Below are 115,343 nucleotides of genomic sequence, written 5' to 3' on the forward strand. Positions count from 1 at the left end.
CTACCAGTTATTGGTAAAGGCCTTGCTCAGCGAATGGGCGAAGAGGCTTTCATCAAGGTTGAGCGTTTTGATATCCCTGATTACGCGCTAACTGGGGGTTACCAAATTACTTTGGATGATCCAACTACCGGTGCGTTTTCTCTTACCAACTCAGATGACCAATTGGTACTGAAAGGCAAAGTAGGGGAGTTGGCTCGTTCAGAAAATGGTGAGTTTTTGCTGTTTGTGTCTCAACTTGTGGGCAAGCAAGGCCAAGAGTATGGTCTAGGCAAACGCTCTAAATTAGATGCCATCCAATGGTTGAACGGCTCGCTTTCAGTTTCAGAGCGTGGCAAACAATCAGGTATTCTCTCTTTTGGTTTTGAGGGTGAGAACAAAGCGCAAATTATCGACCTTCTTAACGACATCGCGAACAACTACTTCCTACAAAACGTTGACCGTAATGCAGCAGAAGCAGAAAATAGCCTTGAATTTCTTCAGGAAAAATTGCCTGAAATCAAAGCTGAGCTGACAGCGAATGAAGATGCACTAAACAAGTATCGCCAGGACAATGAATCTGTTGACCTTGGGCTAGAAGCACAATCAACACTTAAAGTAATGGTTGAGCTTGAAGCACAACTGAACGAGTTAACCTTTAAAGAAAGTGAGCTTGCTCAGCGCTTTACGAAGCAACACCCTGCTTATGTTGCTGTGCTCGAAAAGCGTAAAACACTAGAAGCTCAAAAGCGCCGCCTTGAAGGTCAAATTAAGCAACTTCCAAAGACTCAGCGTGAAGTACTTCGTCTAACTCGTGATGTTGAAGTGAACCAACAAATTTATCTTCAGCTTCTAAATAAGTCTCAAGAGCTAGCGATTGTTAAAGCAAGTACTGTAGGTAACGTTCGTATTCTTGATGGCGCCGAATCATATAGCGCACCAGTTAAACCTAAGAAGCCTCTGATTGCAGTACTAGCTACGCTTCTCGGTGGCATGCTGAGTGTTGCATTCGTGCTACTTCGAGCTGCTTTCCACCGCGGTATTGAAAACCCAGATCAAATCGAAGAGCTTGGCATTCCTGTTTACGCAACGATTCCAAAGTCTGCCCAGCAAGAGAAGATCGACCGCCAACTAGCGAAGAATCGTTCTCGTAAGAAACTGGTGTCTGCAGAAGAGATGCTACTTTCTAGCGTAAACCCAGCAGATCTATCAGTAGAGGCCTTCCGTTCACTCCGAACCAGTCTTCACTTTGCCATGATGGAAGCGAAGAACAACATCATTATGATTACTGGCCCATCTCCAGCAATCGGTAAGTCGTTCGTTTCAGCAAACTTTGCAAGCATCATCGCAAGTGCTGGCCAAAAAGTACTTCTGATTGATGCAGACATGCGTAAAGGCCACTTGGGACGCGGTGTTAAACTGGATCACGACAACGGCCTCTCTGATTACTTAGTTAATGACAACGAGATCAACGAAGTAATTAACTCAGGACAGGTAGAGAACCTAGACTTTATTGCAAAAGGTAAAACTCCGCCGAATCCGTCCGAGCTTCTGATGCACAAACGCTTTACAGAATTGTGCGAGTGGGCGAGCGAGAACTACGACATTGTAATTATCGATACACCACCGGTACTAGCGGTAACAGACGCAGCAATCGTGGGGCGCCAAGCAGGAACTACACTGATGATCACGCGTTTCGCGAAGACAGCTCCAAAAGAGATTGAAGTTTCAATCGACCGCTTAGAACAAGCTGGCATCGAAACTAAAGGTGTAATCCTAAACGCAGTAGAGAAGACAGCTTCAAGCTATTACACCTATGGCTACTACAATTACTCTTATAAGAGCGAATAAGTTGGCACAGAAATAGTTGTCCTACTTAACGTCATCCCGGAATTAGCAATGCAAATATCTAGGATCTGGCTAAGCAGTCAGATACGTTGTTTAGCTCAATAACGACAAAGGCTAAATAGAGACTTTCTCTAATTAGCCTTTTTAGTGCCCGTTAGAAGAACCTATTGGGGCACTTTTTGCAAAAGTAGCAAAACCAAGGCTTTACAAGGGATTGTCTGCAACGGACTGTCTCAAAATGAATGAAAAGTGTCTCAGGCAGCGATGGCAGAGGCAATAAAAATCAAGAAACAATTCTCCTGTAATAATGAAACAGTTTTTAAGTGAGTTAATTATAAATATGATAAATAAAATAAAAAGAAACTTTAATAAAATAAAATATAAGATTTTTAATGTGTTCGGTAGTGAGGATTATACTCAATTTATTGTTTTAACACGCTCGCGTACAGGTTCCAATATGCTAATATCTAGGCTAGATTCTCACCCGAATATAAGAGCTGAGGGAGAAATATTCAATAGGCTAAATGGAATAGATTATAATAAAAAATTAAGAGATATACATGGAAAACAATCACCAAATATTAAAGCGTCTGGATTTAAAATATTTTACTATCAACCACTTGATATGCCCGAGAGTAAGTTGTGGGATGAATTAAAAAATAATAGTAAACTAAAAGTGGTTCAGCTTTGCAGGAAAAATTTACTAGAGGTGGCAGTATCAAGAAAAATCGCGGGACAAAGTAACGTTTGGGCTCAAACTAAAGACATTAAAAAAACAAAGAATAGTGTAACTTTCACATTTGATGAATTGAAATCTGACTTTGAAAATACAACTGGTCAAGAAAGCAAAGGTTATCAAGATTTCGAAGGTAAAATATATAAAGTTTATTATGAAGATCTTGTCAGTCAAACTGATGAAGAGATGAATCGTATATTTGAATTTTTGAAAGTTGAAGAGTGCAAAACAGGTACTTTATTAAAGAAGCAAAATAATCAAACTTTAAGAGAAGTAATAGTTAATTATGACGACCTCAAAGATAAATTTAAGGGAACTCAATGGGAAAACTTTTTTGTTGATTGATTTATAACGTAAGTTTTAAAGAAGTACCAAATTATTTATAATTAATAAGCTATATTAAAAGTATAATATAAAATAGAAGGTTGGAAGATAGCAGCAGTTTAATATAACTACTTGCTCTAATTAGTATGAATGATGTAAAACAACACGTTCCGATCTATAAGAAATTTTTCGGAACATTCGGTGTTATGCTGATAAGTAAAACTATAGCTGTAGGTGCTGGGGTTATCTATGCGCGCTATTTAGGTCCTGAACAATTTGGTCTATATAGTTATATACTTTCGATAATCACTGTATCTACTCTTCCAATAGTCGCTGGTTTACCAAATCTGTTAACGAGAGAAGTTGCAAATTACCAATTAGAAAAAAATTGGTCTAGATTACACGGTGTAATAAAATGGTCTCGCTTGTATGTATTTACTCTATCCATACTTACAATAGTGATACTTCTTTTAGGAATTTACACGGGGTTTTTTGATACTATAGTTAGCAGTTTAATCATTATTGGTGTTTTTCTTGTGCCAATAAGAGGTTTATTAACTCAGCAAAGCGCGATTCTTAATGGTTTCAGGTGCCCAATACTTGCACAGCTTCCAAGTCAAATAATAACTCCTTTTATAACTTTAATTTCTCTATGTCTTATCATTTTGTTTTATAAGGTCGATATTAAAGCTGGAGAGTTGTTGTCAATCACAGTATTTTCATCTCTTGTAGGATTGCTTTGTAGCTACAAATTCATAGTTAGGGCTATCAAACATAAAGCTAGGGTTAGTGAAGCAAAGTATGAGATCAGGAGCTGGCACAAAGCTCTATTGCCTTTCACGATGTTAGCATTTATTGGTACGTTGAATACGGAAATAGTTAGTGTTCTTATAGGTTACATAGTGGGCCATGAGCATGTCGGCTATTTTAAGGTTGCTATGCAAGCAATTCTGCTTGTGTCTTTAGCTTTAACAGCGATCAACACCGTTATTATGCCAAATGTAGCGCGTCTTTATAAAAAAGGCGACCTAGTAAGTACACAACAACTACTTACAAAAAGTGTTCGTTTAAGTACACTAATTTCACTGCCTATTATATTATTTCTTTTAGTTTTTGGAGACACTGCTATAGATTTCTTGTTCGGAAGTGAGTATTTACCGGCATACCCAATTCTGATAGTACTTTGTATAGGCCAACTTTGTGGAGTTTGCATGGGTTCAGTGGGGCTTGTGCTAAATATGACAGGCAATGAAAAGGAAACGCTGAAATTCATTATAATTACGCTATTACTAAATGTGATTTTGTTAACTATACTTTTACCGCATTTCGGCGCCCTTGGTGGTGCTTATTCTGTATCTATTTGCTTAGTGTTTCTTAACACTACGTTGGCAGTTAAAACAAGAAATATTACGGGACTGAAAACTTGGTTTGTTCTTAAATAAATTTGTTGGTAAACAAGATGTATAGAAAGATTTTTACTAAGCTGAGAAGTATATTTTGTGATGAAGTACTTGTTATTGGAGATTCTCATGTTGAAGTGTTTAGACACCAAAAAATACAGTCTAAATACTTAAATAAATATTTTAATGTTTGTTCAGTAGGGGGGGCGACAGTTTCTGGTTTGATAAATCCAAATTCAAAAACGCAAGCTTTGCCTATTTTTAAAGATGCAATATCTAACTCAAAAGCTAAAACTATCATTGTGAACCTAGGTGAAGTTGACACTGGCTTTGTGATTTGGTATCGGGCTGAGAAAAATAAGGTTGATATTGATTTTACATTAGAGCAAGCCGTTGATAATTATATTTCTTTTTTGGATTACTTAGTTAGTACAAAGAATAACGTTATTTGTATAAGTGCGCCATTACCAACTATAACTGATAATCAAGAATGGGGTGATGTAGCTAATTTAAGACGAAGTGTCAAAACTACACAAAAAGACCGTACAGAGTTGACTTTAAAGTTTAATGAAAAAATAGCTTACTATTGTGAATCAAAAAAGATAGCCTACTTGAGTTTGGATAGTTTGTCGCTAGGAATTGATGGGACAGTAAAAAGTAAACTATTGAATCCGGATCCAACTGATCACCACTATAACCAAGACGTATATGCTGAAATGCTCATTGATAGCATTACAAATTATCTATAGCGCTGCTTAAGTTATGATTTTTTGAGTCGTAGACCCAACTTTGAGGTTAACATTACTAAATATCTATGTATAAAAAATATACCTAGGCATGCCAGTTAAGCTAAATAAAAATGTTAAAAGAAAAAATAGACCAATACAAGAAATGTCACCCTAACCTTCAGAGAATGCATGTTAGGATAACTAAGATTCACATGATAATTAAGACACTATTTTCCAAATTGACTCAAAGTAGTAACGAAGAAATTCTATTTATCGTTGGTAGTGGAAGATCAGGAAATACGATTCTTAGAAAGTTACTGATGGAAAATTTTCCTATTTATATTCCGCCAGAAACATATGTTTTGAACGAGGTTATAAGCGCTGACTCTTGCATAAACGGGTTTGGTTGGAATAGAAAAGTTGATTTCCTTCTAAGCATACTGCAATTCAATGAGGAATTTAAGACCTTTGAGTTGGCAAATTTAAATGAATTTGCTATCTCTGCAAAAAGTTGGCCTGAACAAAAACAAACCGTAGGCGAACTTTATTACCAGTTATATCGTTGGATTGGCATAAAGCATGGTTTTGAATTCCGTTATGTTGGTGACAAAACGCCAATCAACACTATGTGTTTAGGGCTAATAAAAAGTGTTTGGCCTAACGCAAAGTATATATATATCGAAAGAGACCCATTTGATGTATGTAATTCCTACGTAAAGGCGGGAATATACAACAGTCCTAGTGTAGCAGCTAAACGGTGGTCAATGAGCAAACTTGCCTGGAATCGTCATAAAGCGAGATTAGATAACAATATGTTTATTGAGTTAAGATACGAGTCTCTAGTTTCGAATCCAAAAAAATTTCTAAACAAAGTGCATGAACAATTTGGCTATGAGTTTAGAGATGAGACCATTCAATTGAATAAAGGTCTGGGAGACGTTGGTTGGCATAAACACCACAGCAACGTAAATAAACCAATTACAACGAACTCAATAGGTAAAGGTAAAAAAGAATTAAATTCCGCACAGATTAAGATAATTAAAAGTGAAATAGATAGAGTGTTGTAAACCAGTATTGTGCATCTCGGAAGAATTATGAAGAACAAATTGATATCAATAATAGCTCTTCTCAAAAAACTTAGCTATTTAATAAATAATTGGGAAAAACTGGTTAAGCTTAATATAGGAATGAGCCAATTAAATCAAACCGCAATGAGCAGTACCGAACAAATAATAGATGATAGAATAGGTAGTACGGAATTGGTTGTTAGTTTGACCACTTATTCTAAACGTATACATGATGTTCATCTAGTTATCGAGTCAATAGCAAAACAGACAAAAAAACCAAATAGAATAATATTGTGGCTAGATAAAAATGAATTCAATATTGAGACTATTCCATTAATTCTTAAGAAACAGAAAGATAGAGGTCTCGAAATACGGTTTTGTGAAAATTACCGTTCTTACAAAAAACTTATTCCAACTATGAAATTGTTCCCTAACGCAAATATCATTACTATAGATGATGATATACTCTATCCTCACGATACGATAGAAATGTTGCTTAGAGAGCATGTTAAATATCCGAAAAGTGTTGTAGGTCATCGTGCACATTCAATTAAATTTGATGAAAACGGAAAACCTCTACCTTATGGAAAATGGGATCTGAGTGTAAAAGTGGATACAGAGCCAAGTTTTACAACATTTCTGACTTCTGGCGCAGGCACATTATTCCCGGCAGGTTGCTTCTCTAGTGAAGTTCTTGAACATGAAGTTTTTCTTAATATTTGTCCTAATGCAGATGATATTTGGTTCCATGCAATGTTAATTGTAAATGGAACTAAATCAAAAAAAGTAAATGATACTAGAAATTACTGGGATAGATATATTTCTATTGTTCATTCACAAGATATAGCTTTGGCAATAGATAATGTAGAGGATAGTGGGAATGACAGGCAATTAGAGGCTGTCTACTCTAAATATAAAGTATTAGAGAAAATAAAGGAAGAGAATTAACTATCGTGAGTACTGTCAATCTGAATTGTATTTCCGTTGTTGTCCCATACTACAATGATTCGCAACGAATTAAGAAGTGCTTGGAAAGCATTTTGAAACAGACACTATTACCAAAAGAAATTGTTTTAATAGATGACTTTTCTAGCGATAGTGCTGATTTAAAATGTATACTGTCAACGATTGACTTTGGAGAAGTTAAACTTAATTACTACCGTAATGAAGTGAACCGAAATGGAGCTTATAGCCGGAATTTTGGTATCTCTAAATGTCAGAATAAATATATTGCGCTTTTGGATGCTGATGATTATTGGCTAAATAACCATCTTGAGAAATCCATGTACTATCTAGAAGATAGTGGTGGAGACTTTTTATATTCAGACTTTTACATTGAATCTGTCTGCGGGAATTTAAACAAAGTATCAAGTAGAAAAATAGATCAGAAAAATGCGACTGCTGTCGATCTTATTCTCGACTGCCCCCCACAAACAAATAGTTTCTTTTTTACAAAGGAAGTTGTTCGTAGTGTAAAGTTTGATGAATCTTTGAGAAGGCATCAAGACTATCAGTTTTTGTATGATCTAATTCTATCCGATTTAAAAGTTGTTTATGGCGGTTTTGCTACGTCGATATACACAGAATCACATAGACCAGCGAATAAAAGACTCGACTTTGACTCGATGTTGTCTTTTTGGAATAGTCGATATAGGACATTTACAAACTCCAAATTTGATAGTTACGCGTTGTATCTAATACAGTTAGTTTTGAAATTTAACCCGGATAGACTAAATGAACTGATAGAAAATAATCCATGCCTGAATAGTTATAGTGAAGATAAGATTATTAAATTGAGCAAATCATTTTCTAAAATTAACCTATATAAGATTGCTTTTGTAATTATATATATATCTAGAAAACTATCCTATCTCCCTAAACGACAAGATAACATTCAGAATCATTCTTAGAAAATATATAACAACTAAAGTAATTAAATGTCGTATTATTTAATTTTTGGAATAATGGCTTCTTTATCTCTCGTGCAGTTGAGGGGTACTGCAAACGAACGTTTAGTAACAACTATATATTGTCTTTTAGTCGTACTGATTTTTAGTTCGTTGCGAGGAGTTTTGGGTAACGACCACTATAGTTATTACTATGCATTTATCTATCAACTTGATTTATTCGAGTTTGGATATAACTATCTAAATGAGCTGTCATTCTTTATTTTTGGGCAACACTTTAATGGTCTATTGTTCGTAGTTGCCGGTATCAGTTTATTTTTCTATTTTTTTAGTGCATACAAGTTTACTATATATCCAATCATCGCTTTTATAATCATATTTTGTGATTTGTATCAATATTTTAACCATAGCGGATTACGACAAGGAATCGCCTTATCTGTCGTATTACTGGCGTTTTATACAGCTACGAAAGGCAAGTATTTAGCATTTCTGTCTTTGGTTTTTGTTGCAGCGTCGTTTCACAAAGTTGCGTTATGTGTAATTCCGGCTTATTTTATATTGTCTCCATCTTTTACAAGAAGAGCGATACCTTATTTAGGTTTGGTTATTTTATTGGCTATTTTTCATCTCTTCAGTCATATATTTGTAAATTATTTGTCTGAGTCGAATATAAGGGGCGGGAATTTATATTTTTCTGAACACTACAATGTCTCTAATATTCAAAACTATATTATAGGGACTATAAAACGCCTGATTCCTATAATGATAATAATGTGGTTTATTAAAGTTCGTCATGCAAGTGCAGCCTTTATAAGTATTTTCGACATTTACATGATTGGCTTTATTTTATATTTGGGCTTGTATTACTTTTATCCTGATATAGGTGTAAGGTTAAGTTCTTATTATTTTATAATTGAGGGGGTTTTGATGGCTCGTTTAATTGAAGAGATACACAATGAACGACAGAAAATTTACGGTTCATTAATTATATTGGCTTGGGCTATTATAAGATTATTAACATATACAAACAATCCCTTATATAATTACTCGTTATCAACTGACCTTTTCTAGATAATTACAGTTTAGGTAGTGTTGTAAACCCCTTGAACGAAATTAAATTTATTTATTACCCTGCAGGTTGGTTAGTTAATGAAAATAACTCTAGTTACTCTTGATATAACTCTAAAAGGAGGGATAGAAAGAGTAGTATCTATTTTGGCATCCTATTTTTATCAACAAGAAATTCACGTTAAAATAGTATCCGTATTTAAAAGTAATAAAAATATTAGCTATAGCTTACCAGATAACATTGAAGTTGAGTATTTGTGCGATTCAGAATATAAAAACGAAACTTTATCTTCTAGGCTTAAAAATTATCTAGTTTTAATTATGTTAATATTAAAGCTAAAAATTAGAAATGACGAAATCGTGATTTCTACTTTAACGAATATAAGCTGTATATTAGGATTTAGAAAAATTTTTGATAGAAAAATTAAGTTTATTGCAGCTGAACACTCCCAATACTACGCACACGGAAAGTTAGTGCGGTTCTTAAGGAAAGTCCTATTTAATAGTTGCGAATACGTGGTTTTACTAACAAAGCAAGATAAGGAAATTTATAATTCTTTTCTTAACAAAAGCAAAGTATACTTGATAAGGAACCCTGTAAGCTATATACCTATTTTTTCTTCATCTCTAAACTACAAGAGGTTAGTCTCGATCGGTCGATTAGAACCTGTCAAAGGATATCAAGATCTTATTCCTGCACTTAGTCAATTCTTTAAAGTGCACAATGATTGGAAATTAGATATTTATGGTGAAGGTTCTCTTAGAGGTAGGCTTGAGAAAATAATTATCGAGAATGATCTCGAAAACCATGTGTTTCTGAGAGGTTTTCATAATGATTTGCAAGCAGAGATCATGAACGCTTCTATATATCTCTGTTACTCCGAAACTGAAGCATTTCCAATGTCTTTTCTTGAAGCATTTTCTGTAGGTTTACCCATCATCTCTAACGACTGCCCATTTGGGCCAGGTGAAATAATTGATAATCGAATTAATGGCTTTCTAGTAAAAGATAAATATGAGTTTACAAAACAGCTGTATTCTTTGGTTGAAGACGAGCATGTTTATTCAAATATGAGTCGAGCTGCACTTTCAAAATGTGACAGTTATAGCATTAATGAGATAGGACCAATCTGGATTGAATTAATAGGCAATTGTCAAAGGAAACGTTAATAATGAATTCAAGGGTAAATAAGGAACTTGATATAAATATAAGTGCAATTATACCCCTATACAATGGTTCAAGAACCATTGTTAGAGCTCTAAGATCAATTGAAAATCAAACTTTCCGATTTAAAGAAGTTGTAATAGTTAACGATGGCAGCTCAGATGATTCGGTTGAGAAGGTCGAAGAATTTAAAAAGACCTCAACCTTAAATATTCGTATTCTTAGCCAAGAAAACTCAGGTGTTTCTTGTGCAAGGAATCTTGGAATATTGAATGCGACGTCTGATTATGTTGCATTTTTAGACTGTGACGATGAATGGCTACCAAACAAAACTCGTAATCAACTGGATATTATTGAAGGTAGCGATTTTGATTTAATTGGTGGTTATCACTTCCCTCTAAGGCAACAATACTCCAAACCATTCAGGCTAGTTTCGGTGGGGCAACAGTTATTCAAGAATTACTTTCAGACTTCTACGATTATTGTTAGGCGAGACACAATACTTAAATTCGGGGGGTTTTATGAAATGCAAACACATGCCGAAGAAGGAAGATTCTATTTTGAGTTGTTGAAATTTAACGATCTCGTGCTTATCAATGAACAAGTTGTTATCTATGATGGTGGTGAAAAAACAGGTTTCGGTGATTCTGGATTATCTAGGAATATTGATAAAATGCACGCTGGCGAGATTAGCAACATAAAATTTGCTAGAGTTAATAATAATGTTCCTACGTTAATATATCTAGCATCACTATTATTCGCCAAAATTAAATACTATAGAAGGAAGTTGATTTTTGTTTTCAAAGATTAAATTGATTAAGCTTTTATGGATGCTAAGAGCTCTTCTTATGAAAGTTCGCTTTGGAAAGTTCGGATATTTTAGTTATTTGGGTAAACCTATGTTTATTTCCGGGCACAGAAATCTATATTTTGACTCTCATGTTAGGATATTTCCGAACTGCAGAATTGAGTCATTAGGTGGTAGAGTCTTAGTAGGTTCTAATACGTCAATAGGTCATAATCTGCACATGATCTCTAGTAATTGCATATATATTTCTGAGAATACTACTTTATCCGCGAATGTTTTTATCTCAGATACAGATCATTCATACTCAATAATTGGTCAGCACATTATGGAGCAACCTCACGAAATCAAAGAAGTTAGCATAGGCAGGAATTCATTTATTGGCTATGGAGCAGTTATTTTACCTGGCACGATTCTGGGTGAGCAGTGTGTAGTTGGTGCTAACTCTGTGGTTAGAGGTAAGTTCCCAAGTTTTGCGGTCATTGCGGGTAACCCTGCAAAAATTATTAAACGATACGATCAAGAGAAAGATAAGTGGATTAAGGTTTAGCAAAGTAATGGTTATTTCTTCTAGCAATAAGAAAAACAAAAGAATGATGTTGCTTGCCCCAAATTTTTTCGGTTACGAAAAAAATATTCAGAATGAGATTGAAGATTTGGGTATAACAGTTTCATATTTTGATGAGCGTCCGTCTAATTCTACAGTGACGAAAGGATTGATAAGACTTGGCCTTTCATTTGCAATTAATAACAAGATCGATGCATATTATAGAAAAATATTATTAGATAACTTTGATTATTTATTGATTATTAATCCAGAAGCTGTCCCATTTTGGTTTATTAAAGAATTCAAGAGGGTAAATCCTCGATCGCAAGTGATTATATATACATGGGATTCCTTTGGAAATAAATCTAAAAATGCAAAATATATTAATTTGGTTGATAGATTTTATTCCTTCGATAATCATGATTCATCAATAGACAGCCGTATTATATTCTTGCCGCTTTTTTATGCTAGTGATTTTGGTGAAGTAGGTAAAAAAGTCACTAATGATTATAAGTATAATGCTTGCTTTGTCGGTACTCTTCATAGCAGTAGGTATAATTATGTCAACGCAGTAGAATCAGAATTAAAGAAGCACTCAGGTAAGATAAATTTATTTAAGTTTTTCTATTTCCAAAGTAAAGTTGTCTTATATTTGAAATATTTGTTTTCTAACGAGTTTTCTGACGTTCCTGTTAAGGATGTTTCGTTTTCAAAATTGAGTAGAAACGAAGTAGTGAGTGTTATCTCTGATTCTCGTATAGTGATCGATCTTGAGCATAAAAAGCAAAAAGGACTAACGATGCGTACTATTGAAGCATTAGGTGCTAAACGGAAGTTAATAACAACTAATAAAGAAATTATACATTATGACTTCTATTCTGAAGATAACATTCTCGTTGTTGACCGTAATGACGTAAACATCCCGCATAGATTTTTATTGGGAAATTTTAAAGAAATATCTGATGATATTTATACCAAATATTCAATCAGCAGTTGGGTAAAGAAAGTACTAGAATTATAAATTGGAGAAGCAGATTTGAAAATATTAATTACTGGCGGTGCAGGATTTATTGGGTCTAGGTTAGTAGAGTCTCTATTTGAAAAAGGCCACGATTTACGTGTTATAGACAATTTATCTCCTCAGATACATGGTGATGACCCCTTTAACTCAGATTTATTTGCTAAAATTCAGGGAAAATGTGATTTTCATCACCAAGATATAGCTAAGATTAGTGATTGGGAACGGTTTCTTGCTGATGTCGATGTCCTTGTGCACCTAGCAGCCGAAACTGGAACAGGCCAGTCTATGTATGAGATAGGTAAATACAATTTAGTTAATTGTCAAGCGACAGCAAACATTGCAGATTTTATTGTAAACAATAAAACCAAACTTAAAAATGTTATTGTTAGTTCTTCGCGCGCAGTTTACGGAGAGGGTAAATACAAATGTCTTGAGCATGGTATTCATTATCCCGGTGCTCGTCGCGTTTCGGATATGGAACGTGCAATATTCGAACCTCTATGTCCGGTATGTGATTCGGAATTACAAATGATACCTACAACTGAGGAGTCTCCAGTATCGCCAGCATCAATTTATGGTTTATCCAAATACAACCAAGAGCAAACGCTTTTAATTGCTTGCTCGAGTATAGGTATTAATACTATTTCTTTGAGATATCAAAACGTGTATGGTCCCGGGCAGTCTCTTTCTAATCCATATACAGGGATATTATCCATATTTTCTAACCGTATATTGGATGGCAAGGATATTAACATATTCGAGGATGGATTAGAATCTCGTGATTTTGTTTATATAGAAGATGTTGTTCAAGCTACAGAATCCGCTATCTATAACTCAAATGGGTATACAGGTATAATAAATGTGGGAACCGGAGTCAAAACGTCTGTGTTGGATGTTTTATCTCACTTACAGTCAAATTATGAGAAGGAATCAGATTTTACTATATCTGGTGACTTCCGAGTTGGGGATATTCGACATAACGTAGCCGATATTACGTTGCTCAAAGAAAAATTAAACTTTATCCCCAAGGTTAGTTTCTCTGAAGGTATTGAAAAATTCTGTAAGTGGGTATCGGCTCAAAATAGGGGCGTAGATAACTACGAAGATAGTCTTTCTGAGATGAAAGATAAAGGCCTTCTAAAGTAAACAAAGTTCTTATTTATTTGGGTTTTAAAATATGAAAATTCTGATCACAGGTGGTGCTGGGTTTATCGGCTCTGCGGTTATACGTCACGTTATTTCAAATACTCAAGAGACTATTGTTAATGTCGATAAATTAACTTACGCAGGTAACCTCGAATCACTTTCTGAAATCGAATTAAACGAACGTTATACGTTTGAAAAAGTTGATATTTGTGATCGTGCAGAGTTAGATCGAATTTTCTCTGAGCATCAACCGGATGCTGTGATGCACTTGGCTGCCGAGTCTCATGTAGACCGCTCCATAGACGGTCCTTCTGCATTTATTGAGACTAATATCGTCGGCACTTATGTACTTCTTGAAGCGACAAGAGCATATTGGAACAAACTGGGTGAAGACAAGAAAAAAGCGTTCCGTTTCCACCACATTTCTACGGATGAGGTATATGGGGATTTAGAAGGTACGGACGACCTATTTAACGAAACCACTTCTTATGAGCCATCAAGCCCGTATTCAGCTTCTAAAGCATCCAGTGACCATCTTGTCCGGGCTTGGCTTCGCACCTACGGTTTACCTACGATTGTGACCAACTGCTCCAACAACTATGGCCCCTATCACTTCCCAGAGAAGCTTATCCCATTGATGATTCTTAACGCTATCTCAGGTAAGGCACTGCCGGTCTACGGCGATGGCATGCAAATTCGTGATTGGCTGTACGTAGAAGACCACGCGCGCGCACTTTACAAAGTCGTGAGTGAAGGCGAGGTCGGCGAGACCTACAATATTGGCGGACATAATGAAAAAGCCAATATCGAGGTAGTACAAACCATCTGTTCATTGCTCGAAGAACTGGTACCAAACAAGCCGAAAGGTGTTGAGTCTTATAACGATTTGATTACTTATGTCACTGACCGCCCAGGCCATGATGTTCGTTACGCTATCGACGCGTCGAAAATTGAGCGAGAACTGGGTTGGACGCCAGAAGAAACGTTCGAGTCTGGCATCCGCAAGACTGTAGAGTGGTATCTAAATAATAAAGAGTGGTGGAGTCGCGTACTTGATGGCTCTTACGCAGGCGAGCGTTTAGGAGTGAAACAATAATGAAAGGGATTGTTTTAGCGGGCGGTTCCGGTACACGTCTGTATCCAATTACTCGTGGTGTGTCGAAACAGTTGTTGCCACTCTACGATAAACCAATGGTGTATTACCCGATTTCTACACTCATGTTGGCTGGCATTCGTGACATTCTGATTATCACCACACCAGAAGATAGCGACAGTTTCAAACGCCTACTTGGTGATGGCTCGGATTACGGTATTAACCTTGAATATGCAGTGCAGCCGAACCCAGATGGTCTCGCGCAAGCGTTCCTAATTGGCGAAGAGTTCATCGGTGATGATAACTGTTGTCTGGTACTGGGTGACAACATCTTCTATGGTCAACATTTTAGTGATGCATTAAAGCGAGCGGCGAGCAAAGAGCAAGGTGCGACTGTATTTGGGTATCAAGTAAAAGACCCTGAACGGTTTGGTGTCGTTGAGTTTGATGACAACATGCGTGCAGTGTCCATTGAAGAAAAACCTGAAGTGCCAAAATCTAACTACGCAGTCACTGGGTTGTATTTCTATGATAACCGTGTGAACGAGATGGCAAAGCAGGTGAAGCCATCTGAGCGTGGTGAGCTTGAGATTACCACTCTCAATGAAATGTACTTGAACGATGGTTCTCTAAACGTAGAGTTGCTGGGTCGCGGATTTGCTTGGTTGGATACGGGTACTCACGAGTCTTTGCATGAAGCCTCTTCCTTTGTTCAGACTATCGAGAACGTACAAGGCTTAAAAGTGGCCTGTTTAGAAGAAATTGCGTTCAATAACGGTTGGCTATCTAAAGAACAGTTAACTTCGCTTGCACAGCCTATGATGAAAAATGAGTACGGTCAGTATTTAATGAGAATTGTTGAGGATGCAGAGTAATGCGTATTTTAGTGACCGGGTGCAATGGCCAAGTGGGTCATTGCCTAGTGGAGCAACTCAAGGATAAAGTTGAGCTGCTTGCTATTGACCGTGCAGAACTGGACATTACTGACTGCGATGCAGTGTTTCAAACAGTCATGGAGTTTAAGCCTGACTTCATTATCAATGCTGCTGCACATACTGCAGTGGACAAGGCTGAGGAAGAAATTGACCTTTCTTATGCAATTAATCGCGATGGACCGCTTTATTTGGCTGAAGCCGCTAAGTTAGTTGATGCGACAATTCTGCATATTTCCACGGATTACGTTTTTCCAGGCAACAAAGATGGCGAGTATGTTGAAGATGATGAAACGGGCCCACTGGGTATCTATGGAAAAAGTAAACTAGCCGGCGAGATTGCTTTGGCCGAGGCAAATGATAAACACATCATTTTGAGAACCGCTTGGGTCTTCGGAGAGCATGGTAATAACTTTGTGAAAACCATGCTGAGACTGGGTAAAGACAGAGATTCCCTGAATATAGTGGGTGATCAATTTGGCGGGCCAACGCATGCCGGTGATATTGCAAGTGCACTAGTTGAAATGACCGAGCACTTGTACAAAGAGGCGAGTCCGTCCACATACGGCGTTTACCATTTCTCCGGCTATCCACATGTGAGTTGGTTTGAGTTTGCACAGGCAATATTCTCTAAAGCAGAGAAGGCGTCACTTTTAACTGCGCCGGCGTTAAGCTCAATTACTACGGATATGTATCCTACTCCCGCATCACGCCCGGAAAACTCAAAAATGAATTGTGTCAAAATCAAGCAAGTGTTCGGCATTGAGCCGAGTGATTGGCAGGCGGCACTTACAAATATTAAAGCTTATACAGGTTAAACCATGAATGTAATTGATACTGACATCCCTGATGTGAAAATTATTGAACCATCGGTGTTTGGTGATGAGCGTGGTTTCTTTATGGAAACTTGGCAACAAAAGAAATTTGAAGAGCTTGTAACTGGCAAACCGACCCAATTTGTTCAGGACAATCACTCTAAATCAAAACAAGGTATCTTACGAGGTTTGCACTATCAAACTGAAAATATGCAAGGCAAACTAGTACGAGTGGTGTCAGGTGAAGTGTTTGATGTCGCTGTTGATGTTCGTAAAGACTCACCAACATTTGGTCAATGGGTAGGAGTGTACCTATCGGCTGAAAATAAAAGGCAACTTTGGATACCAGAGGGTTTTGCACATGGCTTTTATGTAACCTCTGAAGAGGCAGAGTTTGTTTATAAATGTACTGATTTTTATAACCCTACGTCTGAAATTTGTATTATTTGGGATGACACTCATCTGAGTATTGATTGGCCTTTAGGAGATAAAAAACCATTACTTTCACCTAAGGATTCTGGTGGTGTTAATTTTATGGAAATAAATAATCTAATTTAAATTAGATAATGCGTTTCCATGTCAAGACTTTTGAAACATAATTGATGGGTAATACGCCCCCCTTACGTGAAATATTGATAGATTTGATTTTCTACTTTTGTTTCTCTTTAAATTATTATTTTCATGAGGCAAGTTGGTTTTTCAATTCTGCTTCTAGATAAGCCTAATATAAAAAATCTCATGGAGGTCGCGCTTCATGAGCCTATGGTCTTCGTTACCATTGTGATTTTTCACAGTACCAATGATTATCGAGTTAGTTTGATATGCGGGGTAATAGAAGCTCCAAGATATAGCGAAAGTGGGCGTTCCGATGTGCCTGCTTTATGGGTTGATAGTCGTTACCACTATCCCTCTTTTCATTGGTTTGTAATAAAGGATTTGATTCGAAAAATGAACATTTCTCCAGAGCGTATGACTCACCTAAAACAGTTAGAAGCTGAGTCAATTCATATCATGCGCGAAGTGGCGGCTGAGTTTGACAACCCAGTGATGCTGTATTCGGTGGGTAAAGACTCTTCAGTGATGCTACACCTTGCACAAAAGGCGTTTGCGCCAGGTATCCCGCCGTTTCCATTGATGCACGTAGACACCACGTGGAAATTCAAAGAAATGATTGAATTTCGTGACTACATGGCAGAAAAGCTGGGCATGAAGTTGATTGTTCACCAAAACCCAGAGGGTTTGGAGATGAACATCAGCCCGTTTGTACATGGCAGTTCTCTGCACACTGACGTTATGAAAACTCAGGGTCTGAAACAAGCGCTAGACAAACATGGCTTTGACGCGGCGTTTGGCGGTGCACGCCGTGACGAAGAGAAGTCACGTGCGAAAGAGCGCGTATACTCGTTTCGTGATGAGCACCACCGTTGGGACCCTAAAAACCAACGTCCTGAGCTGTGGAACATCTACAACGGTAAAGTGAACAAAGGTGAGAGCATTCGTGTATTCCCTCTGTCTAACTGGACTGAGTTGGATATCTGGCAATACATCTACCTAGAGAACATCGAAATCCCAGGTCTGTACCTAGCGGCGAAACGCCCAGTGGTTGAGCGTGACGGAATGCTTATCATGAAAGACGATGACCGCATGGAACTCAAAGACGGTGAAGTGGTAGAAGAGAAGATGGTGCGTTTCCGTACGCTGGGTTGCTACCCACTGACCGGTGCGGTGGAATCTGAAGCAACCACGCTTCCTGAAATCATTCAAGAGATGCTACTGACCACGACCTCTGAGCGTCAAGGCCGCGCCATTGACCACGACAGTGCTGGCTCAATGGAGAAGAAGAAACGCGAAGGTTACTTCTAATTCATTATGACGACTCCTTATCAACGTAAAGACCACGATTCTGTATCTAGTGATGTGGTGTGGCACAACTCAACGGTAACGCACGCAGACCGTGTTGCTCTTAAACAGCAACAATCGGTGTGCTTGTGGTTTACCGGCCTGAGTGGCTCAGGTAAATCCACGGTCGCAAACGCTGTCGAAAGCAAACTGCTGCAGATGGGAAAGCATAGCTATCTTCTCGATGGTGATAATGTGCGCCATGGCTTGAACAAAGACCTTGGTTTCTCAGATGCAGACCGCATTGAAAATATTCGCCGCATTGGTGAAGTGGCGAAACTGTTTGTGGATGCCGGTAATATCGTACTGACTGCGTTCATTTCTCCGTTTGTCTCTGACCGCCAGCAAGTGCGCGATTTGATGCAAGACGGCGAGTTTTTGGAAGTGTTTGTGGACACACCGCTCGAGGTGTGTGAAGCGCGTGACCCGAAAGGTCTGTACAAAAAAGCCCGCGCTGGCGAAATCAAACACTTCACTGGTATTGATTCTGAATACCAAGCCCCACTGAATCCTGAAATTCATCTAAAAACCGAGAATCTAAGCATCGAAGCGTGCGCGGATTTTGTCGTGGCTGAGCTTGAGAAAAAAGGCTATCTGCAACTGAAGGAAGAAGCGTAATGCATTACGACGTATTTAATGGCGATGCCGATGGCATCATTGCGCTACTACAACTTCGCTTTGCTGAGCCAAAAGAGTCAACACTGATTACCGGTGTGAAGCGTGACATCAAACTGCTTGAGCAAGTGGATGGCGATAAAGCAACTTCGGTTACGGCGCTGGATATCTCGATGGAGAAAAACCTGCCCGAGCTTGAAGGCCTGCTAGCCAAAGATGTTTCTGTATTTTACTGCGACCATCACCGCAGCGGTGATATTCCTCAGTCAGACAAGCTTGAAGCGCTTATCGATTTAGATGCTGAAGTGTGCACCAGTTTGCTAATTAACCAAAAGCTAGGCGGTCAATACGCAAAGTGGGCTGTCGCAGCGGCGTTTGGTGACAACCTGTTTGCTTCAGCAGAGAAGCTAGCCACTGAAATTGGTTTGTCAGACTCAGAGACTGAGTTCTTAAAAGAGCTCGGTACACTCATCAACTACAACGGTTATGGTGCCAGTCTTGAAGACCTGCACATTGAGCCGGCTGAATTGTACCGTCAATTAAGTCAGTTTGAAGACCCACTAGCGCTGCTTGATGACGAAACTTCACCTTATCACGTGCTCAAGGCTGGTTATGCGCTAGACCATGCAAAAGTTACCAGTATTGAACCGTCGCACAGTGACGCACAATGCAAAGTGTTTGAACTGCCGTGTGAAGCATGGGCACGCCGTATCAGTGGTGTGTTTGGTAATGAGCTTGCCAATCAAAGCCCAGAGTTGGCCCATGGCGTGTTAACGCTCAACCCAAATCATCAAGATTACACGGTAAGCGTGCGTGCACCGCTGAACAACCGTATTGGCGCCGATGAGATTTGCTCGTCTTTCCCAACGGGGGGAGGGCGCAAAGCGGCTGCGGGTATCAACCAATTACCAAAAGATGATGTAGCCAAGTTCACGCAAGTGCTGAGTGATTTCTACAAGTCATCCAACTAAGAAATTAAGTGCCCGCAAATGCGAGCACAGATAACAGAATTTAGGTGAGGGCAGGTAAGCCCCACTCAAAATACATTAGGAGAGTGTTATGTCTCATAGCTCTGAGCTAATCGCAACGGATATCGAAGGGTATCTGAAAGTACATGAAAACAAAGACCTGCTGCGCTTTTTAACCTGCGGCAACGTGGATGACGGTAAGTCTACTCTGATTGGTCGTCTGCTTTACGATTCAAAGCTGATTTACGAAGACCAAATGGCAGCGATTGAGAAAGACTCTCAAAAGTTCAACACCACTGACGAAGCGTTTGACCTAGCTCTGCTAGTAGACGGTCTCCAGTCTGAACGTGAGCAAGGCATCACTATTGATGTGGCGTATCGCTACTTCTCAACGGATAAGCGTAAGTTCATCATCGCAGACACCCCAGGACACGAGCAGTACACTCGTAACATGGTAACGGGTGCTTCTACGTGTGAACTCGCTATCGTAATGGTCGATGCGCGTCACGGCATTCAGACGCAAACCCGTCGCCACAGCTACATCTGTAGCCTGCTGGGTATTAAGCACATCATTGTGGCCATCAACAAGATGGACTTGATGGATTACAGCCAAGAGGTGTATCAGAAGATCAAAGCGGATTACCGTGAGATGGCGAAGAACTTCAACATCGACGACATTCGTTTTGTACCTATTTCTGCACTAAATGGCGACAACGTGGTGAACCCAAGCGAAGCGATGGATTGGTACCCAGGCGCCACCCTGATGAAACTGCTTGAGACGGTGAAAGTTGACCAAGACAAAGACACCGAGCACATGCGCTTCCCAGTGCAATACGTGAATCGTCCGAACCTGAACTTCCGTGGGTTCTGTGGCACGCTAGCATCTGGCCTCGTTCAAGTAGGTGATGAGGTCACAGCACTGCCATCGGGCAAGCAATCTCGCATCAAGTCTATCTACACCTTTGATGGGGAGCTAGAAACCGCACGTCCTGGTCAAGCGATTACCATTACTCTTGAAGATGAAATCGATGTGTCTCGCGGTGACATGTTGGTGCACAATGGTCATGAACCAAGTGTAACTAACAAGGTGCAAGCGCACGTAGTGTGGATGGGCGAGAACCCAATGCGTACACACAAAGAGTACACCTTCAAGTTCGCAACAAAATCCTGCACAGGTAAAGTGACGGCTATCCCTCACAAGGTAGACGTGAATACCCTCGAAAAGCACGCAGAAAACAGCGAAACGCTGGAGCTTAATGAAATCGCGTTGTCTGAGATTTCTCTGACGGATAAGATAGCCTTGGATACTTACCAAAGCCTTCCTCAAACAGGCTCGTTTGTTGTGATTGACCGCCACACGAATGTGACTGTCGGTGCGGGCATGGTGGAAACTGTAATTGATGGTACAGAAGACCAAGGTCGAGTGTACTCGTCAGCTGAGCGTGAGTTAAATGCGTATGTTCGAAAACATTTTCCTGAGTGGGGTTGCTCAGAGATTTAGTGATATCGAGAAATGTTGCAGTTAGAACAGAGTGAAGTGTTCTAAAGGACTCTTCACTTTTTAACTGCGAATAGTTTTATAGAGCAATCATATGCTACCGATTTTCTTCTAATACTTAGAAATACGAAGCTAAAAGTAAATTAAATAGAATTACGGTAGAAAATCAATTCTCCTTACTCTAACAAACGTGTTGGCTAGACACGTCCATATAATTCGTTTTTAGGCGATATACATGTCCGTATTTGATTACATAATTGAACTGTCTATGTTCTTCTTCCTCTCTTTGGCTATTTTGTACTGCATGAGGAAGGTAGGGTACGCTATTGGGTTGGTCGATAAACCCAATGCACGAAAACTCCATACTGGGAGTGTGCCGCTGGTTGGGGGAATTTCCATATGCATTACTGTTTTGTATTTTATTTATACCAATTCAGATGAGTTGATGTATCCAGAGCTATTTGCTTCGTGTATTTCCATACTTGTTTTAATAGGAGCTGTCGATGATAAGTTCGACATCAGCTATAAGTTCAGGATGGGGTCACAAGCGTTATTAACTTTGATAATGGTTTACGCAACGAACCTTAAGCTTTCCCACATAGGGAATGCGTTAGGCTTCGGTATGTGGAGTTTTCCGCCTGTTGTGGATACGGTTGTGACGTTGTTTGCGGTAATCGGCGCCATTAACGCTTTTAATATGGTGGATGGTATTGATGGGTTGCTTGGTGGTTTGACAATGGTGACCTTTACGTCGCTAGGAGTGGTCTTCTACTCACATGATCTCGTCCGCCTTACTTATATGTGTGCGGTATTTGTGATTATTGTATTACCTTTCGTTTTATTTAACTTAGGTTACTTTGGCAAGGTACGTAAAGTATTCATGGGCGATGCGGGTAGTATGATGATAGGGTTTACTGTCATTTGGGTGCTCATTGGTGGCACCCAAGCTGAGTATGGTGAATACATTATAAGACCTGTTACTGCGCTCTGGTTAATTGCCGTTCCCCTCATTGATATGATGGCTATTATGGTTAGGCGTATTCGTAAAGGTCACTCTCCATTCAAGCCAGACCGTGAACACTTTCACCATATCATGCAACGTATTGGCCTTACTCCACGTGAGTCTTTGGTGGTTATTTGTTTAGTACAGATTATCTATTCAACTGTTGGCTTACTTGGTGAGTATCTCGGTGTTCCTGAGTACGTAATGTTTTATACTATACTTGCCTGCTTCTTTGTGCATACTTATTGGATGACCCGCCCGTTTAAACTAGCGAAAATGGTACGTAAATGGAAAGGTGTTGATGAACCGCTGGAAGCACAATCCTAATACAATTCAAACCCGAGATACTTAGGCTAGTTTCTGCTTGTCATAGATTTAAAATATTAAGATAAATTGGTTAGGTTATGAAAATTGCAATTGCTGGTACAGGTTATGTCGGCCTGTCGAATGCTATGTTACTCGCACAACACCACGATGTTGTTGCTATCGATATTATCGAAGAGAAAGTAGGGCTACTAAATAATAAAATGTCCCCCATTGTCGATGCAGAGATAGAAGACTTCTTGGCTAATAAGTCGTTGTCATTCTCTGCCACATTAGATGTAGATTTCGCCTATAAAGACGCTGAATTTGTCGTTATTGCAACGCCAACAGATTACGACGTTGAAACCAACTATTTTAATACGTCATCTGTAGAAGCTGTTATTAAGCAGGTAATGGAAATTAATCCTGAAGCGGTGATGGTGATTAAATCCACCGTTCCAGTGGGATATACGGCTCGTATTAAAGAAGAACTAGGCTGCCAAAATCTGATCTTCTCTCCAGAGTTCTTAAGAGAAGGTCGAGCCCTTTACGATAACTTGCACCCGTCACGCATTATTGTCGGTGAGCGCTCAGAGCGAGCTCAAACCTTTGCGAACCTATTGGTAGAGGGAGCAGTTAAAGAGGACATAGAAGTGCTCTTCACTGATTCGACTGAAGCCGAGGCTGTAAAGCTTTTCTCTAACACCTACCTTGCTCTTCGTGTTGCTTACTTCAATGAACTCGATTCTTATGCTGAAGCGCACGGTCTTGATTCTCGCCAGATTATCGAAGGTGTGGGATTAGAGCCTCGTATTGGCAATCACTATAACAATCCTTCATTTGGTTATGGTGGTTATTGTTTACCTAAAGATACCAAGCAACTTCGAGCAAACTACGCAGATGTGCCAAACAACATTATTGGTGCGATTGTAGATGCAAATACGACCCGCAAGGACTTCGTTGCAGACTCCATACTGAAACGTAATCCACAGCGTGTGGGTATCTATCGCCTAATCATGAAAGCTGGTTCGGATAATTTCCGCGCCTCGTCTATCCAAGGCATTATGAAAAGACTAAAAGCGAAAGGCATTGAGGTGGTTGTGTATGAACCGGTTCTTGATGAACCTGAGTTCTTCCATTCTGCAGTCATTAAAGACCTAAACGAGTTTAAAGCGATGTCTGATGTGATTGTTTCAAACCGTATGGTTGAAGAATTGGCAGATGTAAAAAGCAAGGTGTATACGCGCGATCTATTTGGGTCGGACTAATCTTCCATTATTGGTTTTATCGAAAAACAACAAGTATCTTCAAAATGGCCTTTAGCTATTCTAGCTAAAGGCCATTTTAGTTATTGGATGCTCTTGTTCATTAGGTCATCAAAAGCCTTACCATCCTGCTGAGAAGCATTGGCCACATAAGGCGCATACACATCAAACAATAATCTACTATCACTATGCCCAAGCATTTGGGAAATATACAGCGGGTTTTCTAATGCCGCGATGTGGAGCACTGCTGCAGTATGGCGAGTTTCATAAGCGCGTCTTTTCGCAAGTCCCGCTTTTCTCAGCGTCGGATACCAAAGTTTCTTACTTACCCAATGCGTATCAAGTGGAAATCCCTTGGAATTGGTGAATACAAAATCGTCGGCACTGTCTTCATCGTAGTGAAGACGACTGAGTGCCTCAAACAAGGTGTCACATATCTTCAAATCCCGTCTTGATTTAGGCGTTTTCACATCACACAGTTCCCCATTCACATAGTTGTGGCGTATTCGGATGAGGCGATGTTCAAAGTCGATATTCGCCCATTTTAGAGCATGGATTTCGCAACTTCTCATTCCTGTCCAAAAGCGCAGAATAAAGTAGTCACGCCAGTTGATATCCACCGCATCTAAAAAGCGTTTTACTTCCTCAACTGTTAACGGCTTTGAGTTTGCTTTCTCTTCTTTGAGGGCTTTATAGCGACGAAGCGGATACTCAAACTTAAACTCATCTGACGCTAAACTAACGATTGCCACCAATGGCCAAAGAATATTGTTGATGCGTCTATTGGAAAGGCGTCTTGTGCCATCGGGTTTCACATCTTCCATTAACGACTGACGAAAGAACTCCACTTGCGAAAGAGTAATCTCGTTTACTAGCGTATTACCAAACTCCGGAAACAGATAACGCTCGAGATTGTTTCTGACCGTGCCTTTGTAGCTGTTTTTCCATTTGGACAGTTGGCGTTGATACCACTGGGTCGCAAAGTCATCAAAGTACGGATACAAACGATCGGGGTGTTTGGCACGTTGCAATTCTTCAAAGCGTTTCACCTTTTTACTTTTTGGAAAGTAATCACGGTACTCAAAAGTACCTAGCGCAACTTCCGCATTAATGCGCTTTAACATCGCTTTGGCTTTGTTGAGGTTCTTTGGGGTTGCCACCATCTTGGTGCCTTCACGAAAGCGAACACCAAAGATGTGTATATCAAACTGAATGCGCCCATTGGGGCGAATACGAATGTGAGCCATGTTGGCCTCCATCAATCAAGTTATACCCTTAACCGATGGGATTAGATAGAATCTTTCCATCGGCTGGGTCTGGTTTCAGCGAGAGCAGCCGGTGCGGAGGGAAGTGGTTGCAGCCACTTCTCTCCAACTGCGTGTTTCTTTCTTAGTTTCCCCCTCCTTTAACTCTTCTTTCTTTGCTGTTGCTAATAGTCTAACCCACGATTTTTATTTCCAAAATCGACCCTAACTGCCTGTTTTAACTACGACTCTGCACAACTACTAAAAAGGTCACCTTGCGCGGGTTCAATGGTTTTGTGGAATTCAATTTCCGCAGTCATTTCCTCTAGTCCCTCTGGATAGAGCTCAATACCCACGGTTGAGTAGGGGAACTTTGACTCGGTGTGTTTGTACAAGCCCAGTACTCGTGAACCGTCAGGGGCGATAAGTACTTGCAGATACATCTCTTTTGAACCGAGTTTTTTAAACTGTGTGATGGCATTCTTGAATTCCGTAGAGGTCAGGGTATAGAGCAAGGTTTGCTTTGATGGTAATACCTTGGACTCAAAGTGTTTAGAACATCGCTCATCTTCACTGGCCCCACTAATCAGAATGACTGTAGGGCAGACATACAAAAGCGTGTTGTTGAGAAGTTTGAGCGTATCGACTTTTTGGTGTGAGGCGAGTTCATTACAAAGCCCACTTACATCAATACTGAATTGGGTTTCAGTCTTATATTGGATGGGCTTGGCATCAATGTCGGTATCGAGAAAATTAAGCACAACCCCGATGGTCATCACCTCATCAGAAAAGATCGCACTCTCATCATCAGCATAGACATGAATATTGTGAGACAGCGTGTTCTGACACAATACGCTGAGCGTTTTTAAGCTGTTTGCATCGAGTTTAAGGTCGATGCGAGGGTTATCTTGATAAGGAAATTCGTAACTGTGCAGTGTATGGTCAGCCACAATCTCCAGCTTTTCCTCTAGTTGGTTGAGTCTAAAGAGTGACAGTTTTGGGTGTGAGTTGGTATGGCGTTGGATGCTTTGGAGCCAACATGTAGACAGCGGTTCAAACCCCGTTGATTGTATTTTGGCGAGCAGTTCAAGATGAGTCTCATTGGCTGGCTTAGCGTTACCATCTCGCCAAGTACCACTTTCCGGTTGCCAGCTCAGTCTTGGCAGTCTTCTGTTATCGTAATTTACATGAAAGTGAATGGATTCTCCATTTCGACTTTGAACAGGGTTCTCTAAGCAGAGCTTTAACCAGCTCGCGTTGATACTGAATTTACCTGTCTTGAGAGAACAATCCTCACCGAGTTTAATCGTCAGCATATGAAAGCTTGCTTCATTGCCTGATATGAGAGTGAGGGCGTTTTTCTTGCGCTCAACGACAAACGTCACTTCGTTTTCAGTCGACTTGCTATCGAGAGATTCGGCAAAGGCTATAAGGTGAGCTTGATAGTGGTAATGGAAAGTCAGCATAGTGGTCACCTCACTTTAGATAATCGATAAGGGTTTGAAACAGCAATGGACTGTCAGGGATGAAGCGAAACGTCATGGTAAAACGGCTCGCCCCTGTTGCAATGGTATTAACGGCAATGCACTCGCCTTTCTTGGCGTAGTGCGTCTTAATGAGTTCAAGCTTTCTTTCAGGACTTTGCTTACGGTTCTGCTCAAGTAAAAAAGATACCTCGAAGCATTGAAATAGACGGGAGCGAAATAAAGCCTTAAACGCCTCGGCATTGAACTGATTGCAGGCAAAACTCACTGAAAAAGTGCGCTCATCAAGCACATCGATAGGACCAAGTCTCTGAAGCTCCTTGCGTTGCTTTTTAGACAATCCAAAGTCTCGGTGCTTTCCGGTAAGTTGCCAGAAATGGCTGACAGCTTCGAAGCTGACATTATTGTTCATCAAAGCGTCGATCAGCATTGGGGTTTGCCAATTAAACGTCGGCACCGCTTTTGAGCGAGCACTTGGTTTATGCGTCTTTAAATGGTTGTAATGAAGGTTGTTCATCCAAACATCAAAAAGTCGGTTGCCATCAAATGAGTGAATTGAAGGCAAGCTGGGCATATCGCGGTGCGTAACAGCGCTACCGATTGAAGTCGTGAGAAGCTCTTCAGTTAGCTCAGCGTCACTGAGCGTGATGGTGGTTTTCGAATTGAGTGTGGTATTTGCTGGCAGTCGCTTGGCAATGCTTGGCATGGACAGTAAAAAGTTGGTCTTATACTTTCCGATGAGGGTATGAAGTTGCTTAATTGAATACTCACGCTTGGGCGCAAAGAACTCGGGCAGCCACTCAATGCCATGCAGATAACTAAGACGCGTAGTAGCGTAGTGACTGTGTCCAAGTTGCGCGCCAATCACATCAAGTAAAATGCCGTCATTCATTTGTGAGAAGTCATTATTTTGAAGCCAGAACTCAAAGCGCGCTTCACACACTTCCTTGGCCAGCATCTCTATGGTGCAAAAATCTGAAGCAGAGTAATCATAATAACCACACGCCAGACTCAACCCTTGCAGATACAGTAGATGAGCGCCCGAGTGACGCAAATGATGAAAGCGAACCTGGTTGCCATACAGCGCCTTTAAGACTTGCGTTGCGGGATAGAGATAATGAAGCTGTCGCGAGCTTTCTGATTCGCCGATAAAACCAAGCAGGGGGGCGTCTTTAGGACAGGTTTGCTTGATTTTAAGCAGAGCGATTAACAGGTTCGCTGAGGCACTAGGCATTACCACATGTACATAGCGGGACTGACCGTTTTTGGTTTTGCCTTCAGGTGTTTCAGTGATGTGCAGACGAAACTGATGCTTATGGGCAGAGATGACCACCACATCTTGAATACGAAGGCGCACGATTTCACCTCGGCGAAGTGCGCCGTAGTAACCGAGAAGCAGTGCCACCGCACTAAATAAACGCTACAGTGGCGTGCCCTTAACGGTGTCGACCAACTGATGCACGGCGTAATGCACTTGTTCGGTGCTGAGTCGGTACGCATCCACATTCATCGGCAAAGTTGGGCAATTAAACTGATGAATATCTAAATGCTCAGTAAGAGCAAGGTGAGAAAGAGAACGAAGTAAGTTATACACCAGCCATTGGTATGCTTCACTCGCTTGTGTTTCAAAGGCCTGTTTCGCCCATGCATCAAGCTTAACGGGATCACTGGCATCGAGGTACGACAGCGGGCTTGGCAGTTTAGTGTAGATACCCGTGTAATCGACTAAAGTACGATGGCTGAGCGTTTCAACCTTGATACCGCCATGCACAATCAGATCTTTGATGAAGAGATACAGTAGGGTTGGCAGAACGTTATCTATTGGCCATTCAAGATCCTCCTCATTGGACAGCGCCGTTTTAAGCACGGCTCTTGGTTCACTGACAAGGCGCTTGAGTAGTGCGAGGTGAGGCCAGTGTGTTTTAACGTTCGTTTCGGATTTCGGTTGACTCTCAATTTGGGGCACCTCAAAGCATTTACGAAGGCCTTTTCGGGTATGAGTGTCACTGACCACCACAGGATCAAACGCGAAGTGTCGAGTGGGCTGAACCAAGTCTGATAGCAACTCAGGCGGATAACCATACTGACAATGCCAGACCGACTGGACTGCAAGATGCCACTCTCTTGCGTTAATCGGCTTTGAATAACGTCGAGCCAAAAGCGGGTGGGCAACATGCAGCTTGTTGACGTCATTATTAATAGACTTAAGCAAGTTCGCTTCAACAATGCGTCTTTTCCCGTTACTGGCTTGTTTGTAGTAATGATGCAGCGCATAACATGCCGTTGGCGTAAGAGAGTAGCGTGTAAAACTCGACAGTTGCTTTTTTTGTTTGCGTGGATGATGGACTTTAAGTGTGAGTCTGTCTTCAAACACTTCAATGGAATCAGGGCGTTTAAGTATTTCTATCCAATGAGCCATCGATAGAGGTGCGACTTCCATGCTGAGCAGAGTAATGAGCTCATACGGCGACAAGACTTTGCCTTTGCTCACCCAGTCTTGTTTCTTATATTCGCCATATAGCGCGCCACCTAAGTTGGCGTGCTTCATGATTTTAATTACCCAGCTTTGCATATGGTCGCGATAGACTCGCGCCTTTTGTTCCGGCAACTGCCACTGACACACGTTCTGCAAATAGAGAAGAATATGATCGAGTGCAATCTTTTGTTTGCGTTGGCGACCACTAGGCACTGTTTTAATGTGTGAGCGAATGCGCTCGAGTGATTCATCGGTTAATGTTCTGCGGTTTTGGCTGTCCTCAGCAATGAGCGTAATGACGGCTTCATAGTGCTCATTAGCTAAAGGAGATAACCCCATTTCATGCAGGTAGCATTGAATATCAGCAGCGGTTAGGTTGTTAGATGTCATGCTGTGCCTCCTTGGCAAGTTGGTTTTGATGTAAAAAGGTGCTTCTGAAGGTATCCGGAGCATCCAAACCTAGAAGACTCGCGAGTTGATTCAGGTGTGCGTGAACAGCCTCTTTGGAGGCAGGGAAAACCTGCTCACTTCCTAGATGTTCACCAAATTCACTGTGTCCCATCAAACGGTCAATCTGCTGTGTGGTGAGGGCAGGGAAGTTCGCCGTCAGCGCCATTTGTGCAAAGGAATGACGGAGTTGATAAGGAACCACGTTTGGATTGGCAGAGAAAGACTGTATGGCCGTGCGAAGCGTTTTTGCGTTGAGGTTTACCGCGTTGATATCCTCATCGAGCAAGTACCACAGAGAGTTCGTCTTTGGTTTTAAAGACAGGTGCAGGGTAATGATGTGCTGAACCGCAAGGTATTCTTTTAACGCATGAGAAAAAAAGTCACAAAGCCAAACTGTGCGATAGCGCCCTTTGTCGCGCACCATGGCATGGCGACAGTCAAAACACTGGCTAGCCTCTATTGAAATGGCGTGCGTGGGTCTCACGCCCGTCAGTATTAAAAACTGAAACGTGATTTGGTAGGTGCGCAGATTGTAATAGTGTCTAAGTGACTCCTTCGTCCAGGTATCGCAGTGGGCCTCACGCACCGCATCAGACAGAGAATGAAAAAACTGTCTGACTTCATCAACAGAGAGTGCCCTATCTGAACCGACATAAATGGGCTCAGCAGGTACATGAGTGTAAGTCCCGTTTTGTTGACGTCTCTCAAGTTGGGGAATGCTCCCCGATTGCATCAGGTATTGAGGGCGCTTTACGCGTTGCTCGAACTGAAAAGGGAAGTAACCTTTCAGCTCATGCAAACGGATAGCATCCACCAAACGCTTTACATAGCGATTGTGGGCTTCAAATATCTTAAAGCGTATTTTGTCACTGCCCTCTCTTTGGTATGCCTTAGCGCTATGATGATGGTCTTGATGGCGCGTTAGCATCACACTTTTGGCAATCGTGGAAAGCTTGGGATCGCTCTGCCCCATATGAAGCCAGTAACGAAACAAACGATCTTTTCGCACGCGAGCATGAGAAGAGAGCTTACCCAGAGTTTTCCATTTACGACCAAGGTCTTCACAAAGCGCTTTGTGTTGCTTTTCCGTTAGTAACGGCGAAGAAGAGCCCGACGGAAGAGCGTCAATGAACAGAGAAATGAAAGCGTCAGGTATAGGTTGCCAAAGATACTCAACAGCGCCTTTCACTAGATACGCATTCGCATACTCAATCCAACTGATGTTGTTCATGCGTACCGGTCTAAGAGCGTGGGGTTGGCATTCTGAGTTGCCAGTAACGCGCTTAAGTCTGGGCAAGTTGCCTATCGCTTCTATGTCTAACAACTCATGGGTCATCCACCAAATAAGAAAGCAGGCAACCTTACGTTTGCGAACGGTCTCTGAATCACCTTTGCGATGAATACGATGCAGCGCAATCGCAAGTGTCGTCGCGATGAGCTGTGCATCGGGCGCAACCCCGCCACTGTTATTCGCTCGATTTCGTTTTTGTTGTGCAGTGAATTTGCTCATTACACCCTCCTTGGTCAGCTGATAGAGTTCGTGACCTCCCCAAAGTCGTGGAATCTTTGAGGGAGGTCTATTTCCAAAATATCAGCGAATTTTTATTTCCAAAATCGGGGTAAAGTGAGCTTGTAGGGATGGTGCTATGAGGTCTTAAGCCTTGTGGTATATGGCTTTGTTATGTATTGGGTTGGCGATTTATATTAGGATTTAAGTTGGTTATATAAAAATTATTTTTAGAACAATTCGAATTTTTTCTCAGATTTGTTCGAATCTCTACTGGGATAACTATGGGTGTTGTAACTTGTACTTAACCAAAGGAAGTGGGAGTAATGGATAAGCTTCCGGAAAAGTTTCTGAGTTTTGAAAACTTGACCAACTTAGTTTGCTTAATTGACTTGTGACTTTAGTTAAAGAGGTGAAGCGAATAGGTCACTCTCAAATCCGTGTTGCCTGTAGAGGATAGATTAAGGTCGACTTGCTCAGTGGTCACACATTTGGTGATGGGATTTGTGGGTTGTTCTTGGACAAACTTTGTTAGTTATATTACTCAATTAGGATGTAACGGACTAATTGAGATACGTGACAGTAAAGCCTTGCTGAGGTGCGCCTAACACCATGAAAAAAGGAAAGTCATCATAATCTCAAGGCTCAATCGAACCACAAATGATGAAGTTTAGCCGTCACTCTTAAGCATTTTGTTAGGTATTTTTGATGTTAAGTTCTTTTTTACCAATTTCTTTGATTTTCTTTGTACACTCATCCACAGCTCCCCACTGCTCATCGAGGTGCTCGAACCAAGTATTAGCATTGCGAGCCTTGGATAGGGCTTTGTCCATATCTTGAACAGCATCCAACACTTCCGGAGACACTATGAACGACGAGGTTTCCGCTATTCTAGATATGTTTCGTCTCGCTTCTTTAAACTCAGACCAAAGTTGCTCGCTATATTCCTCACTCAACTGTCGTTGTTCAATTTCAGCATCAAAATGCTCTCCGGAACGCCACTTCATATCGTGAAGAGCTTCGATCAAGTTTGTATAAGCGTCCGCTTTTCTTTCCCACCACTTTTCATTCCGAAAACGACGGTTGGCTAACCAAGCAGCGAGAAACGCGGCACTAACTGAGATTAGTATCTGGACGACTAATTTAGCTATTTCCATTTTTATAAAATCCAAACTTGAATGAATACCTAGCGACATATTAAAGCGTGAGCAACGATACCACAAAACTCAATTATGCTACTGTAAACACAAAGCTCAACGATGGAACGGAAAATACGAAGAGCTGGAATTTACTCCCAAAGGCTTTGTTATACCTTTATATTCCTCGAGAACAACTCCTCAAAAAAGCTGCTAAAAACCTCTGAGCAGTAAGCAACAACCCCTTTTCCAAGCGCTATTTTATTATACTGGGCTAGTGATAGATGAGGACAAGAATTTACATATCCCATTAACGCCTGATTACCGGTTGGGACTGCACCATCGGCGTGAACTAGTTAATTTCTAATCTGTTGAATTAGTTGGATTTCACACCAAGTTTTATGTTCCTCTGGGAAATCAATTTTTGCTACTTTAGTTAAGTAAACTTGTGATCTCTTGAGGATATCATTTTCACCAAAATCAGATAGCAAGATTTCCGTATTTGTTAATCTTGTATATAGATGACAAAGGCTATTTAAGTGCTTTTCAAGTACAGAGTAAATGCTGATCACACCAGACTTTCGCTGAATATCAGGGTAAATTTCCCCGAGTTCCCTATACTCATAATGCCTATCTTCAAAAAAATTAGCTCTTTCATAAGGATCTCAATCTTTTGTCATGTCATTATGCGCTTTGCGCAGTTCTAAAACTTCCTGCTCGAGAAGATCCTCTACTTTTTGGGCATGAAACTTATAGTGTTGAAGTTCAAAAATAACGCTACTCTGTGCAAATGATAAGAATATTGAATCCACGCAACTCTCCTGAAAATATAGCATTGTTAATAGTAGGTCTACTCGTAACTCTGTTTTCCTAAACGCTATTTAACCTAACATAAATCATTAAAGTATAATGCATATATTTCATACCCATTCTTCAAATAAAGCGATTGGATGTGCTACCTTCGGAATACAAGCAATTTATTCATACTCAAACTGAATTCAGCTCACTAAGTGGTATAAATAAACATAGCAAGGTACGGGCAGGCCTTGTCGTATGCAATACATTATTATTTATATGTGAAAACTAGCTGACTATCTAAGATGTATTCAAGAGTGGATCAATTTTGGGGGTATTTCTAAGTTATGAAGTGTCCACTATGAAGGCTCTAGATAATTCTGTTTTACTAGGAAGAACAGAATGACTTGGTAGCAACAATAAGGTGTACGGCTACTGAAAAGGCCAGATTGTAGTTAACAATCCAAAGTAAAAAAACTAAATTTCAAAGAACTCATCTGAATTAGCTAGACACTGGTACATGACCTTTTTCCAGTGGTTATGAAACTGACCTGAATCTATCAGCGGCTGAAGATTTGCCTCAATAAAAGCATTTTTGATAGCTAGTGGAGTTGCATTGGGGTCAAACTTAAGAATCATGCTCCTGAAAGCATTCTTCTGTACGATTACTTCACTGAGGTGTTTACCAGCTTCAAGTCGATACCGACTCGCTAAATCTAGATTATTGAAGTGGTTGTGTGCTCTGTCTTTATCTGCTTGACTCCACGTCGCAGGACAACTTACGTGGTAACTAAGTGCTCCTTCATTCCTATCAAGAAACTCAGCGAATACCCATTGCTCCTGAAAAAATATGTCTTTATCAACATAAGGATGAATCGCTTGTTCTTCTTCAGTAGTAGCGTAATTTTGCCCTTTTTCCCCCATATTACAGTCGCGACAAGATGGCACGAGATTAAGAGGCATAATAGAGAATTCAGGGAAGTGAGCCTTAGGTAAAAAGTGGTCAAGATTCTTGGTGTGTCCGATATCACCACAAAACGGACATCTCTCCCCAGAGGATACCATTAGCTCATCATAGAAACGCCTAGCGGGCTTATCTTTGTTTCTTAGATTGTTTTCATACAAGTTAACTAGCTTTCGCTTCGTCAAATTCCCTATAACTTGAGTATCATTAGTCAGCGGAGTCGTTTTCGGGTATTGAAATAAATTGCCTGCTAAACTAAGTCTCTTGTACTGAGTCTCCTTTAAGAGAAACGTTGGAAAGTGATCAACAAAGTTGGCTTTTACGTGGGCCTGATACATACCATCTGAACACTTATCTAACATTTCAATAAAAGTTATGGCTTGGGATTGTAGTTTTTTCACTGAGTCTTACCTGAGTCTCTATTGAGAACCATAGCTTTCAATACAGTCCTTCCTTCTAAACCAATTTGGCTACCGTATTGGGTTAAAATATCTTCATAAGAGAGGCCTGACTCAACAGATTTAGCTAATAAAGAATGATACCCAGAACTTTCAACCTCCAAAGAAAACACTTCTCGAGTTAGTACTCCTAGATTTTCACCGAATGTTTCTATATCGGGCCGCTTTACAGTTATAGCCTCCCGTGAACGTATTACCTTCCAAACACAAGATTTAGGCACTTCTTGTAAAACAACTGGTGAGTGCGTTGCTATTATTGCTACACCATTTTTTGCATAGAGTAGATCACTTAAAGTCCGCAGAAAAGCAGCCAACAATGGAGGGTGAAGATGACCTTCTGGCTCGTCAAGCAACACTAGAGATTTTTCACCAACTGTATCTACTAACCTTGTGACAGTAAATAGAACAATGGCGTGTCCAGAGCTCATTCGCGATAAATATTTTTGAATATCCTGGTAAAACAAATCTCGGAACTCATCGCTATCAACTTGGGCATCTATAGTATTGTCTTTGAGGGAAATATATCTTGTATTCAGGATGCTTAGGCCCATATTTGAGAAGTTTTGGTCACAACTTAACTTTTCAATAGCCTCAAGCCATCTCTCTTTTTTGCTTTCTGTTCTCAAGCAACCAATAAGAGCTGATACAAACTCTAAGCGAAGATCATCTAGAGAGCTCAAAACCTGATTATTTTTTTTGTCTCTCAATCCGATGTAAAAATATTTTGTACCTTTGGCCGGGTCAGGTTGCTCTTTTGGTGGAGAAAAAGGGTCAAAAGCACTAAATGAGACTGATACTAAAGAGCGAAAATAACCAGTTGGAATCCGGGATTCATTAAAATCGTTGCTCTCGGTAAAAAAATGTTCTCATTATCTGGCTTTGTAATGGCCTCTATCATGTCATTTAAGATGGTTGTTTTTCCACAACCATTTCGACCAATAAAGGCGTGTATATTTGTACTGGGAGCGGAATTAACCGTTACTTCAAAAGGTATTTTCAGGTCGCAAAATCCGTCTACCCCATTACGTATAAAGTTAAAATCGAAATCTGAAAGCTCTGCAAACCCCTCTAATACCCTAGCGAACTGGCCATGAACCTCTGACAAACTTACGCCACGAAATAAGGAGATATTTAATACTGATTCATCTTCAATATCAGGTAGCCTATTAGGTAAATGAACGATATCCTGCAAGGAATTTAGAATATATTTTTTTAGAGCACCATCTAACTTATTCAGACTTTTGTAATACTCTACATTTGTCCCGACAGAAAAATATTTCTCAGTGAGCGTAGAAAAATTTTTTCCCAATGTAGAGTATGTACTAGTGCTTATAGTTTGGCCTTTGAAGGCGATTTTTACATTGCCAATGTCATGTGACGTACCGTTCTGATCGAATACTGTCATGTAAAACATTGTTATAAACGAATAATCATTCCAATAATCCACTTGTAGGTAAGCGGTGCTTATACTGGAGGAAGGTAAGTGTACATTTTTATCCAAGACTACGAATTTAATCATCGCATCTCACCATTAAATGTGATGATGAAAGCACTAACACGCTGCTCAGTGAGTCGCGGAATATTCATTTTGCGTTGAAGGAGTCTGAGCCGCTTAGTCATTTTATTAATAACTCTTTTCTATTCGATTCTTTCATGCTTGATGTCATTAGCACATATTACATTAAGTAGTCTGATACTAACTTGAGCTAGCTCTTAGAATAGCCCTATCGATTAGAGTGGTTACTTTGAGGTCTTTCTTTGAATCGCTGCCCCAAAAGCTATTTCTGATGATTAGAAGTACTTAGTCTAGCTAGACCACCTAAAACGTTTTTGGGAAAAGTGACTCAGTCTGTGAAGAGGTAACTATTCTCGGGCGCGAACTTTGTATGGAGTAATTATAAATTTGTATGTTCCAAACTAAGTTCTGGGTTGAGGTAGCAACTCCACCAAATCACATTTTAATGCGTTGGCTAACTGATAAGCCTTATCGAGTGTAATGTTCACCTCTCCACGCTCGATACGCCCTACATAACTCCTGTCGATCTCGGCTAGTAAGGCGAGGTTATCTTGAGAGATCCCTTTCTCTTTTCTGATCTTGCGAAGGTTGGCACCAAATTGCTTTGCTAAGTCATTCATTTAAAATAGCTCTTCAAATGAAATGACTATCCGATGTTGATGCTTATATATCCACGGATTATAATCCGCATTTAATGTTCAATACTTAGGCCGAAACTACTATGAACTATCAGATTTTTTCCGATATCTACAGAGTTATCTCTCCGTCCAACATGGTCGACTTTGGTGCCTCTGATGTGAGAGTTCGTATCGCGAGTGGCATTTCCGCAACCTCAAAAGAAGCTCAAGCACTAAGGGTGCGAATAGCGAGGCAATTAAAGCGCTTGGAAGAGCATGGGCTAGTAGAAAGCCGAATGTACAGCCGTATTCGTGTTTATTCCAAGACAGAAGCTTTTTACAAGGCCAGCTTCGAATTAGTTGAGTGGACCCCACCAAAACCTCGCAACAAATACAAATCTCATTACTTATCGCTTAAGAAAGAGCTCAAGTATGTGGCTGCACAACTGAAAGAAAAACAGTCTGAAGCATCAGAGTATCGGAAGCTCATGCAACGATCTGAAGAGCTATCAGAGGTGATAAGGCCTTTATTTACAGAAACCACAGAGTCAATAGACAGGTTGAAAGCCAAAACTGCTGCCCTCAACAACACAATCAAGCTTCTTAAGTTGCGTGTGTAGTTAGGGGAATAGGAACAAGTTCTGCTTAGAGCAATGCAACGCAATCAGTTTGGTGTCGGGTCAACGTTTGTAGTGCGTCCCAGTGTGGAGTTTGGAAATATAGAACGTGCGATACCATCGAGATGAGACTTTACTACGGGAGTGTGAGTGATGCTTAAACAAGCTTTGTCGATGGGATTTGCTTTTGGTGTGGTGCTGGTGGTACTGACACCAGATTCACCGAGTTGGTTGGAAGTTCTGGCTTGGGTATTCTTGCTTTGTGTATTTCTACTGGCGATTGCTACCTTGAACGCCCCAAAGATTTCAAACTGGTGTGATGAGCAACTTCAAAAACTCCAAAGCCGAAAGAAGTGAAGTTAGTAAATGCTTCGAGTTTTGGCCTTATTCGTATCACTATGTGGTTAGTGATTCTCAGAGCAGTTCTAACTGGCGGTCGTAATATATACTCTATCGCGTATAAACCTTCCTTTATACGCGATAGAGTATAAAGGCAGAGTCAGTTACCACTCCAGCAGCTTGCGAACTACATGACGTATTAACTTAATGTGAAATCAAGCTCTCAACTAAGCATTAATAACAAGGAGGTACGTCAGGTCCAGTCTCTGACCTTGGATATGAAAAGCCTTTGGCTGATTTACTCGTTCTCTAAAGACTTCATCTCGCTAATGTAAATTTTATTACAGTAACTATTTTTACAGTAGCGTCATTCAGATCACTAGTGCGAGAGTAGTACGAACAACGCGCGGTACTTGTAGGTACAAAAAGGGACAAGGCTTCTGGAAGTTCAGGAAGGAGTGATGCGATTAGGATGCCCATTCACATCATTTTTTGATTTGATTAGCTGGTAGATTTGCATCACTCAGGTCCTTGAGAAGTAGTCAAAACTGTCTCAAAACAACGATTTCAGAGGAAAAAGTGTCTCACCCCATTTTAGAGGTCGTCAATTAATTCAATTTAATCAACCAGTTACAGTAATACGTAAAACCGCTTCCAATACCCCTAACTATTTTGAGCAGAGCCTGACTTAATCTTCGTGATTTTCGAAAATACAGCGCTTTGGCAGTTTATTAAAGTACTGACGCTTCCATTCAGGCTCAAAAAGCAGATAGCGCTCTCCAAGCACGATGACCTCTAACGCGAGCTGTTTCTCACTTTGTCCAATGTTAATTTCCGCCCAACTGGGAGTGATTTTAAAAACTCGGCCTGTGATTTTTACAGCCGTAGCTTGCTTATCGACTTTATCATTCGTTCCGATGTAGTGAGGGGTCAAATACCCAACTATTCCCTGAGCAATAAGGTCATCGTCACCGTTGTAGTCGCCCAATTTCCAAATATAAGTAGTTTGCCCAGAAAAAAGTTGTTCGATGGTGATCTCTTGTGGCACAAGACAACTTTCCTCGACGATAAAAGTTCGAGAGTGAAAATGGTAGATAAAGTAAATCGCCACTAAAACAGACAGGAACGTTATCATGATGAATGGGCTTCGAAGCATTCGACATCCTTTTATAAGGCTAGGGCAAAGTGTACAGCACTTACAATGCCCTCAGTCCTAGTGAGCGTGAAGGTTCACGATGATACTCATCACTACTAGTGTACCTGTTAAAACCTATCACCTCCAAAAACTAGACGTATGAATAGAGTACAATAATATCTCGTGCTAGAAGTTGGATTCGATGGCTTCTATTGAGTAAGAATACCCAACTTCGGGTAATTCAGAGAGTGTAACTCTATAAATCAGAACCGGATCTTCCTCGCCGGGTAGTCCAACACGTTCAAGAAGCCTTCTTTCATCAACGAAAGTTTGGCTCTCAATAGGTGTTTGCATTGTAATTGAAAGGTTTGTATCAACCCAGTGTCTATCTGGGTCAAAACAAGCGTCATCGCATTCCCCATCACCAGGTTTTTCGAAATAGTTGAGGCCAACTAGGTATTCTCCTGGAACCACATCTTCGCAAAATTGTTGGTAGTGTACAGGGCCACCATTGTCTTCATCGTCTAAATTTAGTCGGCCGAGTCCAAATGTATTGTTCGGATAAATATGATTACCATCAGGTTCAAAAACATGCAGGTGGATTGAGGTTTCTTCGAGAGTGTCGGAGTTGTATCCAGTCCAACTCAAAGATGATGACCAAGCCAATACTTCTTGCTCCAATCCATAGTTGTCTAACTCGTTGGCTTGTGTTTCGAGGTCATTTAAAATTTTTATTTTGGAGGGGGAGTTTTCCGCCATGTAGGACTCGGTGAAGTAGTGCCCGGTTTCATCGAACGGATTGGGTTCATCAGGAAAATTAACCACATTTCCCGGAAGACTCCCCGGTATGCGCGCCATAGTCTTATCTGAAACTAGTGTGGTATGTGCACCATTTTTTACTACGAAAGATGCGGGAGACCCAATAGATATCATGCCCCAACGGTCCCGATATTCCAGGTCTATATGATCATAGGCTTGAATGGCAAAGTAGTTTCCTTGCGAATAAGCAAGAGCGAGTACTCTTTGTCCTTTCTTCAGTTAATTATTGTACATTTCAACATGTTTTGAGACATAAGGATTTTGTGCTGCTTTTTCTATAGCTTGTTCCATTTGCGTTTGTAGAATATCTTTAGCTGAATCAGAGACCCAGTTTGCTTCTTCAACCAAGTGTCTTAAGGCTTCTTTTTTCTCAACGTTAGATCTTTGTTGGAATGCTTCGAAGAGATCAAGAACAAAGCCTTCACTTGGATTGAGGGCTAGCGCGTAGCGGACTCGATTTTCAAGTACCGTACCTTCAATATGTGCCTCAAAGGCTTTCTTAAGAAGTTCTCGTTGTTTGTTTGCTCCAACCCGATCTGTATTCATCCCATTAACAAAGAACACAGTCACGCCGAACTGACAGATAGTTTGGGGAGCTGCTTGGAGATTAGCTGTAAAAAGTACGAAGAAAATTAGTGCATTGATTTTTAAGTTGTTCATTGTTGCTCCTCCAGTACTTGAATGACTTCAGAAGAGCAACTTTTCGCTTTTTCAGATGAGGATTTTGCGTAAGTAACGATATCAGACGTTTGATCGTGAAACTTTGAGTAAGCAGTTACTCTCTCAAGGGTGTTGTTGGTTTCAGCTGAGATGTTCGCGGCTATCTCATAAGCTTTCATGTCCTCAAGGTAGTATGCACAAGCTAAAGCGTTCTCCAATAGATCAAGGTTTTTGGCAGATGCTTCTTTTGATTCAGCTTCAATTAAAATTCGTTGATAAACGCGAGCCAAATCGAGTGTAGCGATGAAGAACGGTTTTTCACTAATGTAGTGCTGATAGAGATAATGCTGGACATCGTCCCGAATGCCATCGTTATCGGCGTCAACGCCTTGTACAGAGAGATTGTTCTCTGGTCCTGGCATTGGAGGTAACTCGGAAGGCATTGAAGAAGGGATGATCGTAATCGATAACGGATTGGCTAGGTTCTTCGGCTTATCTTTCTCCTTTGTCTTTTTATAGATTGAGAGATAACCCAATATTGGTGTATCCGAAGTACCTTGAACATGATTGACCGATAACATGACTTGATATTGGTGCCCCTTCTTTACATGCTCAAATGCAGAAGGAGTAACAGAAACAAGGCCATGGAGTTCTGGAGCTATCTTTAGTGTGAGTGCTCGAACATTTTTTGTAGATTCGAAAGAAACAGGAATGTCCAGTATGTCTCTGTCGAATTGCTCTACGCGCAACTCTTTTGTATCGAAGTTGATAACGGGTGTTTTTGCTAGAGAAGGGCAAGCGAGCAAACTTATACAGAAACTCAACATCAGCGTTCTCATAACGATTTCCTTATCTTGATTTACTGAAGTTATCAAAATAGGTGTGCACGTATTTTTTCGCGTCTGTTAAGAGGAAACTTCAAACTTTTTCCATTCTTTGATGAAGTTATATGGTTTTTTGAGGGCCTGTCTTACGTCGCTTACAATGCGTTAGAGCAACTAAATGACGTAAACGCAATTCTGATAAGATACTGCTTAGCGCATGGTGTCAACTAGTACAGTTTAGTAAAACCAGCAAAGACTTGGTGGTTCTTATATGTTTGTAAGATTGGGAAAGTTAGAAGAAGTGAGGGCTGATTTTTCTTAGAAGTGGACTAGCAGTGAAGTCTTAGTCGCTTTTCCAGTTCAGTAAGTGTTCCGAAACCCAAAATACCGTCGGCTTCTACGCCAATATGAGATTGAATACTCTTTATTCTTTCTATATTACTTCTCAACATAGTAAGTTCCTTTTCAGAGCGGTTTGGTTTCAAACAAAGGGATCTTTGCAATAATTCGCGTCCATATGTCGAGATTTGAAAAATAAACTCTATTCGTTCTTCCATCTGATTTTGCGTGCCAATCATGTTCGAAATCAGATACTTCGTGTACCTCAGTTCCCCCTTTGACTTTTAGGAATTGCTGAAATACTGCACCACCAATCATTGGGTGCATGATAGTCGATCCATTCAAAGTCTACTTCAGTAGTAGCAGCGTAATTTAATAAATCTGATACTGCATCCTTTACACATTCTGACGCAAACCCCATAGCAGTAACATGTGAACCTAGTGTGACTAGACGACACCTTTGTGTTTCTGCAAGTTGTGACAAAGCGATAACAGTAGCCATTGAGCGAGCAGAGTGCACTAAAACTATCGGTGGGGCGTCGCTCAACTTTTATGCTTCAGTTAGTGCCTCACTGAACCTTGTCTTGATTACTTCCACCTAGCAGCGCCTTCCTCAACATAACTCCGTGCATTGTGGCCTACATCAATAGAAACCAATAACTTCGGTCGCAAACTAAATAATAGGGTGGTACCTAAAACTAGAGTATCAATCATCTTTTTTAATATGGTTTGACAGTTATCAGGGATTCTTATGAGTGAAGCGAACTATGATGCGTTGGAAGTAGAGCCTGTAGGTGGAAGGACAATAAGATCTGTTATTGAAAAAAGTGCAATGACTTCAATAAATGCGGTAAACGACCAAGAGGACAACAAGAAGAAACCGAATAAGATGGCCGCAATGATTGGCCATGACTGAGAACCCCTTAGATCTTTACCAAAGAGCTTTGCTAGTCCAAACCTAAACTCTTTTAGCACAGCCAAAAATCGATTCACGGTCGCCAAATTGATCTTTTCTTGCTGATCATGCCAATCCAACAAAAAAGTCAGCAACCACCTCGTTGTCATTGCCTGTTAGTTTGTAAGCGATATTGATACCTGTAGCGGCGCCGTCTATTTTTTTCAATTGTCCAATGAATAGGGATTCAAGTCTAAGGGGGTTAGGCAGATCTTTTTGAAGTGCAGCGTAGCCATACCCTACTTGTTCCACCTCAGACCCGAGCACAAAGATAATGGTGGTTTTTCTGGAATTCGAATCTTACATCTTTTCACCTCGGGAGCCAGATATAGAGGTGGGTAGCCATTGACTAGAGGATAGTTAAGGTCTGTTTTGTTTCCTTCCAAGTTTTCTTGAGGTAATGATGGAGTATATGACCCTTTATTTTCACGAGAGCCCAAGTTGCTCACGTGTCCGAGTTTCAACTAGAGGTGAATCAATTGAAAAGCAATAGCGGGAAAGTGAGCTTGATTTTAATGACGCGAATTTCATGCAGTGAAAGCAACTAAAGCTCCAATCCTTGCATGAGTCTTGAAGTAGCCACGGCTCACATTAAAGGAGATTATTTCAATACAACTCCTATCCTTACCTAGTTAAAAGCGTTTATACTCAGAGAAACCTAGTGGTTAAGGATAACCATAATTAGATAAATTTCAGTTAGTTGAAAGTTTCAACATAAGGATTGTTGTTTGAAATTTCTCATCACAGGTGGCGCGGGGTTTATTGGTTCTGCCGTCATTCGCCACATAATTGCTCATACATCTGATACTGTCATCAATGTTGATAAACTCAGTTACGCTGGTAATTTAGAGTCGCTAACGCTGGTTGAATCCAGCAGCAGATACCATTTTGAACAAGTGGATATTTGTGACAGGAAGGAATTAGACAGGCTGTTTGCATTTTACCAACCCGATATTGTCATGCATCTTGCCGCTGAGTCTCACGTTGATCGCTCTATTGATGGGCCTGCTGACTTTATTCAAACCAACATTATTGGCACATATAACCTGCTAGAAGCTTCACGAGCGTATTGGAACGGGTTGGACTTAGAGAGAAAAGAGCAGTTTCGTTTCCATCATATCTCGACAGATGAGGTCTATGGAGATCTAGAAAACCCTTCAGATTTGTTCATAGAATCAACCTCTTATAAGCCCTCCAGTCCATATTCGGCGTCTAAGGCATCCAGTGACCACCTGGTTCGAGCGTGGCAGAGAACATATAATTTACCTACTTTGGTGACTAACTGTTCTAACAATTATGGTCCTTATCATTTCCCCGAAAAACTTATACCACATATTATTTTGAATGCTCTTCAAGGAAAGCCTCTGCCGATCTATGGCAATGGGCAACAAATTCGAGACTGGCTATATGTAGAAGATCACGCGAGGGCTCTTTATCTAGTTGCCACACAAAGCAAAGCAGGTGAGACATATAATATTGGAGGGCACAATGAAAAGACTAATCTCGATGTTGTACACATGCTGTGTGATTTGCTTGAGGAGTTGGTTCCAGAAAATCAATACTCTAAGCAACACGCGGGAGGGGGAGGTTTTCGCTCTTTAATTTCTTTTGTACAAGACCGACCTGGCCATGATCTGAGGTATGCCATTGATGCTTCAAAAATTGAAAAGGAATTAGGCTGGAGGCCTAAAGAGACCTTTAATAGCGGTATTAGGAAAACGGTTAGTTGGTATCTCGAGAATGAGGCTTGGTGGAGTCGGGTATTGGATGGGTCTTACTCTTTAACGCGTTTAGGTTCGGGAGTTTAGTATGAAAGGAATTGTACTAGCTGGTGGTTCCGGGACACGTTTATACCCCATTACACGTGGTGTATCGAAACAGTTGTTACCACTTTACGACAAGCCGATGATCTATTACCCGATATCGGTACTGATGTTAGCGGGTATTCGTGAAATATTGATTATCACTACTCCAGAAGATAAAAACAGCTTCGAACGACTTTTAGGCGATGGCTCAGGTTTTGGAATTCGCCTTTACTACCAAGTTCAAGATAAACCTGAGGGAATAGCACAAGCATTCATCATTGGAGAGCAGTTTATAGGTGAAGACAACTGTTGTTTGATTCTTGGAGATAATATCTTTTATGGGCAGAGGTTCACAGAAACGTTAAAGAGAGCGTGTGGACTTGAGCAGGGAGCTACGATCTTTGGCTATCAGGTTAAAGACCCAGAGCGATTTGGCGTAGTGGAATTTGATGAACACCAAAAAGCCATCTCGATTGAAGAGAAACCAATTGTGGCTAAATCTAATTGTGCAGTTACAGGGTTATATTTTTACGATAACCGGGCGGTTGCTTTCGCAAAACAACTGACTCCCTCTGGGCGAGGAGAGCTCGAGATAACCGACCTCAATGAAATGTACTTAAAAGATGGGACCTTGAATGTTGAAGTGTTGGGGCGTGGTTTTGCGTGGTTAGATACAGGGACACACGAGAGTTTGCATGAAGCTTCTTCGTTTGTACAAACCATAGAAAATGTTCAAGGCTTAAAGGTAGCTTGCCTTGAGGAAATCGCTTTGAAGCAAGGTTGGTTGACCAAACAAGAAGTGCTAGAGCTTTCTAAACCCATGGTGAAAAATGACTATGGACAATATCTAGTTCGGATTGCGAGTGAGTAAATCGATGAAGTTACTTATCACAGGATGTGATGGTCAATTGGGTAGATCGATTTTAGAGCGGATACCCAGTGGACTGTGTGTCGCAGCTTTTTCTAGCAAACAATTGGATATTACACACCAAAAACAGGTGTTTAGCCTTATTCGAGAACAGAGGCCGGATTACGTAATTAATTGTGCTGCCTATACCGCTGTGGACAATGCAGAGATTGACGCTGATATTTGTAATCAAGTTAATAGGGACGGCGCTCTATATTTAGCTGAATCAACTAAAGAGCTAGGTGCAACATTAATTCATTTTTCAACCGATTATGTGTTCTCTGGTGAAACAATGAGGCCTTACTCTGAAACTGGTTCTACTAAACCCATCAATATCTATGGTTTGAGTAAACTCGCTGGAGAGGAAGCCGTTAGGGAATGTAATGAAAAGCACATCATTATGCGTACCTCTTGGGTTTTTAGTGAGTATGGAAACAATTTCGTTAAAACGATGCTTAAGGTTGGGGCTAGGCTGAGCGAGGTCTCTGTGGTCAAAGACCAACTTGGTGGGCCTACATATGCGGGTGATCTTGCAAATGCAGTACTTTCAATCATTGAGAAGTTAGAGAAGGGACTCAAGGATTACGGTACTTACCATTATTCAGGGGTACCGTATGTTAGTTGGGCTGACTTTGCTGAGACCGTATTCTCCAAAGCAGAAAAGGCAGACCTCTTTCCAGCTCCAAGCCTACTTCATGTATCAAGTGAAGAGTACAGAAGTCGAGCAAAACGACCGAAAAACTCCAGACTATCTAATGATAAGATTTTTGAGACATTCCAGATAAAACCGAGTAATTGGCAAGATGCATTAATAGATATTGGTAAGTTCAGGGTGCAGTAATGAAGGTAATTGAAACAAGTATTACGGACGTTAAAATCATTGAGCCAACCATATTCAGAGATGAACGAGGTTTTTTCATGGAAACGTGGCATCAAGACCGATTCGAGGAATTGGTAACAGGTAAACCAACACGCTTCGTACAGGATAATCATTCTAAATCCGTAAAGGGCACATTACGAGGGTTGCATCTACAAACCCAAAATACGCAAGGTAAGTTGGTGAGAGTTATCTCAGGAGAAGTCTTTGATGTAGCAGTGGATGTTAGACCTGAGTCAGCGAGCTTTGGGCATTGGGTTGGGGTTTATCTATCCGCGGAAAACAACCGTCAATTATGGATTCCTGAGGGCTTTGCGCATGGATTTTACGTGGTTAGTGATGAGGCAGAGGTCGTATATAAGTGCACTGATTACTACAACAGCGACGCTGAAGTCAGCATTCAGTGGAACGACCAAGGTATTGGTATTGAGTGGCCAATAATGTGTCTTGAACCAATCCTCTCCACAAAGGATTCTGAAAATAGTATATCTTTGAGGTCTTTTTTGTCGATTAATTCGAATGAGAAGGCCTAATATGAACTTTGAAAGCCAAGGAGAGTGGAAGTATTCGACTAACGCGTCGGCTTTTCTAGATGAGTCATTATTAACTGCAAAGTATATCGTAGGTCGTAATGAGGTTGCTGAGGCATTAATTGGAAGAGTAAATATTAGTGCTATCATTGATGACTTTTTTGCTGAGTCTGAATGGCTTGGTGTACCCGTAGTTCGAAGCCAAAATGTGCAAAAGGATAGCTTAATTGTAAATTGTTCAACCTCTATTTATCCCGTCACGGTCCAGAGGGTTTTTCACGAACGGGGATTTACAAACGTTATTACACTCAATGAGTTGTTCTCTGTACCAGAATTAAGAGTCCATTTGCCATCGTTTTCCTCCTCGATGTGGTCAATAATTGCGAACAGGCGAGTTGAGATTGAAAATATATTGGCCAAACTTGCAGATGAAGAATCTCGAAAGACCTTTATCGACTGTATATCTTTTCGGTTGTATCTAGATCCAAATATAATGAGATGCTATTCAGTTCGTCCAAGAGAGCAATATGTCGAGGGGTTTATGGAGTACAAGAATGAAATATTTCTTGATGCGGGCGGTTACGATGGAGACAGTAGTCAAAGTTTTGCCGACAACTACCCTGACTATCATAAGATAATTCTAATCGAACCTTCTCATGCAAATATAATTAAGGCTCAAGAGCGCCTAAAGGGTTACAGGGATATTCATTTTGTAGAGGGTGCGATCTCGAATTGTGTTGGTTTTGGAAAATTTGAGGATGACGTTGGCACCATTTGCGCTCTCACCTCTGGTGGAAAAATAGATGTTCCTTTATATACGATAGATGATCTTTGTGAAGATAACATAACTTGCATAAAAATGGATTTAGAAGGACATGAAATGTTTGCGCTACAAGGTGCAGAAAAAATAATTTCCAAGTCTAAGCCAAAGCTAGCAATTTCTATATACCACTCTTCCGAAGACCTTATTGATATTTTTAACTATGTAATGACTTTAAGACCTGATTACAAAGTATATGTGAGACACTACACAGAAGGTTGGTCCGAAACAGTAATGTACTTTAAGTGAATTGATATTTATATTGGGGAAAAGCGTTGAAGTTTTTGGTTGTTGGTCCAGGGCTTATTGGTAAGAAGCACATAGAACTATTGAGCGAACATAGTAAGGCTCAAATAGAGGCGATCGTAAGCCTTCATCCTGATAGGCATGTAGCTTTGAAGGAAGAGCATGGCGTACCAATATATGGGGATATTGATGAAGCGATAAGTAAACATCAGTTTGATGCTGCAATCATTAGCTCACCTAATGAATGTCATTTAGAACATGGCGTTGCTTGTATAAGTGCTGGTATACCTTGTCTGATAGAAAAGCCTTTGGCTAGCAATTTATTGGATGCGAGAGAACTCACTCTGAGAGCAGAGGCGAGTGGGGTACTTGTGTCAGTTGGTCATCATCGTACGTACAGCAGTTACATCCCCTTAGCGAAAAAGATTTTAGACTCTGATTCTTTTGGCAAACTTGTCGCGGTTCAAGGAAGTGCTTTGTTTTATAAACCTAAAGCCTATTTCGAAGCAGGATCTTGGAGAACAAAGAAAGGCGGAGGACCGATTCTCATAAATCTAATCCATGAAATCGGGATTTTCAGGTATTTGTGTGGAGAAGTAGTCAAAGTATACGCACATGCTTCTAATTCAGTTAGACAATATGAAGTCGAAGATACGGTTGTTATTTCGTTTGAATTCGACACGGGCTGTCTAGGTAGTTTTATATTATCGGATTGCGCTTCGAGCTACAAAAGTTGGGAAATGACTAGTGGAGAGAATTCAATGTATCCATATTTCCCGAAACAATCTTGTTACCATTTTTCTGGTACGAATGGCTGTTTAGACTTCCCCAGTATGCAATTCAGGTTTTACAAGGGCACGCCTTCTTGGACCTCTGATTTTGGTGATTCGACTCCTGAATTAAAAGTCGAAGACCCCTTAAAAGCACAATTAGAGTATTTTATAGAGTGTGTTGAGAGTAAAAAAGAAGCGAAGGTAACGTGTCGCAGTGCTTATAAAAACATGCTTGTAATAGACGCAATTCAAAGGTCAATAAATGAAGACAAGCCTGTTTATCTATAAATTTAGTTGAGAGAGATTAAATGGGAAAAGTTCTATTGGTTGATACATCTTTTTCATCGATTCCGATTTATGATTATCTGATTACTGAACATGATGTTTATGTAGTGGGAAACCGAAGCGGTGATGCGCTAGCTATTAGATGTCAGGAAAAATGGATTGAATTAGACTACAGTAATACTGAAAAACTTAAAGAAATCATTGAATCTCATAGATTTGACTATTTGGTACCAGGTTGCACTGATGTCTCTATTAGAGTCTGTCAGGAATTATCTGAGTCTTGTCAATTGTTTGATTCCGTTCAAGTATACTCCCATTTATCGCAAAAACGACTTTTCAGAAACCTTTGTAAAGCGAATCATATTTCTTGTCCACTCACTTATGAAGCGGCTGACTTTCCGATTTATGGGACCTTCATATGCAAACCGGTAGATTCCTATAGCGGGAATGGCGTGACTGTATTCGATGGTAGTAAAGAAAATGAGTTACGTGAAGCCATAGACAATGCGTTGATTTATAGTCAGTCAAAAGAATTTGTCATTGAGGAGTTTGTAGAAGGTCAACTGTATAGTTACAGCACATTTATTGAGCAACAGAAAGTTATGGACTCTTTCATTGTCCTGGAGGGATCATCAGCTACGTCCTTTGCTGTAGATACGAGTTTTTTAATCTCCGATTTTCCTCAAGATATTTCTGAAACTCTAAAAATGAGTATTGAGCGCTTAGCCTCTCATTTATCTCTTGTTGATGGCCTATTACACCTGCAATTTATTCTGGATAAAAGTGGTCACCCACAATTTATTGAAATGACAAGACGCTGTCCCGGTGACCTTTATTCTATGTTGATTGAGTACAGTTCGGGCTACAGATATGCGGCAAAGTATGCATCTTACTACATTTGTAAACGATTAAGCGCGGAGGTTGAATCCGAAAATTTAGTTATAAGGCACACACTAACATCAGATCATCTAGAATCTTTTAATGTTCTAAATTTCAACGAAATTAATACAGTAAAAGCTTTCTGGCCTCTGATAAAACTGGGGGAAAACATAAGGCCCAACCAGAAAGATAGGGTAGGTATCTTATTTTCTCAATGCCAAAGTATTGCAGTTAGAGATGAGCTATATAGAAACTTTATGAATAGAAACGAATATCAGTTTAGTTCGTATAACCATAAGGTTGACCGAAATTGATATCTCTAAATAAACCAATAAAACCAAACTTAAGAAGGCTTAACCAATATCTATCGAAGATAAATGATTGTGGCTGGTATACAAATTTTGGACCATTGAATGAAAAGCTAACAGTTAGGCTTGAGGAATATCTAGGAGTAAAAAACTTACTGTTGGTAAACAATGGTACAACAGGGTTGCAAATTGCAGGCAAAGTGTTGAATAGTCATAATATTATTACTACGCCTTTTAGTTTTGTTGCCACTTCTTCCGCTTTCGCATTCAGTGGAAATAAACTTGCTTTCTCTGATATCGATAGTAAGTCATTCAATCTGTGTCATGAGCGACTTGAAGAAGCGTTGATAGGATTGGATAAAAGTGTAAACACTATCGTAGCTACCCATGTTTATGGAAATCCCTGTAAAGTCGATGCTATAAATGAATTAGGGAAGAAGTATTCAAAAACTATTATTTATGATGCGGCTCAAGCCTTCGGCGTTCAACATGCAGGTCAATCTATATTAAACCATGGAGATGCTAGTGTTCTTAGTTTTCATGCAACTAAAGTTTTCCATACGATTGAAGGGGGTGCCATAGTCTTCAAATCTGAAGCAGATCTTGTAAAAGCAAAGTCGATGATAAATTTCGGTATAGAACAGAACACAGGTGAGATCGTTTGTGCAGGAATAAATGGAAAATTGAGTGAGTATCATGCCGCAGTTGGACTAGTAAACTTAGAAATTATAGATGAGGTTATTGATCATAGAAGAGCATTGTTTGACTATTACAACCACCATTTGAGTGATTTTATCGATATCCCTGAACGGCTTTCTAATTCAGAGTCAAACGCAGCTTATTATCCAGTTAAATTGGAAGGGAAAAGAAAGCTCACAGTGCTAAAGGAAGCTCTGTTCGATAAGAATATAGAGAGTAGAAATTACTTTTCACCTTCACTAGATAAAATATTTTCTACTTCCGATCAAGGGTGCCCAATTAGCCATAAAGTTGCAGAGTCAGTGTTGTGTCTTCCGATGCACTATTATTTGAATTTTTCGCAATTAGAGAAAATAGTATCAGTTGTTAAGAGTGTATTATGAACACTACTAGATATGGTTTTTTTTGGAGTGCATTCGATAGGGTTATATCACAAGCGATTCAACTTATCGTACTAATTGCCCTAGCAAGGCTACTCGAACCGGAAAGTTTTGGTCTTATGGCAATGACTTACGTTCTTGTAGCTTTAGCAAACACATTTATTGATAGTGGTTTTTATAATTCTTTAGTACGGAAAGCTAATCCAACGGACAGCGACTACTCTACCGTATTCTATGTGTGTATTTTTATCGGCATGACTGTATATGCTTTCTCATACTTTTTGTCTTCTCATATTTCTTCATTTTATGATGAACCTATACTAACTGATATAATAAAAACACTTTCCATAGTGTTTGTGATGAATTCATTGACTACCGCACATAGAGCTAAATTAGTAGTTAATATTCAGTTTAAAAGACTTAGTTTCATCAATGTTATAGCTGTTACTTTCGGTGGAATTGTTGGTTTGTTGTCAGCGATGAACGGCCATGGCGTATGGTCTTTAGTTTATCAAACTATATCGAATGCGTTTATGATGATGGTTTTAAATTTTACTATGGTAAAAATTAGCTATCGTTCCGGAGTAAGTTTGAGTTCTTTCAAAGATTTATTCAGCTATGGCTATAAATTGTTCTTGTCAAACCTAATTGAAGTTATTTATAGTAATAGTTATATACTATTAATCGGTAAATTGTTTAATAGTCATCAGCTTGGGCTTTATTATCAAGCAAACAGGCTGATTGAAATTTTTTCAAATACTTACGCATCAATTATAAGCCGAGTTAATTTGCCGTTACTTTCACAAGAAAAGCTGGAAGAAAATAAGATTAAAATGTTTGAAAATACGATATCGTTGAGTATGTTTGTTTTCCTTCCTATATGTTGCATTTTAATTCTATCTTCTAATTTTATTTTTGTTTCTATATTAGGCTCTCAATGGGAAGATTCAGCGTTATATTTCGATATACTAGTTGTAGCATACAGCATATTTCCTTTGCATGTTGTAAATCTTAATGTTCTGCAAATGAAAAAAAGGTCTGATCTTTACTTAAGGTTGGAAATAGGGAAAAAATTGGTTGGAATACTTGTCTTAGCTCTTTCTTATAGATTTGGAGTGCTCTGGATGTGCGTTGGCATAACATTTACTTCATTTTTATGTTTATGGTTGAATACAATATATACAAAAAGTATTTTTGGTAAGGGTTTGAGCGAGCAGTTGTTAATAATCAAGGATTCTGTAATAGCTAGTATAGGTCCATTACTTTTAATTCTGTTATTTCTTAAAATAGATTTTTTCTTTAGCAGAGAAATATTTATGGTGGTCCCTGTATATATTTTCCTTTGGCTGGCTTTATATTACTATTTAAATAGAATAATGTTGTTTAATACTATGCTTATATTATTAGGGAAAACAAAGGTTAGTAATGGGTAGAGTAATAATATTTGCACCGACTTATGATCCAGATATAGGGGGTAATATTGTGCTGCATAAGTTATGTCACATATGTAGACAATTAGGTTATGATGCTTATTTATATCCAACCCATGATGTTTGTAATATGAGTGGATTTTCATATTCCGCCCTTATGAATAGAATAAAGTCAAGTTTAAAATCTATTTTTGTGGGATATAAAGTTAATGAAGCTTTTTCTACACCAATATTTAATGGTAAATTAAATTCGGAAGATGTTGTTGTTTACCCTGAGGTCACTTATGGCAATCCGCTGAAAGCAAAAAATGTAGTAAGGTGGCTATTGAATAAGCCAGGCTTTTTTACAGATAACTTTTGTTTCGGACCTAACGAACTATATTTTAAGTTTGATCATGGGTTAATTGATAATGTAAAGACAAATAGCTCGAAACTTTCTCACAAAATCTTAAGTATCACGCATATACCATTCGAGATTTACAATATGGAAAACATAGATATAAGGGAAGGTGTTGCGTACTCTGTAAGAAAGGGTAAACATAAAGTTCTCGATCAACACCCTAGAGACTCTATTTGCATCGATGGTTTAAGTCACATAAAAGTTGCAAGTATATTCAAGTCAGTTAAGTTGTTTATATCCTATGATACTTATTCAGCCTACAGTCTGTTTGCTGCATTGTGTGGATGTGATGTAGTTGTTATCCCGGATAAAAATGTCACCATAGAACAATGGTATCCAGACGAATTGAACAGGTTAGGAATTGCCTATGGATTTGAAGATCTTCAGAGAGCAAGGGATACCTTACACCTTTTATTACCTTACAGGAAAGAGAAAGAGCAGGTTCAACTGATGGCAACGGAAGAGTGTTTATTAGAAATGGAGAGTTTCTTTTCCACAGAACTAAAATATAAACTATTCATATGAGCGTAAGTGCCTTTAGTCATGAATAAAATTTATCATAAACTTCGCTTTCCATATTTACTATTTCTATGATCATTCATTCCTTGAATGAATAGTTTGATTTTTTCGAGCTTATTATCATGATAGACAATAATCTGAACAAGGTTTTTAATAGTACCTAGTGCACACTTGAACTTAGACACTTTAACTTTACCATCAAATTTTTTATAAAAGTAAAACCTGTTTCTCGCAATATAATAGACTCTATCGGGTGAATGCTGCACGAGGCTTAAACCAAAGAAATTTTTTGTTTTTCCTAGTTGCTGGTATAGAACTATATCATTGATAGTATAGATTTTATAACCTAGTATTTTTAGAGTCATAGCGATATCTAAATCAATTTTATCAATGAAGTAATTAGTATCGATTAGATTAACCGCTCTGATTATACTTGTTCGTATAAATGAGCCTGAGCTGATAACCCAGTTTTCGTCAGTAAGCCCCGGTTTTATATTTTTTTTTGCGACATGAGAATATTGTATATATGGTGCATAAATGGCAGCTTTAGGGTCATTATGAATCTGAATTGCAGTTTTCATCTTTTGAATAGACAAAGAATCAAAACGGCTATCTTGATCTAGTAAGCATAAGAAGTCCGATTGTTTTTTACATCGCTCAAACATTGAATGGAAGGCAATTGAAAGACCATCGTTAATTCCATTAGACATCAAAGTAATATTGTTTTTTTTTTGTATTGTGTTTGTGTAGTTGTTGCTTATCCTGTTTGGCGTGTTGTCGAAGACTAAAACATGGTCAAAGTCTTCAGATAGAGCTAATATATTTTCAATATCTTCCAAAGAGGGGTGATATAGCGTTATACCGCAAGAATACTTCATCTTTTTTCCATGTTGCTACTATAAATATTGTTTACTTCATCCATATAGGTAAACCATTCCTTAGGTGCGATTACTTTTTTATTTTCGTTCTTGCTCAGATAAGCCCCCCACCATGAGAATGAACTATTCGCAATTATATAATGGTCACAGAGCGCGAGTAACCTAAGGCTTTGATAGTCCTTGCAACCTTCTATAAAGGTTAGATCCCTATGATTTTTAAAAACCTTTCTAGCTCTTATTATGTCATCGCTAAATATGAAGATTGAAGCATTTGGATAGCGCGTAGAGAGTTCTTTAAGACTTTCGATATAGTAGCTATTACCAGGGATAACAAAGTCTCCAGATTCTTTGTAGTCATCTCCTAGTCGCATACTCACAGCTATAGCAGTTCCAGAGTTTATGCGATCGATGTAATTTTGCTCTATTTCGGTTGGTGTGGTTAGTACACTAAATGATTCAATTACTTCTTCTTTTACGCTTTGAAAGTACTCTTCATTTTGAAAGTAACCGTAAAGGCACAGGTCATCACCAGTAGTGTTAACTTTGTAACAATAAGTGTCAAAGTTATAGATTAAACCAAGTGGTTTCAGTAGTTTTAAGGGTATTCGACCGTATTGATATTTGAACCCCAGCTCCTTTATAATTCTTTGAAGAATTCTATATAAAACCTGCGTGCATGTATAAAAGTAATTTCTACGAGATGAAATTGTATCGGTTTGAAGAATTTCTATGTTATCAGGCAAATTCAAATGTGAAGCCGAAAAGGGGCGAATCTTATACGTTTCAAACGCACTAGTATCCAGATATATCGGACAGTTATTTCTCTCTTTAGCAAGAGCAATAGCATAAGCAATTTGAAATAGTTGATTACCAAGGCCACCCATGACTTTTACCACTATCATCATTTGTATTTCCAAATATAATTAAACACAAATCTCAAGTAGTAGAAGAGCGCTCTATCGGCTCTTAAACCAAGCTCATTACAAAAAATATGCCATTGAGCGAAAGCCATTTTCAGCTTATTCGATGAGCGTGACGTTTCTGCTTGGCGGTACTCAGCAAGCGGCTTGCTACTGCAACAGTGTGCTTGCACACCGTTTAATCTGGTAAGTCTAAGCCAAAACTCATGATCTTCATGACCAATGTTCTTGAAACGATTTTCTTTGAGGAGTGACCTGTGTACAGCACTAGTTAAACATCCAACTATGTTTTTTCTCAGTAGACCTTCAAAATTAGTGTTCGAATCTGGCTTATAAAGCTTTGTTGTGTAACTTCCTAGCTTTCGTATGTCATAGGCAGAATAAGAAAAAAGCACTTCGTTTTTTATCATATGAGAAATTTGGATCTCTAACTTCGCTGGATACCATACGTCGTCTGCGTCTAGAAAACAGATGATCTCCCCTTTAGACTTCTCTAAGCCTTTGTTTCTGGGAATTGCTGGTCCACCTGAGTTGTTCGTTAACTGGTAAAACCGGATTCTTTTGTCTTTTTGGGCGTACCGGCTTACGAGTTCTTGCGTATTATCGTTCGAATTATCATCAACAATTAATAGTTCCCAGTTTGAGTAGGACTGGCGTTGTACAGACTCTATCGCTTCAACAATAGTATTGGCGGCATTGTAACTTGGCATGACAATACTGATGAGTGGTTGTTGCAAACTACCTTCCTTGGCGTAACTAAAACAAGTCGCGACGTGCTGACCTTATTCAATTTTTATTATTAAAGTATACGTGACCTTGCAAGTGATGATTATTGAAAGTTTTGTCATGGGTACGAAATTGTGATCGCTATACTATGATTTCCATGGCTGAAGGCACTATTCGCACACGAAACAAGCAGTTAGTTTGAACAAGTTTCTATTTATAGGAGATTTGTGGAACAATCTACAGACATTTTGGATTGTGAGTTTGGTATTGGGCGCTCCCAAGGGCGGTAGCGTGCCAAAACGTAAACAGTAAAGGTAATCACTTGTTCGAGTTTTTAACGACGCCTGCAGCTCTGGTTTCAGTACTATTTGCATTGACGATCTTCGGTTTGATCAAATTTCAAGCCCATTCAGAAAAAGTGTTTGGTTTGCTTTTACTTGGACTTTACCTGAGTTCTTTAGTTAGTACTGAACAAGTCATTAGCAGTTTTGCCAACCAAGGGCTACTTACCCTCATGATTCTGATGGTGTGCTCAGTTGCACTGGAAAAGACACGTTTGCTCCGTACGGTCACAAGTTATGTTATCGGTGAAACATACAAAGGGACCTGGTTTAGGCTTTACGGTCTAACTGCAGTTTGTTCTGGGATACTTAATAACACAGCTGTTGTGTCGACAATGTTGGCACCTATTCGCAATAACAGATTCCATCAGCCTAGCAAACTTCTCCTCCCTCTTTCTTATGCCGCTATTCTAGGGGGGACGCTTACTCTAGTAGGTACATCCACAAACCTTATTGTGAACAGTTTGGTCATAGACTTTGGATTACCTAGTCTTAACTTTTTCGACTTTACTTTAGTTGGAGTGTGCCTGGTTATCGGCTGCGGTGTATTACTTTTTTTTCTAAGTCGCTTTCTTCCTGATAGAGGACTCAATAAAGTAGAAGCGAAAGAGTATCTAATCGATTCAGAGGTAAAACCAGGCTCCGAGCTAATTGGTCGAACTGTCGAACAAAATGGCTTGCGTCACTTAGAGTCTCTCTTTTTGGTCGAGATACTGAGGGGCGGTCACTTGATATCGCCGGTCACACCCAGTGAGGTAATACAAGAGGGAGACCGTTTATTATTTAGTGGCGATATCAAAAAAGTTACTGCTTTAACTCAGTTTGATGGCTTGTCCTTGTTTGCAGATGACACTGGCTTACCTTTGACCAACTTGTCTGAAGTGGTCATTCGTCCAGACAGTCAGTTGATTGGTAAAACCCTAAAGCGTGCCGGATTTAGAGCGTTGTTTGATGCGGCAGTGGTGGCAATAAAACGAGACGGTGAAGCGATTTCTGGAAAACTTGGTGATGTTATTCTTCAATCTGGAGACTATCTAGTACTTGCAGTAGGTAACGACTTTTCTTCTCGTCACAATATCACTAAAAACTTTTTTTTACTGAGTGATGTGGAAACTGAGCAATACTTAGGTGGCTGGCGTGAAAAGTTTGTCGTTCTGGGCTTCATTATCGCTATAGCATTGTCAGCGTTTGGGATATTTTCCCTTTTTAAGGGAATGTTGATTTTTCTAGGTTTATTGCTTTTGTCTGGGTGTTTGAGTGCCAACGAAGCGATACAGCGTTTGCCTAGAAACATATGGTTGATTATTTCTTCAGCACTTTTGCTGTCGCAGGCTTTAGCGACCAGTGGTGCTTTATCTTGGTTAGATTCATTTATTCGATCTTATGACCATTTGTTTACACCCATTACTGGGTTAATTGTTGTATATTTGTTAGCTTGGTTACTTACTGAGTTAGTTACTAATAACGCTGCGGCTGCTTTATGTTTTCCTCTCGCGATGGAAATCGCGGGCAGTCTGGATGCAGATCCCAAGGCCTATATTCTTGCGGTCGCATTCGGAGCCAGCGCCAGTTTTATTAGTCCTTACGGCTATCAAACGAATTTGATGGTCTTCAATGCGGGGCAATATAAGCTCCAAGATTTTGCAAAAGTGGGTGTGCCGATGTGCCTGCTTTATGGGTTAATAGTCGTGACCACTATCCCTCTTTTCATTGGTTTGTAATAAAGGATTTGATTCGAAAAATGAACATTTCTCCAGAGCGTATGACTCACCTAAAGCAGTTAGAAGCTGAGTCAATTCATATCATGCGCGAAGTGGCGGCTGAGTTTGATAACCCAGTAATGCTGTATTCAGTCGGTAAAGACTCATCTGTAATGCTACACCTTGCGCAAAAAGCGTTTGCGCCAGGTATCCCACCATTCCCGTTAATGCACGTAGATACTACGTGGAAATTCAAAGAGATGATTGAGTTTCGCGATTACATGGCGGAAAAGCTGGGCATGAAGTTGATTGTTCACCAAAACCCAGAAGGTTTGGAGATGAACATCAGCCCGTTTGTACACGGCAGTTCTTTGCATACAGATATCATGAAAACTCAGGGTCTGAAGCAAGCACTGGATAAGCACGGTTTTGATGCGGCTTTCGGTGGCGCACGTCGCGACGAAGAGAAGTCTCGTGCGAAAGAGCGTGTGTATTCGTTCCGTGATGAGCATCATCGTTGGGACCCTAAAAACCAACGTCCAGAGCTTTGGAATATTTACAACGGTAAAGTGAATAAGGGCGAGAGCATTCGCGTGTTTCCTCTATCTAACTGGACTGAACTGGATATCTGGCAATACATCTACCTAGAGAACATCGAAATCCCAGGTTTGTACCTAGCGGCGAAACGTCCTGTGGTTGAGCGTGACGGCATGCTTATCATGAAAGACGATGACCGTATGGAGTTGAAAGACGGTGAGGTAGTAGAAGAGAAGATGGTTCGTTTCCGTACTCTGGGTTGCTACCCACTAACCGGTGCGGTGGAATCAGAAGCGACGACGCTTCCAGAAATCATCCAAGAGATGCTACTGACCACAACCTCTGAGCGTCAAGGTCGTGCCATTGACCACGACAGTGCGGGTTCAATGGAGAAGAAGAAACGCGAAGGTTACTTCTAATTCATTATGACGACTCCTTATCAACGTAAAGACCACGACTCGGTATCTAGTGATGTGGTGTGGCACAACTCAACCGTGACGCACGCAGACCGAGTAGCTCTTAAACTACAGCAATCGGTGTGCTTGTGGTTTACCGGCCTCAGTGGCTCAGGTAAATCAACAGTGGCAAACGCTGTTGAGAGTAAACTCCTGCAAATGGGTAAACACAGCTATCTTCTCGATGGTGATAATGTGCGCCACGGTCTAAACAAAGACCTCGGTTTTTCTGATGATGACCGCGTGGAGAACATTCGCCGCATTGGTGAAGTAGCTAAGCTATTTGTGGATGCGGGCAATATTGTGCTGACTGCGTTCATCTCCCCGTTCGTCTCCGACCGCCAGCAAGTGCGTGATTTGATGCAAGACGGCGAATTTCTAGAAGTGTTTGTGGACACTCCTCTTGAGGTGTGTGAAGCGCGCGACCCGAAAGGTTTGTATAAAAAAGCCCGCGCCGGCGAAATCAAACACTTCACAGGAATCGACTCTGAGTACCAAGCGCCAGTGAATCCTGAAATTCACCTCAAAACCGAGAACCTAAGCATCGAAGCGTGCGCCGATTTTGTGGTTGCTGAGCTTGAGAAAAAAGGCTACCTGCAACTTAAGGAAGAAGCGTAATGCATTACGACGTTTTTAATGGCGATGCCGACGGCATCATTGCGCTGCTTCAACTTCGCTTTGCGGAGCCAAAAGACTCGACACTGATTACCGGTGTGAAGCGTGACATCAAACTGCTTAAGCAAGTGGATTGCGATAAAGCAACTTCGGTAACGGCGCTGGACATTTCTATGGAGAAGAATCTGCCGGAGCTTGAAGCCCTGCTTAAACAAGATGTGTCTGTGTTTTACTGCGACCATCACCGCAGTGGTGATATTCCGCAGTCAGACAAGCTTGAAGCGCTTATCGATTTAGATGCTGAAGTCTGCACCAGCTTGTTGATTAACCAAAAGCTGGGCGGTCAATACGCAAAGTGGGCTGTCGCAGCCGCGTTTGGTGACAACCTGTTTGCCTCAGCGCAAAAACTCGCAACTGAGATTGGTCTCTCGGATTCAGAAACTGAGTTCCTGAAAGAGCTTGGCACGCTCATCAATTACAACGGTTATGGCGCAAGTCTTGAAGACCTGCACATTGAACCGGCTGAACTGTACCGACAGCTTAGTCACTTTGAAGACCCGCTTGCTCTGCTTGATAATGAAACTTCACCTTATCACGTGCTTAAGGCCGGTTACGCGCTAGACCATGAGAAGGTGACCAGCATAGAACCGTCGCACAGTGACCCGCAGTGCAAAGTGTTTGAGCTTCCATGTGACGCATGGGCACGTCGCATCAGTGGCGTGTTTGGTAACGAGCTAGCCAATCAAAGCCCAGAGTTGGCCCATGGCGTGTTAACGCTAAACTCAAATGGTCAAGATTACACCGTTAGTGTGCGTGCACCGCTGAATAACCGTGTAGGTGCCGATGAGATTTGCTCGTCATTCCCAACAGGGGGAGGGCGCAAAGCGGCTGCTGGTATCAACCAATTACCGAAAGGTGATGTCGCTAAGTTTACGCAAGTGCTGAGCGACTTCTACAAGTCATCCAACTAAGAATTTAAGTGCCCGCATAAGCGAGCACTAACAACAGAATTTAGGTGTGGGCAGGTAAGCCCCACCAAGAATACATTAGGAGAGTGTTATGTCTCATAGCTCTGAGCTAATCGCAACGGATATCGAAGGGTATCTGAAAGTACATGAAAACAAAGACCTGCTTCGCTTTTTAACCTGCGGTAACGTGGATGACGGTAAGTCTACTCTAATTGGTCGTCTGCTTTACGATTCAAAATTGATTTATGAAGACCAAATGGCAGCGATTGAGAAAGATTCTCAAAAGTTCAACACCACCGATGAAGCGTTTGACCTAGCACTGCTAGTAGACGGCCTTCAATCAGAGCGTGAGCAAGGCATCACCATTGATGTGGCTTATCGTTATTTCTCAACAGATAAGCGTAAGTTCATCATTGCCGACACTCCAGGGCACGAGCAGTACACGCGTAACATGGTAACCGGTGCATCAACGTGTGAACTAGCAATCGTAATGGTCGATGCGCGTCACGGTATTCAAACGCAAACCCGTCGTCACAGCTACATCTGTAGCCTTCTAGGCATTAAGCACATCATTGTGGCCATCAACAAGATGGACTTGATGGATTACAGCCAAGAGGTGTATCAGAAGATTAAAGCGGATTACCGTGAGATGGCGAAGAACTTCAACATTGATGACATTCGTTTTGTGCCTATCTCTGCACTAAATGGCGATAACGTGGTGAACCCAAGCGAAGCGATGGACTGGTACCCGGGTGCTACCCTAATGAAGTTGCTTGAAACGGTGAAAGTCGACCAAGACAAAGACACCGAGCACATGCGCTTCCCAGTACAGTACGTGAACCGTCCGAATCTCAACTTCCGAGGTTTCTGCGGCACATTGGCATCCGGTCTTGTTCAAGTGGGAGACGAAGTAACGGCGCTACCATCAGGCAAGCAATCTCGCATCAAGTCTATCTATACTTTTGATGGTGAACTTGAAACGGCACGCCCAGGCCAAGCAATCACGATTACCCTTGAAGATGAAATCGATGTGTCTCGCGGCGACATGCTAGTACATAACGGTCATGAGCCAAGTGTGACTAACAAAGTACAAGGTCATGTAGTGTGGATGGGAGAGAACCCAATGCGCACGCACAAAGAATACACTTTCAAGTTCGCAACAAAATCGTGCACGGGTAAAGTCACGGCAATCCCTCACAAGGTAGATGTGAACACACTTGAAAAGCACGCCGAGAACAGCGAAACGCTAGAGCTTAATGAAATCGCACTGGCTGAGATTTCTTTAACGGACAAGATTGCAGTAGATACATACCAAAGCCTTCCTCAAACAGGTTCATTCGTTGTAATCGACCGCCACACTAATGTAACTGTCGGTGCAGGTATGGTAGAAACTGTGATTGATGGCACTGAAGAGCAAGGGCGTGTGTATTCATCAGCCGAGCGCGAATTAAATGCTTATGTGCGTAAATACTTCCCTGAATGGGGTTGTATAGAGTTATAACGATATAAATGAGAAAGATCTTGATTAAAAAATATTATCAGCTCATAGATACTCAAGCAAAGATGAAAATGAAATCTCAAGCTAATAAGCTTGTACTGAGTTATTTATGGTGGGTACTCGAACCATTATTGTTTGTGGCTCTTTTTTATTTTGTATTTGATTTCCTGCTTAAGAGAGGCGGCGATGATTTCTTTGTTTTCCTTATGGTAGGTAAAATTATTTATCTTTGGTTCTCTAAGAGTGTAGTGAGTGCATCAAACAGCCTAAACCAGAATAAAGGGATAATTGGACAACGAGCCATACCAAAATGGGTATTTCCATTAGTAAATATACAAGAGAACCTCTATAAAATGATTATTTCTTTTGTGCTTATTTTAATTTTACTCTGGGTACTAGGCTATCCTCCTTATATAGGATATTGGCAACTAATTCCGTTAGTTCTTTGTACATATTTACTAATTTGCGGAGTTGGATTTATTTGTGCAGTATTGGTAACTTTCGCTCAAGATTTCTCCAACTTGATCAGTCTTGCTATGACCGGTGTTATGTTTGGTTCCGGGATATTTTGGGATATTAATAAACTAGAAAGCGAAACTACGAGAGAATTGATATTCACTTTTAACCCAATGGCAAGTATTTTAGATGGATTTAGGCGGGTTCTGATATATAATCTGCCCTTAAGCCTCGGACACATAGTTACAATAACTGTTTTTTCCATTCTTGTTCTTATATTCAGCCTATATTTATTTCATAGGTTTAACAATAAGCTAACCAGAACATTATTCTCATGACCGACTCAATAATAAAATGTAATAACGTTGGATTTAAATATCGCACTAGAGTAGGACTTTTCAATACATTTGAACATACAGCACTCGAAAATGTTAGTTTTGAGGTAAAGAAAGGTGAAGTACTTGGAATTTTAGGAAAAAATGGCGCAGGTAAATCGACGTTACTAAAAATCTTAGCGGGTGTCATGAAGCCTGATATGGGCTCAATTGAAGTCGCAACAGGCGCTACGGTATCCTTGCTGTCACTCGGATTGGGCTTCAATCAGCAGTTAACTGGCCGAGATAACGTCATCCTAAGTTCAATGTTCAACGGATATAGCAGGAAAGAAGCAAAGGATTTAGCTAAGAAAATAAAAGAGTTCTCAGAGCTTGGAGAGTTCTTTGAACAACCAGTGCGAACCTACTCTTCTGGTATGCGCTCTAGGCTTGGCTTTTCTGCAGGTTTAATTACCAAAGTTGATGTTCTTCTGATAGATGAAGTTTTAGCCGTTGGTGATAAAGAGTTTAAACAAAAAGCAGAAGCGGCAATGCTAGAACATATTGGAGGCAACGATCAAACGGTTTTATTCGTCTCTCATAGCGAAAGACAGATAAAAAAAGTATGTGATAGAGCATACGATCTAGGAACAAAATCCTACGTTCACCTGGACAAACAGAAAATCGATGACAATACCTCCGACATCAACAGGTTTTCATTTGAACGCGAGTCTCTAACACTGCTCCTTAATCAAAACTATGATGCTTTCTATAAGACAAATTACGAAAACACCAAAATATTGAGAGATGCTGGTATCTTGTTGATGAATCTAAATCATGCCGAGAGCAAGAGATACTTGAGCAGAGCAAGAGAGTTAAACCCCAGTGGAAAAGTAATTAATGCATCCCTAGAAATGCTATTAAAAGGTGAATAAATTGAAAAGGTTACTGCTTCATATTGGAAAACACAAGACCGGCACAACAACTATTCAGCAGTTCTTGTTAGATAACAAAAATGAATTAAGACAAAGAAGTTGGGATTACATAAGTACTAGAGGGATGAACTCCAACAGTTCGGTAAAAAGAAAAACATCTAGTGGATATGATAGTGATGAGTATTTTAAATGTCACGAAGTTAAAACTGAATTCTTTACTAATTTTTTGGAAGAATCTACAGCAGATAATGTAATTATATCTTCAGAGAATTTTGATCTTGTAACTTCAGAGGAAGAAATTGGAAAATTCAAATCATATCTCGAAACATATTTTGAGAAGATCGAAATTTCAGTTTATCTACGTAGACAAGATTTATATGCTATTTCTTACAAGCAACAACGCTCTAAACCTAACATATTTCAAGCCTTTGATAATGAAATATCAGCTTTGCCGTTGATGTCTGAATATGCTAAGAAAATATTTGATTATAATATAACTATTGATAGCTGGGCTAAAGTTTTTGGAAAAGAAAATATTCGCGTTAGAATATTGGAAAAAGAAAAGCTTTATAAAAATGACTTGATAAAAGACTTCTTAAATCTAATTGATTTAGACTATGATTCTTGTTCATTCAAAGAGCCTCGCAACTTGAACGAATCGATGAACCGACTTGAACAAATATCTAATCATCTCTTAAATGAATATGGGATAAATAACTTGTCGATTAATAATATAGACAACGATAGTTCTAAACTTCTACCTACTAAAAATGAAGCTATAGCTTTTTATGAGTGCTTCAAACAGTCAAATAAAGATTTAAACAAAAAGTATTCGGTTAGTTTGTCCTGTGAGAGCATATTTGAAGAGAACTTTGATAGGTATCCAGACACAGATGTTAATATAACTAGTTCAGAATTACATTTAATTTTCAAAGCTGTTCTCGATAAAGCAATCAAAAACAACGAAGACTTGGTTACTGATTCATTGAGGGACCTTGCCATAAGCATCGAAAAGACTAACCCCAAAGAGGCGCTTTTTATTATGATGTTAGCGAAGGAAAGAAGGAACGGGACAACAATCAATAGAAAGATTAAAGAGTATCGCCAAGAGCTAAAGAAATACTATGATTTTAAATAAGATAAAGAAAGTAATAAGGAATCCGCGTCTAATTACGAAAATTAGATTTTATAGTTTGAGAAAATCTATAGCTACGAAACTTGATAATACAACAGTGTATCAATATGGTATAGTTAGCGCTGTATATAATATGGAAAGCTACATAGATAAGTTTATTAGTTCAATCGTTGAACAGTCTTGTGGGTTTTCTTCTAATATAAAAATAATTTTAGTTAATGACGGTTCAACTGATACAACTGAAAAAAAGATAAAGTTGTGGCAAAGCAAATATCCTAATAACATTGTAATTTTAAACAAAAATAATGGAGGACAAGCCTCAGCAAGAAACTTTGGTTTGGATTACATTAAAGATAACAATATACTTTTGGACTTTATTACGTTTACTGATCCTGATGATTTTTTAAACAAGGATTACTTTAGTCAAATAGATTTTTTGATAAAAAAGAATCCTCAAATCGATATTATTTCCACTAAATTTATTTACTATGACGAGGACACCTCAGACGAAAGGGAAACACATCCGCTTAACTTTAAATTCAAAGGAAATAAGCTTACAAGTGATGCAGATAAGATGTCTGGCTTACAAATGTCGATGTCTACAGCAGTATTCAGAACTGCAAAGATATTTAACATGAGTAAATGGGTTAGTGAAGACATTAAGCCCTGTTTTGAGGATGCAGAATTTGTCAACAGATTTATAATTGATAATGATGTAAAGAAAGTAGGCCTTTCGAAGAATTCTTTATACTATTATCGACAAAGGTCTTCAAATGATTCTACGTTGAATACGACTTGGAGTAAGAAAGAGCACTACAGAGATGTGCTGCAGTATGGATGTTTGGGACTAATAGAGCATTCTAAAAAAGTGAGAGGCGAAGTTAGCGGTAATGTTAAAAATGCTGTTTTGTATCACCTAATTTGGTATGTTAAACGCTTTGTAGATAATCCAAATTGCATAAACTTCTTAAGTGATAGTGAGAAGAAAGCTTTCTTCGATCTTCTACATAAAATATTAGCCAATTTTTCTGTCCAAGATATCATAGAGTTTGAGATTTCTAATATATGGTATCTACACAGGCAAATTTTACTTGTTTTAAGAGACCCCACTGCCACACATATAAATCCAGTAGTTTATTTAAAGGGGATAACTGATGAGGAGTTGATATTTTATTGTGTTTCAAGACCTAATTCTGTTATTTCAATAACTATAGACGGTAAAATTTTGACCAAGGAACATGTGACTAATAGTGTACGTAGGTTAGATGAGGTCGAAATATACAAAGAAAGTCAGATATTGATCCCTTTCGATAATTATTCGAGCAAGGTTGAAGTTTTTATCGATGATTTGCCCTGCACTGTAAAGATTGGTAGTCAATCTTTACCCGAGATTGTTAATATTTACCAACTTGCTACGCTAAGTAAATATATATCTTCTCAATGTCCGTTGAGCGTCAAACAAAAAAGGTTGATGAAAACTTACTATAATGAAATTGGTAAATGTAACCCTATTTACCAAGACGCTGTTATCATTATGGATCGCGACATTGCGGGTGACGATAACGGCGAGCACTTTTATAGATACCTAAAAAATAATACTTGCATTAAAAATTTGTACTTCTCTGTACGAAAGGGAACTAAATGCTGGGATAGATTGGAGAGAGAGGGTTTCAATCTTTTAGAATTTGGTAGTCATGATTACGAACTCGCTCTACTAAACGCTAAATACTTGATATCCTCTCACATGGATAAGTACATAGTTGACTATTTTGGTGACGGTTTATTAAGAGATATAACGAATTTCAAGTTTGTGTTTTTACAACATGGTGTTACGAAGGATGATATATCAGCGTGGTGTAATTCAAAAAATATAGATGTTTTCGTTACTGCAGCTAAGGATGAATACAATAGTATCGTCACTAGTGAATCGAATTATTTGATTAACCCATCAAAAGTTTTGTTAAGTGGGTTTCCAAGACATGACGCTCTCATTTCTAGAAATTTAGAGAATAATGATAACGACATGATATTAATTATGCCTACTTGGAGAAAGTCATTAGTTGGGTCTGTAAAAGGTAAGGGTAACGAGAGAAATATCAACACTGCTTTTAAGTCGTCAGTCTTTCTTCAATGTTGGGACGAGTTACTTAATTCGGCTCAATTGAGAGAACATGCTAATAATCTTGACTGTAAGGTTAAGTTTGTTCCTCATCAGAACCTTTTACCTTATCTAGACGATTTTAACATTCCCGATTATATTGAAATTGAAAAAAATGTGGCAGATTTTCAGGCACTGTTTACTCAGTGTGAGTTACTGATTACAGATTATTCGTCGGTTGCTTTCGAAGTTGCCTATTTATCTAAATCGGTATGTTACTATCAATTTGATAAACATGAAGTCTTTGATAGTGGCCATTTTTATGAGAAAGGCTATTTTGATTACGAAAACGACGGTTTTGGTCCAGTATTTGAAAATGTCAGTGATTTTGACCTGATAATTGCAAACAACGGGTACAGAGAGGAAAAGTTCGAAGAAAGAAGAAATAACTTTTTCGCTTATCGAGATGGAAAGTGCAATGAACGTTTGGCGAAGCACTTGGGGTTCTTACATGATTAGGGCTTCTTTGATTAGAGTACTTAGTTCACTTTGTAGGTATCGACTATTTAGTCTAATGTACGATAGTTTTGCAAATGTCGTCTTTAATATAAGACAGCTCAACGTAAATTCAAACACTCAAAGAATTAAGGAACCACCTTTTCCAATCGATGTTGTTATAACTTGGGTAGATAGTAATGATGTGTCATGGAGAAAAAAGCTACACGAATTTAGTGCAATACCTGAACCTCAACGAGGAGTATATGATTCTAAAAGTGAAGAACGTTTTGATTCCAATGATGAATTGAAATACTTATTACGGTCTATTGCAAAATATGCTAGTTGGGTTAGGAAAATATACTTAGTCACGGACAATCAAAAGCCGAATTGGTTGAAGGACTCTGATAAAATTAAAGTTGTGGATCATCGGGATATATTTCTCGATAATACATTTCTACCGAGCTTTAATTCACATGCTATTGAATCTAATTTGCATCGAATTCCGGGTCTTTCCGAAAATTTCTTATATATGAATGATGATTTCTTGTTTTCGGACTACGTCTCGTATGAGTCCTTTTTCACAGAAGACGGAAGTAAAACGAAATTCTGTAAGTCTGCTTCAGCTCGAGTCGCTGATAGTATAAATGATTGTGTGGCATCGGTAGACTTTGCGGCTTATAACAATAAGGCATTTATGCGCAAGAACTACTTAGATAATGTGGATTTCAAATTAAAGCATACCCCAATGGCGCTAAAAAAAAGTGTCATTAAGCTATTCGAACACAATCACGAAAATGTAGTTCGACTTAATTCTTCAAATCGATTCCGTAGTCAAAGTGATTACTCTCTTTTGTCTTCGCTAATACATTATTACGGAGAATACAATGGCACTGCAGTATCAAGTGATTTAAGATATCTTTACGTATCTCTTTTAGACCCGTTATTTGCGATAAAAATTAACTTCCTCAAGCTTAAAGGCTTTCCCTGCTGTTGCACAAATGATGTTCCTGGTGATAGAGATCTCAGAAAGCGTAACATCGAACTTTATCACAAAACTATGTTGAAAATATTTCCAGAGAAATCAAGTTGTGAAAAATAATGCTACAAGAAAACTGGATATAGACATTGTGATTCTTTGGGTAGACTCTGAGGACCTCAATTGGCAGAGAAAACTCGAGCACTATTCGAAAGGAAGCAACAAAACATCTAATGACTTCAGAAAGAGTCGATATCGTTGCTTGGGAATGTTGAAGTACATTTTTAGAAGCATCGATAACTTTATGCCATGGGTGCGTAAAATTCATTTGGTTACCGAGGGTCATCTACCAGATTGGCTCGATACAAAAGATAGTCGACTTAATATAGTCACTCATAATGATATCTTTAGTAGAGTAGATGACTTACCAACATTCAATTCTAATGCTATAGAGTCTAATTTAGATTTGATTAAAGGTTTGTCTGAGAGGTTTATACTATTTAATGACGATACTATAGTTTTGCAACCGGTATCTCAATCTCGTTTTTTTATCAGGGGACTACCTGTCGATTTCTTAGAGTTGTCAATACCTAGACCTCAGTTTTTTTATAGATTTATTCGAAAGAGTAACGCGTTGAACGTGTCTGTAATTAACAACTGCCTTCGTCACTTAAGACGTACCAAGGCATGGAGTAACTTTAGAAAATCAGAAGAATTAGACCAGAGTAGTAGATTGGTATATAAAATATTTAGAAAATATAGTTGGATTAAAATAAATCATGTTCCACAACCACATCTTAAATCTACAATATCTTATTTTCGAGAAAATCAACAGCTTTTGCAACAGACCTCAAAGCACAGATTTAGAAATGCGAATGATATAAGTCACTACGTACATCGATATTTTAATCTATTAATGGGAGATTTTGTTGGTAGTAACTCTTATAAACACGACTCACTATCTATTGAAATAAAGAGTAAAAGCGATTTAAATAGATTGGAAGCGATTTTAAAGAAAAATCGCTTAGTACTGCTAAGTGTTTCGGATTCAGAGATTCTGTCGGAAAAAGACTTCAAAGAGATGGTTGAATTTCTATCAGTTTATTTTGAAAAACTTATTCCAAGAAAGTGCTCATTCGAATTATAGGGATGATAATGAAAAAACTAATACTACATATAGGGTCACACAAAACTGGTAGTACTTCGATTCAAAATAGTTTGAATAATAATGATTCACTGCTTAATGACAATGGTTATAGCTATTTCAATATAGACCCTAGCGGAAGTCAGGTTTCTACTTCGACCAATTCTTGGATTAAACTCAATAGAGACAGTTTGAAAAACAAAACCGGAGGGGCATCCATAGTTGAGGTAGCAAAGTTGGCCGTTGCTCTAGCTAGTTTTCGTGGGAATGAATCATGTCTTGTGAACACATGAGTTGGATATTTGATTGAGATGTTATAGATGAGCTCAAAGCTCATTTGTTTAAGCATTTTGATGATGTAAAAGTAATTGTTTACTTGAGAAGACAAGACCGTCAACTAGTTTCCCATATTCAAGAGGGGTCTAAAGCACCAACTTTGCCAGCTTATCTATATTATAGTGAAGGAATTTTCGAAGAGAATAATTATGACGAATTATTTTACCTAGATTACCACAAGAGGCTTAGTCTTTGGGCTAATGCAATTGGCAAGAATAATTTGGTAATTAGGCTTTTTGAAAGGAATAGCCTTAAAAATGGAGATGCTGTATGCGACTTTTTTGATTTACTTGGTATATCGATTCCTAAAGAAACGCGTCGAAGTAACGAGTCGCTGTCTAGAAATAGTTTCGAAATAGGGTTGATATTAAACAAATATTTTTGCCATAGGCATCATACGTCTAAATTGATTAGGAATCTATTTAAACACCATAACGCTTCAGGTCAGAAATATTTACCTAGTCGCTCAACTGCTTACTCAATTTATTCGTCTTTCTCAGATTCTAATATTGAATTAATGAATGCGTTCGGAGATGATCTGAAATTTGATGAAGATTTCACAATGTACTCGGAACAAAACAAAAAATTCACTTTAGGTAAGGAAAGCATTGATCTCATTTTTTCAACATTAGCTAACAACCAAATTCTTTCGTCAGATAAATTACGTGATGCAGCTATTTCGTTAGAACAAGTAAATTTAGAACAAAGCCGCCTTTTAATGTCTGCTGCATTAAAATTGAAGCCACATGGGAAAACAATCCAATCCAAGCTTAAAAAGTATGAAAAGTTGTTGAAAGATGGAAATTGAAAATTTTAAGGTATATGGCGAACGAAACACAGCTACTAATTATTTGATTAAGTTGTTGTCTATTAACTTTCCTCGGATCAACATACTTAGGTCAACAGTAGATCCAAGTGTCCTTCCAAAAAACGTTAATTTACCAGCTTCAGATAGAGAAAAATTAATCGATAATTATTTTGAATCTAGCTTCTCATCTAATTTAGGTTGGAAGCACTCTTTTATTTGTAGTGATAAGTTACGTAAGCACAAGGAAATTTTGTCTAAAACACTTATTATCACTATAACGAAAAACCCATATTCTTGGTTGCTTTCATTTTATAGGAAACCTTATCATAGACTTAACGATTATTATGATGATTTTCGAGGTTTTTTGAAACCAGAATGGAGGACTGTCGGTCGGGATGGTTTGGATGACCTATATTTGTCACCTATCGAAATCTGGAATTTAAAAAATAGGTCTTATGTTGATTGTGAAGTGGGTAATGTTTTAAATATAAAAAGTGAAAATTTAATTATCAATCCGAAGGTAGAACTTGATAGAATAAGCCAGGCCGTATTTAATAGGGACTGTGAAATTTTCTGTAATTATTTTAGATCAACTAAGTCTGATAAGAAAGATAGTGAATACTATAAGAGTTATTATAAAAATGAGATTTGGAAAAAAGAAATTAAACGAGAGGATATAAAATATATTACAGAGAGATTAGATTTTTCTCTAATGAAAAAGTTACGATATGATGAAATCTAATCTAAATATCCTGTTTAACTTCTTTTTACCCCCTATTTTTTAAGGCTGAAAGTTAAGCGAAAGTACTAAAAGGTTTACTATTAACGTGGCATGTTGAAAACTAAAAGATAATTTTCGGCCCTTGTATGTAGTAAACCTATCAAGATATTCGACGGCGCTATCTGTAAATCACTCATGCTAGAGCAGACTCATCAGACTGAACTACTTAAATATTTAATCGATTTATTTTAGTGTTAACAACTGATTAACCCAGTAGATTATATTTAATTGTAAAGGTACTAATTTGCAGCGTTCCTATGTTATTCTAAACTCAGTATAATATCGAGTAGAGTTAGGTTAGTTGGTAGGTACTCTCATAAATACCTAATAGTTGCTGAACAATGACTTCATCACTATATTGTTCAACTACTTCTTTGTATAAATTAGATGCAATGAAGCAAGCCTCATTACGGTTTTTTCCGGTAGTCACTAGTATTTCAGCCAACCTTTCCGAGTCGTAGGGCTCAATCAGCCACCCGTTACAAGCGTTTCTGATAAGATCTCTACAACCGGCAACGTTTGTTGTGACAACTAACCTCTTCATAGCCCCAGCTTCAATCAATACACGTGGAATCCCTTCTCCATACCTAGTCGGTAATGCAACAATGTCTACGTTGTTCATGAGACTAGGCATATCTTCAATTGTTCCTACCCAATTAAAATCGTGTTTTTGTGAAAGGTATTCTACTTCATCTTGTGAGTAGGCATTGTTTGATTCTAGGTCGAATATTCCAGCAACGATCAGTCTGATATCCATGCCAATTTGACGACAATGGTTTATAGAAGAGATTAAGGTATCTAAACCTTTATCTTTAAGTAAGCGAGCAGCGAATAAGACGGTTATCTGGGGTTCAGTTAATATTTCTTTTCTAGATTGGTATTTATTGGTGTCAACGCCTGCACCGTTTACTTGTATCAACTGGTCACTGCGCCCTATTCCATTTCTTTGAAAAAGAAGCTTATCTTCAGAATTCTCAAATAAAAATGGGCCTTGGTTAGTTCTTCCTATGTATTTATATAAAAGTACGATAACCGTTTTGATGGCTCTGAACTTATAGCTATTGTTTGAAAATACAACGCCTAGACCTGTTATACTTTTAACGCATGGTATTTTTAGTGCTTTAGATATAAGGCCTGTATAAATGTTTGGTTTGATAGTAACTGAATGAACTAAATCAGGTTTTATCTTTTTTATGATTTTGTACAAATGATATATAGAAGCGACTTCTTCAAAAATCAGGATACCGCTGCGAGAAATTTTTATATCGTAGCAGTCATATCCCTCTGATTCCCATTGGAGCTTCAATCGAGGTGCAGTAAACGAAGTTATGATCGAAACCCTATAACCTTTCTCTTTTGCCGCTTTTGCTCTATTGTACCAATGTAAATTAAAGTACCAGTCCACGTTAATGATAATTGCTAGATGCTTTTGCATTATTTAACTCAAATCTTGTTTTCGCGAAAATTCAATAGGTAAGGTTTTTAAATACTTCATTAGCGCTTCGCTGTTGAAGTCTTTACAATATCGGTCTAACATCTCAATTATCGTTTCCATTTCATTCCAAGTAATTGATAGTTCATTTGCAGTCATTATTTTATCATGAACAGTTCCTTCAATATTATCTCCTATGAGTAATTCTTCATATAGCTTTTCCCCAGGCCTTAACCCTGTGTATTTTATCTCAATATCACCATCTTCGTTATTATTTGAGCCAATTTCGTTCATACCCATTAGATGAATCATGCGTTTTGCGAGATCAAGAATTTTAACCGGCTCTCCCATGTCAAGTACGAAAACTTGACCATTTCTAGCCATTGCACTTGCTTGTATAACTAATTGCGCTGCTTCTGGCATTAGCATGAAATATCTAATTATATCAGGGTGAGTAACAGTGACTGGGCCACCTTTGCGGATTTGTTTTTTGAATAGAGGTACAACTGAACCTGAAGAACCTAAGACATTGCCAAACCTTACCATTGTAAAGGTCGTCTCACTTTCTCTGTAAACCAGTGATTGTAAGACCAACTCGGCTAATCGTTTGCTGGCACCCATTACATTTGTTGGGCGTACAGCCTTATCTGTAGAAACTAGTGTAAAGTTATTGACGCCGGTGATCATCGCTGCATTCGCACACGCGAGGGTTCCAAATACATTATTCCTTATTCCCTCTACAATGTTGTTTTCAACCATGGGTACATGTTTGTAAGCTGCAGCGTGATAAACAGTTTCTACCATGTGAGTTTTCATGGTGTTGATTAGTCGGTTCTCATTTTGCACTGAACCTAGGCTAGATATTATTGAACAGTCTACCTTCAGCCTTAAAATAGTTGACCTCAATTCTTGATCAATCTGATAAAGATTGAATTCATTTAGCTCGTATAGGACCAGAGATTTCGGTTGTTGAACGATAATCTGTCGGCATAATTCAGAACCAATAGAGCCGCCCGCGCCGGTTACCATAACAACTTTATTGGTAATGTTTCGACTCATAAGATCTTTGTTCGGTGTGACAGGGGCCCTTCCGAGCAAATCTGCAACATCCAAGTCTCGGACTTCGGTTGCAGAACCTTTGCCTGAGGCAATTTCTTCCAATGAAGGTACTGACTGAACCTCAATAGGCCAGTGAGAAAGTTCGTCCAGAAGACGTAGCCTTTTTCCTTGAGAAATATTATTAATCGCTAATAGCAGCTTTTGCGGCTGATAAAGTGACGTCAAACGTTGAAATTCAGTACTATGATGAACTCTCAATCCGTAAATGATGTTGCCGTCTTTGCTCCTATCATCATCAATAATTGCTACAGGATGATATTCGTCTCCCTGTATGAGTGATGAGGCCAAATTTCGACCTGTGGCACCTGCGCCGTAAATGAGGACATTTGGCTTTTTTCGACGATAATAGTGATGAAATAAAACACGAATTAGAATTCGAGGCCCACCTAGTGTTAGCGTAGCAATACCAGCATAGATAAACGGTACGCTTCTAGGAATAAAGGACTGAATAAAAAAACTGGATAAGGCTAATGCCAATGCGGATAATATGACTGCTAAAAATATGTTCCCGAGCGCAGGAACCATCATATAGCGAAGGACTGCTCGATACATTCCGAGCTTTGTAAAGCATGCTAGAGTAACCAAAAGGGTTATAAGCATACTCGCATACTCATCCATACCTAAAGGTACATACATACCGCCTAACCTAACAGCAATAGATACATATAAAGACGCAAGTACAGCAACAACGTCGTATGTGACTGTTATGATTCGTTTGTTTTTGCGATTGGCAAAGACTATGAACTTGTATGGATTAAACATTTACACTTATCTGGTTTATTTGAACATTATGATTTTAAATAGCTTTTTGGGGCTTTGCTAGCATCGATTTAGTTAATGGTGCTTATTTGAACGATTAGGGTGAATATTGAAGATTTTAGTAACAGGTGCTAACGGTTTCATAGGTAGTCAGGTAGTAAAAACAAGTCTGAAATTCGGTTTGAACCCGGTATCGCAAACCAGAAAGTCCATTATGGAACTGCCTAACAACGTAGTCGTTGAAGGGTTAACAGAAAAAACGAACTGGCTAATAGCCCTGCAAGGGGTTGAATGCGTGGTTCATTGTTCAGCACTTGTTCATCAAATGGATAATGAGGCACTTTATAGCGATTACTATGATACTAACGTGCTCGGTACCGAAAATTTGGCTCGACAAGCTGCAGACAATGGGGCGAAACGGTTCGTTTTCTTGAGTTCTGTAAAGGTTAACGGCGAATACAGTGCACCAAACCATCCTTTTAAACCTGACGTTGATTTAGCGCCAGACGATTTTTACGGCAAGAGTAAATACGAAGCGGAACTGCGCCTTCGGAAAGTTTCTGAAGAAACCGGTATGGAAGTAGTAATCATTCGACCTCCTTTAGTATATGGTCCTGGAGTCAAGGCGAATTTCTTAACCTTAATGAAATGGACATCAAGAAAGTTACCATTGCCTTTTGGTTCGATCGATAACAGAAGAAGTTTGGTCTATGTTGAGAACCTTGTTGATCTAGTGTTGAATTGTTGCACAAATCCACAGGCTGCAGGTAAGACCTTTTTGGTTTCAGATAATCATGATGTGTCGACTAGGTGTTTACTTAGGTCTATCGCTAAATCTATGAAGGTTAAAAGTTATCTTGTGCCCGTGCCTCGCAGTATATTTAAGTTGGCGGCGACTGTTTTTAGAAAACCAGAGCTAGAAGTTAAGTTGTTTGGTTTTCTTCAGGTAGATATTAGTGAAACTCGTAAAGTACTTGGTTGGGAACCGCCTTATAGCTTTGAAGAGGGTATACAAAAGACCGTCGATGACTTTTTAGCGAATAAGAATAGTTAAGTTGGAACAGAGCGTGATTAGATTCTTAGATTTTGTGTTGTCTTTCTTTGGCCTGTTATTTTTGTGGCCAGTGTTGTTGGTAGTTTGGGTTTTAGGATATTTTGATACAGGAGCACCGGTTTTTCGGCAGATCCGAGTTGGAAAAGATAAACAAGAGTTTGTACTGGTTAAGTTCAGGACTATGCCAGTTGATACGGCCTCTGTTGCAACGCACTTGGTTGGTGCTAGCTCGGTAACTAAGCTGGGTAGCTTTCTTCGGAAAACTAAATTAGACGAGTTGCCGCAGCTTTGGAACGTGCTAAAAGGTGAAATGAGCTTGGTTGGTCCGAGGCCTTGCTTGTTTAATCAAGAAGAGTTAATCAGTGCGAGAAGTGCTTTGAAAGTCTTTGATGTAAGGCCTGGTATCACTGGCTTGGCTCAGGTGAATGAGATCGATATGTCTACGCCTGAACTGCTTGCTGAGTGGGATGCAAAAATGATTCGAACTATGTCTATTTCTAATTATTTTAAGTACATAGTCCAGACTGTGCTCGGTAAAGGGGCAGGGGATAGGGTTTAGATTTTTAGTTTGAGAGGTCCCGGATAAACCCTACGAGTTTTCCGGGATGCCACTTGTGTTGCTAGTCTAGTAGCCCATTAGTCTTAAAAGATTTTCAGCCGTCTCAATTGCTTCTTTTCGATTCGCAATATTCAGCTTCTGATACAAATTTCGAATGTGCGTCTTAATTGTTGTCCCGGCAACATCAAGCTCCTGCGCAATCTGCTCGTTACTGAAGCCAGAATAAATTAGGTTTAGCACCTGCCATTCTCGCTGGGTCAGCGGGCTGGTGCGGATCAGCTCTGGGATGTTTGGATGGTTGACGAGCTTGTTGACGAACTCTTCATCGAAGTGGACGGCGCGGCTGCGTTGCTTGTTGCCAATCTCTTTTAGTAGTTGTAGGGCGCGGTGGCGCTCTAGGTCGCCTAGCTGCCCTTTGTTGACTAGCTTATCCATCAGTTTGCCGATGGTATTGCCATCGATGATGAAGTTGCCGATCATGCCGGTTTGGTTGGTCATGGATAGGGCTTGTTTTAGCTTCTCGCCGGCTTGTACTTCGTCGCTAGTTTTGATGTGCAGAACAGATTCAACGATGAGATTGCGGTTTTTGTCGGTCACTAGGCCGTGTTTTTCGGCTTCGTTACGCATTAGCGCTAAGGTAAGTTCTGCCTGATCAAACTGCTCCGTGCAGATTTGTGCGCGGGCGATGTTTCGAAGGTGCAGTTGAGTAAAGTGGTTGCTGGCGCTTTCTGGCTGCTCTGCTTGTACTAACCAGTTGTGGATGGAGGTTGTATCACCACGCGCTTGCCAGTACAGAAGCTGTGAAAGGGACGCATTAGCTGTCCAATCTAGGTGATAGTTGGACTCGGCTAGTAGGCTTTCAATTTTTTCTACAAAGCGACCGGCTTTGTCTATTTCACCGCGGCCGATAGCGATGCGCGCTAGCATTGAGTAGCTGTGTAGGTGACGGCTCTGTTTCTTCTCACCTAGAACATCGATGCCTTTATAGGCTAAGTGCTCAGCTTCATCTAGGTGGTTCCAGCACCATTGGATTTGAGCGCGGATGCGCAGTAGGTGTTCGTGCAGTGGTACTTGCTGCAGGTGGTGCTCTTCGATGATCTTAAAGCCTTGCTCTTGAAGTTCGTGTGCGGCTTGGATATAGCCTTGAGCAATCAAGATCTCGCTTTGTTGGATCAGAGCCCACAGCGCTTGGTGGTAAACCTGATACTGACGCGCAAGCTTTTCTGTCTGCTGCATCATAGGTAGCGCGCGGTCTAATCGGCCCAGTACGTGGTTTACCTCGCCGATAACGGATGTGCCCACAATGCGGCTTCTAAAGTCGTTGTTGTCAATTTGGCTTAGTGCCAGTTCAGCCAGCTCTAGAGCTTTCTCAGGTTTGCCTTGGTTGATGGCAACCAAGCCGAGTAGGGCGCTGACTTGGCCTTTCTCGTTGGCTGAGATGCTGATGTTGCGTTTTTCCAGTTCTACCTTAGCTTCGGCAAGCAAATCACCTACCGCGTTGTATCTGTGCTGGCTTTGAGCAAGCCATGCACGCAATAGAGGCAGTTTCGCTGTTTGATACAGCTGATCCGGTTCTAGCTCGGCAATGGCATTTTCTAGGGTTACTAGCTCACCGCCGTTAAACATGGCCCAGCCGTGCTCGCGCATGATGTCTGCACACAAGTCGGAGTCTTTGGCTTTTTGTGCGTGTGCCAGTGCTTTTACAGGACGATTGTACTTAAGCCAGGTTTTAGCCGCTTGTGTTTGTAGAGATAGCTCTTGCTGTGGCAGGTGAGTGCTGCGCTGGTGGGTCAGGAAGTCACTGAACAAGTTATGGAAGCGGAACCAGTTTTGCTCGTCTGTACTGGTATTAAGAAACAGACCAAACCGGTTTAGGTTTTCCAGCATATTCAGCGCGTCATCGCGTCCGGTCACATCCGCAATATGTTCATCACTGAAGTTATCCAGCACTGAACACTGCATCAGGAACTGCTGAGTGTCTTCGTCTAGGTAATCAAATACCTCTTCTGCCAGATAGTCCCATAAGTGTGTGTGATTGAAATCTTCAATCGCCAGTAGAGACTCTTTAATCGGCTTATTTTGTTGAATGGCTTGGATAGCCAGAAGCTGAAGTGCTGACGGCCAGCCCTCTACATAGTTGCGAAGATCCGTAGCGGTTGATTCATCTATCTCTTCTTTGGTACGCATGCTTAAGAAGCGTGACGTCTCTTCAGTATCGAATGCGAGCAGGTCATCGTCGATTTCAATCATAAGATCGCGTACACGAAGATTCGCCGTGCCCAGTGGTGGGTTAGAGCGACTGGTGACCACAACTGTGACGTTGTCTGGCATATGCTTGATAAAGAAGCGCATCGCTTCGTGCACTTCTTCATTAGTAATGAGGTGGTAGTCATCTAGCACCAAGTAGATTTCATGATGGGTACTAGTGAGTTCTGCGAAAATCTCGCCGAACAAGCTGTGCAATGATGAGAACTGGCGTTTTTCGATGAGTGCCAGAGAGTTCACACAGATGTTGTCGGTTGCTTTATTAATAGCGCGCACAAAGTAGGAGATAAAGCGGTAGCTGTCGTTATCGCTCTCATCCAGGCTATACCAGCCTACATGGGTTTTGTCGGCTAGCCATTGAGCTGCCATAGTGGTTTTGCCATAGCCGGCAGGGGAGCGAAATAGCACCAGCTTATAAAAGGGCGCTTGCTGCAAAAGCTCCAAAACACGGGGACGCACGATGGCGTTATGTAAGCGGCCGGGGCGAGTCAGTTTTGATGGAATCCACATTTGTGTCTTTACCTAGTCAGTTATTCTTATGTTTATGCTTTGGGGGAGTCGTCATTCCGGCACACTTGTAGGATGTACTCGGTTTGAAGATCCCGGAGTAAGCTAATGCTTTCCGGGATGACGGGGTAGCGCTGGCAGTGCACCTTGTCGTCTTATTCGCCTTTATATTTAATTCTGGTACGGCGTCTCATCCCTAAACCTCATCGATTCTAGATGAATAAGCACTGGATGTAATTTGATCACACCCCTGTTTGGTCTGATATTCACCTAAATTCACCGTCTACGCCTCAGATTTGTGAAGCCGATCTCAAATAGCTGGGTTTCGCTCTCAAGCAGGGATTGAGCCTGCACATTTTTCGTCGATGAAACATTCATTCTGCTCATAATTTGTCGTGATTGAACTCACGCTTTTTACAATTCTGAAAAATAATTCGGGTTACGGATATTCATTCCATAAGAGCGCAAATCATGACTTAACGTGATCTTGGTCTCGCCCTGTAGAGGGGAGGGGGGTGTTTATGGGATCTGGCTCAACAACTCTTTTTTCTCCTCATCCCTACGCCCTGTCTACTCCTCCTTATCCACCCCTCGGGTAGGAGGATGAACCATTGCCAGGGTTCGAGGATGATGGCCACAGTTGGAAATAAACACTAAGTGAGAGTTCTTAATGAAACCTGCACAACAAAAAAAATTCGACAAAGCTCAATTCCAAGCGAGCGTGAAGAATCACCTTACATCTACCTATGCTACCACTGTAGAAAACGCGTCCGACCGCCAATGGTACTTGGCAATGGGCCGCGCGCTAGCTGAACTCACCACTTTCGATCTGCTTGCAACTGAAGCGGATGCAAAAATCAAAAACGCAAAAAGCGTTAACTATCTATCACTAGAATTTTTGATCGGTCGTCTAACTGGTAACAACCTTATCAGCATGGGTCTGTATGAGCAGATCACTGACGCGATGGCTGAACTAGGTCATAACCTAACTGACCTACTAGAAGAAGAGCGCGACCCATCACTAGGTAACGGTGGTCTTGGTCGTCTAGCAGCATGTTTCATGGACTCATGTGCAGCTCAAGAATTCCCGACTGTAGGTTACGGCCTGCACTATGAATACGGCCTATTTAAGCAATCATTCAAAGATGGCCGTCAGCAAGAAGCACCTGATGCATGGCGTGGCGTTGAAGGCTACCCATGGGAAGTAGCTCGTCCAGAGCTTGCTCAAGAAATTGGCTTCTACGGTGAAGTTCAATGGGTTGTTGAGAACGGTAAAGAAGTTCGCAAGTGGGTTCCAGGCATGACTGTAAAAGCAATGCCATGGGATCTTCCAATCGTGGGCTACGAGTCAGACACGGTTTACCCACTGCGTCTTTGGGAATGTCAGGCAATTGCTCCTTTCTCTCTAGAAAGCTTCAACAACGGTGACTACTTCGAAGCACAGCACGCGCTAATCGATGCAGGTAACATCACTAAGGTTCTATATCCGAACGACAACCACGAGAAGGGTAAGACTCTGCGTCTAATGCAGCAGTACTTCCACTCGGCAGCGTCTGTACGTGACATCCTACGTCGTCACGAAGCGGCAGGTTACTCTCTAGAAGATCTACCAAAGCAAGAGACCATTCAGCTTAACGATACGCACCCAACTATCGCTATTCCTGAACTAATGCGCATCCTAATCGATGAGCGTGGTCTTGAGTGGGATGCAGCGTGGGCAATCAGCTCGCAAACATTTGCATACACCAACCACACACTACTTCCAGAAGCACTTGAGACTTGGCCTGAGTCGCTAATCCAGCGTCTACTTCCTCGTCACATGGAAATCATCTTCGAAATCAACCACCGCTTCCTACAAGAAGTACGTGCAATGTGGCCTGGTGACGGTGAGAAGCAAGCTAAGCTGTCTATCATCCAAGAAGGCTTCCATCGCATGGTGCGCATGGCGAACCTATGTGTGATCGGCTCTTACGCAGTAAACGGCGTAGCAGCACTTCACTCTGAGCTAGTTAAGAAAGACCTATTCCCAGAGTTCCACGAGATGTACCCAACACGTCTACACAACGTGACTAACGGTATCACTCCTCGTCGCTGGTTGAAGTTCTGTAACCCAGGTCTATCTGCGCTTATCACAGACAAGATTGGTTCTGAGTGGCCAGCGAAACTTGAGCAACTTGAACAAGTAGCTAAGTTTGCTGACGATGCTAAATTCCAGAAAGAATTCATGGCGGTTAAGAAAGAGAACAAACAGCGTCTAGCTGATTGGGTTTCTGAGAACATGGGTATTGAGCTAGATACAGATGCTATCTTCGACGTTCAAATCAAGCGTCTACACGAGTACAAGCGTCAGCACCTAGATCTGCTACACATCTTGTCTCTATACCACCGCATCATCAACGATCCTGAGTTCGATTGCGTACCACGCGTATGTTTCTTCGCAGCTAAGGCAGCTCCTGGCTACCACCTAGCGAAAGAAATCATCTTCGCAGTGAACAAGATTGCAGACAAGATCAACAATGACCCACGCATCGGCAACAAGCTGAAAGTGGTATTCATCCCTGACTACCGTGTAAGCATGGCTGAGATCATCATCCCTGCGGCTGACGTTTCTCAACAAATCTCGCTAGCGGGTAAAGAAGCATCTGGTACAGGTAACATGAAGATGGCTCTAAACGGTGCCCTAACTATCGGTACGATGGACGGTGCAAACGTTGAGATCCGTGAAGAAGTTGGCGATGAGAACATCTACATCTTCGGTCTTGATGTTGAGGGCGTGAAAGCGACTAAAGCACGCGGTTACAACCCATTCGACTACTACAATGCTGACCACCTATTGAAAGCGTCTATGGACCTACTAATCGGTGAAGAGTTCACTCCAGGTCAACCGGGCTTGCTGCGTGCAACTTACGACAGCCTACTAGACGGCGGTGACCCATACCTATGTCTTGCAGACTTCGCATCTTACGTGAAGGCGCACGAAGATATGGATGCTCAATACCGTGACCAAGCTGGCTGGGCTAAGAAAGCCATCCTGAACACAGCACTAGTTGGTAAGTTCAGTTCAGACCGTTCGATTCGCGACTACGTGAACAACATCTGGAAGCTAGAAGCGGTAAGCCGTTAATTAAAGTCTCCCAGAACTTAGAAATGAGTTCTGGGAACTTTGCGTAACAAGGTCCCGGATATTTCTTTCAGAATTTCCGGGATGACGACCAAAGCAGTGGCTGGGTCTGAAAGAATTCAATCGGTGCGCAGTTGCGCGCCAGTATCACAAAAACAACAATGAAATGGATGAAGGCGTGTTTCGTCTTCGGAGAGAGCGATGAAAGAACAATCCGCACTAAAAAAAGTCGCTGAAATGGCTCGTATTGCCGATAGCTATGTCAGTGCTTGGGGTGATGAGGCTTATGTGGAAGACGAGACCATTCGTCGTCTGCTAGCGTCACTAGGCTATGATACGAGCAGTGACGAAGCACTGCTAAAGTCTGCTGAGAAAAAACACAAGAAAGACGTACTGGCGGCAGTTAAAGTCGTTCGCGACGGTGAGCCAGTAGAGATCGAATTGAACCTAGGTGTGAGTGCTCGTGAAAGCGAGTTTGCTTGGCGTCTAGAAACTGAAAAAGGTGAAGTACTAGAAGGCTACCTTCAGTCGCAAATCGTTCGTGATGAGCGTGCTGATGGTGGTGCTTTGGTATTTGCCCTTCCTAACGAGATTGAGTGGGGCTACCACAAGCTGATCGTAACGCGTAAGCGTCGTAAAGCACCTTACGAAATGACTCTAATCGTGACTCCACAAGCGTGCTATAAGCAGTCTTCTATCGAAGAAGGCAAGAAGCTTTGGGGCCCAAGTGTTCAGCTGTACACCTTACGCACTCCACATAACTGGGGTATCGGTGATTTCGGTGACCTGAAACAACTGGTTGGCGATATCGCAGCGCGCGGTGGTGACTTCGTAGGTCTAAACCCAATTCACTCTCTGTTCCCAGCAAACCCAGAAGGTGCGAGCCCATACAGCCCGTCTTCTCGTCGCTGGCTGAACATCCTATACATCGATGTAAGCTCAGTACCTGAGTTTGCGCTAAGTGCGGAAGCGCAACAGAAGGTTGGCAGTGCTGAATTCCAGCAGCGTCTGCAGAAGGCTCGTGAAGTTCAACATGTGAACTACAGCGAAGTCTCTGATCTCAAGATGAGCGTGCTGCCTCTGCTTTACGCTGAGTTCAAATCTCGTCATCTAGACAAGAACACTGAGCGTGCTCAAGCCTTCCTAAACTTTGTTGAAGAGGGTGGCGATAGCCTGCTTCATCAAGCAGCGTTCGATGCATTGCACAAAGAACTGCACGATCAAGATTCAAATACTTGGGGTTGGCCTGTATTCCCTGAGAAATATCGTCGTTTCGAAACTGCGGCAACTCAGAAGTTCATCAAAGACAACCGTGAACTAGTAAACCTATACATGTACCTACAGTGGATTGCTGATACTCAAATCAACGAGGCGCAAGCTTTGGCTGAAGAGAAAGGCATGGCTGTTGGTCTATATCGTGACCTTGCGGTAGGTGTTGCAGATTCTGGCTCTGAAACGTGGGCTGACGAAGGCAACCTTATCCTTGACGCGAGCATCGGTGCTCCACCAGATATCCTAGGTCCTCTAGGTCAAAACTGGGGTCTACCACCGCTAAACCCTCAAGTGCTGCAAGCGACTGGCTATGATGCTTTCATCAAACTACTGCGTGCAAACATGAAACACTGTGGTTCTCTGCGTATCGACCACGTTCTTGGCCTACTTCGCCTATGGTGGATTCCTAAGGGTGAGAACGCGACTAAAGGGGCGTACATGTACTACCCAGTTGAGGATATGCTAGCAATCCTTGCGCTTGAGTCGCATCGCTTCCAGTGCTCAGTAATCGGTGAAGACCTAGGTACTGTACCAGATGAGATCGTAGGTATCCTACGTGACGCAGGCGTTCACTCTTACAAGGTATTCTTCTTCGAAACTAATGAAGATGAAAGCTTCATCAACCCAACAGAGTACACAGACCAGTCTATGTCTGCGCTATGTACGCACGACATGCCAACCCTACGCGGTTTCTGGCACTGTGATGACCTGAAACTGGGTAAAGAGCTAGGTCTGTATCCAAACGAAGAGCAACTTGCTGGTCTGTTTGATGATCGCTTGAAGTGCAAGCAAGGCATCCTAAACACAATTCGCCAAAACAACCCTCAGTTCCTGTCTTCAGGTATTGGTGAGAACGCGGAATACGTGCCAATGGATCGTTACCTGGCGAAAGCGCTTCAGCTTCACGTAGCAGCAGGCTCTTCAACTCTACTAAGTGTTCAGCTTGAAGACTGGCTAGAGATGGATAAACCAGTAAACATCCCTGGCACCGTGGATGAATATCCAAACTGGCGTCGTAAGCTGTCAGTGAACCTAGAAGAGATGTTTGCACGTGATGATGTGAACGAGATTGCTAAGTCTCTATCTGAGGTTCGTGAGAAGGCGTCTCACTAATTTGGTCTGACCAATTAAAGTGAAAACTTCTACTCGCTTCAAACTTTCAATTTTGTAATTAAGTTACAATCTGGAAGCTCTGAAATGCCCGCTCATTCAGCGGGCATTTTTTATGTCATAGGTACAACTGACAGCTAATAGCTTTCAGCTGTCAGCTGACCACCATTTTTGTAGCGGTGGTTGGCTAAATTGAATAAAAAATAACGAAAAAGCTAATAAACAACACAATAACAATGATTGGTTAGGGCTCGTGAATTACGAGAACTAAGGAAAAATAATTACAAATTACGGACTATTGAGGAGATTAGGCGTGATTAAGCCTATTGATAAAATTAAGAAAGCTTACCAGCAGTTAAGCCAAGCATCTTTTGCTGACCCATTTTCACTGCTTGGGCCATTTGTACGTGAGCAAGGTCGCTCACTGACGGTTTGGATGCCAGGTGCAGACCGTGTTGAAGTGCTAATTTCAGACAAGCGTATCGAACTTGAGCGTGATAAAGAGAGCGCATTCGTTCTTGCTCAAGATATCGACCTTTCTTTCACCCACTATAAGCTAGCTGTTCATTGGGGTGACACCGAGCAGATCCTTGATGACCCGTATCAGTATCACGCTCTTTATGAAGAATTCGATCATCTGCATACACCAAAGCAGATGTATCAACACATGGGTGCGCAGTTTGTAACGGTTGAACGTGATGGCAAAACCATCTCAGGTACGCGCTTCCTTGTATACGCACCTCATGCATCAGCGGTAAGCCTAGTAGGCGGTTTCAATGCATGGGATGGTCGTCGTAACCCAATGCAGCGTCTAGATTACGGTATCTGGGGTATCTTTATTCCTGAACTGCCAGAAGGCACCGCTTATAAGTTTGAGCTGAAAGGTCCAAACGGTGAAGGTCTACCTCACAAGCAAGACCCATGGGGCTTCCATCACGAGCAGTATCCGTCATTCTCTTCGGTTACTTATGATCAAACTAAATACCAGTGGCAGGATTCAGCTTGGCAGAACCGCCCAGTAACGCAAAAGCGTGGCGAAGCACTGTCATTCTATGAGCTTCACGCAGGTTCATGGCGTCGTGATGAGAATGGTGACTTTCTTAACTACCGCGCACTTGCAGAAGAGCTGGTGCCTTATCTAGTTGACCTAGGCTATACCCACGTTGAGCTAATGCCAGTATCTGAGCACCCGTTCTATGGCTCTTGGGGCTATCAGCCAATCGGTCTGTTCGCGCCAACTAGCCGCTACGGTTCACCGGACGATTTCAAATACTTCGTAGACAAGTGTCACCAAGCAGGTCTTGGTGTAGTTCTGGATTGGGTTCCAGCACACTTCCCGTCAGATGATCACGGCCTTGCTAACTTCGATGGTACGCCACTGTTCCACGATCCAGATCCGCGTCGCGGCTGGCACCAAGATTGGAACTCGTACATCTATGACCTAGGTCGTGAGCACGTTCGTCGTTTCCTAGTTTCGAACGCACTGTTTTGGTTTGAGCATTACCACATCGATGGCATCCGTGTAGACGCAGTAGCGTCAATGCTGTACCTAGACTATTCGCGTAGCCACGATCAGTGGATCCCGAACCAAGATGGCGGTAACGAAAACTACGACGCTATCTCGACCCTGAAGTGGATGAATGAGGAGGTGTACAAGCACTTCCCGAATGCGATGACTATCGCAGAAGAGTCTACTGCGTTCCCGGGCGTATCAGCGCCGACTTTCCTTGGCGGCCTTGGCTTTGGCTTCAAGTGGAACATGGGTTGGATGCACGACAGTCTTTCTTATATCAAAGAAGATCCGGTTCACCGTCAGTATCACCATAACACCATTACTTTCCCGCTAGTGTATGCACACAGTGAGAACTACGTGCTGTCTCTGTCTCACGATGAGGTGGTATACGGAAAGGGTGCTATCCACGACAAGATGCCAGGTGATGAGTGGCAGAAGACAGCAAACCTTCGTGCATACATGGGCTACATGTATGGTCAGCCTGGTAAGAAGTTGAACTTCATGGGCGCTGAGTTCGGTCAAACGGCTGAGTGGAACCACGACGATCAACTGCAATGGTTCTTGCTAGATTATGAGCGTCACCAAGGCGTACTAAATCTGACTCGCGACCTGAACAAGCTGTATAAAGACGAGTCTGCGATGCACGACTTGGACTATGATCCTCGCGGTTTTGAGTGGCGCCTACAAGATGCGGCAGAGGCAAGCGTACTTGCTCATGAGCGTATCGATGACAACGGCGAGCGTATCCTAGTCGTTTCTAACTTTACGCCAGTACCGCACCAAGAGTTCCGTTTAGGAATTCCTAATGAGGCTGAATACGAACTGCTACTAAGCACAGACGATGAGAAGTACAACGGTTCGAACACTGCGCTTCCAGCTAAGCTAGTGACCGAGAAGGTTGAGAGTGAAGGCTTGGAGCAGTCAGTACAGATGGTGCTTCCTCCGCTGGCTACTGTGTTCTATAAGAAGACTAAGTAGCTGTGAAGATACCGGATAAGCCAATTGGCTTTCCGGTATAATGAAATGGACCCACCCTTTACACGGCGTCGCAATGCGCCAAGATGAAGTTGAGTAAACAAGCATCTAAATAAGGGTAGGTCCACATGACAAATGTAACGGTCGGATTAGATATTGCCAAGAATGTTTTTCATGCAGTGTTCGTCACATCACGTGGGAAAATCACTCGTAAGAAGCAACTTAAGCGAGCTGCGACACTGCCATTCTTTGCCAAATTGACTCCTCAAGTAATAGCCATTGAAGCTTGTGGTGCCTCTAATCACTTGGCTCGAGAACTCATCAAGCTTGGGCATCATGTAAAACTTGTCCCCCCCGCAACATGTCACTTCGTATCGTCGTAAAAATAAAAACGACTACAACGACGCAGAAGCCATAGCAGAAGCCGCACAACGCGACAATATGACGTTTGTACCGGTAAAGACAATTGACCAACAAGATGCCCAAATGTATCTGCGCATCAGACAGCGTTTGATTAAACAACGCACTCAACTGATGAACCAGATACGAGGTTTGCTGCTTGAATATGGGCTTTGCGTGAATCGAGGTTTCTCAGCCTTACGTCGAACCGTTCCTGAGCTCCTAGAAGACCCCAATAATGAGCTAACCTGGGTAGCGAGAGAGTTGTTCAATGAACTCAACCAAGAGTTCATTGTATTAAACGAGCGTATTGAACAACTCGAGACCAAGCTGAAGGCTTTTGCTAAAGAGAATCACGTCTGCCAGATAGCGAAAAGCGTGGTGGGTATAGGACCTATCACTGCTTTAGCCTTGTATGCTGCAATTGGAAGTGGAACACAGTTCAAGAGTGGGCGACACTTCTCCGCTTGGTGTGGCCTGGTACCGAGACAATACTCAACTGGAGGAAAGTCTCAATTATATGGTATTACCAAAAAAGGTAATGTTGCACTCAGAGCTCTTCTGGTACACGGTGCAAGAAGTGCACTCCAATATGCAGATAAGAAAAACGACAGAGTAAGCGTCTGGGCGACTAAGTTGAAGCACGAGAAGAGCTTCAACAAAGCCTGTGTTGCATTAGCGAACAAGTTAGCGCGCATTGTATGGGCAGTAATCACACACAACAAACCGTACCAACTTAAAGAGGCGTAAACCAATAGCGATTACGCCATAAATTACATTTAAATCAGAAATTTTAAATAGCACACATCGTCAGTTGCGATACATTTTACATCGATGGTTAGCGGTCATCCCGCCCCAGCGAAACTCTGAAACCGTCATTGGCTCAAAGGAAGCCGTCGGTATGATAAAGAGCACTGGGTGCAGATTACATCAAGGTCATGAGTACGACACAACTCAATTAACAGGCCGGATATATGAACGACAATGACTCAATAACTAAGAATGAAAAATGACTTGCAAACTGGGTGGGTCCATATATGACGGTTTCTAAACAAAACTAGTTAATTAATGTCATCCCGGAAGGCTCTGCCTATCCGGGGTCTTTTTTTTTGCACTGAGTCTGAGTTAACCAATCTTTTCACTTCAATATCCAACACTTAGCCAATCCTTATCTACAATCAATAAACGTTAGAAAAGGAATTCTCTATGGCGACCTCTCTCTATGCCAGTCTGTTAGCCGCTTGGGTGCTTTACTTGGCTTTTCAAGTAATAAAGCAACGGCGTAAGCATCGCATCTCCCATGCCGATGGTGAGGTGGAAGACCTCAAAGTCGCCCGTGGCGCCCATTCAAACGCTACTGAATATATACCTATCGCTCTTATTTTACTCTTTTTAGCTGAATACAATGGTTTGTATACGCCTTTGGTGCATCTGCTTGGCTTATCGCTGGTGGTGGGGCGAGTTATGCACGGCCTGTCTATTTTGAATAAAAAATTTAAGGGGCGTTATTGGGGAATGATTCTGACTTTGATACCAATTTGTTCTCTGGCTGTAATTAATATCGGCTTGTCCCAGTTCTAGAGAGGCTTTATGCGACGATTCTGGCCACCGGCTTGGCTTCTAGTGTTAGTCGGCCTTCTGCTTAACATCTTAGCCATCTTGATATCCAGTCAGGTGATTGACGGGTTAGTGTCGAAAAATGGGAGCTTAAGTGAGGCGAGAGATAATAATCTACGCTCAATACAATTAGCTTGGAATCGTATCGAAAACCTAGAGCGTAAAAAAGAAACCATGGTGGTCATGTTAGCAAGTGAATCTGCACCAACCGAAACTCTTGATGAGTTAAAGTCGCAAATAGAAACTTGGACGGGAAAACAGGTGCCAGCGATATCGGTTAATAACCTTCAAACGCTTACTTTGCTGGTCGAGCAGCAACAAGACCAGCAGCGGGACTTTATTGATAACTACTATCTCGAGAACGTAACGTTGATGGAGAGCATGCACGAAAACGACGTTTTCATGAGCCATTACAAGAATATCGCACTGTTTTTACAGATCTTTGGACTCGCGCTTATCTTAGCTCGCGACCTTAGGCCCGGTTCAACATGATGGATTGACTGTGCTATGCTGTCGCTCTTCACGCTAAATAGCATGGATTAGGATTAGCGATGAGCGACAAAATCTATTTTAATACCTCTAAGAAGTTTAACCTTCGCCGTTCCCTAGTAAATATGACCACCCGAGTGCACCATAAGGTCGCCCCTAGGCATGCACGTAAGATGGCGCGAAAGCTGCTTCTTACTCCTGTTCGTTCTCAGGGCAAAAATACCATGCCTAAAGGTATGCTGGTGGACTCGATTTCGTCAGATCATGGCGAGTTAAAAACCTACCGTTTAGGCACAGGGCCAGTTTGGGTGCTCAATCATGGCTGGTCTGGCAGTGCTAACCAGTTCTTTCCATTAATGGAGTATATTGCTAGTAAAGGTTTCACCGCTCTTGGCTATGACCAACCGGCTCACGGCAGTAGTGGCGGGGCATACGGTCATATTCCAGCGTTTGTCGCGGGTCTTGAGGCGATTTTAGACAGTGAGCCAGAGGTTGCTGGTATTGTGGCCCACAGCATGGGTACGGCCTCTACCATTGAGTGTAAGCACGCTAAAGCTCAGACTGTGCCACTTCTATTGATTGCGCCTGTATTAGATTACCTTGAGAACCTCTTCGGTAGCGTCCGTCGTTCAGGCTATTCTATGAAGCTGTTTGAAGAAGTGGTGCAAGAGGTGAGTAGTGAGTATCACTATCCTATCCACACCATTGACCCGTACGGAAAGCTGAAACTGCGTCCTCAGCCTACGATCATTGTGCATGACGAAGGTGATAAGTTTACCAAGTTCTCAGTATCTGAGAAGGCGGCGAGTGAGATGGAAAGGGTAGAGCTTGTGGCCACAACCGGTCTAGGTCATGGCCGTATAATGAAGAGTGCGCCGGTGCAACAGAGCTTTGATGCATTGGTTGAATCAGCCGGGGTGACCGTCAGCTCGCGGGGTGAGTAGCATCTTACCAAATTTCAATAGATACATACCAAAGGCAACCATCCACAGTACTGCGGCCACATCTAGCATTTCCATAATGTATTGTGGGAAATAAGCCACACCCAGTGAGCGCACTAGCGCCGACAAAACAAGGGCGATAAACGCCACGCGCATTTGTGGCCCTTGATAGATATTTCTACCTGTGTGACCCATAGTCACGCGCGCAATCATCGCCAGAATTAACCCCGACAATGCGCCTATCGCAAATATGTGTAGCGCATTGTGTGACAGTAGAGCGTTAGTGGTGATGCCTTTCACCAATAGATAAGTTGGAATACACGCATAAGCTAGGTGTAGTGACCAGACTAAAGGCTCACCTAGGGTGCGATGAGGCTTCCAGCGCATCATTCGAATCGCTTGGAATAGACCCGCCCAAATAAACAGAGGTGTTTGCAACTCTGCCAGGGTCATAGGGAAGAAGCTCAGGATAAACAGCAGGGCTAAAGGAAGGTTTGCTGCCATATCCAGCCACAATTGAGGTTCTGGCTTATCAAAGTGGAAGCGACGCGCGGTAAAGAACGGAATCACGCGCCCGCCCATCACCGATAGGAGCAACATAAACCACCACAGCATGGCTTGCCATACAGAGGTCGAGCTAAAGGGCGCGACACCAGTGACAGTGGCAAAGCTTGCGAAGTTCGCAAAGATAGCCAGTGCAAATAGGGGTACGAAAAACAGATTGCGCCAACCCTCAGATTTCACCACTCTAAAGCCAACCTCGTATGCGGTAACCACTAAAAATAGAGCATCGATAATGGCTATCACCCAAAGTGGAGTAGAGGTCCAGAAAAGAATTCGAGGCGCTAACCAGAGCCCTACAATAACGCCCAAGCGTGTACTCTTTGTTCCGTTAACGCCGGTCCAGTTTTGTACCGCGGTCAATACAAAACCGGCAACAATCGCCATAGAGAAGCCAAATAGCATCTCATGGGCATGCCACCAAAGAGCAGGCACAGACAGAGCTTCAGGTTGACCATGCTGAAACGCATAGATCCAAACTGGGATCGCAATAAAGGCATAGAGTGCACCTAAGAGAAAGAAGGGCCTAAAGCCTAAGCGCAGAATGGCAGGGATAGCCTCTTCTTTTGCTTTGTCTGTTATGTTGAGCATGACGAAAACCTTAACATGTATTTTGATTGCAACTTTATAGTAAGCGCACAAGCTATGCAAGCTGTGAAATAAAAGATAGCGCAAAACAAAAAGCCGCAAACAGCGGCTATATAAGGATTTCGGAGACTATTTAATTGAAGAGGCGGTTGTGGAAACTGAGATTGTATCAACCACAGCTTCCGAGTGCGCTAGACCGCTAGGTTCATGTTCAGTTGAAGCTTATAGGGCAGTTTATTCAACTTATGATGAAGAGATTTTTTAGTGCGCTCAATGTCACGACACTGCAGATTCTCATCTTCTGGGATTGCAACATCTATGTGCACCCTAAGCTCATTACCTACCTTAGTTACTGCAGATACCGAAATATCCAGAGGCTGAGCGTCGTTCTCATTTGAAACTTGCTTGATAACCTGATCACATACAGATTTATCCGCAGATTTATTTAGAAGCTCCAACACCGCACCTTTGAGCATATCGAAAGGTACCTTTAGAAAGTAACCGCCCATCAGCAGCATCATTACTGGATCAGCATAGACCGAATAGGCTGCTAGTGTGGTTTGGGACAAAACCCAAGCTGCAACGAACCCAAGAAGAACGGCCAGACTGATCAGGGCATCCATCTGCCACTGTTTTCCCTCTGCATCAATAAGCCCAGAGTTCAGGTTCTTGTTCATTCGCTTGATGACTAGCCAACCCAGAAGACAGCCCGCGACATTGACGACTCCAAACAAGGTTGCGATAGACGCATCCACAGGACGACCACCGCTAAACAGTGACATGGCTGCTGAATAAAGAGAGGCAACTACTACGCTGAGAATAACCGTCGCTTTTACGGAAATAACGATGGGTTCCAAAGCTGCAAGTCCGAGTGGGAACTGCGTGCGAGAAGGATTAGCGATGTATTTGGCGGCGACTAAAGAGAGAAGTGTCAGTAGAAGACTGATCAGAGAGTAAGCACCATCAAACACGATAACTAGAGAACCAACCCAGAGTCCAACCACCACGCCCATGACCGCAAAGCCTAGGCAAAGGATGGCGGAGAAGGTGAGGATGCGACTTTCAAGATTGGTTTTATTGCTACTCATTGTAAACCTTTTGGGTTAACGACTAAGTTCATTGTTCGGTAACCAAGGCAGATTCTCAATGAACAATTGGATGCCTAAGATAGTGTGAAATAAGTTATTGAATTTAAATTGTTTAAAATCAACTACTTAAGTGCCATGGTGAAGTGTCAAAAAATATGACGCTCACTGAGTGCGTTAAAATCCGAACAGATACTCACTTAGTTTATCGCACAGCCAACTCATGCTTGGGTTGGAGTCCATGCCACTGGCTGTAAACATGCAATAGTCTTCTTGAGTAAGACCATAAGTATGTTTAATGACAGCAAGTTCTTCGGATCTAAGTAGATGTCTTATTAAAGGCTCAGGAAGTACTCCCCAAGCGCCTTCGCTCTCGATGGTAGAGAGGATATAGTCGAAGCTTGAAAAGCCGATATATTTCAATGAGAAAGGTTGCAGCTCTGGGTTGTCCTTTTCGTTCAGATACGCCATTGATGCCTGTGGTGCATTACGTAAGTCTTCATCTGAAACACGGCGCTTTTTGCTAAGTGGATGACCTGACTTACACACCGACATCATGCGAATCTTGCCAATTGGAGTATAGATAATCCTAGGGTCGTCTTCTCGTTCGTAATCCACACCAAAGGCAAAATCCACCTGTCCGGTTTCCACTAGATTGGCTAGGTCGCCACTGGATGCGAGCACTATGTTGAATGAGGTCGCTGGAAATTTATTATTCAGCTTGTGAGATAGGTTCTGCCAAATATCGTCTGGAATAGAGTCGTCACGGGCAATCCAGATCTCGGCGTTGAACGCACCTTCAACATGTTGGCACGTCTGTTTGATACGGGCCTCTGTAATGAGCAAAGACTCACAGTCCTTAAAGATGGCTTTACCTGCTTCAGACAGTGTGAGGTGGTTTCCAGCCCTGATAAATAGCTCAGTATCCAACTCTTTTTCTAGCGCTTTTATCCCCATACTCAAGCGAGTGCGATTGAACCCAAGTTGTCTAGCGGCCTCGGAGACGGAGCCGAGCTTAGCCACTTCGACGAAGGCTTGTATATGCGATAGGTTCATTGATGGAGTCCTTACGGCAAAGTATTGTCATCAAGCATTATTATACACGTCAATAATCCTGACTCTGGTCAGAAAGTGTAACGCCTGCTGTCAGGAATTTGTTGTTTAGAGTGGTGTAAAATCAAACATCTGTTGATCTAAGCCCAATATCTATTTGTATTAAATGCAATTTTGTATCTTTTTGCGCGAAGATTTGCTTTACTCTCGTTTAAGCAAAAGTTTGAGGATGGGATTTCAAATGGTGCACAACTGGGATGAATATGCTGCCGAGTGGGAGAGCGATAAAACAACCACTCAGTTTTCAGACCTCGTGTTTCAAGAGTTGTTAGCGCTCAATAAACTTGAAGCAGCTAGAGTGATGGACTTTGGTTGTGGAACGGGCTTGTTGAGTCAAAGAATGGCGCCTTTGGCGCGTAACATCGTGGCTTTGGACTCGTCAGAGGCGATGATCGAAGAGTTGGATAAAAAGCTTCTAGAAAACGTAGAGCCCGTAGTAGATGAACTCACCCGCGGTTTGGTTGCTCAGCACCCAGCCTTTAGAGGTCAGTTTGATCTTGTGGTTGCGTCTTCAGTATGCGGTTTCTTAGATGACTTCCAAGAAGCAGCTTCTATCATTCATTCACTACTCGATGTTGACGGTGTATTCGTGCATTGGGATTGGTTGGCTGAGAGTGATAAAGAAGGTTTGACCCAAGAAAGTGCTCATAGTGCGCTGCATGAGGCCGGCTTTGTCGATATAGAGCTGTCGGTTCCGTTCGAGATTACCTTGGCTGACGGCACTGTTGCTCCAGTTTTGATGGGCGTAGCTTACAAGTAATCAGAATTCGATAGCCCGCATATGATGTGGGCTATTCCAATCGGTATTTATATTCGATTTATGAAGTACCTAATTAGGATTAATACTATAAATCTAGGTAAATCAGTAGCTTACCAATAAATAATATTCTTATAATACCCGTAAATTATTCCGTATCTAATTATCTATTAGCAAGACAACTTGGCTTGCTTTCTATCTGTTCGATAGCATTTCTTAATTTCTCCGGTATAGAAACCTTTCGGTTTTTATTGAAGTCAAACATAACCATTTTTGCGCTTCCTTTTGCACAGGTTTTGATCTTTGTTTGACTTACAATTTCATACTCCATGATAAAAGAAGTAGTACTCATTTTTGAAATGCGGCTACCCACCCAAATTGAATCGGGATATTTGATGGGTAAAAAATATCGGCAATCAGTGCTTCCTACAACCGCACCAATTCCAGTTAACTTCATTTGCTCTAATAATTGAACCTCGTCAAAATAATTAACTCTGGCTGATTCAAAATAACGAAAAAAGTTGACATTGTTCACATGACCGAAGGCATCCATATCACCCCATGCGATAGGTATTTGAATGATGCTTGGGTAAGGAACCAGTTGGCTTGGCACAGAGTTAGATTCATTCACATTAATGCTCACTATTAGAAGTTTCTGCTATTAGGAAATAGATGTATGTCGTTTATCTTTAATAAGGCGATCTTTATTCAATCCTTATCCGAATTTAAACCTAAAGTAGCCCACTAGATAAGTACTGATATTTGTAAATCAAAGAACAAATATCAGCTTACTTTGTATGCTTTTTGTGATCTATGCACGCTTTAAATTTGGAATATTAAAAATTCATTACTACGCTGTAACAAAAGCAAATTTGTAGGACTAGACCATAGTTCTCACAGATGGAGGTGCTAGACAAGATCTTCATTGCAAATTGCAATAATAAATTAAGTCGGTTTTGCAGTACGACAATAACAGTGTTTTTAAAACACGTTTTTTTACACATAGGTAAATGGAAATACATTATGAAAAAAACAGTACTTGCAAGCTTAGTTTCGGCAGCAGTGGTTAGCGGCCAAGCATGGGCAGTGGAACTCTATAATAATGACGGTTCGACGTTCTCGGTTGGTGGTCACGTTTCTATCGGGGTAGGTAATCCAGATGCAAACAGAGACAAAGCTATAACAGAATACGAATTTGGTGTTGAATCTATATCCCCACGAATCAATTTTAACGCGACCCAAGAACTTGGTGGAGGCTTCAAAGCCGACGCGAAAGCTGAGTGGTCCATAAACATGTTGGACGGTGGAGACAATTCGTTTTCTACGCGTTTGGGCTACATTGGGGTAACACATGAAACATGGGGTCGAGTTGTAGGTGGTACTCAGTGGTCTCCTTATTACGATGTGGCTGGTATTGCCGATATGCCGATTGCTTTTGCTAACGACTTTTTGTACACCAATGGTGGTAACTTGGGTACTGCTCGTGCTGAGCGAATGGTTTCGTATCGCAAATCTTTCATGTTTGGTGATAACCTAGATTTGAATCTCGGTGCTGGCTGGCAGGGGCAAAACGATGGTAATCCAGAGGACTATGGTGATCGCGCTCAATTAGCTCTCTCCTTTGACCTCGGAGAGATCTTTGTTGGTTATGTGTTTAATACAGGGTCAGTTTCGTACTCGAATGACGATGCCATGGCTAACACGCTCTCGGCGAAATACGGGTCCTACGGAGATGGCCTTTTTGTAGCTGCTGTATACGAGATGGGTGAGCAGGTTCAAGGTAATTTTGACTCTACCTCAATTGAAGCTATTGTCGCATTTGCACTTGCTAATAGTCTCAACTTTTCTCTCAACTATGAGTCAATCGAAGACGACGATAACAATGAAACTCAGTTGAGTCAGATGGCTCTTCAAGTAGAATATAACTTCACTCCAGCGTTTATCGGCTACGCTGGTTATCAGTTAGATCTTGGCGATGACGTATCTGATGATGATGATCGCTACTCAATTGGTGTTCGTTACTATCTATAATTCTTCTTTAAGAATACCTTCCAAAGGCAGAGCTTAGCTCCTGTCTCTTATACACAAATCCCTGAGTCGCGGCTTAGGGATTTTTTTGAACTAATTTTATACTTCGTGATCTGATCATCTATGCAACGACAAGGATGATAATCATGGCCTATTTAGACCCAACACTTTGGGCACAAAAACAGTTTGGACAAGCTCGCCTCAATGACCCTAGACGAACTCAAAGGCTGGTTGCTTTAGCTACTTCACTTGCTGAACAGCCTGGGGTAGCAGTTTCTAAACTCATCATCTCCCCTGCGGATATGGAAGGTGCCTATCGCTTTATCCGCAATGAACATATCAAAGCAGAAGATATTGCTGAGGCAGGGTTCCATGTCACAGCACAAGAGGCTTTAGAGCATCAGACACTTCTAGCACCAGAAGATACCACTTCCCTAAGTTACTCCCATCGTAGCATTAGAGATGATCTCGGCCATTCCAATCACGGTAATCGACATCGAGCTATGCTCGTAAACTCAACTCTGCTTTTTGCTCCACAAACTCAGTCGGTTGTTGGCTTAATTGAACAGCAACGTTGGACTCGGGATATTGCAAAGCGTGGTCAAAGGCGCCAATACGCGATCCGACCATACAAAGAAAAAGAAAGTTATAAATGGGAACTAGCTTCACGACATCTGGCGGAACGACTTGGCGATAAAATGTCAGATGTTATTTCGGTGTGTGATAGAGAAGCAGACCTATTTGAATACCTCACTTATAAGTGCGAACACCAACAACGATTTCTTGTTCGCTCAATGCAAAGCCGTTGTATAGAGGAGGACGAGAATCGTCTCTATAGCTATGCTTCGACACTTGTCTCAGCAGGCGAGAAGGAACTCAAAGTGCCACAAAAAGGAGGCCGTAAAGCTCAATCCGTTCGACTAGATATTAAGTATGCACCTGTGACACTGAAGTCCCCAGCCAATAAGAAGCAACTCAATGATATTCCTCTCTACTGCGTTGGATGTATAGAGAAAGGCGGTAACGACGAAAAACTCGCCTGGCATTTACTTACATTTGAGCCAGTTACAAACAAGGAAGAAGCGCTGAAAATCGTGAGTTATTATGAACAGAGATGGCTAATAGAAGATTTTCATAAGGTCTGGAAAAGTGAAGGTACGCAAGTTGAGCAGTTACGAATGCAAAGTAAAGATAACTTGGAGCGACTGAGCGTTATTTTAGCTTTTATCGCTACACGCTTGCTTCAGTTGAGGTTTATGAACGAATCTGAAACGTTATCTAAAACAAGTTGTGAGAGTGTATTAAAAGGTAAAGTTTGGAAGCTAATGTGGCTGAAGGTCGAAGGAAAGAAGTTGCCGTCGGAGACCCCCGACATATCATGGGCATATAGAGGGATCGCACGCCTTGGTGGCTGGAAAGATACCAAACGGACAGGCCGTGCCTCGATAAAATCGTTATGGCAAGGATGGCTTAGATTACAAACCATCCTTGAGGGGTACGAACTTTCTAAGTCTCTTGATTAATCAGACTTGTGATCAAGAGACAGGAGCTTAGCTCTGCCTTTTTGCGTTCAGTGACTTTAATTGGTAGATGTCGCCATTCTTGCTACAATCCCCGCCCTGAATTATCCAATGCTTATTTTCCGTAAAGGTATCTATCGTGCTAAAGCTAAACGAGATCTTTGAGACCATCCAAGGCGAAGGCTTCTTCACAGGCGTTCCATCTATATTCATTCGTCTGCAGGGGTGCCCAGTAGGTTGTGCGTGGTGCGATACCAAACAGACCTGGGATGTACTTGAGGACAAAGAAACGGACTTTGGTACTATCATCGCAAAAACCGGGGATGATGAGTTTTGGTGTAATCAGTCTGTGGATTCGCTGGTGGCGTTTTGTTTAGACAAGTACACGGCAAGGCATGTTGTGATCACAGGCGGTGAGCCATGCCAGTACGATCTTGTTTCTCTTACTGATGCTTTGGAAGCGAACGGTTTCCGCTGTCAGATTGAGACCAGTGGTACCTTTGAGGTAAAGGCATCTAAAAACACTTGGGTAACGGTTTCACCTAAGATTGGCATGAAAGGTAAGCTTCCTATTGAACCACAAGCTATGACCCGAGCTAACGAAGTGAAGCACCCTGTGGGTAAACAAGCGGATATTGACGCACTTGAAGAGCTATTGCTGGCTAATCCTGTAGGGGAGGGAGTTGAGATACTGCTCCAGCCGATCAGCCAAAAACCGCGAGCCACCCAATTGTGTATTGATACCTGTATTGCGAAGAATTGGCGTTTGTCTATTCAGACCCACAAGTATTTGCAGATTGCCTAAGCCGAGCTTCTCGTCTTCATAAACGTGCCGGCTCAAGGCCGGCATTCCTAACGCTACTAAATAAAACCGTCATTCCCGCAGTCTTTTGAGCGGGAATCTTTAAGATTATTAGGCTTAAATTCAATTCTTTCATATGGAAGATGTCGGCTCGGAGGCCGACATGACGATTTATTTCCGTAGTTCGTTATCGAGCGAAATATTACCAATTCCTAAACCCGCAAGTATCAATATGGAACCTCACTCCTGAATAGAGTCCAAGTCCCATATTGTTCTCTCTTCCTGCTTTGTTATATACCTGCCAAAGCATCTTATGAAGCTCTTCTCTCGAAACATCGTTGATAGGAACTAAATCTAGTGCACAAAAGCTAAGGTGCTTACTCTTGGTCGCGCCACCTGAGGTTTGGTTGTAGTACTGATCTCGGTCTCCTGATACTGGAATTAGAGGTCCTGTTACCGGTTCGACGTGTTCTTGGATAAACTTAACCGTTCTTACCATGTTGGGGACTTGCTTCTTGTCGGGAACGGTAAACACGGACGTGCCATTCATCGCCCAGTTTGTTCCTTGCAAGAGGATAAGGTGCATAGGCATGGTTTTCAGTGGCTCTTCGGTGATCCCTGCGGCGATGAGCTGATCTGCAATTTCTTGGACTCTGTCTTCAGCACGATTCATTAACATCCAGCCTCTAAAGGCAGCACGGGTAGGCACCTTATAGCCTTTAACATCGATAACCAGATCGCTATATTCAATTTCGTTTTCTGACTTATATAACTTCATTAAGTCATTCCCAGAGGCCACAAAACTGAAACCTACTAGCGCTAAAATCAAAAATCGAAACATGACTTTTCTCCAACGTAAAAGCTTGGATAAGTATAGGTGGAATTCGAAAGTTTGATCTAAGTCACGCCATGTGAGTCTAGAGCAGAAGCACCCACTAGCGGGGTAAAGGTGAAAGGCTTCTCATCTATAGCATTTAATGGTTAAGCTTCGTATTTTTGTAACCAGTTCTATAACCATCAGTGATTTAACCAGACATCATTCACAATGTTAATGCTCTAATTCGTAGATGTATCACCTTGTTTATGTGCTTTAAATTAGTATTTTTATGGTTTTAAGTTCTGACTCATCCGGATACTCCCCCCCAGTTTAAGTCCATGCTGTTGTACTCATCCCCCTTTTGGGCAGTGTTAGGGATGATTCAGCAACTGGCATACATCTTGTAACTTACGCTAAATCAACAGCGTGCATCATAATTATCAATATGAGATGCACTGCAAAGTGTCTGAAACGACAGGTAATTTAGAGGTGTTCTATGTCAACCCAGATTACTCCGAATATTCAAGCCAGTGATGTGATCCTACATGCCTTCGACTGGCCCTATTTGATGGTAGCTGAGCGCGCCGAAGAGATAGCGAAGCTTGGCTATAAAACCGTACTGGTTTCACCACCGATGAAATCCTTCATACATGAGAAGGGAACCGATTGGTGGCAAAGGTATCAACCTCAGGATTATCGCATCATCGATAACCAACTAGGTGATACCCAAGATTTTCGAGATATGATGACCGCGACACGCGACGCAGGCCTTCGTGTGTATGTAGATGTGGTGTTCAACCACATGGCTAATGAAGCCTATAAGCGAGACGACCTGCAGTATCCGAGTAAAGAGGAACTGGAGCTCTATAAGAACGAGTCAGAGAAATACGAGTCATTAAAACTGTTTGGTGATCTCTCTGAGCCCCTATTTACAGAGAAAGACTTCTATGAAGCTTTTGGCATCGTAGATTGGCAGGATAAACATCAGGTACAGAAAGGACGCATAACCGGTGGTCCCAACGATCCTGGGTTGCCATCGCTCAATGACAGCGACTATGTCGTCGAGCAGCAGCAGACGTACCTGAAAGTCCTCAAAGAGTTGGGTGTTAAAGGCTTCCGTATCGATGCGGCCAAGCACATCAGTATCGAGCAGATACGCAAGGTGTGGACTCCTGAGATAACTGAAGGCGTGCACATTTTTGGTGAGATCATTACCGATGGTGGTGCGACTAAGCAGGAATATGAGCTCTTCCTTAAGCCTTATTTGAATAAGACTAAGTTAGGAGCATACGATTTCCCGCTGTTTAATACGGTTTTTCACGCCTTTCGAGACAAGGGCAGGATGTCTGCGCTAATCGACCCATACAGCTTTGGTGAGGCGCTGAAACGTCAAAGAGCGATTACCTTTGCCATCACTCACGACATTCCAAATAACGATGTCTTTAGAGACTTGGTGATGCCTGAAGAGTATGAGTGGCTAGCTTACGCCTATATCCTGTGTCGTGATGGCGGTGTGCCGCTTGTTTACACGGATTTAGACCCGAGTGGTATTAAGGATTCGGAAGGGTTACCTCGCTGGCAAGATGCTTGGAAAGACCCGCGTATGGCAACCTTGATTGAATTCCATAACCGAGTTCACGGTAATCGTATGGCTGTGCTTGAAGCGAGTGATGATCACTTGGTATTCGAGCGTGGTGACCAAGGCTTGGTAGCTATCAACAAAGCGGATACCGAAAAGACCTTTAGTTTGAGGTGGGAGCACGCTATGCGTGACCTTGTTTCAGGGGACCACATTGATAGTGTTGATGGGGATGTTACTGTGACGATTCCTGCTAAAGGGTATTGCTGTTTGGTGAGAGTAGAAAGCTGACAGCCGCAAGCTCTCAGCTGGCTGGCACGTCATTCCCGTGTTTTGAAAGGGAATCTTCACTGGCAATCCAGAAAAAGATGCCGGCTCAAGGCCGGCACGACGATACTTTTCTAGCTGATAGCTGATAGCTGATAGCTGATAGCTGATAGCTGATAGCTGATAGCTGATAGCTGATAGCTGATAACTTATACTAGGGTTTATTCTTCCGATTCCTAGCCTCGCTCTGATGGGAGCGATACATCTTACCTAGTTGTTTATCGTGAGATCGAAGCTCGGCTAGTGAGGCACTGTTGCGGGCTTGTTCTCTTTGCAACTTCATGTAGTTGTTTACACGTCTTGGGTCGAGAGAGCCTTCATCGATAGCCTTCTGAACGGCGCAACCTGGTTCGCCTTGATGTGAACAGTCACTAAAGCGACATTGCTGTGCCAGTTCTTCCACGTCAGAAAAAGTCTCGCTAAGGCCTTGTGACACGTTCGCTAATTGCAACTCACGCATTCCTGGGGTGTCGAGTAAGACCGCACCGCTAGGCATGGTCATGAGCGTACGGCCGGTGGTGGTGTGGCGGCCCTTGCTATCATCTTCACGGATAGAACCTGTCTTTTGCGCTTCTTCACCCATTAAGGTGTTCACTAGTGTCGACTTTCCTACACCGGATGAGCCCATAAATGCGACGGTTTTTCCTGTCCTGCACCACGGCTGAAGGGATTGTACGCTGTCAGAGTTCAATGCATTGACCGTCTCTATCATCAGCATAGGGTCAAGGTCTTGCACTTGCTGTTTGAGCACTTGTGAGTCATCACAGAGGTCTTCTTTGGTCAGCACGATCACTGGCTCAACCTGAGCCTCATTCGCAAGGGCTAGATAGCGCTCCACTCGGCTTAGGTTGAAATCATCGTTAAGTGACATAACGATAAACACTGTATCTAAGTTAGAGGCAATGTATTGCTCAACGACCTTAGTCCCCGCCGCTTTACGTGAAAACAGAGAGCTTCTTTCTAGCAGTCTAGAAAAGCTCAGATCCTCATTTAGGATAACCCAGTCGCCTACGGTCATCGCTGGCAGCGAATCGTGGATGGCAAGTGAGATGGAATCAGATTCAGTTTGTAAGGTGTATCCGGAGCGGTGATGCGCACTTACGCGCGCGATCACTTTACCTTCGTAATCTTCTAAGGTCAGCTGCTGTTGAAAAAAGGGCTGCCAACCAAGGGCATTGAGATTATTCATTAGTGATGATGTTGCTTCATTGCCATCTTTTTCACCGGTACAGACAGCGTCATAGTGCGGCCAGTGTCAAAGGTGAGTGTTAGTGGGATCACCATGCCTTCTTTTAGCGGTTCTTTAAGATCAAACAGCATGATATGCAGACCGTGAGGCTTGAGCTCAGTATCCGCTTTTGGTGATAGATTGATGCGCTGCAGTTTACGCATTTTCATCACGCCATTATCCATTTTATGAGTGTGTAGCTCAGTAATGCCTGCCGCTTCAGTGCTCGCAGAAATAAGCGCGCGCTTATCAGCGGTTGGGTTGGTGATGGTTAAGAAGATAGCGCTGGTGGTTACCGTTGGTGGCGTCTCTTTTGCCCAAGGATGAGAAACCTCAACTAGGCCACTGGCCCAAGTGAAAGGTGAAAGAAGGCAGAGCAAAAGTGTGAAAAATCGAGTCTTCATTGTTGAGTCCCACTGGTTATTGTATTTATGGTTTTAATTAGAGGTGCGGGGGAAAGCGTGTGTTGCACCTTGGTTATCTCTGAGCCGTCAGGCGCTAGAAAATAGAAATAGGAGTTGTGATCAACCGTGTACTCAAGGGCTGAGTCTTCTAGTTCGTTCCGGATATAGATAACGCCATATTTATCGGCCAGAGCCTTGAGCGTATCGGCATCAGCAGCATAACCTTCAAAGTTTGGGTGGAAGTACTTTGCATAGGTATCGCTGTCTGCGCCGGAGTCGCGTGCAGGGTCGAGCGTGATAAACACTGGGCGAATCTTAGCTAGGGCCTCTTCGTCTACCTGTTTAAGCGCCGCTGAGAGCATGGCTAATGAGGTAGGGCAAACATCTGGACAACGAGTAAAACCAAAATAGAGCACGTTTATACGTGGATCTTCAGGGTGAAACAGTGCAACTTCTTTGCCTCCTTCACCCGTTACCATAGGCATGTCTGCTTTTTGCTGTGCACTCTGCGCGGCCACTTCTTGTTGGGCATCTAGGTATGCCTTAACGCCATAACCTAGCGAAAACGCAACAACCAAAATTAGTGACCAAGTTTTACTCATCTTTCCATCCTAACTAGAAGTGGGATCCCTTGAGGTGACTGTTCAGAACTCACCTTTCCTATCCATGTCATTTTTTCACTGTGGCACGCCGGTAACAACAAGGTACCGGTAAACTTGTTGCCTTGGTCACGGGAAAGCTCAAACTTCGCCACTCCCATGTTCATTTCTTTGCCTTCAAGTTCAATCAGTAGCATATCTGACTTTTGCCCCGGCCAATCTACTTCAATTTCAGTAGGTTGCATCGCTTTAGCCACATCGCTATCAAGGAATACAGATACTCCTTGCTCAGTGCAACCTTGAGCGGAGGCTTCGCAGTAAGTGAGGTTACTGTCGTCTTTTTTAAATGAATGGTAAATATCCCCAGCAAAGAAACCCAAGACTACGGCTACACCAACCAATACGACTTTAACTAAGTTGTTATTCATTACTTATCCGCAATTTTTTCAAGGGCCAGCACCATACCAATGGCGACTAACATCATGATGATAGCAAGTGGCAGTTGAGATGATGTATTGAAGATAGATTCAAAGGTATGAGGCATTAGGTTTTCTTGAATGAGAGGCACTTGTTCACCGCTCGAGTTAGTGCGCCAAGTTAGGGTTTGTTTCCACGGCCAAATCTTTGGCAAGGTGCCAATCATTAGACCTACCAAGAACATTAGGGTGAAATCTCTAAAGCGCTTTAGTAGCCAAGAAAGCAGATGAGAAAAACTCAACAAGCCGCTAACACAACCCACCAGGAAGAGTGCAAGGATATCAATCTGAAAGCCTTTTACCGCAGCAAGAACGGGAGCGTACATCCCGATTAGTAGCAGAATGAAGCTACCTGAGATACCCGGCAAAATCATAGCGCAAATCGCGATTGCACCAGCAAGCACTACATTGATGCCCGTTGGTTCAAGCTGCAGTGGGTTGATCACAGTGATCATGTAAGCAAAGCCAACACCCACTAGTAGAAAAGCCCACTTTGAGGCGTTAAATGACTCTATTTGACGCAGTATATGCCATACCGAGACTAGGATAAGACCAAAGAAAAAAGACCATAGAGGAATAGGATGGGTAACTAGGAGCCAAGAGATAAGCTTAGCTAGAGTAAGGATGCTGGTCAGTACGCCACCAAAAAGAGTAACTAGGAACAAGCCATTGATATGCTCGAAAGCACCTTTGATGCCTTTCTCTTTTAATATGCCAATGAGGCTAGGGTTGATGCGACGGATACTCTCGAGCAGGGTATCGTAAACACCGGTAATAAAGGCAATGGTACCGCCAGATACTCCCGGAACTACGTCCGCGGCACCCATAGCCATACCTTTTAGAAAATTAGTGAAATAATTCATCAGCTTACATAATTGAAATAAAACTGACGCTATTGTATTGGATTACTGAGGCAAGCAAAACCTTAGAGAGTAGATTTTAGAGTACCTGATACAGAAATAAAAAAATCCCCGCACTATTGGCGGGGATTGGTGTCTATAGGAGCTTATCGAGATTACTTGATCAGGAAGCTCATTAGGAATTGAGAAATCTTCTGCATATCTTCGATAGCGATAAACTCTTCTGTAGTGTGAACCTTAGACATACCCGTTGATAGGTTTGCTACGGTCAGACCTTTTTCAGAGAAGATGTTAGCATCACTACCACCGCCCGTAGAAGCTAGGATAGGTTGGATATCCAGAGCGGTGAAGGCTTCTTGGATAGCCATAATGTGCGGGTGTGAATCAGCAATCTGGAATGGGTTGTATGCGCGAGTGGACTCGATGCTGAGCTCAGCGCCATGTTTTTCAGCCGCCGCTTCGAAGGTCTCTACCATGTGCGCTACCTGAATCGCTAGCTTCTCTTCGTCGATAGAGCGTGCTTCCGCTTCAAGATACAGGCTTGGCATTACAACGTTGGTCGCTTGACCACCGTTCACTACACCGATGTTCGCGGTAGTTTCTGCATCGATGCGAGACAGCTTCATATTGCTGATAGCGTCAGCCGCAACGGTTAGAGCGTTGATACCCTGCTCAGGTGCAAGACCTGCGTGAGCTGGCTTACCCGTAATGTTTACTTTTAGGTTCTGCTGGCCAGGTGCAACTGTGATGATGGTGCCGATTGGGCCGCCTGAATCAAGAACGATGCCGTTCTTAGATTGGATTTTGCTTTCATCGAATTGCTTTGAACCGTGCAGACCACCTTCTTCGAATACAGTGAAGGCAATTTCAATGGTTTTGTGCTCAAGATTGTTTTCTTGAATGGTTTGGATCGCTTCAACGATAGCCGCAATGCCAGATTTGTCGTCACCACCAAGGATGGTGTCGCCTGCAGAGCGGATAATGCCGTCTTCGATAACAGGCTCGATAGCGTTACCTGGCGCTACGGTATCCATGTGACAACTTAGTACAACGCTCTCATCGATCTTGCCTTCAAGTTTGGCATAGATGTTAAAGCCGTTTGATAGGCTCTCAGGCACAGCAAGGCGTTCAACTTCGAAGCCTAGCTTCTGCAGCTGCGCTTCAATCTCTAGTGCAACTTCAAGCTCATTGCCTGATTCACTGTCGATTTTGATTAGCTTAATAAAGTTATCAACGAGGCGATTTTGGTCTACTTGTGACATGGATATACTTCTTTATCGAATTTATTAGGCCGACAGTAACCCACATTACGTGCTACACATTCATGACTCAGATCAATTTCGTTTCCGATTTCGCGCCATTGGCCATACAAATTGCGAGGTCAAGGCGCGAAAATAGACGAAGTATTACCAAATGTTTCTAGAAAAGGTGTCCATTGATAGCAAGATGAGTTGCGATACTGGCGGCATAACCTAGAGCAATAATTGGCATCCACTTTAGGTGACCAAAGAAGGTGTATTTGCCGTGCGCCGCTCCCATCAAAGCTACGCCAGCAGCGGAACCTATAGAAAGCAAACTACCGCCTACACCGGCAGTTAGGGTAACCAATAACCAGTTCCCCATTGAGAGCTCTGGCTGCATGGTTAAGATGGCAAACATCACTGGAATGTTGTCAACAATAGCCGACAAGATACCCACCATAACGTTCGCCCACACTGGATCCCATTGGGTGTACATGATCTCAGAGACCAATCCAAGATAGCCAAGCAGGCTGAGACCGCCCACGCACATTACCACGCCATAGAAGAATAAAAGCGTATCCCACTCGGCATGGGAAACACGTCTAAATACATCGAACGGCACCACAGAGCCCAGACGTTTAAGCGCCGCTTCATCGTGATTCTTCACGGCGATTTCACGTTTACGCTGCAATGAACGAGGTAGAGTTTTTCTTAGGTAGAAACCGAAGAATTGCAGATAAGCTAAGCCCATCATCATGCCGATCACCGGCGGGAAGTGGAATAGGGCATGGAAACAGACCGCTGTGATGATGGTAAAGATAAACAGAGCAACGATGCGTTTTGCGCCTCGCTTTACCTCGACGTACTCATTGACCGCATCAGGGCGCTCTTTTGGCACGAACCAAGACATGATAAGCGCCGGTATGACGTAGTTCACCGCTGATGGCACAAATAGGGTTAGGAACTCAGCGAAGGCGACATGCCCTGCCTGCCACACCATAAGGGTAGTGATATCGCCAAACGGACTAAAGGCGCCACCGGCGTTTGCCGCGACCACTATGTTGACACAGGCGATGTTGATAAATTTTAGATTATTGCCACCCACCTTCATGACCACTGCGCACATCAAAAGTGCGGTTGTGAGGTTATCCGCGATTGGGGAAATAAAGAAAGATAGGATACCGGTAATCCAGAATAGGCTCCTTAGATCAAACCCTTTGCTCACCATCCAGGCGCGCAGCGCATCAAAAAGTCTTCGCTCCTCCATCGCATTTATGTAGGTCATAGCTACCAGCAAGAACAGCAGAAGTTCGGAATATTCGAGAAGGTTATGGTCAAGGGCCGATTTTGCGGTTTCTATCTCTCCCAAGCGGGTAAAGGTAAAGCCAATCAGAATCCAGATAAGGCCGGCAGCGAGAAGAACGGGTTTGGATTTTTTCAGTTTTAGGTGCTCTTCGCCCATCACCAAGCAATAGGCGATGGCAAAAATAATCAGGCAAGCGTACCCCACGCCAGATTGGGTGAGATCAGGGATGTCTCCTAAACCTGTGCTAGCCATTGCTTGAGGTGAGAGCAGGCCGATACACAAGCTCAGTAAACCGAATACAAACTTCATCGCGACTCCTTGCGATTGTGACTTCCTTTACCGCTATAGCTTAATCTTTATGCACGTGGCTTAGTTTGAGCTAGCTCACCCTTTAGAGAGTGAAAATAAATTCATAAGGAGCAAGATAGTAAGTGGCGTAACTAACTGAGAAGTCTATAATTTACCTTTGATTTCATCTCTCTCATTCAGGTCTCAAGACAGGGAAAATTATGCCGTCTCTCGAAATATCTGATAGCCCAGCTGTATCTGAAAACAGCGTTCTGGTTAACCAAAAGAAAGTTCTACTCCTATTTGCACATCCGTCTCAAAGGCGCTCTGAGGTCAATACGGCTCTGTTTAAAGCGGCCAAAAAGGTGCCAGGTGTTACCTGCGTGGACCTCTATTACGATTATCCGCGTCACGACATCAATATAGAGAAAGAGCAGCAACGCTTGTTAGAGCATGACGTGGTGCTGTTCCAGTTTCCCCTTTATTGGTATTCGACCCCTTCTATTTTGAAAGAGTGGCAAGATCTTGTATTGGAGTATGGGTTTGCTTACGGCAGTGAGGGTAAAGCGCTGCATGGTAAAACCTTCTTAACGGCGATTACCGCTGGTGGGCGTGAAGATGCCTATCAAGAAGAGGGCTATAACCATTACACCATTCGAGAACTGCTTCATCCGATTGAGCAAACAGCAAGATTGACCGGCATGACCTATCTGCCTCCCTATATCCTGTTTGGCGCGCGTACTGCCGTAGAGGAGGGGCGAGTTAAGCGCCATGTGAATGGCTACAAAGAGCTCCTTCAAGCCCTAGTCAATGACAAGGTGGATCTCGAGAAAGCCACGGTACTTCCACAAATCACGGGTAATCTTGCCACCGTTATTTCAGGAGAGCGCGCATGACAGGCTATTTCTTACAGGCTTTCATCTATCTGATTGCGGCCGTTATCGCCGTGCCGATTGCTAAGCGTCTAGGGCTTGGCTCAGTGCTAGGCTACTTGATTGCCGGTGTAGTCATCGGTCCTATTGCAGGCTTTGTGGGTGAAGAGACCACTACCATTCAGCACTTTGCTGAGTTTGGTGTGGTGATGATGCTGTTCCTGGTAGGTCTTGAGCTTGAGCCCAAGATGCTGTGGGGAATGCGTAATAAATTGATTGGGCTAGGTGGCCTTCAGGTCGGTGTGACTGCTGCCTTGGTCATGGGCATCTGTTTAGCTATGGGCTTGCAATGGTCTATTGCCCTTGCCATCGGTTTGATCTTCTCGCTCTCCTCGACGGCGATTGTACTGCAGACCTTTAACGAAAAAGGGCTGACAAAAACCCCAGGCGGACAAAATGCCTTTTCGGTACTTCTGTTCCAAGATATTGCCGTGATCCCTATGCTGGCGTTCATCCCTCTGCTTGCGCTGCCTGAGCTAGTGGAAAAGGCGCAATCGGCCGTGGCTCATGCCGCGGATCATCACGAGGAACTTAGCTTAGTAGCCGGCTTGCCGGGTTGGGCTTACGGTTTGGTTATTACTGCCTCTATTGCTGTGGTTGTGGTTGGTGGTCACTTTGCCAGCCGTCCACTATTTAGATTCGTTGCGGCATCGGGTCTTCGCGAGATCTTTACTGCTACCGCTTTGATGTTGGTAATAGGTATTGCTGCGCTTATGAGTTTGGTAGGGCTGTCACCTGCATTGGGTACCTTCCTTGCCGGAGTTGTGTTAGCAAACTCCGAGTTTCGTCATGAACTTGAATCTAACATCGAGCCATTCAAAGGACTGTTGCTCGGTCTGTTCTTTATTACGGTCGGCGCAGGGATAGATTTCTCTGTATTGGCGTCAGACTTTTTCCCGATTATCTCTATGACCCTAGGCTTAATGCTACTTAAAGGCCTAGTTCTGTTTGCTTTAGCCATTATCTTCAAAGTAAAAGGGTGTGATCGCTGGCTATTCACCCTGAGTTTGGCGCAAGCGGGTGAATTTGGTTTCGTGCTTCTTAGCTTTACTGTGCAAAGCCATGTGTTGCCGATCGATATGGCATCACACTTAAGCTTGGTTGTAGCTCTGTCGATGTTCCTCACCCCAGGCTTGTTTATTTTCTTCGAGAAAGTCATCCAGCCTCGTTATGAGCAAGCGTCGAATGAGGAAGAAGAGGACACCATCGAGGAAACAGGCACCGTTATCATTGCAGGTGTTGGTCGTTTTGGTCAGATTGTTAACCGCTTGCTAGTCAGTAATGGCATTCCGACCGTGGTGCTGGATCATCAGGTCACTCAGGTGGCAAACCTTCGCCGCGTGGGTACAAAAACCTATTATGGGGATGCGACTAAGCCGGATATGCTGCACACCGCGGGCATAGAACATGCTAAAGCCTTAGTTATCGCGATAGATAATGAAGAAGCGGCCACTGAGCTTGTGAAGTACGTTAAACACACCTACCCACACGTTAAGGTCTTGGCGCGGGCGTTCGACCGTGGTCATTTCTATCTGCTTCGTCAGGCTGGAGCCGATTACATCGAGAGTGAAACCTTCCATTCGGCGATGGAGCTTGGCTCGGAGGCGCTGCGCTGTCTAGGTTTCCATCCATTCCAGATAGAGCAACAGAAGAACTCGTACATTCAAATAGAGAAAGAGAGTTCGGATGAACTTTATCATGCATGGTTAGATGACTCCGAAGGTGAGCGTTATGACAACAACTACATTAAACTCTTCGTACAACTTGAAGAGAATGTAAAAAATGCGATGAATGCCGACCGCTCTGATAAACATGAGCGCGGTGAGCGTGGATGGACACCACCACCAAAAGGCTATTCAGATAAATTAGAGGAAGATTGAGTTCCATGAAGTTACAAGCAAAGTCGTGGCAAACCCCACAGAATTTTTTGTTGTTGATTTCGATTGTTGTACCTGTGGCGTTTTCCAGTTGGATGGCTTTGCTGAACAACTTCGTTATTGAGCGCGCCAATTTTGATGGTGCGGATATAGGTCTACTTCAGAGCGTGCGAGAGATCCCCGGATTTCTCGCCTTCACGGTTGTATTCGTGCTTTTGTTTATCCGTGAGCAAAAGTTCATGCTGGTGTCACTGTTCTTATTGAGCCTCGGCACCTTTCTCACCGGTTTCTTTCCAAGTCTCACCGGCTTGCTGATCACCACCTTGATCATGTCGATAGGCTTTCACTATTTTGAAACCTTGAAACAGTCGCTGTCTCTGCAATGGCTCTCTAAAGATGAAGCGCCAGAGATGCTAGGCAAGATGATCTCGGTGGGGGCGTTAGCATCGCTGATAACTTACGGCGCACTATGGGTGATGTTGGAGCAACTTAAACTGGATTATGTCATCGTATATGCCATTACTGGTGGTAGTGCGTTGGTGCTGGTGGCGGTTATGACCTTCAGCTTTCCCCAGTTTAAGACAGAAACTGTGCAGACCAAGAAACTGGTGCTTCGTAAACGTTACTGGCTCTACTACGCTCTGACCTTTATGAGTGGTGCTCGCCGTCAGATCTTTACGGTATTTGCTGGCTTTCTGATGGTGGAGCGCTTCGGATACAGCGCGGCAGACGTAACGCTGCTGTTCCTGCTCAACTACTTGTTCAACTTCCTATTTGCTAAACGCATTGGTCGTTTTATCGGAGCGGTGGGTGAGCGTAAGGCGCTGATGTTTGAATACATTGGTTTGATTGGCGTCTTCCTAGGATATGCTTTTGTGCAAAGTGCACACATGGCAGCGGCACTGTATGTCATTGACCATCTGTTCTTTGCTCTAGCCTTAGCTATTAAGACGTACTTCCAGAAGATTGCTGATCCAGCGGATATGGCCTCTACTGCGGGCGTGAGCTTCACCATTAACCACATTGCTGCGGTAGTGATTCCGGTTACCTTCGGGGTAATTTGGCTAACTTCTCCAGAGCTGGTATTCATCATAGGGGCGGCAATGGCAGGCATCTCATTGGTGCTGTCGCTTAACATTCCGGCTAAGCCCACAGAGGGAAATGAGGTTAGGCTGTTCAGCTGGGGAAGTGTGACCCGTTAATAAAAAAACCGAAGCAAATGCTTCGGTTTTTTCTTTTAGTGGTCGAGGTAGAGGTAGTTTTGCCAACTCTTCATTCGAATCAGGATTTTTCGCATGATAGATACGTGATGGAAGCTGTCTGAATAGACCGCGACCTCAACGTTAGTACCTAGAGGCAGCTTGTACTGCTTGATGTCATCGGTGATCTTTAGCTTAACAAGGGCTCGACCCTGAGTGTTAATAGCACTGGTGCCAATCAACTGACCCGAGGCTTGCACTTGTCCTTCGGCCATCGCCGGAATAACGTTAACCACTTCGCCGGTAAACACCTGTCCTGGAAGGCTGCGGAACATAAACTCCGCTTCAAAACCAGGTTTTAGGCGTTGCAGAGAGTTTTGGCGGAAAGCGCCCACGTAGTAGTACTCTTCGGCATGGATAAACACCATAGCTGGCGCAATTGGTAGAGGCACGGCCATCTGACCAGGTCTTAGAATCAACTGTGTCACGTAACCATCGGTCGGCGCGCGAACTACGGTTTCATCTAAATTAAACTGTGCCTGTTCTACTTCTGCTTTGAGGCGGGCTACGGTGGTGTTCTCTCCGTTAATCTCGGACTCATAAGCCACACGAGCACTATTCTCGATAGCGATTTCAGCCTCTAGGTCCGCTTGAGCCCCTTTGAGATTTTGTCTACGAGTATCTACTTGTTGCGCGGTGAAGGCGCCTTTCTTAAAACCAGCGTTATAACGATTAAACTCTTGTCTAACACGATCACGCTCTGCTCTTGCTCGAATAGTCTCAGATTGAGCTGCTTTGTATTCAGACTCCAACTGGAATACCGCTTGTTCCGCGGCTGCTAGGTCAGCTTGCTTACGCATTAATTCAGCCTCGAAAGGCTTAGACTCGATAGTAAATAGAGGATCACCCTTACGGATAAACACATCCGGTTCGACGTTCACCTCAACGACGCGACCACGCACGGTCGGTACGATAGGGGTGGTGTTATATACTTGACCGCCAATTTGAGTGAACGGGTGGTTGTAGTTCATCAGTAGCACCAAGGTGCCGACTAGGACTACGCCACCAAGCACCGCTGTAGGGACAGTCCACTTGTTTAGTGGGATCTTAAAAATCTTAAAGATTGCTACGCAGATGGCGGTGTAGGTCAGTATTAGTAGTAAATCCATTACTCATCACCCTCCTTGGTTTCCTTCTTCTCTTCAGCGACAACTTCTGGCTTAGGCTCTTCTTTTTGTTTTTGAAGATCAGCCACTTGCTGAGTTAGCTCTGCAACTTTTAAATTGAGCTGAGTGATGTCATGATGCAGGTCGGATTGCTCTTGTTTGATTTGAGTCATACCCCAACCGCGGTCTTCACGCCACAAAGTTGCCCATATCCATAGGAAGGGCCACAGCGCATGCAGTGTGAAAAGGCTTATCCAACCAGTAACGTGGATGGCATCCTGATGGGGGTGGTTACGCTTGTGGGCGATTTCATACGGAATGTCATGAATTACTATGATGCCGTAGAAGATAACCAGGGCGACGAAGATAAGTAGCCCGAGAGCGACATAATCGAGAAACATATATCATCCTTGTTAATGTTTTTTCGAGTAATTTCATTGTCTAGTTTAATCTGTTTCATTACAACTAGTTTATTGAATTTTCACAAAATTTACTGATTTACAACTGGAGAGTAGAGTGATCTGGCAAGGAGAAATTGCAGCCATCAGTGCCGCCTTGGTTTGGGCGATAGCTACTTGGATTTATGGACAATTCAGCCATAAGTTCAGCGCGATGCAGATGAACATCATCAAAGGAGTAGTGGCCTCAGCAATGATGCTCATGGTTTTGCCTCTCTTTCCTGCAGATTCCATTTCTATCACTCCCAAGCATGCCCTAATACTCGGTATCTCGGGGGTAATTGGTATTGCCATTGGTGACAGCGCCTACTTTGCATCGCTGAAACGTATCGGTCCGAATAACACGCTTTTGCTTGAATCACTGGCTCCGCCACTGTCGGGCCTTCTTGCGCTGCTAGCACTTGGAGTGGCGCTAAGCTTTGGCGCCTGGTTTGGTGTACTTCTGACCACAGTCTCTGTTGCCTTTGTGATATTTAACCCAAATAGAGAGCAGCAAGTGTCTCGCTCGGGTATCGGTTTTGGTTTGTTGGCGAGTGTCTGTCAGGCTAGTGGTGTGGTGATTTCTCACTTTGCTTTAGTCGCGGGGGATGTAAACCCGCTACTCGGCGCGCTTATTCGCTTATCCATTGGCGTACTTGCTGTGATGATGGTGATCTCTTTTGTGGAGAAAAGCCCTTGGAGCAGTATGAAAGCCCACCTAAAAGGCATGCTACAAAAAGATTGGTTGTTGCTACTGGCCGCTATCTTTATTGGTACCTTCATTGCTTTATGGCTACAACAGATAGCGCTCAAATACGCTAACCCAGCCGTGGCGCAGACCTTAATTGCGACCAGCCCTTTATTTATGCTCGGTATTTATAAGCTTAAAGGGCAGAAGCTAACCCGCCGAGCCATACTTGGCACCATCAGCGCCGTGGTTGGCGTTGGTATCATTTTCTTAGCCTAGTAGCTGATCAAGAGATAAAGGTTTTTCTGAGATTCCAGCGTTTACAGCCGGTGTTTCTCCAGGGTTTTCTTGGTGGCACAGATTATTCCATGCGCGATAGATATCCAGAAGTGGCATCAAGCCCTCTGGTCGCAGGCGCCTTCTCGGTTCGTTGATGGTGACGCGAAACAGTGCGTGGAAGCGATTGAGATACTCGGTCACAGGTGACAGTCCAGGCATTGCATGGGCCTTTCGAGCATCGAGGTTGCTTTCTACTAAGGTGCCAATTGCGCGTTGCTCACTTGGCCCTCGAATGTGTCGCTGTTCGGATAGCGTCCACAAGGCTCGTGTCTTTATCTCCTTGATTGGCTCAGGTTTAGATGAGCTTCTTCCCTCTGCCCATTTCGCATCTTCAACAAGGTAGGCAATATCTAGGTCTTGCTGCTGTCTAAGATAATTGAATGCATTTAGGGCGGAATACCCTAAAAGTGGATCAAAAGAGAGAAACAGCGTCATAGGACGATTTTTTATCTTTGCCGCGATACGAGAGAAGTGCGCAGTCGTCGCATAATGCGGTCTTACCAATGCGGATTTGAGCGGATATTTTATCTTGGCGCTATCTTCGAGCACATTA

The 115,343-nt window shown here is 41.9% G+C and carries 103 protein-coding genes and 1 pseudogene (2 of these 104 cut by a window edge); 67 read left to right on the forward strand and 37 right to left on the reverse strand.

Annotated elements, in window-relative coordinates:
* The 23 genes from Pcarn_RS18535 to Pcarn_RS18645 form a co-directional block, all read left to right on the forward strand.
* On the forward strand, nucleotides 1-1,827 hold the 3' portion of the coding sequence (locus Pcarn_RS18535; RefSeq protein ID WP_261835803.1) for a polysaccharide biosynthesis tyrosine autokinase. Its footprint begins 357 nt before the window's first position; 1,827 of the gene's 2,184 nt are visible here — the last part of the coding sequence; the start codon falls outside the window, past its left edge; its stop codon occupies nucleotides 1,825-1,827.
* A 304-nt stretch (nucleotides 1,828-2,131) separates the two neighbouring features.
* Nucleotides 2,132-2,905, forward strand: coding sequence for a sulfotransferase domain-containing protein (locus tag Pcarn_RS18540; RefSeq protein WP_261835804.1), 774 nt, complete (start codon nucleotides 2,132-2,134; stop codon nucleotides 2,903-2,905).
* 125 nt (nucleotides 2,906-3,030) lie between these two features.
* Complete coding sequence (locus Pcarn_RS18545) at nucleotides 3,031-4,326, forward strand: flippase (RefSeq protein ID WP_261835805.1); 1,296 nt, start codon at nucleotides 3,031-3,033, stop codon at nucleotides 4,324-4,326.
* 17 nt (nucleotides 4,327-4,343) lie between these two features.
* On the forward strand, nucleotides 4,344-5,033 hold the full coding sequence (locus Pcarn_RS18550; protein WP_261835806.1) for an SGNH/GDSL hydrolase family protein: 690 nt from the start codon (nucleotides 4,344-4,346) through the stop codon (nucleotides 5,031-5,033).
* A gap of 110 nt (nucleotides 5,034-5,143) precedes the next feature.
* Entirely contained in the window at nucleotides 5,144-6,079 is a 936-nt protein-coding gene (locus Pcarn_RS18555) for a sulfotransferase family protein (RefSeq protein WP_261835807.1), read from the forward strand.
* Between the two features lie 27 nt (nucleotides 6,080-6,106).
* Nucleotides 6,107-7,027, forward strand: a complete 921-nt coding sequence (locus Pcarn_RS18560; protein ID WP_261835808.1) for a glycosyl transferase — start codon at nucleotides 6,107-6,109, stop codon at nucleotides 7,025-7,027.
* Between the two features lie 5 nt (nucleotides 7,028-7,032).
* On the forward strand, nucleotides 7,033-7,989 hold the full coding sequence (locus Pcarn_RS18565) for a glycosyltransferase family 2 protein (protein WP_261835809.1): 957 nt from the start codon (nucleotides 7,033-7,035) through the stop codon (nucleotides 7,987-7,989).
* A gap of 27 nt (nucleotides 7,990-8,016) precedes the next feature.
* Nucleotides 8,017-9,057, forward strand: coding sequence for an EpsG family protein (locus tag Pcarn_RS18570; RefSeq protein WP_261835810.1), 1,041 nt, complete (start codon nucleotides 8,017-8,019; stop codon nucleotides 9,055-9,057).
* A gap of 78 nt (nucleotides 9,058-9,135) precedes the next feature.
* On the forward strand, nucleotides 9,136-10,224 hold the full coding sequence (locus tag Pcarn_RS18575) for a glycosyltransferase (RefSeq protein WP_261835811.1): 1,089 nt from the start codon (nucleotides 9,136-9,138) through the stop codon (nucleotides 10,222-10,224).
* Nucleotides 10,225-10,226: 2 nt separating this feature from the next.
* Nucleotides 10,227-11,030: a glycosyltransferase family 2 protein gene (locus Pcarn_RS18580; protein ID WP_261835812.1), complete on the forward strand. Its 804-nt coding sequence runs from the start codon at nucleotides 10,227-10,229 to the stop codon at nucleotides 11,028-11,030.
* A gap of 37 nt (nucleotides 11,031-11,067) precedes the next feature.
* On the forward strand, nucleotides 11,068-11,574 hold the full coding sequence (locus Pcarn_RS18585) for an acyltransferase (RefSeq protein ID WP_261835813.1): 507 nt from the start codon (nucleotides 11,068-11,070) through the stop codon (nucleotides 11,572-11,574).
* Nucleotides 11,575-11,581: 7 nt separating this feature from the next.
* On the forward strand, nucleotides 11,582-12,592 hold the full coding sequence (locus tag Pcarn_RS18590; RefSeq protein ID WP_261835814.1) for a lipopolysaccharide biosynthesis protein: 1,011 nt from the start codon (nucleotides 11,582-11,584) through the stop codon (nucleotides 12,590-12,592).
* Between the two features lie 15 nt (nucleotides 12,593-12,607).
* Nucleotides 12,608-13,738: an NAD-dependent epimerase/dehydratase family protein gene (locus Pcarn_RS18595; RefSeq protein ID WP_261835815.1), complete on the forward strand. Its 1,131-nt coding sequence runs from the start codon at nucleotides 12,608-12,610 to the stop codon at nucleotides 13,736-13,738.
* Between the two features lie 31 nt (nucleotides 13,739-13,769).
* Entirely contained in the window at nucleotides 13,770-14,834 is a 1,065-nt protein-coding gene (gene rfbB / locus Pcarn_RS18600) for a dTDP-glucose 4,6-dehydratase (RefSeq protein WP_261835816.1), read from the forward strand.
* Nucleotides 14,834-15,706 (forward strand): glucose-1-phosphate thymidylyltransferase RfbA, encoded by an 873-nt coding sequence (gene rfbA / locus Pcarn_RS18605; RefSeq protein WP_261835817.1) that lies wholly within the window; start codon nucleotides 14,834-14,836, stop codon nucleotides 15,704-15,706. The genes rfbB (Pcarn_RS18600) and rfbA (Pcarn_RS18605) overlap by 1 nt, the downstream gene beginning before the upstream one ends.
* A complete protein-coding gene (gene rfbD, locus Pcarn_RS18610; protein ID WP_261835818.1) occupies nucleotides 15,706-16,581 on the forward strand; it encodes a dTDP-4-dehydrorhamnose reductase in 876 nt (291 codons plus the stop codon). Before rfbA (Pcarn_RS18605) ends, rfbD (Pcarn_RS18610) begins: the two co-directional genes overlap by 1 nt.
* Nucleotides 16,582-16,584: 3 nt before the next feature.
* Nucleotides 16,585-17,136 carry a dTDP-4-dehydrorhamnose 3,5-epimerase gene (gene rfbC, locus Pcarn_RS18615; protein ID WP_261835819.1) on the forward strand — a complete coding sequence of 184 codons (552 nt, stop codon included), beginning with the start codon at nucleotides 16,585-16,587 and terminating at the stop codon, nucleotides 17,134-17,136.
* Between the two features lie 390 nt (nucleotides 17,137-17,526).
* Nucleotides 17,527-18,441: a sulfate adenylyltransferase subunit CysD gene (gene cysD / locus Pcarn_RS18620; RefSeq protein WP_390904495.1), complete on the forward strand. Its 915-nt coding sequence runs from the start codon at nucleotides 17,527-17,529 to the stop codon at nucleotides 18,439-18,441.
* A 6-nt stretch (nucleotides 18,442-18,447) separates the two neighbouring features.
* On the forward strand, nucleotides 18,448-19,095 hold the full coding sequence (cysC, locus tag Pcarn_RS18625; RefSeq protein WP_261835820.1) for an adenylyl-sulfate kinase: 648 nt from the start codon (nucleotides 18,448-18,450) through the stop codon (nucleotides 19,093-19,095).
* Complete coding sequence (locus Pcarn_RS18630) at nucleotides 19,095-20,063, forward strand: DHH family phosphoesterase (protein ID WP_261835821.1); 969 nt, start codon at nucleotides 19,095-19,097, stop codon at nucleotides 20,061-20,063. Before cysC (Pcarn_RS18625) ends, Pcarn_RS18630 begins: the two co-directional genes overlap by 1 nt.
* Nucleotides 20,064-20,151: 88 nt before the next feature.
* The gene (gene cysN / locus Pcarn_RS18635; protein WP_261835822.1) at nucleotides 20,152-21,561 is read left to right on the forward strand and encodes a sulfate adenylyltransferase subunit CysN; all 1,410 of its coding nucleotides are present in this window, start codon (nucleotides 20,152-20,154) and stop codon (nucleotides 21,559-21,561) included.
* Between the two features lie 232 nt (nucleotides 21,562-21,793).
* Nucleotides 21,794-22,888 (forward strand): UDP-N-acetylglucosamine--undecaprenyl-phosphate N-acetylglucosaminephosphotransferase, encoded by a 1,095-nt coding sequence (wecA, locus tag Pcarn_RS18640; protein WP_261835823.1) that lies wholly within the window; start codon nucleotides 21,794-21,796, stop codon nucleotides 22,886-22,888.
* Between the two features lie 77 nt (nucleotides 22,889-22,965).
* Nucleotides 22,966-24,132, forward strand: a complete 1,167-nt coding sequence (locus tag Pcarn_RS18645) for a nucleotide sugar dehydrogenase (protein ID WP_261835824.1) — start codon at nucleotides 22,966-22,968, stop codon at nucleotides 24,130-24,132.
* Nucleotides 24,133-24,212: 80 nt separating this feature from the next.
* Here Pcarn_RS18645 and Pcarn_RS18650 read toward each other — a convergent pair whose 3' ends face one another.
* The 10 genes from Pcarn_RS18650 to Pcarn_RS18695 all read right to left on the reverse strand — a co-directional run bounded on the left by Pcarn_RS18650 (nucleotide 24,213) and on the right by Pcarn_RS18695 (nucleotide 36,779).
* Complete coding sequence (locus tag Pcarn_RS18650; RefSeq protein ID WP_261835825.1) at nucleotides 24,213-25,376, reverse strand: tyrosine-type recombinase/integrase; 1,164 nt, start codon at nucleotides 25,374-25,376, stop codon at nucleotides 24,213-24,215.
* A 239-nt stretch (nucleotides 25,377-25,615) separates the two neighbouring features.
* A complete protein-coding gene (locus tag Pcarn_RS18655) occupies nucleotides 25,616-26,839 on the reverse strand; it encodes a hypothetical protein (protein WP_261835826.1) in 1,224 nt (407 codons plus the stop codon).
* 10 nt (nucleotides 26,840-26,849) lie between these two features.
* Nucleotides 26,850-28,262 carry a site-specific integrase gene (locus tag Pcarn_RS18660; RefSeq protein ID WP_261835827.1) on the reverse strand — a complete coding sequence of 471 codons (1,413 nt, stop codon included), beginning with the start codon at nucleotides 28,260-28,262 and terminating at the stop codon, nucleotides 26,850-26,852.
* Between the two features lie 15 nt (nucleotides 28,263-28,277).
* A complete protein-coding gene (locus tag Pcarn_RS18665) occupies nucleotides 28,278-29,723 on the reverse strand; it encodes a hypothetical protein (protein WP_261835828.1) in 1,446 nt (481 codons plus the stop codon).
* Nucleotides 29,713-31,293 (reverse strand): site-specific integrase, encoded by a 1,581-nt coding sequence (locus Pcarn_RS18670; RefSeq protein ID WP_261835829.1) that lies wholly within the window; start codon nucleotides 31,291-31,293, stop codon nucleotides 29,713-29,715. The genes Pcarn_RS18665 and Pcarn_RS18670 overlap by 11 nt, the downstream gene beginning before the upstream one ends.
* 692 nt (nucleotides 31,294-31,985) lie before the next feature.
* Nucleotides 31,986-32,447: a hypothetical protein gene (locus tag Pcarn_RS18675; RefSeq protein WP_261835830.1), complete on the reverse strand. Its 462-nt coding sequence runs from the start codon at nucleotides 32,445-32,447 to the stop codon at nucleotides 31,986-31,988.
* A 1,251-nt stretch (nucleotides 32,448-33,698) separates the two neighbouring features.
* Nucleotides 33,699-34,586, reverse strand: a complete 888-nt coding sequence (locus Pcarn_RS18680; protein ID WP_261835831.1) for an HNH endonuclease — start codon at nucleotides 34,584-34,586, stop codon at nucleotides 33,699-33,701.
* The gene (locus Pcarn_RS18685; protein ID WP_261835832.1) at nucleotides 34,583-35,323 is read right to left on the reverse strand and encodes an ATP-binding protein; all 741 of its coding nucleotides are present in this window, start codon (nucleotides 35,321-35,323) and stop codon (nucleotides 34,583-34,585) included. Before Pcarn_RS18685 ends, Pcarn_RS18680 begins: the two co-directional genes overlap by 4 nt.
* 116 nt (nucleotides 35,324-35,439) lie before the next feature.
* Complete coding sequence (locus Pcarn_RS18690; RefSeq protein WP_261835833.1) at nucleotides 35,440-36,162, reverse strand: P-loop NTPase family protein; 723 nt, start codon at nucleotides 36,160-36,162, stop codon at nucleotides 35,440-35,442.
* Nucleotides 36,163-36,560: 398 nt separating this feature from the next.
* Nucleotides 36,561-36,779: a helix-turn-helix domain-containing protein gene (locus Pcarn_RS18695; RefSeq protein ID WP_261835834.1), complete on the reverse strand. Its 219-nt coding sequence runs from the start codon at nucleotides 36,777-36,779 to the stop codon at nucleotides 36,561-36,563.
* Between the two features lie 101 nt (nucleotides 36,780-36,880).
* Here Pcarn_RS18695 and Pcarn_RS18700 point away from each other — a divergent pair, with 101 nt between their 5' ends.
* Together Pcarn_RS18700 and Pcarn_RS18705 are read left to right on the forward strand one after the other, a co-directional pair.
* Entirely contained in the window at nucleotides 36,881-37,396 is a 516-nt protein-coding gene (locus tag Pcarn_RS18700) for a hypothetical protein (RefSeq protein WP_261835835.1), read from the forward strand.
* Between the two features lie 150 nt (nucleotides 37,397-37,546).
* Nucleotides 37,547-37,750: a hypothetical protein gene (locus tag Pcarn_RS18705; protein WP_261835836.1), complete on the forward strand. Its 204-nt coding sequence runs from the start codon at nucleotides 37,547-37,549 to the stop codon at nucleotides 37,748-37,750.
* A 670-nt stretch (nucleotides 37,751-38,420) separates the two neighbouring features.
* Here the strand turns inward: Pcarn_RS18705 and Pcarn_RS18710 are convergent.
* The 5 genes from Pcarn_RS18710 to Pcarn_RS18730 all read right to left on the reverse strand — a co-directional run bounded on the left by Pcarn_RS18710 (nucleotide 38,421) and on the right by Pcarn_RS18730 (nucleotide 41,622).
* Nucleotides 38,421-38,888 (reverse strand): hypothetical protein, encoded by a 468-nt coding sequence (locus Pcarn_RS18710; RefSeq protein WP_261835837.1) that lies wholly within the window; start codon nucleotides 38,886-38,888, stop codon nucleotides 38,421-38,423.
* 165 nt (nucleotides 38,889-39,053) lie between these two features.
* Nucleotides 39,054-39,800 carry a hypothetical protein gene (locus tag Pcarn_RS18715; protein ID WP_261835838.1) on the reverse strand — a complete coding sequence of 249 codons (747 nt, stop codon included), beginning with the start codon at nucleotides 39,798-39,800 and terminating at the stop codon, nucleotides 39,054-39,056.
* Nucleotides 39,801-39,905: 105 nt separating this feature from the next.
* Entirely contained in the window at nucleotides 39,906-40,346 is a 441-nt protein-coding gene (locus Pcarn_RS18720; protein ID WP_261835839.1) for a hypothetical protein, read from the reverse strand.
* A complete protein-coding gene (locus tag Pcarn_RS18725; protein WP_261835840.1) occupies nucleotides 40,343-41,185 on the reverse strand; it encodes a hypothetical protein in 843 nt (280 codons plus the stop codon). Before Pcarn_RS18725 ends, Pcarn_RS18720 begins: the two co-directional genes overlap by 4 nt.
* A gap of 314 nt (nucleotides 41,186-41,499) precedes the next feature.
* The gene (locus tag Pcarn_RS18730; protein ID WP_261835841.1) at nucleotides 41,500-41,622 is read right to left on the reverse strand and encodes a hypothetical protein; all 123 of its coding nucleotides are present in this window, start codon (nucleotides 41,620-41,622) and stop codon (nucleotides 41,500-41,502) included.
* 638 nt (nucleotides 41,623-42,260) lie between these two features.
* Between Pcarn_RS18730 and Pcarn_RS18735 the strand changes: the two genes are divergently transcribed.
* Complete coding sequence (locus tag Pcarn_RS18735) at nucleotides 42,261-42,425, forward strand: hypothetical protein (protein ID WP_261835842.1); 165 nt, start codon at nucleotides 42,261-42,263, stop codon at nucleotides 42,423-42,425.
* Between the two features lie 105 nt (nucleotides 42,426-42,530).
* Here Pcarn_RS18735 and Pcarn_RS18740 read toward each other — a convergent pair whose 3' ends face one another.
* A complete protein-coding gene (locus Pcarn_RS18740; protein WP_261835843.1) occupies nucleotides 42,531-42,716 on the reverse strand; it encodes a hypothetical protein in 186 nt (61 codons plus the stop codon).
* A gap of 476 nt (nucleotides 42,717-43,192) precedes the next feature.
* Here Pcarn_RS18740 and rfbB (Pcarn_RS18745) point away from each other — a divergent pair, with 476 nt between their 5' ends.
* Genes rfbB (Pcarn_RS18745) through Pcarn_RS18790 form a run of 10 tightly spaced genes read left to right on the forward strand, consistent with a single transcriptional unit; the run spans nucleotide 43,193 to nucleotide 53,328 of the window.
* Nucleotides 43,193-44,272, forward strand: a complete 1,080-nt coding sequence (gene rfbB, locus Pcarn_RS18745) for a dTDP-glucose 4,6-dehydratase (RefSeq protein WP_261835844.1) — start codon at nucleotides 43,193-43,195, stop codon at nucleotides 44,270-44,272.
* Between the two features lies 1 nt (nucleotide 44,273).
* Nucleotides 44,274-45,140: a glucose-1-phosphate thymidylyltransferase RfbA gene (gene rfbA / locus Pcarn_RS18750; protein ID WP_261835845.1), complete on the forward strand. Its 867-nt coding sequence runs from the start codon at nucleotides 44,274-44,276 to the stop codon at nucleotides 45,138-45,140.
* A 4-nt stretch (nucleotides 45,141-45,144) separates the two neighbouring features.
* On the forward strand, nucleotides 45,145-46,017 hold the full coding sequence (gene rfbD / locus Pcarn_RS18755) for a dTDP-4-dehydrorhamnose reductase (RefSeq protein ID WP_261835846.1): 873 nt from the start codon (nucleotides 45,145-45,147) through the stop codon (nucleotides 46,015-46,017).
* Nucleotides 46,017-46,586 carry a dTDP-4-dehydrorhamnose 3,5-epimerase gene (gene rfbC / locus Pcarn_RS18760; protein ID WP_261835847.1) on the forward strand — a complete coding sequence of 190 codons (570 nt, stop codon included), beginning with the start codon at nucleotides 46,017-46,019 and terminating at the stop codon, nucleotides 46,584-46,586. The genes rfbD (Pcarn_RS18755) and rfbC (Pcarn_RS18760) overlap by 1 nt, the downstream gene beginning before the upstream one ends.
* A gap of 1 nt (nucleotide 46,587) precedes the next feature.
* Nucleotides 46,588-47,652, forward strand: coding sequence for an FkbM family methyltransferase (locus tag Pcarn_RS18765; protein WP_261835848.1), 1,065 nt, complete (start codon nucleotides 46,588-46,590; stop codon nucleotides 47,650-47,652).
* Nucleotides 47,653-47,678: 26 nt separating this feature from the next.
* Nucleotides 47,679-48,710: a Gfo/Idh/MocA family protein gene (locus Pcarn_RS18770; RefSeq protein ID WP_261835849.1), complete on the forward strand. Its 1,032-nt coding sequence runs from the start codon at nucleotides 47,679-47,681 to the stop codon at nucleotides 48,708-48,710.
* Between the two features lie 20 nt (nucleotides 48,711-48,730).
* Nucleotides 48,731-49,900: an ATP-grasp domain-containing protein gene (locus Pcarn_RS18775; protein WP_261835850.1), complete on the forward strand. Its 1,170-nt coding sequence runs from the start codon at nucleotides 48,731-48,733 to the stop codon at nucleotides 49,898-49,900.
* Nucleotides 49,897-50,976 (forward strand): DegT/DnrJ/EryC1/StrS family aminotransferase, encoded by a 1,080-nt coding sequence (locus Pcarn_RS18780; protein WP_261835851.1) that lies wholly within the window; start codon nucleotides 49,897-49,899, stop codon nucleotides 50,974-50,976. The genes Pcarn_RS18775 and Pcarn_RS18780 overlap by 4 nt, the downstream gene beginning before the upstream one ends.
* Entirely contained in the window at nucleotides 50,973-52,406 is a 1,434-nt protein-coding gene (locus Pcarn_RS18785; protein WP_261835852.1) for a lipopolysaccharide biosynthesis protein, read from the forward strand. The genes Pcarn_RS18780 and Pcarn_RS18785 overlap by 4 nt, the downstream gene beginning before the upstream one ends.
* The gene (locus Pcarn_RS18790) at nucleotides 52,399-53,328 is read left to right on the forward strand and encodes a WavQ (RefSeq protein WP_261835853.1); all 930 of its coding nucleotides are present in this window, start codon (nucleotides 52,399-52,401) and stop codon (nucleotides 53,326-53,328) included. The genes Pcarn_RS18785 and Pcarn_RS18790 overlap by 8 nt, the downstream gene beginning before the upstream one ends.
* A gap of 32 nt (nucleotides 53,329-53,360) precedes the next feature.
* On the opposite strand, the gene Pcarn_RS18795 is transcribed toward Pcarn_RS18790, so the two are convergent.
* From Pcarn_RS18795 to Pcarn_RS18805, 3 genes are read right to left on the reverse strand one after another with little or no spacing between them, the layout of a single operon-like run.
* Nucleotides 53,361-54,200, reverse strand: coding sequence for a glycosyltransferase family protein (locus tag Pcarn_RS18795; RefSeq protein ID WP_261835854.1), 840 nt, complete (start codon nucleotides 54,198-54,200; stop codon nucleotides 53,361-53,363).
* Nucleotides 54,197-55,105 (reverse strand): alpha-1,2-fucosyltransferase, encoded by a 909-nt coding sequence (locus Pcarn_RS18800; RefSeq protein WP_261835855.1) that lies wholly within the window; start codon nucleotides 55,103-55,105, stop codon nucleotides 54,197-54,199. Before Pcarn_RS18800 ends, Pcarn_RS18795 begins: the two co-directional genes overlap by 4 nt.
* Complete coding sequence (locus Pcarn_RS18805; protein ID WP_261835856.1) at nucleotides 55,102-55,857, reverse strand: glycosyltransferase family 2 protein; 756 nt, start codon at nucleotides 55,855-55,857, stop codon at nucleotides 55,102-55,104. The genes Pcarn_RS18800 and Pcarn_RS18805 overlap by 4 nt, the downstream gene beginning before the upstream one ends.
* A 311-nt stretch (nucleotides 55,858-56,168) precedes the next feature.
* On the opposite strand from Pcarn_RS18805, the gene Pcarn_RS18810 reads away from it, so the two are divergent.
* From Pcarn_RS18810 to Pcarn_RS18870, 13 genes are all read left to right on the forward strand, one after another.
* Nucleotides 56,169-57,908 carry an SLC13 family permease gene (locus Pcarn_RS18810; protein ID WP_261835857.1) on the forward strand — a complete coding sequence of 580 codons (1,740 nt, stop codon included), beginning with the start codon at nucleotides 56,169-56,171 and terminating at the stop codon, nucleotides 57,906-57,908.
* A 20-nt stretch (nucleotides 57,909-57,928) separates the two neighbouring features.
* The gene (gene cysD, locus Pcarn_RS18815; protein WP_390904496.1) at nucleotides 57,929-58,843 is read left to right on the forward strand and encodes a sulfate adenylyltransferase subunit CysD; all 915 of its coding nucleotides are present in this window, start codon (nucleotides 57,929-57,931) and stop codon (nucleotides 58,841-58,843) included.
* A gap of 6 nt (nucleotides 58,844-58,849) precedes the next feature.
* Entirely contained in the window at nucleotides 58,850-59,497 is a 648-nt protein-coding gene (cysC, locus tag Pcarn_RS18820; RefSeq protein ID WP_261835858.1) for an adenylyl-sulfate kinase, read from the forward strand.
* A complete protein-coding gene (locus Pcarn_RS18825; RefSeq protein WP_261835859.1) occupies nucleotides 59,497-60,465 on the forward strand; it encodes a DHH family phosphoesterase in 969 nt (322 codons plus the stop codon). The genes cysC (Pcarn_RS18820) and Pcarn_RS18825 overlap by 1 nt, the downstream gene beginning before the upstream one ends.
* Before the next feature lie 88 nt (nucleotides 60,466-60,553).
* Entirely contained in the window at nucleotides 60,554-61,963 is a 1,410-nt protein-coding gene (gene cysN, locus Pcarn_RS18830) for a sulfate adenylyltransferase subunit CysN (RefSeq protein ID WP_261835860.1), read from the forward strand.
* 8 nt (nucleotides 61,964-61,971) lie between these two features.
* Complete coding sequence (locus tag Pcarn_RS18835) at nucleotides 61,972-62,754, forward strand: ABC transporter permease (protein ID WP_261835861.1); 783 nt, start codon at nucleotides 61,972-61,974, stop codon at nucleotides 62,752-62,754.
* Nucleotides 62,751-63,665 carry an ABC transporter ATP-binding protein gene (locus Pcarn_RS18840; protein ID WP_261835862.1) on the forward strand — a complete coding sequence of 305 codons (915 nt, stop codon included), beginning with the start codon at nucleotides 62,751-62,753 and terminating at the stop codon, nucleotides 63,663-63,665. The genes Pcarn_RS18835 and Pcarn_RS18840 overlap by 4 nt, the downstream gene beginning before the upstream one ends.
* Before the next feature lies 1 nt (nucleotide 63,666).
* Complete coding sequence (locus Pcarn_RS18845) at nucleotides 63,667-64,803, forward strand: hypothetical protein (RefSeq protein ID WP_261835863.1); 1,137 nt, start codon at nucleotides 63,667-63,669, stop codon at nucleotides 64,801-64,803.
* The gene (locus tag Pcarn_RS18850; RefSeq protein ID WP_261835864.1) at nucleotides 64,790-67,417 is read left to right on the forward strand and encodes a bifunctional glycosyltransferase family 2 protein/CDP-glycerol:glycerophosphate glycerophosphotransferase; all 2,628 of its coding nucleotides are present in this window, start codon (nucleotides 64,790-64,792) and stop codon (nucleotides 67,415-67,417) included. The genes Pcarn_RS18845 and Pcarn_RS18850 overlap by 14 nt, the downstream gene beginning before the upstream one ends.
* Before the next feature lie 55 nt (nucleotides 67,418-67,472).
* Complete coding sequence (locus Pcarn_RS18855; protein ID WP_261835865.1) at nucleotides 67,473-68,495, forward strand: stealth conserved region 3 domain-containing protein; 1,023 nt, start codon at nucleotides 67,473-67,475, stop codon at nucleotides 68,493-68,495.
* A complete protein-coding gene (locus Pcarn_RS18860) occupies nucleotides 68,485-69,519 on the forward strand; it encodes a stealth family protein (RefSeq protein WP_261835866.1) in 1,035 nt (344 codons plus the stop codon). The genes Pcarn_RS18855 and Pcarn_RS18860 overlap by 11 nt, the downstream gene beginning before the upstream one ends.
* A 334-nt stretch (nucleotides 69,520-69,853) precedes the next feature.
* On the forward strand, nucleotides 69,854-70,660 hold the full coding sequence (locus Pcarn_RS18865; RefSeq protein WP_261835867.1) for a hypothetical protein: 807 nt from the start codon (nucleotides 69,854-69,856) through the stop codon (nucleotides 70,658-70,660).
* Nucleotides 70,650-71,402 (forward strand): hypothetical protein, encoded by a 753-nt coding sequence (locus Pcarn_RS18870; protein ID WP_261835868.1) that lies wholly within the window; start codon nucleotides 70,650-70,652, stop codon nucleotides 71,400-71,402. Before Pcarn_RS18865 ends, Pcarn_RS18870 begins: the two co-directional genes overlap by 11 nt.
* A 331-nt stretch (nucleotides 71,403-71,733) precedes the next feature.
* Here the strand turns inward: Pcarn_RS18870 and Pcarn_RS18875 are convergent, their stop codons facing one another.
* Entirely contained in the window at nucleotides 71,734-72,876 is a 1,143-nt protein-coding gene (locus Pcarn_RS18875; protein WP_261835869.1) for a glycosyltransferase family 4 protein, read from the reverse strand.
* A 3-nt stretch (nucleotides 72,877-72,879) separates the two neighbouring features.
* Nucleotides 72,880-74,754 carry a nucleoside-diphosphate sugar epimerase/dehydratase gene (locus Pcarn_RS18880; protein ID WP_261835870.1) on the reverse strand — a complete coding sequence of 625 codons (1,875 nt, stop codon included), beginning with the start codon at nucleotides 74,752-74,754 and terminating at the stop codon, nucleotides 72,880-72,882.
* Nucleotides 74,755-74,860: 106 nt separating this feature from the next.
* On the opposite strand from Pcarn_RS18880, the gene Pcarn_RS18885 reads away from it, so the two are divergent.
* On the forward strand, nucleotides 74,861-75,805 hold the full coding sequence (locus tag Pcarn_RS18885) for a UDP-glucose 4-epimerase family protein (protein ID WP_261835871.1): 945 nt from the start codon (nucleotides 74,861-74,863) through the stop codon (nucleotides 75,803-75,805).
* Between the two features lie 13 nt (nucleotides 75,806-75,818).
* Nucleotides 75,819-76,364 (forward strand): sugar transferase, encoded by a 546-nt coding sequence (locus Pcarn_RS18890; protein ID WP_261835872.1) that lies wholly within the window; start codon nucleotides 75,819-75,821, stop codon nucleotides 76,362-76,364.
* Between the two features lie 66 nt (nucleotides 76,365-76,430).
* On the opposite strand, the gene malT is transcribed toward Pcarn_RS18890, so the two are convergent.
* A complete protein-coding gene (gene malT / locus Pcarn_RS18895) occupies nucleotides 76,431-79,139 on the reverse strand; it encodes an HTH-type transcriptional regulator MalT (RefSeq protein ID WP_261835873.1) in 2,709 nt (902 codons plus the stop codon).
* Nucleotides 79,140-79,806: 667 nt separating this feature from the next.
* On the opposite strand from malT, the gene Pcarn_RS18900 reads away from it, so the two are divergent.
* The 7 genes and pseudogenes from Pcarn_RS18900 (at nucleotide 79,807) to Pcarn_RS18930 (ending at nucleotide 90,576) form a co-directional block, all read left to right on the forward strand.
* Complete coding sequence (locus Pcarn_RS18900) at nucleotides 79,807-82,260, forward strand: glycogen/starch/alpha-glucan phosphorylase (protein ID WP_261835874.1); 2,454 nt, start codon at nucleotides 79,807-79,809, stop codon at nucleotides 82,258-82,260.
* A gap of 198 nt (nucleotides 82,261-82,458) precedes the next feature.
* Nucleotides 82,459-84,642: a 4-alpha-glucanotransferase gene (gene malQ, locus Pcarn_RS18905; protein ID WP_261835875.1), complete on the forward strand. Its 2,184-nt coding sequence runs from the start codon at nucleotides 82,459-82,461 to the stop codon at nucleotides 84,640-84,642.
* Nucleotides 84,643-84,952: 310 nt separating this feature from the next.
* Nucleotides 84,953-87,130 (forward strand): 1,4-alpha-glucan branching protein GlgB, encoded by a 2,178-nt coding sequence (glgB, locus tag Pcarn_RS18910; protein WP_261835876.1) that lies wholly within the window; start codon nucleotides 84,953-84,955, stop codon nucleotides 87,128-87,130.
* A gap of 125 nt (nucleotides 87,131-87,255) precedes the next feature.
* Nucleotides 87,256-88,276 (forward strand): annotated as a pseudogene (locus Pcarn_RS18915) (IS110 family transposase).
* Between the two features lie 456 nt (nucleotides 88,277-88,732).
* A complete protein-coding gene (locus tag Pcarn_RS18920) occupies nucleotides 88,733-89,107 on the forward strand; it encodes an MAPEG family protein (RefSeq protein ID WP_261835877.1) in 375 nt (124 codons plus the stop codon).
* Nucleotides 89,108-89,116: 9 nt separating this feature from the next.
* Nucleotides 89,117-89,635, forward strand: coding sequence for a hypothetical protein (locus tag Pcarn_RS18925; RefSeq protein WP_261835878.1), 519 nt, complete (start codon nucleotides 89,117-89,119; stop codon nucleotides 89,633-89,635).
* A gap of 59 nt (nucleotides 89,636-89,694) precedes the next feature.
* Complete coding sequence (locus Pcarn_RS18930) at nucleotides 89,695-90,576, forward strand: alpha/beta hydrolase (RefSeq protein ID WP_261835879.1); 882 nt, start codon at nucleotides 89,695-89,697, stop codon at nucleotides 90,574-90,576.
* Here the strand turns inward: Pcarn_RS18930 and Pcarn_RS18935 are convergent.
* The 3 genes from Pcarn_RS18935 to Pcarn_RS18945 form a co-directional block, all read right to left on the reverse strand.
* Nucleotides 90,541-91,725 (reverse strand): NnrS family protein, encoded by a 1,185-nt coding sequence (locus Pcarn_RS18935; RefSeq protein WP_261835880.1) that lies wholly within the window; start codon nucleotides 91,723-91,725, stop codon nucleotides 90,541-90,543. The two genes, Pcarn_RS18930 and Pcarn_RS18935, sit on opposite strands and share 36 nt — an antisense overlap.
* A gap of 188 nt (nucleotides 91,726-91,913) precedes the next feature.
* Nucleotides 91,914-92,810, reverse strand: a complete 897-nt coding sequence (locus tag Pcarn_RS18940; protein ID WP_261835881.1) for a cation diffusion facilitator family transporter — start codon at nucleotides 92,808-92,810, stop codon at nucleotides 91,914-91,916.
* A gap of 174 nt (nucleotides 92,811-92,984) precedes the next feature.
* Complete coding sequence (locus Pcarn_RS18945) at nucleotides 92,985-93,863, reverse strand: LysR family transcriptional regulator (RefSeq protein ID WP_261835882.1); 879 nt, start codon at nucleotides 93,861-93,863, stop codon at nucleotides 92,985-92,987.
* Nucleotides 93,864-94,101: 238 nt separating this feature from the next.
* On the opposite strand from Pcarn_RS18945, the gene Pcarn_RS18950 reads away from it, so the two are divergent.
* Nucleotides 94,102-94,680 carry a class I SAM-dependent DNA methyltransferase gene (locus Pcarn_RS18950; RefSeq protein ID WP_261837316.1) on the forward strand — a complete coding sequence of 193 codons (579 nt, stop codon included), beginning with the start codon at nucleotides 94,102-94,104 and terminating at the stop codon, nucleotides 94,678-94,680.
* A gap of 160 nt (nucleotides 94,681-94,840) precedes the next feature.
* On the opposite strand, the gene Pcarn_RS18955 is transcribed toward Pcarn_RS18950, so the two are convergent.
* Complete coding sequence (locus tag Pcarn_RS18955; RefSeq protein WP_261835883.1) at nucleotides 94,841-95,308, reverse strand: acyl-CoA thioesterase; 468 nt, start codon at nucleotides 95,306-95,308, stop codon at nucleotides 94,841-94,843.
* 392 nt (nucleotides 95,309-95,700) lie between these two features.
* Between Pcarn_RS18955 and Pcarn_RS18960 the strand changes: the two genes are divergently transcribed.
* The 3 genes from Pcarn_RS18960 (at nucleotide 95,701) to queE (ending at nucleotide 99,030) form a co-directional block, all read left to right on the forward strand.
* Nucleotides 95,701-96,708 carry a porin gene (locus Pcarn_RS18960; RefSeq protein WP_261835884.1) on the forward strand — a complete coding sequence of 336 codons (1,008 nt, stop codon included), beginning with the start codon at nucleotides 95,701-95,703 and terminating at the stop codon, nucleotides 96,706-96,708.
* Nucleotides 96,709-96,851: 143 nt separating this feature from the next.
* A complete protein-coding gene (locus Pcarn_RS18965) occupies nucleotides 96,852-98,228 on the forward strand; it encodes an IS4 family transposase (RefSeq protein WP_261835885.1) in 1,377 nt (458 codons plus the stop codon).
* A gap of 136 nt (nucleotides 98,229-98,364) precedes the next feature.
* Complete coding sequence (queE, locus tag Pcarn_RS18970) at nucleotides 98,365-99,030, forward strand: 7-carboxy-7-deazaguanine synthase QueE (RefSeq protein ID WP_261835886.1); 666 nt, start codon at nucleotides 98,365-98,367, stop codon at nucleotides 99,028-99,030.
* A gap of 199 nt (nucleotides 99,031-99,229) precedes the next feature.
* Here queE and Pcarn_RS18975 read toward each other — a convergent pair whose 3' ends face one another.
* Nucleotides 99,230-99,868: a D-Ala-D-Ala carboxypeptidase family metallohydrolase gene (locus Pcarn_RS18975; protein ID WP_261835887.1), complete on the reverse strand. Its 639-nt coding sequence runs from the start codon at nucleotides 99,866-99,868 to the stop codon at nucleotides 99,230-99,232.
* Nucleotides 99,869-100,340: 472 nt separating this feature from the next.
* Here Pcarn_RS18975 and Pcarn_RS18980 point away from each other — a divergent pair, with 472 nt between their 5' ends.
* Complete coding sequence (locus Pcarn_RS18980; RefSeq protein WP_261835888.1) at nucleotides 100,341-101,714, forward strand: alpha-amylase family glycosyl hydrolase; 1,374 nt, start codon at nucleotides 100,341-100,343, stop codon at nucleotides 101,712-101,714.
* Between the two features lie 190 nt (nucleotides 101,715-101,904).
* On the opposite strand, the gene rsgA is transcribed toward Pcarn_RS18980, so the two are convergent.
* From rsgA to nhaD, 7 genes are all read right to left on the reverse strand, one after another.
* Nucleotides 101,905-102,939 carry a ribosome small subunit-dependent GTPase A gene (gene rsgA, locus Pcarn_RS18985; RefSeq protein WP_261835889.1) on the reverse strand — a complete coding sequence of 345 codons (1,035 nt, stop codon included), beginning with the start codon at nucleotides 102,937-102,939 and terminating at the stop codon, nucleotides 101,905-101,907.
* A complete protein-coding gene (locus Pcarn_RS18990; RefSeq protein WP_261835890.1) occupies nucleotides 102,939-103,382 on the reverse strand; it encodes a copper chaperone PCu(A)C in 444 nt (147 codons plus the stop codon). Before Pcarn_RS18990 ends, rsgA begins: the two co-directional genes overlap by 1 nt.
* Nucleotides 103,379-103,984: an SCO family protein gene (locus Pcarn_RS18995; protein WP_261835891.1), complete on the reverse strand. Its 606-nt coding sequence runs from the start codon at nucleotides 103,982-103,984 to the stop codon at nucleotides 103,379-103,381. The genes Pcarn_RS18990 and Pcarn_RS18995 overlap by 4 nt, the downstream gene beginning before the upstream one ends.
* Nucleotides 103,981-104,409: a hypothetical protein gene (locus tag Pcarn_RS19000; protein ID WP_261835892.1), complete on the reverse strand. Its 429-nt coding sequence runs from the start codon at nucleotides 104,407-104,409 to the stop codon at nucleotides 103,981-103,983. Before Pcarn_RS19000 ends, Pcarn_RS18995 begins: the two co-directional genes overlap by 4 nt.
* A complete protein-coding gene (locus Pcarn_RS19005; protein WP_261835893.1) occupies nucleotides 104,409-105,320 on the reverse strand; it encodes a DUF368 domain-containing protein in 912 nt (303 codons plus the stop codon). Before Pcarn_RS19005 ends, Pcarn_RS19000 begins: the two co-directional genes overlap by 1 nt.
* 152 nt (nucleotides 105,321-105,472) lie before the next feature.
* A complete protein-coding gene (locus Pcarn_RS19010; RefSeq protein ID WP_261835894.1) occupies nucleotides 105,473-106,579 on the reverse strand; it encodes a M20/M25/M40 family metallo-hydrolase in 1,107 nt (368 codons plus the stop codon).
* Between the two features lie 157 nt (nucleotides 106,580-106,736).
* Nucleotides 106,737-108,116, reverse strand: coding sequence for a sodium:proton antiporter NhaD (nhaD, locus tag Pcarn_RS19015; RefSeq protein ID WP_390904513.1), 1,380 nt, complete (start codon nucleotides 108,114-108,116; stop codon nucleotides 106,737-106,739).
* A gap of 257 nt (nucleotides 108,117-108,373) precedes the next feature.
* Here nhaD and Pcarn_RS19020 point away from each other — a divergent pair, with 257 nt between their 5' ends.
* From Pcarn_RS19020 to Pcarn_RS19030, 3 genes are read left to right on the forward strand one after another with little or no spacing between them, the layout of a single operon-like run.
* Complete coding sequence (locus Pcarn_RS19020; RefSeq protein WP_261835896.1) at nucleotides 108,374-109,048, forward strand: NAD(P)H-dependent oxidoreductase; 675 nt, start codon at nucleotides 108,374-108,376, stop codon at nucleotides 109,046-109,048.
* Entirely contained in the window at nucleotides 109,045-110,964 is a 1,920-nt protein-coding gene (locus tag Pcarn_RS19025) for a monovalent cation:proton antiporter-2 (CPA2) family protein (protein ID WP_261835897.1), read from the forward strand. The genes Pcarn_RS19020 and Pcarn_RS19025 overlap by 4 nt, the downstream gene beginning before the upstream one ends.
* A gap of 5 nt (nucleotides 110,965-110,969) precedes the next feature.
* Nucleotides 110,970-112,163 carry an MFS transporter gene (locus Pcarn_RS19030; protein ID WP_261835898.1) on the forward strand — a complete coding sequence of 398 codons (1,194 nt, stop codon included), beginning with the start codon at nucleotides 110,970-110,972 and terminating at the stop codon, nucleotides 112,161-112,163.
* Between the two features lie 35 nt (nucleotides 112,164-112,198).
* Here the strand turns inward: Pcarn_RS19030 and Pcarn_RS19035 are convergent, their stop codons facing one another.
* Together Pcarn_RS19035 and Pcarn_RS19040 are read right to left on the reverse strand one after the other, a co-directional pair.
* Nucleotides 112,199-113,329, reverse strand: coding sequence for an HlyD family secretion protein (locus Pcarn_RS19035; protein ID WP_261835899.1), 1,131 nt, complete (start codon nucleotides 113,327-113,329; stop codon nucleotides 112,199-112,201).
* Nucleotides 113,329-113,727, reverse strand: coding sequence for a DUF3302 domain-containing protein (locus Pcarn_RS19040; protein WP_261835900.1), 399 nt, complete (start codon nucleotides 113,725-113,727; stop codon nucleotides 113,329-113,331). The genes Pcarn_RS19035 and Pcarn_RS19040 overlap by 1 nt, the downstream gene beginning before the upstream one ends.
* A gap of 118 nt (nucleotides 113,728-113,845) precedes the next feature.
* On the opposite strand from Pcarn_RS19040, the gene Pcarn_RS19045 reads away from it, so the two are divergent.
* Nucleotides 113,846-114,730 (forward strand): DMT family transporter, encoded by an 885-nt coding sequence (locus tag Pcarn_RS19045; RefSeq protein ID WP_261837317.1) that lies wholly within the window; start codon nucleotides 113,846-113,848, stop codon nucleotides 114,728-114,730.
* Here Pcarn_RS19045 and Pcarn_RS19050 read toward each other — a convergent pair.
* On the reverse strand, nucleotides 114,722-115,343 hold the 3' end of the coding sequence (locus tag Pcarn_RS19050; protein WP_261835901.1) for a hypothetical protein. It continues 839 nt past the right edge of the window; only the last 622 of its 1,461 coding nucleotides appear in the window; the start codon falls outside the window, past its right edge — the gene reads right to left on this strand; the stop codon is at nucleotides 114,722-114,724. The two genes, Pcarn_RS19045 and Pcarn_RS19050, sit on opposite strands and share 9 nt — an antisense overlap.

It is taken from the genome of Vibrio ishigakensis, assembly GCF_024347675.1.
Lineage (GTDB): Bacteria > Pseudomonadota > Gammaproteobacteria > Enterobacterales > Vibrionaceae > Vibrio > Vibrio ishigakensis.

Coding starts and splice junctions, on each gene's coding strand:
- Pcarn_RS18545 (WP_261835805.1), top strand. CDS start 3,031: ATGAATGATGTAAAACAACACGTTCCGATCTATAAGAAATTTTTCGGA.
- rfbA (WP_261835817.1), top strand. CDS start 14,834: ATGAAAGGGATTGTTTTAGCGGGCGGTTCCGGTACACGTCTGTATCCA.
- Pcarn_RS18960 (WP_261835884.1), top strand. CDS start 95,701: ATGAAAAAAACAGTACTTGCAAGCTTAGTTTCGGCAGCAGTGGTTAGC.
- Pcarn_RS19040 (WP_261835900.1), bottom strand. CDS start 113,727: ATGTTTCTCGATTATGTCGCTCTCGGGCTACTTATCTTCGTCGCCCTG.
- cysD (WP_390904496.1), top strand. CDS start 57,929: ATGAACATTTCTCCAGAGCGTATGACTCACCTAAAGCAGTTAGAAGCT.
- Pcarn_RS18550 (WP_261835806.1), top strand. CDS start 4,344: ATGTATAGAAAGATTTTTACTAAGCTGAGAAGTATATTTTGTGATGAA.
- Pcarn_RS18925 (WP_261835878.1), top strand. CDS start 89,117: ATGCGACGATTCTGGCCACCGGCTTGGCTTCTAGTGTTAGTCGGCCTT.
- Pcarn_RS18650 (WP_261835825.1), bottom strand. CDS start 25,376: ATGGCTCACATTCGTATTCGCCCCAATGGGCGCATTCAGTTTGATATA.
- cysN (WP_261835822.1), top strand. CDS start 20,152: ATGTCTCATAGCTCTGAGCTAATCGCAACGGATATCGAAGGGTATCTG.
- Pcarn_RS18980 (WP_261835888.1), top strand. CDS start 100,341: ATGTCAACCCAGATTACTCCGAATATTCAAGCCAGTGATGTGATCCTA.
- Pcarn_RS18975 (WP_261835887.1), bottom strand. CDS start 99,868: ATGTTTCGATTTTTGATTTTAGCGCTAGTAGGTTTCAGTTTTGTGGCC.
- nhaD (WP_390904513.1), bottom strand. CDS start 108,116: ATGGCTAGCACAGGTTTAGGAGACATCCCTGATCTCACCCAATCTGGC.
- Pcarn_RS18560 (WP_261835808.1), top strand. CDS start 6,107: ATGAAGAACAAATTGATATCAATAATAGCTCTTCTCAAAAAACTTAGC.
- malQ (WP_261835875.1), top strand. CDS start 82,459: ATGAAAGAACAATCCGCACTAAAAAAAGTCGCTGAAATGGCTCGTATT.
- Pcarn_RS19020 (WP_261835896.1), top strand. CDS start 108,374: ATGCCGTCTCTCGAAATATCTGATAGCCCAGCTGTATCTGAAAACAGC.
- Pcarn_RS18800 (WP_261835855.1), bottom strand. CDS start 55,105: ATGATGATAGTGGTAAAAGTCATGGGTGGCCTTGGTAATCAACTATTT.
- Pcarn_RS18715 (WP_261835838.1), bottom strand. CDS start 39,800: ATGATATCTATTGGGTCTCCCGCATCTTTCGTAGTAAAAAATGGTGCA.
- Pcarn_RS18940 (WP_261835881.1), bottom strand. CDS start 92,810: ATGAGTAGCAATAAAACCAATCTTGAAAGTCGCATCCTCACCTTCTCC.
- Pcarn_RS18735 (WP_261835842.1), top strand. CDS start 42,261: ATGAGTGAAGCGAACTATGATGCGTTGGAAGTAGAGCCTGTAGGTGGA.
- cysN (WP_261835860.1), top strand. CDS start 60,554: ATGTCTCATAGCTCTGAGCTAATCGCAACGGATATCGAAGGGTATCTG.
- Pcarn_RS18690 (WP_261835833.1), bottom strand. CDS start 36,162: ATGATTAAATTCGTAGTCTTGGATAAAAATGTACACTTACCTTCCTCC.
- Pcarn_RS19025 (WP_261835897.1), top strand. CDS start 109,045: ATGACAGGCTATTTCTTACAGGCTTTCATCTATCTGATTGCGGCCGTT.
- Pcarn_RS18725 (WP_261835840.1), bottom strand. CDS start 41,185: ATGAGAACGCTGATGTTGAGTTTCTGTATAAGTTTGCTCGCTTGCCCT.
- rfbB (WP_261835816.1), top strand. CDS start 13,770: ATGAAAATTCTGATCACAGGTGGTGCTGGGTTTATCGGCTCTGCGGTT.
- Pcarn_RS18555 (WP_261835807.1), top strand. CDS start 5,144: ATGTTAAAAGAAAAAATAGACCAATACAAGAAATGTCACCCTAACCTT.
- Pcarn_RS18570 (WP_261835810.1), top strand. CDS start 8,017: ATGTCGTATTATTTAATTTTTGGAATAATGGCTTCTTTATCTCTCGTG.
- rfbD (WP_261835818.1), top strand. CDS start 15,706: ATGCGTATTTTAGTGACCGGGTGCAATGGCCAAGTGGGTCATTGCCTA.
- cysD (WP_390904495.1), top strand. CDS start 17,527: ATGAACATTTCTCCAGAGCGTATGACTCACCTAAAACAGTTAGAAGCT.
- rfbC (WP_261835819.1), top strand. CDS start 16,585: ATGAATGTAATTGATACTGACATCCCTGATGTGAAAATTATTGAACCA.
- Pcarn_RS18945 (WP_261835882.1), bottom strand. CDS start 93,863: ATGAACCTATCGCATATACAAGCCTTCGTCGAAGTGGCTAAGCTCGGC.
- Pcarn_RS18920 (WP_261835877.1), top strand. CDS start 88,733: ATGGCGACCTCTCTCTATGCCAGTCTGTTAGCCGCTTGGGTGCTTTAC.
- wecA (WP_261835823.1), top strand. CDS start 21,794: ATGTCCGTATTTGATTACATAATTGAACTGTCTATGTTCTTCTTCCTC.
- Pcarn_RS18585 (WP_261835813.1), top strand. CDS start 11,068: ATGAAAGTTCGCTTTGGAAAGTTCGGATATTTTAGTTATTTGGGTAAA.
- Pcarn_RS18785 (WP_261835852.1), top strand. CDS start 50,973: ATGAACACTACTAGATATGGTTTTTTTTGGAGTGCATTCGATAGGGTT.
- Pcarn_RS18790 (WP_261835853.1), top strand. CDS start 52,399: ATGGGTAGAGTAATAATATTTGCACCGACTTATGATCCAGATATAGGG.
- Pcarn_RS18870 (WP_261835868.1), top strand. CDS start 70,650: ATGGAAATTGAAAATTTTAAGGTATATGGCGAACGAAACACAGCTACT.
- Pcarn_RS18720 (WP_261835839.1), bottom strand. CDS start 40,346: ATGAACAACTTAAAAATCAATGCACTAATTTTCTTCGTACTTTTTACA.
- Pcarn_RS19035 (WP_261835899.1), bottom strand. CDS start 113,329: ATGGATTTACTACTAATACTGACCTACACCGCCATCTGCGTAGCAATC.
- Pcarn_RS18580 (WP_261835812.1), top strand. CDS start 10,227: ATGAATTCAAGGGTAAATAAGGAACTTGATATAAATATAAGTGCAATT.
- Pcarn_RS18965 (WP_261835885.1), top strand. CDS start 96,852: ATGGCCTATTTAGACCCAACACTTTGGGCACAAAAACAGTTTGGACAA.
- Pcarn_RS18665 (WP_261835828.1), bottom strand. CDS start 29,723: ATGACATCTAACAACCTAACCGCTGCTGATATTCAATGCTACCTGCAT.
- Pcarn_RS18990 (WP_261835890.1), bottom strand. CDS start 103,382: ATGAAGACTCGATTTTTCACACTTTTGCTCTGCCTTCTTTCACCTTTC.
- Pcarn_RS18695 (WP_261835834.1), bottom strand. CDS start 36,779: ATGAATGACTTAGCAAAGCAATTTGGTGCCAACCTTCGCAAGATCAGA.
- Pcarn_RS18795 (WP_261835854.1), bottom strand. CDS start 54,200: ATGAAGTATTCTTGCGGTATAACGCTATATCACCCCTCTTTGGAAGAT.
- Pcarn_RS18765 (WP_261835848.1), top strand. CDS start 46,588: ATGAACTTTGAAAGCCAAGGAGAGTGGAAGTATTCGACTAACGCGTCG.
- Pcarn_RS18590 (WP_261835814.1), top strand. CDS start 11,582: ATGGTTATTTCTTCTAGCAATAAGAAAAACAAAAGAATGATGTTGCTT.
- Pcarn_RS18705 (WP_261835836.1), top strand. CDS start 37,547: ATGCTTAAACAAGCTTTGTCGATGGGATTTGCTTTTGGTGTGGTGCTG.
- Pcarn_RS18540 (WP_261835804.1), top strand. CDS start 2,132: ATGAAACAGTTTTTAAGTGAGTTAATTATAAATATGATAAATAAAATA.
- Pcarn_RS18710 (WP_261835837.1), bottom strand. CDS start 38,888: ATGCTTCGAAGCCCATTCATCATGATAACGTTCCTGTCTGTTTTAGTG.
- Pcarn_RS18850 (WP_261835864.1), top strand. CDS start 64,790: ATGATTTTAAATAAGATAAAGAAAGTAATAAGGAATCCGCGTCTAATT.
- Pcarn_RS18730 (WP_261835841.1), bottom strand. CDS start 41,622: ATGTTGAGAAGTAATATAGAAAGAATAAAGAGTATTCAATCTCATATT.
- Pcarn_RS18645 (WP_261835824.1), top strand. CDS start 22,966: ATGAAAATTGCAATTGCTGGTACAGGTTATGTCGGCCTGTCGAATGCT.
- Pcarn_RS18655 (WP_261835826.1), bottom strand. CDS start 26,839: ATGCTGACTTTCCATTACCACTATCAAGCTCACCTTATAGCCTTTGCC.
- rfbC (WP_261835847.1), top strand. CDS start 46,017: ATGAAGGTAATTGAAACAAGTATTACGGACGTTAAAATCATTGAGCCA.
- cysC (WP_261835820.1), top strand. CDS start 18,448: ATGACGACTCCTTATCAACGTAAAGACCACGATTCTGTATCTAGTGAT.
- Pcarn_RS18700 (WP_261835835.1), top strand. CDS start 36,881: ATGAACTATCAGATTTTTTCCGATATCTACAGAGTTATCTCTCCGTCC.
- Pcarn_RS19010 (WP_261835894.1), bottom strand. CDS start 106,579: ATGTCACAAGTAGACCAAAATCGCCTCGTTGATAACTTTATTAAGCTA.
- Pcarn_RS18840 (WP_261835862.1), top strand. CDS start 62,751: ATGACCGACTCAATAATAAAATGTAATAACGTTGGATTTAAATATCGC.
- rfbD (WP_261835846.1), top strand. CDS start 45,145: ATGAAGTTACTTATCACAGGATGTGATGGTCAATTGGGTAGATCGATT.
- Pcarn_RS18950 (WP_261837316.1), top strand. CDS start 94,102: ATGGTGCACAACTGGGATGAATATGCTGCCGAGTGGGAGAGCGATAAA.
- Pcarn_RS18670 (WP_261835829.1), bottom strand. CDS start 31,293: ATGAGCAAATTCACTGCACAACAAAAACGAAATCGAGCGAATAACAGT.
- cysC (WP_261835858.1), top strand. CDS start 58,850: ATGACGACTCCTTATCAACGTAAAGACCACGACTCGGTATCTAGTGAT.
- Pcarn_RS18630 (WP_261835821.1), top strand. CDS start 19,095: ATGCATTACGACGTATTTAATGGCGATGCCGATGGCATCATTGCGCTA.
- Pcarn_RS18880 (WP_261835870.1), bottom strand. CDS start 74,754: ATGTTTAATCCATACAAGTTCATAGTCTTTGCCAATCGCAAAAACAAA.
- Pcarn_RS18935 (WP_261835880.1), bottom strand. CDS start 91,725: ATGCTCAACATAACAGACAAAGCAAAAGAAGAGGCTATCCCTGCCATT.
- Pcarn_RS19030 (WP_261835898.1), top strand. CDS start 110,970: ATGAAGTTACAAGCAAAGTCGTGGCAAACCCCACAGAATTTTTTGTTG.
- Pcarn_RS18775 (WP_261835850.1), top strand. CDS start 48,731: ATGGGAAAAGTTCTATTGGTTGATACATCTTTTTCATCGATTCCGATT.
- rsgA (WP_261835889.1), bottom strand. CDS start 102,939: ATGAATAATCTCAATGCCCTTGGTTGGCAGCCCTTTTTTCAACAGCAG.
- Pcarn_RS19000 (WP_261835892.1), bottom strand. CDS start 104,409: ATGAATAACAACTTAGTTAAAGTCGTATTGGTTGGTGTAGCCGTAGTC.
- Pcarn_RS18855 (WP_261835865.1), top strand. CDS start 67,473: ATGTACGATAGTTTTGCAAATGTCGTCTTTAATATAAGACAGCTCAAC.
- Pcarn_RS18930 (WP_261835879.1), top strand. CDS start 89,695: ATGAGCGACAAAATCTATTTTAATACCTCTAAGAAGTTTAACCTTCGC.
- Pcarn_RS18675 (WP_261835830.1), bottom strand. CDS start 32,447: ATGGAAATAGCTAAATTAGTCGTCCAGATACTAATCTCAGTTAGTGCC.
- malT (WP_261835873.1), bottom strand. CDS start 79,139: ATGTGGATTCCATCAAAACTGACTCGCCCCGGCCGCTTACATAACGCC.
- Pcarn_RS18825 (WP_261835859.1), top strand. CDS start 59,497: ATGCATTACGACGTTTTTAATGGCGATGCCGACGGCATCATTGCGCTG.
- rfbA (WP_261835845.1), top strand. CDS start 44,274: ATGAAAGGAATTGTACTAGCTGGTGGTTCCGGGACACGTTTATACCCC.
- Pcarn_RS18575 (WP_261835811.1), top strand. CDS start 9,136: ATGAAAATAACTCTAGTTACTCTTGATATAACTCTAAAAGGAGGGATA.
- Pcarn_RS18900 (WP_261835874.1), top strand. CDS start 79,807: ATGAAACCTGCACAACAAAAAAAATTCGACAAAGCTCAATTCCAAGCG.
- Pcarn_RS19005 (WP_261835893.1), bottom strand. CDS start 105,320: ATGAATTATTTCACTAATTTTCTAAAAGGTATGGCTATGGGTGCCGCG.
- Pcarn_RS18835 (WP_261835861.1), top strand. CDS start 61,972: ATGAGAAAGATCTTGATTAAAAAATATTATCAGCTCATAGATACTCAA.
- Pcarn_RS18875 (WP_261835869.1), bottom strand. CDS start 72,876: ATGCAAAAGCATCTAGCAATTATCATTAACGTGGACTGGTACTTTAAT.
- Pcarn_RS18995 (WP_261835891.1), bottom strand. CDS start 103,984: ATGAGTAAAACTTGGTCACTAATTTTGGTTGTTGCGTTTTCGCTAGGT.